The 115,343-nt window shown below is 62.3% G+C and carries 98 protein-coding genes, 1 tRNA gene and 1 pseudogene (1 of these 100 running past the window's edge); 54 read left to right on the top strand and 46 right to left on the bottom strand.

Annotation, left to right across the window (positions count from 1 at the left end; translation table 11 throughout):
* Positions 1–194: 194 nt before the first annotated feature.
* On the bottom strand, positions 195–1,076 hold the full coding sequence (locus ATY76_RS27765) for an N-formylglutamate amidohydrolase (RefSeq protein WP_088677867.1): 882 nt from the start codon (positions 1,074–1,076) through the stop codon (positions 195–197).
* Between the two features lie 188 nt (positions 1,077–1,264).
* Between ATY76_RS27765 and cpdR1 the strand changes: the two genes are divergently transcribed.
* The 6 genes and pseudogenes from cpdR1 (at position 1,265) to ATY76_RS27735 (ending at position 4,789) form a co-directional block, all read left to right on the top strand.
* On the top strand, positions 1,265–1,627 hold the full coding sequence (gene cpdR1 / locus ATY76_RS27760; protein ID WP_003542883.1) for a response regulator CpdR1: 363 nt from the start codon (positions 1,265–1,267) through the stop codon (positions 1,625–1,627).
* 84 nt (positions 1,628–1,711) lie between these two features.
* Positions 1,712–1,786 (top strand) — tRNA-Val (locus tag ATY76_RS27755).
* A 102-nt stretch (positions 1,787–1,888) separates the two neighbouring features.
* Positions 1,889–2,170, top strand: a complete 282-nt coding sequence (locus tag ATY76_RS27750; RefSeq protein ID WP_009997131.1) for a hypothetical protein — start codon at positions 1,889–1,891, stop codon at positions 2,168–2,170.
* Positions 2,171–2,184: 14 nt separating this feature from the next.
* Positions 2,185–2,376, top strand: a pseudogene (locus tag ATY76_RS34320) (hypothetical protein); the annotation flags it as partial.
* 502 nt (positions 2,377–2,878) lie between these two features.
* Entirely contained in the window at positions 2,879–3,922 is a 1,044-nt protein-coding gene (locus tag ATY76_RS27740) for a porin (RefSeq protein WP_088677865.1), read from the top strand.
* Between the two features lie 375 nt (positions 3,923–4,297).
* Entirely contained in the window at positions 4,298–4,789 is a 492-nt protein-coding gene (locus tag ATY76_RS27735) for a hypothetical protein (protein WP_245310099.1), read from the top strand.
* A 6-nt stretch (positions 4,790–4,795) separates the two neighbouring features.
* On the opposite strand, the gene ATY76_RS27730 is transcribed toward ATY76_RS27735, so the two are convergent.
* Complete coding sequence (locus ATY76_RS27730) at positions 4,796–5,509, bottom strand: hypothetical protein (RefSeq protein WP_088678047.1); 714 nt, start codon at positions 5,507–5,509, stop codon at positions 4,796–4,798.
* Between the two features lie 211 nt (positions 5,510–5,720).
* Between ATY76_RS27730 and ATY76_RS27725 the strand changes: the two genes are divergently transcribed.
* Positions 5,721–6,233, top strand: coding sequence for an MgtC/SapB family protein (locus tag ATY76_RS27725; RefSeq protein WP_088677863.1), 513 nt, complete (start codon positions 5,721–5,723; stop codon positions 6,231–6,233).
* Between the two features lie 160 nt (positions 6,234–6,393).
* Here the strand turns inward: ATY76_RS27725 and ATY76_RS27720 are convergent, their stop codons facing one another.
* Positions 6,394–6,573, bottom strand: a complete 180-nt coding sequence (locus ATY76_RS27720; protein WP_088677862.1) for a hypothetical protein — start codon at positions 6,571–6,573, stop codon at positions 6,394–6,396.
* A 60-nt stretch (positions 6,574–6,633) separates the two neighbouring features.
* Positions 6,634–6,852, bottom strand: coding sequence for a hypothetical protein (locus tag ATY76_RS27715; RefSeq protein WP_171049242.1), 219 nt, complete (start codon positions 6,850–6,852; stop codon positions 6,634–6,636).
* Positions 6,853–7,200: 348 nt separating this feature from the next.
* Here ATY76_RS27715 and ATY76_RS27710 point away from each other — a divergent pair, with 348 nt between their 5' ends.
* Positions 7,201–8,292: a DUF475 domain-containing protein gene (locus ATY76_RS27710; RefSeq protein WP_088677861.1), complete on the top strand. Its 1,092-nt coding sequence runs from the start codon at positions 7,201–7,203 to the stop codon at positions 8,290–8,292.
* 153 nt (positions 8,293–8,445) lie between these two features.
* Here the strand turns inward: ATY76_RS27710 and ATY76_RS33855 are convergent, their stop codons facing one another.
* The 5 genes from ATY76_RS33855 to ATY76_RS27685 all read right to left on the bottom strand — a co-directional run bounded on the left by ATY76_RS33855 (position 8,446) and on the right by ATY76_RS27685 (position 13,356).
* Positions 8,446–8,616, bottom strand: a complete 171-nt coding sequence (locus tag ATY76_RS33855) for a hypothetical protein (protein ID WP_088677860.1) — start codon at positions 8,614–8,616, stop codon at positions 8,446–8,448.
* Positions 8,617–8,984: 368 nt separating this feature from the next.
* Positions 8,985–10,502, bottom strand: coding sequence for a tripartite tricarboxylate transporter permease (locus tag ATY76_RS27700; protein ID WP_088677859.1), 1,518 nt, complete (start codon positions 10,500–10,502; stop codon positions 8,985–8,987).
* A gap of 87 nt (positions 10,503–10,589) precedes the next feature.
* A complete protein-coding gene (locus ATY76_RS27695; RefSeq protein WP_088677858.1) occupies positions 10,590–11,081 on the bottom strand; it encodes a tripartite tricarboxylate transporter TctB family protein in 492 nt (163 codons plus the stop codon).
* Positions 11,078–12,022, bottom strand: a complete 945-nt coding sequence (locus tag ATY76_RS27690; protein ID WP_088677857.1) for a tripartite tricarboxylate transporter substrate binding protein — start codon at positions 12,020–12,022, stop codon at positions 11,078–11,080. Before ATY76_RS27690 ends, ATY76_RS27695 begins: the two co-directional genes overlap by 4 nt.
* A gap of 287 nt (positions 12,023–12,309) precedes the next feature.
* Positions 12,310–13,356 (bottom strand): ABC transporter substrate-binding protein, encoded by a 1,047-nt coding sequence (locus ATY76_RS27685; protein ID WP_088677856.1) that lies wholly within the window; start codon positions 13,354–13,356, stop codon positions 12,310–12,312.
* Between the two features lie 382 nt (positions 13,357–13,738).
* Between ATY76_RS27685 and ATY76_RS27680 the strand changes: the two genes are divergently transcribed.
* The 14 genes from ATY76_RS27680 (at position 13,739) to ATY76_RS27615 (ending at position 37,702) form a co-directional block, all read left to right on the top strand.
* Complete coding sequence (locus ATY76_RS27680) at positions 13,739–15,607, top strand: adenylate/guanylate cyclase domain-containing protein (protein WP_088677855.1); 1,869 nt, start codon at positions 13,739–13,741, stop codon at positions 15,605–15,607.
* A 96-nt stretch (positions 15,608–15,703) separates the two neighbouring features.
* On the top strand, positions 15,704–16,381 hold the full coding sequence (locus ATY76_RS27675) for a response regulator transcription factor (RefSeq protein WP_088677854.1): 678 nt from the start codon (positions 15,704–15,706) through the stop codon (positions 16,379–16,381).
* Complete coding sequence (locus ATY76_RS27670) at positions 16,378–17,760, top strand: sensor histidine kinase (protein WP_088677853.1); 1,383 nt, start codon at positions 16,378–16,380, stop codon at positions 17,758–17,760. The genes ATY76_RS27675 and ATY76_RS27670 overlap by 4 nt, the downstream gene beginning before the upstream one ends.
* A gap of 110 nt (positions 17,761–17,870) precedes the next feature.
* Positions 17,871–21,197 (top strand): transglutaminase family protein, encoded by a 3,327-nt coding sequence (locus ATY76_RS27665; protein WP_088677852.1) that lies wholly within the window; start codon positions 17,871–17,873, stop codon positions 21,195–21,197.
* Positions 21,198–21,223: 26 nt separating this feature from the next.
* Complete coding sequence (locus tag ATY76_RS27660) at positions 21,224–23,635, top strand: circularly permuted type 2 ATP-grasp protein (protein ID WP_088677851.1); 2,412 nt, start codon at positions 21,224–21,226, stop codon at positions 23,633–23,635.
* A 4-nt stretch (positions 23,636–23,639) separates the two neighbouring features.
* The gene (locus ATY76_RS27655) at positions 23,640–24,518 is read left to right on the top strand and encodes a transglutaminase family protein (protein WP_088677850.1); all 879 of its coding nucleotides are present in this window, start codon (positions 23,640–23,642) and stop codon (positions 24,516–24,518) included.
* A gap of 114 nt (positions 24,519–24,632) precedes the next feature.
* Positions 24,633–25,832: a TadE/TadG family type IV pilus assembly protein gene (locus ATY76_RS27650; protein ID WP_088677849.1), complete on the top strand. Its 1,200-nt coding sequence runs from the start codon at positions 24,633–24,635 to the stop codon at positions 25,830–25,832.
* A 271-nt stretch (positions 25,833–26,103) separates the two neighbouring features.
* Positions 26,104–28,566 carry a glycogen/starch/alpha-glucan phosphorylase gene (locus tag ATY76_RS27645; RefSeq protein ID WP_088677848.1) on the top strand — a complete coding sequence of 821 codons (2,463 nt, stop codon included), beginning with the start codon at positions 26,104–26,106 and terminating at the stop codon, positions 28,564–28,566.
* On the top strand, positions 28,563–30,770 hold the full coding sequence (gene glgB, locus ATY76_RS27640) for a 1,4-alpha-glucan branching protein GlgB (RefSeq protein ID WP_088677847.1): 2,208 nt from the start codon (positions 28,563–28,565) through the stop codon (positions 30,768–30,770). The genes ATY76_RS27645 and glgB overlap by 4 nt, the downstream gene beginning before the upstream one ends.
* Before the next feature lie 18 nt (positions 30,771–30,788).
* Complete coding sequence (gene glgC / locus ATY76_RS27635; protein ID WP_088677846.1) at positions 30,789–32,051, top strand: glucose-1-phosphate adenylyltransferase; 1,263 nt, start codon at positions 30,789–30,791, stop codon at positions 32,049–32,051.
* A gap of 3 nt (positions 32,052–32,054) precedes the next feature.
* Complete coding sequence (glgA, locus tag ATY76_RS27630; RefSeq protein WP_088677845.1) at positions 32,055–33,497, top strand: glycogen synthase GlgA; 1,443 nt, start codon at positions 32,055–32,057, stop codon at positions 33,495–33,497.
* A gap of 6 nt (positions 33,498–33,503) precedes the next feature.
* Entirely contained in the window at positions 33,504–35,135 is a 1,632-nt protein-coding gene (locus tag ATY76_RS27625) for an alpha-D-glucose phosphate-specific phosphoglucomutase (protein WP_088677844.1), read from the top strand.
* 12 nt (positions 35,136–35,147) lie between these two features.
* Positions 35,148–37,124 (top strand): glycogen debranching protein GlgX, encoded by a 1,977-nt coding sequence (glgX, locus tag ATY76_RS27620; RefSeq protein ID WP_088677843.1) that lies wholly within the window; start codon positions 35,148–35,150, stop codon positions 37,122–37,124.
* 89 nt (positions 37,125–37,213) lie between these two features.
* Complete coding sequence (locus tag ATY76_RS27615) at positions 37,214–37,702, top strand: MaoC family dehydratase (protein ID WP_088678046.1); 489 nt, start codon at positions 37,214–37,216, stop codon at positions 37,700–37,702.
* Positions 37,703–37,714: 12 nt separating this feature from the next.
* Here the strand turns inward: ATY76_RS27615 and ATY76_RS27610 are convergent, their stop codons facing one another.
* The 5 genes from ATY76_RS27610 to ATY76_RS27590 form a co-directional block, all read right to left on the bottom strand.
* Positions 37,715–38,113 carry a VOC family protein gene (locus ATY76_RS27610; RefSeq protein WP_088677842.1) on the bottom strand — a complete coding sequence of 133 codons (399 nt, stop codon included), beginning with the start codon at positions 38,111–38,113 and terminating at the stop codon, positions 37,715–37,717.
* Between the two features lie 44 nt (positions 38,114–38,157).
* Complete coding sequence (locus tag ATY76_RS27605; protein ID WP_088677841.1) at positions 38,158–38,706, bottom strand: sarcosine oxidase subunit gamma; 549 nt, start codon at positions 38,704–38,706, stop codon at positions 38,158–38,160.
* On the bottom strand, positions 38,699–41,692 hold the full coding sequence (locus ATY76_RS27600) for a sarcosine oxidase subunit alpha (protein ID WP_088677840.1): 2,994 nt from the start codon (positions 41,690–41,692) through the stop codon (positions 38,699–38,701). The genes ATY76_RS27605 and ATY76_RS27600 overlap by 8 nt, the downstream gene beginning before the upstream one ends.
* Positions 41,689–42,030: a sarcosine oxidase subunit delta gene (locus ATY76_RS27595; protein ID WP_088677839.1), complete on the bottom strand. Its 342-nt coding sequence runs from the start codon at positions 42,028–42,030 to the stop codon at positions 41,689–41,691. The genes ATY76_RS27600 and ATY76_RS27595 overlap by 4 nt, the downstream gene beginning before the upstream one ends.
* A gap of 109 nt (positions 42,031–42,139) precedes the next feature.
* The gene (locus ATY76_RS27590; protein ID WP_088677838.1) at positions 42,140–43,393 is read right to left on the bottom strand and encodes a sarcosine oxidase subunit beta family protein; all 1,254 of its coding nucleotides are present in this window, start codon (positions 43,391–43,393) and stop codon (positions 42,140–42,142) included.
* A 275-nt stretch (positions 43,394–43,668) separates the two neighbouring features.
* Between ATY76_RS27590 and ATY76_RS27585 the strand changes: the two genes are divergently transcribed.
* On the top strand, positions 43,669–44,706 hold the full coding sequence (locus ATY76_RS27585) for a FecR domain-containing protein (RefSeq protein WP_088677837.1): 1,038 nt from the start codon (positions 43,669–43,671) through the stop codon (positions 44,704–44,706).
* Between the two features lie 6 nt (positions 44,707–44,712).
* Here ATY76_RS27585 and ATY76_RS27580 read toward each other — a convergent pair whose 3' ends face one another.
* On the bottom strand, positions 44,713–46,884 hold the full coding sequence (locus ATY76_RS27580; RefSeq protein WP_088677836.1) for an adenylate/guanylate cyclase domain-containing protein: 2,172 nt from the start codon (positions 46,882–46,884) through the stop codon (positions 44,713–44,715).
* A 317-nt stretch (positions 46,885–47,201) separates the two neighbouring features.
* Here ATY76_RS27580 and ATY76_RS27575 point away from each other — a divergent pair, with 317 nt between their 5' ends.
* The 5 genes from ATY76_RS27575 to ATY76_RS27555 all read left to right on the top strand — a co-directional run bounded on the left by ATY76_RS27575 (position 47,202) and on the right by ATY76_RS27555 (position 52,794).
* A complete protein-coding gene (locus ATY76_RS27575) occupies positions 47,202–48,752 on the top strand; it encodes an adenylate/guanylate cyclase domain-containing protein (RefSeq protein WP_245310103.1) in 1,551 nt (516 codons plus the stop codon).
* Between the two features lie 156 nt (positions 48,753–48,908).
* A complete protein-coding gene (rpsU, locus tag ATY76_RS27570; RefSeq protein WP_003585885.1) occupies positions 48,909–49,121 on the top strand; it encodes a 30S ribosomal protein S21 in 213 nt (70 codons plus the stop codon).
* Positions 49,122–49,255: 134 nt separating this feature from the next.
* Positions 49,256–50,125, top strand: a complete 870-nt coding sequence (locus ATY76_RS27565; RefSeq protein ID WP_088677834.1) for a tetratricopeptide repeat protein — start codon at positions 49,256–49,258, stop codon at positions 50,123–50,125.
* Between the two features lie 474 nt (positions 50,126–50,599).
* The gene (locus ATY76_RS27560) at positions 50,600–52,252 is read left to right on the top strand and encodes a sensor histidine kinase (protein ID WP_088677833.1); all 1,653 of its coding nucleotides are present in this window, start codon (positions 50,600–50,602) and stop codon (positions 52,250–52,252) included.
* A gap of 59 nt (positions 52,253–52,311) precedes the next feature.
* On the top strand, positions 52,312–52,794 hold the full coding sequence (locus ATY76_RS27555; protein WP_088677832.1) for a DUF992 domain-containing protein: 483 nt from the start codon (positions 52,312–52,314) through the stop codon (positions 52,792–52,794).
* 79 nt (positions 52,795–52,873) lie between these two features.
* On the opposite strand, the gene ATY76_RS27550 is transcribed toward ATY76_RS27555, so the two are convergent.
* From ATY76_RS27550 to ATY76_RS27525, 6 genes are all read right to left on the bottom strand, one after another.
* Complete coding sequence (locus tag ATY76_RS27550; protein ID WP_088677831.1) at positions 52,874–54,268, bottom strand: NAD(P)(+) transhydrogenase (Re/Si-specific) subunit beta; 1,395 nt, start codon at positions 54,266–54,268, stop codon at positions 52,874–52,876.
* Positions 54,269–54,274: 6 nt separating this feature from the next.
* Positions 54,275–54,673: a proton-translocating transhydrogenase family protein gene (locus ATY76_RS27545; RefSeq protein ID WP_088677830.1), complete on the bottom strand. Its 399-nt coding sequence runs from the start codon at positions 54,671–54,673 to the stop codon at positions 54,275–54,277.
* The gene (locus ATY76_RS27540; RefSeq protein ID WP_088677829.1) at positions 54,673–55,821 is read right to left on the bottom strand and encodes a Re/Si-specific NAD(P)(+) transhydrogenase subunit alpha; all 1,149 of its coding nucleotides are present in this window, start codon (positions 55,819–55,821) and stop codon (positions 54,673–54,675) included. Before ATY76_RS27540 ends, ATY76_RS27545 begins: the two co-directional genes overlap by 1 nt.
* A gap of 203 nt (positions 55,822–56,024) precedes the next feature.
* Positions 56,025–56,249 (bottom strand): aa3-type cytochrome c oxidase subunit IV, encoded by a 225-nt coding sequence (locus ATY76_RS27535; RefSeq protein ID WP_088677828.1) that lies wholly within the window; start codon positions 56,247–56,249, stop codon positions 56,025–56,027.
* A 228-nt stretch (positions 56,250–56,477) separates the two neighbouring features.
* The gene (locus ATY76_RS27530) at positions 56,478–57,230 is read right to left on the bottom strand and encodes a hypothetical protein (RefSeq protein ID WP_088677827.1); all 753 of its coding nucleotides are present in this window, start codon (positions 57,228–57,230) and stop codon (positions 56,478–56,480) included.
* 143 nt (positions 57,231–57,373) lie between these two features.
* On the bottom strand, positions 57,374–59,677 hold the full coding sequence (locus ATY76_RS27525) for an EAL domain-containing protein (RefSeq protein ID WP_088677826.1): 2,304 nt from the start codon (positions 59,675–59,677) through the stop codon (positions 57,374–57,376).
* Positions 59,678–60,006: 329 nt separating this feature from the next.
* On the opposite strand from ATY76_RS27525, the gene ATY76_RS27520 reads away from it, so the two are divergent.
* Positions 60,007–60,546 (top strand): TRAP transporter small permease subunit, encoded by a 540-nt coding sequence (locus ATY76_RS27520; protein ID WP_088677825.1) that lies wholly within the window; start codon positions 60,007–60,009, stop codon positions 60,544–60,546.
* A gap of 20 nt (positions 60,547–60,566) precedes the next feature.
* The gene (locus ATY76_RS27515) at positions 60,567–62,054 is read left to right on the top strand and encodes a TRAP transporter large permease subunit (protein WP_088677824.1); all 1,488 of its coding nucleotides are present in this window, start codon (positions 60,567–60,569) and stop codon (positions 62,052–62,054) included.
* Positions 62,055–62,230: 176 nt separating this feature from the next.
* Here the strand turns inward: ATY76_RS27515 and ATY76_RS27510 are convergent, their stop codons facing one another.
* Positions 62,231–63,337, bottom strand: coding sequence for a TRAP transporter substrate-binding protein (locus tag ATY76_RS27510; protein ID WP_088677823.1), 1,107 nt, complete (start codon positions 63,335–63,337; stop codon positions 62,231–62,233).
* A 291-nt stretch (positions 63,338–63,628) separates the two neighbouring features.
* Here ATY76_RS27510 and ATY76_RS27505 point away from each other — a divergent pair, with 291 nt between their 5' ends.
* Positions 63,629–64,408, top strand: coding sequence for a gamma-glutamyl-gamma-aminobutyrate hydrolase family protein (locus ATY76_RS27505; RefSeq protein ID WP_088677822.1), 780 nt, complete (start codon positions 63,629–63,631; stop codon positions 64,406–64,408).
* A 7-nt stretch (positions 64,409–64,415) separates the two neighbouring features.
* Here the strand turns inward: ATY76_RS27505 and ATY76_RS27500 are convergent, their stop codons facing one another.
* The 3 genes from ATY76_RS27500 to ATY76_RS27490 form a co-directional block, all read right to left on the bottom strand.
* Positions 64,416–65,372 carry a 2-hydroxyacid dehydrogenase gene (locus ATY76_RS27500; RefSeq protein ID WP_088677821.1) on the bottom strand — a complete coding sequence of 319 codons (957 nt, stop codon included), beginning with the start codon at positions 65,370–65,372 and terminating at the stop codon, positions 64,416–64,418.
* Positions 65,373–65,401: 29 nt separating this feature from the next.
* Positions 65,402–66,424: a LacI family DNA-binding transcriptional regulator gene (locus ATY76_RS27495; RefSeq protein ID WP_088677820.1), complete on the bottom strand. Its 1,023-nt coding sequence runs from the start codon at positions 66,422–66,424 to the stop codon at positions 65,402–65,404.
* A 120-nt stretch (positions 66,425–66,544) separates the two neighbouring features.
* Positions 66,545–67,057, bottom strand: coding sequence for a MarR family transcriptional regulator (locus ATY76_RS27490; protein WP_088677819.1), 513 nt, complete (start codon positions 67,055–67,057; stop codon positions 66,545–66,547).
* Between the two features lie 85 nt (positions 67,058–67,142).
* Here ATY76_RS27490 and ATY76_RS27485 point away from each other — a divergent pair, with 85 nt between their 5' ends.
* The 5 genes from ATY76_RS27485 to cysE all read left to right on the top strand — a co-directional run bounded on the left by ATY76_RS27485 (position 67,143) and on the right by cysE (position 71,598).
* Positions 67,143–67,931: a creatininase family protein gene (locus ATY76_RS27485; protein ID WP_088677818.1), complete on the top strand. Its 789-nt coding sequence runs from the start codon at positions 67,143–67,145 to the stop codon at positions 67,929–67,931.
* Between the two features lie 146 nt (positions 67,932–68,077).
* Positions 68,078–69,172, top strand: coding sequence for a GTP-binding protein (locus tag ATY76_RS27480; RefSeq protein ID WP_088677817.1), 1,095 nt, complete (start codon positions 68,078–68,080; stop codon positions 69,170–69,172).
* Positions 69,172–70,161, top strand: coding sequence for a WD40 repeat domain-containing protein (locus ATY76_RS27475; RefSeq protein WP_088677816.1), 990 nt, complete (start codon positions 69,172–69,174; stop codon positions 70,159–70,161). The genes ATY76_RS27480 and ATY76_RS27475 overlap by 1 nt, the downstream gene beginning before the upstream one ends.
* A gap of 16 nt (positions 70,162–70,177) precedes the next feature.
* Complete coding sequence (locus ATY76_RS27470) at positions 70,178–70,672, top strand: GNAT family N-acetyltransferase (protein ID WP_088677815.1); 495 nt, start codon at positions 70,178–70,180, stop codon at positions 70,670–70,672.
* A 107-nt stretch (positions 70,673–70,779) separates the two neighbouring features.
* Positions 70,780–71,598: a serine O-acetyltransferase gene (cysE, locus tag ATY76_RS27465; RefSeq protein ID WP_088678045.1), complete on the top strand. Its 819-nt coding sequence runs from the start codon at positions 70,780–70,782 to the stop codon at positions 71,596–71,598.
* On the opposite strand, the gene ATY76_RS27460 is transcribed toward cysE, so the two are convergent.
* The 4 genes from ATY76_RS27460 to odc2 form a co-directional block, all read right to left on the bottom strand.
* On the bottom strand, positions 71,599–72,753 hold the full coding sequence (locus tag ATY76_RS27460) for a GGDEF domain-containing protein (RefSeq protein ID WP_088677814.1): 1,155 nt from the start codon (positions 72,751–72,753) through the stop codon (positions 71,599–71,601).
* Between the two features lie 104 nt (positions 72,754–72,857).
* The gene (locus ATY76_RS27455; RefSeq protein WP_190233749.1) at positions 72,858–73,883 is read right to left on the bottom strand and encodes a serine hydrolase; all 1,026 of its coding nucleotides are present in this window, start codon (positions 73,881–73,883) and stop codon (positions 72,858–72,860) included.
* A 216-nt stretch (positions 73,884–74,099) separates the two neighbouring features.
* Entirely contained in the window at positions 74,100–74,690 is a 591-nt protein-coding gene (locus tag ATY76_RS27450) for an N-acetyltransferase (RefSeq protein ID WP_088677813.1), read from the bottom strand.
* Positions 74,691–74,783: 93 nt separating this feature from the next.
* On the bottom strand, positions 74,784–75,917 hold the full coding sequence (gene odc2 / locus ATY76_RS27445) for an ornithine/lysine decarboxylase (protein ID WP_016737287.1): 1,134 nt from the start codon (positions 75,915–75,917) through the stop codon (positions 74,784–74,786).
* Positions 75,918–76,445: 528 nt separating this feature from the next.
* On the opposite strand from odc2, the gene ATY76_RS27440 reads away from it, so the two are divergent.
* The 3 genes from ATY76_RS27440 (at position 76,446) to ATY76_RS27430 (ending at position 79,180) form a co-directional block, all read left to right on the top strand.
* Positions 76,446–77,339, top strand: coding sequence for a LysR family transcriptional regulator (locus ATY76_RS27440; RefSeq protein WP_088677812.1), 894 nt, complete (start codon positions 76,446–76,448; stop codon positions 77,337–77,339).
* Positions 77,340–77,468: 129 nt separating this feature from the next.
* On the top strand, positions 77,469–78,110 hold the full coding sequence (locus tag ATY76_RS27435) for a DUF1007 family protein (protein ID WP_088677811.1): 642 nt from the start codon (positions 77,469–77,471) through the stop codon (positions 78,108–78,110).
* A complete protein-coding gene (locus ATY76_RS27430) occupies positions 78,104–79,180 on the top strand; it encodes a nickel/cobalt transporter (RefSeq protein ID WP_088677810.1) in 1,077 nt (358 codons plus the stop codon). Before ATY76_RS27435 ends, ATY76_RS27430 begins: the two co-directional genes overlap by 7 nt.
* A gap of 2 nt (positions 79,181–79,182) precedes the next feature.
* Here the strand turns inward: ATY76_RS27430 and ATY76_RS27425 are convergent, their stop codons facing one another.
* The 4 genes from ATY76_RS27425 to ATY76_RS27410 all read right to left on the bottom strand — a co-directional run bounded on the left by ATY76_RS27425 (position 79,183) and on the right by ATY76_RS27410 (position 81,605).
* Positions 79,183–79,389: a hypothetical protein gene (locus ATY76_RS27425; protein WP_088677809.1), complete on the bottom strand. Its 207-nt coding sequence runs from the start codon at positions 79,387–79,389 to the stop codon at positions 79,183–79,185.
* The gene (locus ATY76_RS27420) at positions 79,386–80,081 is read right to left on the bottom strand and encodes a GNAT family protein (RefSeq protein WP_088677808.1); all 696 of its coding nucleotides are present in this window, start codon (positions 80,079–80,081) and stop codon (positions 79,386–79,388) included. Before ATY76_RS27420 ends, ATY76_RS27425 begins: the two co-directional genes overlap by 4 nt.
* Positions 80,082–80,145: 64 nt before the next feature.
* Complete coding sequence (locus tag ATY76_RS27415) at positions 80,146–80,865, bottom strand: tellurite resistance TerB family protein (protein ID WP_088677807.1); 720 nt, start codon at positions 80,863–80,865, stop codon at positions 80,146–80,148.
* Positions 80,866–80,966: 101 nt separating this feature from the next.
* Positions 80,967–81,605: a 2-dehydro-3-deoxy-phosphogluconate aldolase gene (locus tag ATY76_RS27410; RefSeq protein WP_088677806.1), complete on the bottom strand. Its 639-nt coding sequence runs from the start codon at positions 81,603–81,605 to the stop codon at positions 80,967–80,969.
* A 166-nt stretch (positions 81,606–81,771) separates the two neighbouring features.
* Between ATY76_RS27410 and ATY76_RS27405 the strand changes: the two genes are divergently transcribed.
* The 3 genes from ATY76_RS27405 to ATY76_RS27395 are packed head-to-tail and all read left to right on the top strand — an operon-like array spanning position 81,772 to position 84,130.
* Positions 81,772–82,260, top strand: a complete 489-nt coding sequence (locus ATY76_RS27405; protein WP_088677805.1) for a CYTH domain-containing protein — start codon at positions 81,772–81,774, stop codon at positions 82,258–82,260.
* Positions 82,238–83,146 carry a CHAD domain-containing protein gene (locus ATY76_RS27400; RefSeq protein ID WP_088678043.1) on the top strand — a complete coding sequence of 303 codons (909 nt, stop codon included), beginning with the start codon at positions 82,238–82,240 and terminating at the stop codon, positions 83,144–83,146. Before ATY76_RS27405 ends, ATY76_RS27400 begins: the two co-directional genes overlap by 23 nt.
* A 54-nt stretch (positions 83,147–83,200) precedes the next feature.
* Positions 83,201–84,130: a rhodanese-related sulfurtransferase gene (locus ATY76_RS27395; protein ID WP_088677804.1), complete on the top strand. Its 930-nt coding sequence runs from the start codon at positions 83,201–83,203 to the stop codon at positions 84,128–84,130.
* A 38-nt stretch (positions 84,131–84,168) separates the two neighbouring features.
* On the opposite strand, the gene ATY76_RS27390 is transcribed toward ATY76_RS27395, so the two are convergent.
* A complete protein-coding gene (locus tag ATY76_RS27390; protein WP_088677803.1) occupies positions 84,169–86,382 on the bottom strand; it encodes an EAL domain-containing protein in 2,214 nt (737 codons plus the stop codon).
* Positions 86,383–86,531: 149 nt separating this feature from the next.
* Positions 86,532–87,905 (bottom strand): GH1 family beta-glucosidase, encoded by a 1,374-nt coding sequence (locus ATY76_RS27385; protein ID WP_088677802.1) that lies wholly within the window; start codon positions 87,903–87,905, stop codon positions 86,532–86,534.
* Between the two features lie 264 nt (positions 87,906–88,169).
* Here ATY76_RS27385 and ATY76_RS27380 point away from each other — a divergent pair, with 264 nt between their 5' ends.
* Complete coding sequence (locus tag ATY76_RS27380; protein WP_088677801.1) at positions 88,170–88,571, top strand: DoxX family protein; 402 nt, start codon at positions 88,170–88,172, stop codon at positions 88,569–88,571.
* A gap of 72 nt (positions 88,572–88,643) precedes the next feature.
* Here ATY76_RS27380 and ATY76_RS27375 read toward each other — a convergent pair whose 3' ends face one another.
* The 5 genes from ATY76_RS27375 to ATY76_RS27355 form a co-directional block, all read right to left on the bottom strand.
* Positions 88,644–89,831, bottom strand: a complete 1,188-nt coding sequence (locus ATY76_RS27375; RefSeq protein ID WP_088677800.1) for a Gfo/Idh/MocA family oxidoreductase — start codon at positions 89,829–89,831, stop codon at positions 88,644–88,646.
* Between the two features lie 199 nt (positions 89,832–90,030).
* A complete protein-coding gene (locus tag ATY76_RS27370) occupies positions 90,031–91,083 on the bottom strand; it encodes a sugar phosphate isomerase/epimerase (RefSeq protein WP_088677799.1) in 1,053 nt (350 codons plus the stop codon).
* A gap of 248 nt (positions 91,084–91,331) precedes the next feature.
* Positions 91,332–92,279, bottom strand: a complete 948-nt coding sequence (locus tag ATY76_RS27365; protein WP_088677798.1) for a substrate-binding domain-containing protein — start codon at positions 92,277–92,279, stop codon at positions 91,332–91,334.
* A gap of 86 nt (positions 92,280–92,365) precedes the next feature.
* On the bottom strand, positions 92,366–93,370 hold the full coding sequence (locus tag ATY76_RS27360; protein WP_088677797.1) for an ABC transporter permease: 1,005 nt from the start codon (positions 93,368–93,370) through the stop codon (positions 92,366–92,368).
* Between the two features lie 139 nt (positions 93,371–93,509).
* Positions 93,510–95,036 carry a sugar ABC transporter ATP-binding protein gene (locus tag ATY76_RS27355; protein ID WP_088678042.1) on the bottom strand — a complete coding sequence of 509 codons (1,527 nt, stop codon included), beginning with the start codon at positions 95,034–95,036 and terminating at the stop codon, positions 93,510–93,512.
* Positions 95,037–95,292: 256 nt separating this feature from the next.
* Here ATY76_RS27355 and ATY76_RS27350 point away from each other — a divergent pair, with 256 nt between their 5' ends.
* On the top strand, positions 95,293–96,324 hold the full coding sequence (locus ATY76_RS27350; RefSeq protein WP_088677796.1) for a LacI family DNA-binding transcriptional regulator: 1,032 nt from the start codon (positions 95,293–95,295) through the stop codon (positions 96,322–96,324).
* A 69-nt stretch (positions 96,325–96,393) separates the two neighbouring features.
* Here the strand turns inward: ATY76_RS27350 and xylA are convergent, their stop codons facing one another.
* The 5 genes from xylA to ATY76_RS27325 all read right to left on the bottom strand — a co-directional run bounded on the left by xylA (position 96,394) and on the right by ATY76_RS27325 (position 103,453).
* Complete coding sequence (gene xylA / locus ATY76_RS27345) at positions 96,394–97,704, bottom strand: xylose isomerase (protein WP_088677795.1); 1,311 nt, start codon at positions 97,702–97,704, stop codon at positions 96,394–96,396.
* A gap of 190 nt (positions 97,705–97,894) precedes the next feature.
* Positions 97,895–99,349, bottom strand: a complete 1,455-nt coding sequence (xylB, locus tag ATY76_RS27340; RefSeq protein WP_088677794.1) for a xylulokinase — start codon at positions 99,347–99,349, stop codon at positions 97,895–97,897.
* A 19-nt stretch (positions 99,350–99,368) separates the two neighbouring features.
* Positions 99,369–100,391, bottom strand: a complete 1,023-nt coding sequence (locus ATY76_RS27335) for a LacI family DNA-binding transcriptional regulator (protein ID WP_088677793.1) — start codon at positions 100,389–100,391, stop codon at positions 99,369–99,371.
* A 205-nt stretch (positions 100,392–100,596) separates the two neighbouring features.
* Positions 100,597–102,198, bottom strand: coding sequence for a DHA2 family efflux MFS transporter permease subunit (locus tag ATY76_RS27330; RefSeq protein WP_088677792.1), 1,602 nt, complete (start codon positions 102,196–102,198; stop codon positions 100,597–100,599).
* Positions 102,199–102,244: 46 nt separating this feature from the next.
* Positions 102,245–103,453: an HlyD family secretion protein gene (locus ATY76_RS27325; RefSeq protein ID WP_088678041.1), complete on the bottom strand. Its 1,209-nt coding sequence runs from the start codon at positions 103,451–103,453 to the stop codon at positions 102,245–102,247.
* 150 nt (positions 103,454–103,603) lie between these two features.
* On the opposite strand from ATY76_RS27325, the gene ATY76_RS27320 reads away from it, so the two are divergent.
* The 5 genes from ATY76_RS27320 (at position 103,604) to lysS (ending at position 109,458) form a co-directional block, all read left to right on the top strand.
* Positions 103,604–104,284, top strand: a complete 681-nt coding sequence (locus tag ATY76_RS27320; RefSeq protein ID WP_088677791.1) for a TetR/AcrR family transcriptional regulator — start codon at positions 103,604–103,606, stop codon at positions 104,282–104,284.
* A 108-nt stretch (positions 104,285–104,392) separates the two neighbouring features.
* Positions 104,393–105,232, top strand: a complete 840-nt coding sequence (locus tag ATY76_RS27315) for an AraC family transcriptional regulator (protein ID WP_088677790.1) — start codon at positions 104,393–104,395, stop codon at positions 105,230–105,232.
* 259 nt (positions 105,233–105,491) lie between these two features.
* Positions 105,492–106,241, top strand: coding sequence for a TerC family protein (locus ATY76_RS27310; RefSeq protein WP_088677789.1), 750 nt, complete (start codon positions 105,492–105,494; stop codon positions 106,239–106,241).
* Positions 106,242–106,484: 243 nt separating this feature from the next.
* Positions 106,485–107,939 (top strand): glutamate--tRNA ligase, encoded by a 1,455-nt coding sequence (gene gltX / locus ATY76_RS27305; RefSeq protein WP_088677788.1) that lies wholly within the window; start codon positions 106,485–106,487, stop codon positions 107,937–107,939.
* A gap of 22 nt (positions 107,940–107,961) precedes the next feature.
* Positions 107,962–109,458, top strand: a complete 1,497-nt coding sequence (lysS, locus tag ATY76_RS27300) for a lysine--tRNA ligase (RefSeq protein ID WP_088677787.1) — start codon at positions 107,962–107,964, stop codon at positions 109,456–109,458.
* Positions 109,459–109,523: 65 nt separating this feature from the next.
* On the opposite strand, the gene ATY76_RS27295 is transcribed toward lysS, so the two are convergent.
* Complete coding sequence (locus tag ATY76_RS27295; protein ID WP_088677786.1) at positions 109,524–110,267, bottom strand: hypothetical protein; 744 nt, start codon at positions 110,265–110,267, stop codon at positions 109,524–109,526.
* A gap of 179 nt (positions 110,268–110,446) precedes the next feature.
* Between ATY76_RS27295 and ATY76_RS27290 the strand changes: the two genes are divergently transcribed.
* The 5 genes from ATY76_RS27290 to ATY76_RS27270 all read left to right on the top strand — a co-directional run.
* Complete coding sequence (locus ATY76_RS27290) at positions 110,447–111,355, top strand: LysR family transcriptional regulator (protein ID WP_088677785.1); 909 nt, start codon at positions 110,447–110,449, stop codon at positions 111,353–111,355.
* A 120-nt stretch (positions 111,356–111,475) separates the two neighbouring features.
* On the top strand, positions 111,476–112,636 hold the full coding sequence (locus ATY76_RS27285; RefSeq protein ID WP_088677784.1) for an ABC transporter substrate-binding protein: 1,161 nt from the start codon (positions 111,476–111,478) through the stop codon (positions 112,634–112,636).
* A 218-nt stretch (positions 112,637–112,854) separates the two neighbouring features.
* Positions 112,855–113,841, top strand: a complete 987-nt coding sequence (locus ATY76_RS27280) for an ABC transporter ATP-binding protein (RefSeq protein WP_088677783.1) — start codon at positions 112,855–112,857, stop codon at positions 113,839–113,841.
* Positions 113,838–114,800, top strand: a complete 963-nt coding sequence (locus ATY76_RS27275; RefSeq protein WP_088677782.1) for an ABC transporter permease — start codon at positions 113,838–113,840, stop codon at positions 114,798–114,800. Before ATY76_RS27280 ends, ATY76_RS27275 begins: the two co-directional genes overlap by 4 nt.
* A protein-coding gene (locus ATY76_RS27270; protein WP_088677781.1) for an ABC transporter permease crosses the window boundary here: on the top strand, positions 114,790–115,343 show its 5' portion. 259 nt of this gene lie beyond the right edge of the window; the window shows 554 of its 813 coding nt (coding positions 1–554); the start codon lies at positions 114,790–114,792; its stop codon lies off the right edge, out of view. Before ATY76_RS27275 ends, ATY76_RS27270 begins: the two co-directional genes overlap by 11 nt.

Below are 115,343 nucleotides of genomic sequence, written 5' to 3'. Positions count from 1 at the left end.
CCCAAAGATATCGCAACGCAATATATTGCTTGACATTTGTGCAATGCAATAGTAGCTTTTTCAGTACAGTCTTCTGACTGTAAATACCCTCCTTGGGTGTTTCCTCCCTAGACTTAGCCGCGCTCACGAGCGCGGTTCTTTTTTGGCCGCAAAGACGAAGGCCACACAAATATCGCCAAAATCGAGAAAGACGCTTACTCGGCGGCCAGCGCCCGGTCGCCGGCGAACTTTTCGACGTAATCCGCCATCTGCTGCATGAAGGCCGTGACCGCTCCGGCCACCGCGGCAAAATCCTCGCGTTTCTCCAGCGTCACCTCGTCGACATAGATCGCCCGGTTCACTTCGATCTGCAGCGCATGCAGCCCGCGCGAAGGCCGGCCGTAATGTTCGGTGATGAAGCCGCCGGCATAGGGCTTGTTGCGGATCGCCGCAAAACCCATCTCTTCGAGGATGGCGATCGCCGCACGCGAAAGCTCGGCTGAGGCGCTGGTGCCGTAGCGATCGCCGATGATGAAATCAGGCCGCCCGGTGCAGCCCGCCACCCGCACATTGCCGGGCATCGAGTGGCAATCGATTAGCACGCCGAAGCCGAATTGCACATGCGTTCGCGCGATCAGCCGGCGCAGCGCTGCATGATAGGGCTTATAGACCGCTTCGACCCGGTCGAGACCTTCCTGCACCGGCAGGCGCCGCGCATAGATCTCCATATTCTCGGCGACGATGCGCGGAATGGTGCCGAGCCCGCCGGCGACGCGCAGCGAGTTGACATTGGCATAGGGCGGCAGCAGCCCGTCGAACATGCGCGGATCGAGCTCATAAGGCTCGCGGTTGACGTCGAGATAGGCGCGCGGAAAGTTGGCCACGAGCAGCGGCGCACCGAGCGTCACGGCCGAACCGAAGAGCTCGTCGACGTAATGATCCTCGGACCGGCGGATGGCAATGCCTTCGAGCCTGGACTGAGCGATGAATTCCGGTGGATAAATGCGGCCGCTATGCGGGGAATTGTAGACGAAAGGAATGGTCTGCGACACGGGCTCATGTACCTCAAAAAGCTCGTATTCGCGTATTTCCGGCACTTCTGGCCCTCTTTACCATGTCATGAACTGACTGCTTCGCCCATGTTGCCAGTTGCCCGCCCTCAAGTCCATACTATGTAGCAGGGATGACGATCACGCACAGGCAATTCACCGGTTGTTTACCGGGCAAAGACTAGTGTAAACGGCTGGCAGCCCACCCAAAACCTATTGATCAGCGGTCTGGATTGATGACTCAGAAGATACTTCTCGCCGAAGACGACAATGACATGCGCCGTTTCCTGGTGAAAGCGCTCGAAAAGGCCGGCTACAAGGTCCTTTCATACGACAATGGCGCGAGCGCCTATGACCGGCTGCGCGAGGAACCGTTCTCCCTGCTGCTGACCGATATCGTCATGCCCGAAATGGACGGCATCGAACTGGCGCGCCGCGCCACCGAGCTCGATCCCGACCTCAAGGTGATGTTCATCACCGGCTTTGCCGCCGTGGCGCTGAACCCTGACTCGAAGGCGCCGAAGGATGCCAAGGTCCTTTCCAAGCCTTTCCACCTGCGCGATCTCGTCGACGAGGTCAACAAAATGCTTGCCGCGTAAGGCTTGCCGGCCGGCGCGTCACAAAACTGAAAAAAGCCTATTGACGGCTCCAAAGGTTTTGTGATCTATGCGCCGCCATCGGATGGGCGTGTAGCTCAGCGGGAGAGCACTACGTTGACATCGTAGGGGTCACAGGTTCAATCCCTGTCACGCCCACCATCCTAATTCGCTGAAAAGCAATGGCCTTTCGAGAAATCGAGAGGCCTTTTTACATCGCGGCTTGCGGGTGTGATACACCTGCCCCCAGTGGGAGTTTCAGACTTGGCCCAGGTCATCAAACGACGCAAAACTCTTGTGGTTTCCAACGACAAGATTTCCCTCGCAAAGGGTATCAGCCTTCCCGAGGGACGCTACCCCGTCACGGCCGAGTATGTCGTCTCCCATATGCGTGGCAGGCCGGTCGAGCAGGCCGGCCGGATTATGCTTCACCTGACGCGTCAGAATCTTCTGGACTACGGTGTCGATCTGACCGGCAGCGCGATGTTGGGCAGTGACATTGATGTGAGCGGCAACGTTGCCCGCAAGGAAGCCACCCTGGAGTGAATTCTTGGGCACAGGTGTTCGTCGCCGCTGACCTTCCAGCACACGGCCGGTTCGCCGCGCAGACAGAGGGTAGGAGATTTTTCGTCCCGGCACCCGCGGCCCTTGTTTCCGCCGTCCTCGCCTTGCCGGCCTTTGCTGCGCCTGCCTCCACGCCTGAGACACTTCCCGGCGCCTCCGGGGTCATTACTCTTTCCCGCAAGTGCGCCGAGCTGGTCTCGCCACTCCTCTCTCCCGGTAGCTTCCGCACCCACGGCAAATTGATAAAAAGCAGATAACGAAAGCGCCGCGGCCCTCAGTGCCGCTTGCGGCGCTTCGATCAATGCTCATCGCTCTTACCTATGAGCCATCCCTGGATCGCGCAGATCACGGCGACGGCGTGGCAGTACATGCGGACATGATCACACGCCCGTCACTTGCATTAGCGTTTTCAAGCTTCAGCCCCTCGTTGGTCCCGCATCAGGAGGCGTCGGGTTTGTGACGAACAGATGACGAGTTTGTGACAAAACGCGTGTTATTTCAGCAACATAGCCATGCCAGCCTGCTGTCATGATCGATATGCTTATTGCGACGCAACATCCCTTATGTAACTTCCGCGGCGAGGCAGGCACCCGATCAAAAGGGGCCGCTTCGATCACACGGGATGAAGATCCGTAGGGACTGCCGATGGCAACGGTCTTCATCCTTTTGCATTTGAACTGGAGGTTATCCATGAACATCAAGAGCCTTCTTCTCGGCTCCGCTGCTGCTCTCGCAGCAGTATCCGGCGCTCAGGCTGCTGACGCTATCGTCGCTGCCGAGCCGGAACCGGTTGAATATGTCCGCGTCTGCGACGCTTACGGCACCGGCTACTTCTATATCCCCGGCACCGAAACCTGCCTGAAGATCAACGGTTACATCCGTTTCCAGGTTGACGTTGCTCCGAACGCCAGCTCGATCGGCGCCGGCGGCGGCGGTTCTGTTCCGAACGACTCCGACTGGGACGCCCGTACGCGCGGCCAGGTCCAGTTCACCGCCAAGAGCGACACCGAGTACGGTCCGCTGACCGGCGTCATCGTCATGCAGTTCAATGCTGACAACGCCTCGGCCCAGAAGGCCCAGCTCGATTCCGCTTACATCGACATCGCCGGCTTCCGCGCCGGTCTGTTCTATAGCTGGTGGGACGATGGCCTCTCGGGCGAAACCGACGATATCGGTTCTCCGGTCACGCTGCATAACTCCATCCGTTATCAGTACGAAACCGACGCCTTCTACGCCGGCATCAGCGTTGACGAGCTGGAAGACAGCCCGTTCTACAACGGCGAAACCGCCAACAACGTCGGCGTTGCCGTCGGCCTCGGCGGCAAGGCTGGCATCTTCAGCTATCAGATCACTGCTGGCTACGACACCGACAACGAAGAAGGCGCCGTCCGTGCTATGGGTACGGCTGCTGTTGGTCCGGGCACGCTCGGCCTCGCAGTCGTCTACGCATCCAACCCGAACGCCTACTACAACAAGGCTGAATGGGCGATCGCTGCTGAATACGCCATCAAGGCGACTGACAAGCTGAAGATCACCCCGGCTGTTCAGTACTACGACAACTACGGCATCACCGCTGGCGAGTTCAACGACGACGTCAACGCCTGGAAGGCCGGCGTCACGATCGACTACCAGATCGTCGACAACTTCTCGGCAAAGGTTTCGGTTCAGTACCTCGATCCGGACAATGCTGAAGACGTAACCTCGGGCTACTTCCGCCTGCAGCGCGCGTTCTGATGAAAAGGGCTGCCGGCTAGACCGGCAGCCGCAAATTCCTGATCCGACTGACCTCCGATCGGGAAAGAATGGGTCTGGACTTCCCTGCCTGGACCCATTCCCCCTGGTCAGACAGTGCATTCAAGACGGCAGGCGCTCGACGAGTGCCTTGCCACCCTCGCGTCAGCCTCTTGTTGCCGGGATCTGGCAGTTGCGCCATTACCTGACCCTCCAGCCGGCAAGCTCAACCGGCTTTTGCTGCCAAGCGCCTGGCAACCCGTGAGAATCTTCATGCCGCGGGAATGGCGGAGCCAAATTCGGACACAGAACCATGCCATGGCGAATCAAGGATGAGGCAGTGATTCGCCTCGCCAGGACATGGGGTTTGAGATCGAAATGAAATTATCCGCACTTGCCGCCGCCGCAATATTTTCCGCCTTCGCCGTACCGGCTTTTGCAGCACCAGCTTCTCCTGCCGAAACCTTTCCGGGTGCGCCCGGCGTCATCACGCTTTCCGGCAAATGCGCCAAGCTTGTCGTCGCCAAGTTCGACGCCACCAAGGGCTGCAAGAACGAACTTGCCAGCGTCACCCTGGTCAATGGCTCGGTGACGTTCATCTTCACCTCGGACGGCAAGGCGCTCGGCTTCCAGGGCGATGGCAGCGGCATCAAGCCCGCCTCCAACGGCAATGCCCGCCTGCCGCTCAGCCTCGTCACGACAGGTGTCGGCAACAAGATGACGGGCCAGGTCAAGGTCGCCGGCTTCTGCACCTTCGGCAATCCCTATGCCGGCAAGCCGATCGCGATCGAATGCACCGCCGAAAGCAAGGATTCTTCTTTCGCCGGCAGCTTCCGCACCGGCGGCAAGCTGGTCAAAAAAGGCAAGTGATCGCCGTCAGGCGCACCATGCGCCGCCGGCGGTTCCGGGCTTGCGCGCCAGTCCCTCGTTGATCAGCTGCGCCCCGAAGGAGCGCCCGTCGCGCGAGATGACGCGCGGCGCGCCTGATGAATCGGTCTTACCCGCCGCATTCATGCTGAAGGGTCCGGCGTTCAGAAGCGCCAGCAGACGCGCCTTGGCGGCAAAGGCCACCCGCCGCTCGTCATCGCAGCGCGCCCGGTCGACGATCGGGCTTGCCATATCGGCGATTACGATCTTTTCGCCCTTGTACCAGAAGACGCCGCCATCGCCGACGCAGTTGATGTGCGCGCCCTGCCCGCAATAGCCGAAGGCGACCGTCCCCGTTTCGGAGGCTCCTAAAGCAGGAGCGGACGCTGTTGCCTTTACGGGCTGGGCGGTCGGCGTCGGAATGGCTGCCGGCGGCAAGAGCTGAGCGGGCGGCGCCGCTTTCGGTGCCGGCGCGGCGAGCGCCACCTGCTTCGGCGGCACATCCTTCCTGACGGCGGGCTTCGCGTCCGTGATCTCGCGTATCGCCGCAACCGGCTCTTTGGCGAGCATCGGCTTGATGCTCTTCCAATTGTCGTAGGCGGCGATGCCGGCGATCACCGCAATGCCGATCACCGTCCAGGGCAACAGCCCGCCACCGCTGCGTGCCTTGCTTTTTCCTCTCGCCGGCGCCTTGCGGCGAGTGCGTGTCGCTGTCTTGGCCATCTGTCCGAATCCCGTGAGGCCGGGATTATCGCCGCCCAATCCTTTCCGAAAGGTTGGCGCCGCGAAAGGATGATGCCTCCTTCACCGGTCGCTCCCTCGAACGGCGGTGCCGGGATCATAGAAGCGAAACGCTGGGCGGGAAAAAGCCGAACAAATCCCGCGTTCAGACGTTAGCCAGCGAAAAATCCCACATGCCCCGAAGGAAATTTCCATGGATCTCATTTTCGCCGACATGATACCGGCATCGCGTATCCACTATCCCGTCATCTTCGCCCGCCTGCTCGGCGCCGTCGTCTTCGGCGGCCTCATCGGCTTCGAACGCGAAGCGCGCGACCGCCCTGCCGGCTTCCGCACGCATATTCTGATCAGCCTTGCCGCCGCCCTCTTCGCCATCATTTCGATCGAGGCCGTGCATATGCCGGGATTTGCCGATGTCCAGCAGGTCCGCATCGACCCACTGCGCGTCATCGAAGCCGTGACGGCAGGCGTTGCCTTCCTAGCCGCGGGCATGATCGTCTTTGCCAGGGGCCGGATCCACGGGCTGACGACGGGTGCCGGCATGTGGCTCTCCGGCGCGATCGGCCTTGCCATGGGCTTCGGCTACTGGCCGGTCGCCTTCTTCACGACGCTTGCCGCCATTTGCGTCCTCTTCGCCTTCGGTAAGCTCGAACAGTGGCTCGGCTATAATTCCGGGCAGCGCGTCGATCGGGACGGGCGACAATAGAGCGTGTCGCGCAAAAGTGTGCGCGGTTTTGCGATAACGGCACGCGAGAAAATAAAGGCCTAAAGCACGGGGAGCGAATCTGAAAGATCGCGACGTGCTTTAGAAAAGCAAAACACCCGGCATCATGCCGGGCGCTCATGCGGTTAGATTTATCTGCTCGTCATTCGGACCGTACGGTTGAAGGATCGTTTTTCCCGACCGATGCCGTACGAATGATGGGCGCCGTCAGCGGCTTCTGGCGCTTGCCGATATCGATGCGCTCGTCGGCCGCATCGCGGACGGCCTTCCATTCATTTTCGTGCCTGATGAAGATATCGCGGGGCACAAAGTTCACACTCATAGGCTTCTCATCCTGTTCCAAATTACCGTCGAAGTGCCGAAAGAGATTCCGGAAAACCAGTCATTTCTTGCTTTTGATATCAGGACCGCCCTTGGAGAGGTCCGCGCCGGTCACATGGGCCGGCACATGAATGTCGTGGATGACGCCGGGCGTCAGGGTCAGGTCGACATGATGCGGCGGCAGCACCTGCGCCTTCTGCATGCGGTTCGGCCTTGCCCGCTTCATGCGGTCGGACGCTTCCGTGCGTTTGTCGGGGATATGGGTCGAAGTGTGCATCATCGGCCTCCTTTAAGCTCAACCAGGGCCTAACGGGCGGGGGGCCGGATGGTTCCCAAAAAATTGCCGATCTCTATGTCGCGATTGGCCTTGACTGGTTTGGGAAGTTCATTACCTAGGGCCTATCCCGCAGCCTTCCAGACATCGGCTACGGGGAACATTGGTGCCGGGCCCCTCTGGCGAGAGTTTTTACGGCGCTCTCGTGATGTCGGTACCGCCTGCAGCTCAGCCGGCGGATTTTTCATCGATGAAAAAGCTCACCATGCCTCGTCAGCATGCCCTTTGTGGTATGTTGCGTTTTTCCACTATCTCTACCTCTTCCAACAAACTTTGCGGCCGCGAGGTGCGGCCATGAAGCAGTCTCAGACCGATAAGTCCTCGCTCGGCTATTTCCGCTGGGCTTTCATCGTCACGGCCCTCGGCCTGATCCTCGGCGCCGTTCTTGGTTGGCAGACCACCGGCACGATCGGCGGCATGGCGACCGTCTTCTTCATCTGCACCGTGCTTGCGGTGCTGGAGATCTCGCTCTCCTTCGACAACGCCATCGTCAATGCCAACAAGCTGAAGGAAATGACGCCTGTCTGGCAGAAACGGTTCCTCACCTGGGGCATCATCATTGCCGTCTTCGGCATGCGTATCGTCTTTCCGCTGGCGATCGTCGCGATCGCGGCACGAATCGGCCCCTGGGACGCTCTGGTTCTGGCTGCCCGCGAGCCCGAGGAATATGCCCGCATCATGAATGATGCGCATCTGCCGATCGCGGCCTTCGGCGGCACCTTTCTGATGATGGTCGGCCTCAGCTATTTCTTCGACCACGAGAAGAAAATCCATTGGCTTCGCGGCCTGGAAAAGGTGATGGCGCGCTCGGCGACCATCAGGGGTATCGAAATCGCCTTCGTGCTGGCGCTTATGCTTGTTTTCTCCTGGCTGATCGGCGGCGAGGAAGCCAGCATCTTCGTCCATTGCGCCATCTACGGCCTGCTCACCTTCCTCGCGGTCGAGGTCGTCGGTGAACTGCTCGATGCTTCGCAGCAGACGATGAGCGCTGCCGCCAAGGGCGGTCTCGGCGCCTTCATCTATCTGGAGGTGCTGGACGCCAGCTTCTCCTTCGACGGCGTCATCGGCGCCTTCGCGCTCACCCAGAACCTGTTCGTCATCGCCATCGGCCTCGGTATCGGCGCCATGTATGTACGCTCGATGACGATCATGCTGGTGGAGAAGGGAACGCTCGCCGAATACCGCTATCTCGAACATGGCGCCTTCTATGCCATCCTGATCCTCTCGGTGATCATGTATGCGCAGACCCTGGTGCACATTCCCGAGGTGATCACCGGCCTCGGCGGCGCGATCCTGATCGGCCTCTCCCTCTGGTCGTCGATCCGCTACAACAAGCGGGAACGGGCGGAAGATCATACCGGCGGGCGGGAAGAACTGCACGCCTGACGAGGACGGGCCAGCGCCGAAGCGCGTCGCGCAAAACCGTGCAACGGTTTTGCGATCGCCACAGGCTTTAGCGCTGCGGCTGTCATCCGGACAAAAATAAAGCCCGCGACCAACCGGTTGCGGGCTGTTTCATTCATGCATGCCTGGAAAGGTTTAGCGGATGACCTGACCGAAGGAGGCCGGGTCGATGCCAAGTTCCTTGAGGTCGCGGGCGCGCGGACGGCGGCCAGCCTCGACAGCGGCGCTGACGGAATTTGCGGCGCTGATGGCGGCAAACGCGCGGCCCAGGAAGCCTGCATGGATTGACTTGCGGATGGTGGACATTGTCCTTTTCCTCTTGCTTTTTGATCGACCACTCATAGATGGCAGTGCACATGCGGATCCACAATGCACGGAAATTCACCTCAGCCATGCAAAAAGAAGAGGCCGGCGCACGTTTCCATGGCCAGCCTCGAGGGAGGGGTAAGGTCGTCTTTTATAGAGCGCCGCGTGTCCGGCAGGACGCGCTAGGGTCGCCCCATCATTTTAACCCGGCGCATGATCCATTTCCGACAACCGGTATGGTTGTCGGGCCTATGCGCTAGAACAGATGATTTTAGGTCCGTTCGGCCTAAAATCTGAATCCTGTTCTAAATTAAAGAGTTAGAGCATGATGTCGTCCGAAAACCGCCTACACTTTTCGGCATCATGCTCTAGTCTTCGTTCGCCGCCAGCTGCGACAGCACCTGGCCCCTGCCGCGAATGCGCAGGATCAGCGGAATGAGGAAGGCGGCGGCCGCAACGATGAGAAGGCCTGCCGCGATCGGTGACATCACCAAAGTCGTGACATCGCCCTGGCTGATCGCCAGCGCGCGGCGCAGCTGCTGTTCGGCAAGCGGCCCAAGGATCAGGCCGACGACGGCAGGCGCGATCGGATAGCCGAAGAGCCGCATCACATAGCCGAGCAGGCCGAAGGCGAGCAGCATGCCGAGTTCGAACACGGAAGGATTGGCGCCGATCGTTCCGAGCGTCGCAAACAGCAGGATGCCCGCATAGAGCCACGGCTTCGGGATGGTCAGCAGCCGCACCCAGAGCCCGATCATCGGCAGGTTCAGGACGAGCAGCATCGCATTGGCGATGAGCAGGCTGGCGATCAGGCCCCAGACGAGCTGCGGATTGGTGGCAAACAGCAGCGGCCCCGGCTGCAGCCCATATTGCTGGAAGCCGGCGAGCATGATCGCCGCCGTCGCGGTCGTCGGCAGGCCGAGCGTCAGAAGCGGCACCAGCGTGCCGGCGGCGGACGCGTTGTTCGCCGCCTCGGGGCCGGCCACGCCTTCGATCGCGCCATGGCCGAACTCTTCCGGGTTCTTCGCCAGTCGCTTTTCGGTCGAATAGGACAGGAAGGTGCCGATTTCGGCGCCGCCCGCCGGCATCGCTCCGATCGGGAAGCCGATCAGCGTGCCGCGCAGCCAGGGTTTCCAGGAGCGCGCCCAGTCCTGCGCGTTCATCCAGAGCGAACCCTTGACCGCCTCCACTTGATCCGCGACGCGCTTGCCCTGCGCGGCGATATAGAGCGTCTCGCCGATCGCGAACATCGCCACCGCCAGCGTCGTCACCTCGATGCCGTCGAGCAAGTCGGGGATGCCGAAGGAAAGCCTGGCCTGCCCCGTCTGCTGGTCGATGCCGACCATGGCAAGCGCGAAACCGATGAAGAGCGCGGTCAGGCCCCGCAGCGCCGAGTCGCCGAAGGCAGAGGAAACGGTGACGAAGGCGAGCACCATCAGCGCGAAATATTCGCGCGGCCCGAAGACCAGGGCCAGCTTGACGATATAGGGGGCGATGAAGGCGAGCCCGAGCGTGGCGATGAGACCGGCGACGAAGGAGCCGATTGCCGCCGTCGCGAGCGCCGGTCCGCCGCGTCCGGCGCGCGCCATCTTGTTGCCTTCGAGCGCGGTGACGATCGAGGCGCTTTCCCCCGGCGTATTGAGCAGGATCGACGTCGTCGAACCGCCATACATGCCGCCGTAATAGATGCCGGCGAACATGATCAGCGAGCCGCCCGGATCGAGCTTGTAGGTGGCCGGCAGCAGCAGCGCCACGGTGAGTGCCGGACCGATGCCGGGCAAAACGCCGACGGCGGTACCGAGCGTCACGCCGATCAGCGCGTAAACCAGGTTCATCGGCTGCATCGCAACCAGGATACCCTGCCATAGGAATTCGAATGTGCTCATCTTGGTGTCCCAGGCGGCGTTCCCGGCGGTGCGTTCGCAATCGGGCGCCGCGAAAAATCAAAAGAGCTGACAGCGCGTCCCGCGCGGTCAGAAGAACAAGCGTTCGAGCGGGCCGGCCGGCAGCGTCAGCTGCAGCAGCTGCGAGAAGATCGCCCAGACGACGAAGCTGAAAGCGATGCCGATCGGCAGCGAGACCCACAGCTTGCGTTTGCCGAAGCCGCGCGCCGTCAGCGCAAACAGCACACCCGTCGCGATCGAGAAGCCGGCAACGCGCAGAAGCAGCATCTGACAGGCAAGACCGGCGACGATCCAGATGACGGGCGCCACTTCCTGCGTCTCGCGTTCCGGAAACTCCCCGCGCCAGGCTTCGGCGACGGTCCAGATCCCAAGACAGAAGAGCCCGAACGCTATCACCTCGGGCACCGTTGCCGGACCGACGCGGGCATATTGCGCGATCGTCTTCAGATGCGATGCATCCCAGGCCATCACGCCCGCGATGACGAAGAGGAAAACGGCAATGATGAACGCCGCCCGATCAGGGCGGCGCTCGCTTGCCGAGGAGGTCTTATCCTCGCTCATTGAACAAGTCCGATCTCTTTGAGAATGCCTTCGGTGGCGGAGACGTCCTTCTCGAGCTGCGCCTTGAAGGCGTCGCCGGAAAGGTAAGTGTCGGCCCAGCCCTTGGTCTTCAGCGTTTCCTGCCAGGTTGCCGAGCTGTGCAGCTTCTCGAAATCGGCAGTGATCGCAGCAACCTCGTCGTCCGACAGGCCCGGGGCTGCGGCGACCATGCGCCAGTTCTGGATGCTGACATCGGTGCCGGCTTCCTTCAGGGTCGGGGCGTCAACGCCGTCGATACGCTTGTCGCTGGAAACGGCGAGAAGACGGAGCATGCCTGCCTTCACCTGCGATTCGAACTCGCTGTAGCTCGAAACACCTGCTGTAACCTGGTTGCCGAGAATGGCGGCGAGCGCTTCACCGCCGCCGGAGAAGGCGACGTAGTTGATCTTCGTCGGGTCAACGCCGGAAGCCTTGGCGATCAGGCCGGCGGCGATGTGATCGGTGCCGCCGGCCGAGCCGCCAGCCCAGGAAACCGAACCCGGATCCTTCTTCAGCATGGCGACCAGATCGGCCATGGTCTTGATATCGGACGAGGCGGGAACGACGATGGCTTCATATTCGCCGGTCAGACGGGCGATCGGCGTGACATCCTTGAGCGTCACCGGCGACTTGTTGGTGAGGATGGCGCCGACCATGACATAGCCGCCGACGATCAGCGAATTCGGATTGCCGGCAGCCTGGCTGCTGAACTGTGCCAGCCCGATGGTGCCGCCGGCGCCGGGAACGTTCTGGACCTGGACGTTGCCGGAGATCTTCTCCTGCTGCAGCGCGGCCTGGAGCGAACGGGCCGTCTGGTCCCAGCCGCCGCCGGGAGCGGCAGGGGCGATGATGGTGTAGTCGGCAGCATAGGCCGGCAGCGCGATGGCGGCTGCGAAAAGGGTTGCAATGAACGTATGCTTCACGATGTCCTCCGTGGGCGGCTGAGCAACCGCCTGTTGTTCTCTGGGAATCGGAAGGGATGGCCGGCCAATGGACGCGATTGTCCTGAGTGACGAGCGAAATTCCTCCCAAGGCTTCAGCTCTCCGCCTCCACGGAGAAGAAGTAGCCAAAGCCACCACAACAACCTGTCATCTAGCTGACATCGACGAGATATCCAGAAGCAGAGGCCGCTTTTTTGCCGTAATTGGGTCTGCGCCGGCCTAAACGTTGCGACACCGATGTCACGACGCGGCCGAAAGCTGACACGCTTCACTGCGCCCTGAGAACCTCGTTCCAGTGCGCGATCAGCCGCGCCCGCTTCACCTGGTCGAGATAGACCATCAGCCCGGGGCTGACCGGCACCGGCCGAAGCTGGGCACCGAGCAGTTCCTGCAGCGTGTTGGCGGTATTCTCGCCGGCCACTTCGGGGCTGACGGCCGGGATCTGCAGTTCGCGCGCCATGATCGTCTGGCCCTCCTTCGACATGAAGAAGGCGAGGTAGCGGCGGCCGAGTTCCGGCTCGGCGGCCGCCTGCGGCACCAGCCCGATGCGCGACATGACCACCGTATAGTCCTTCGGCAGCACGATGCCGACGTCGGGATGCCGCGAAGCCCAGTCTGCGGCATAGGAGCCGAGAATATTGTAACCGAGCACGAAGCGGCCGTCGGCGACGCGTTCGAGGATCGCCGAGCTGGTCGAATAAAGCTTGACGCCCGCCGCTCCCATCGCCCCGATCACCGACCAGATATCGCCGAACTGCTCCTGATCGCGCGCCATGAAGAGAAATCCGACGCCGGAACGCTCGATGTCGTAAGTGCTGATCCGGCCATAGACTGCGTTGCCCTTGCGCTTGAGATAATCCACGAGTTCGGCCCGCGAACTCGGCACCGGCTCATGCGCGAAGCTCGGCTTGTGATAGACGAAGACCGCCGGCTCGAAGGTCAGCGCATAGGCGGTATTGCGCCAGTTCGCCCATTTCGGCCATGCGGCGCTCATCGGCAGGTTGCTCACCTGCGCATATCCGTCGTTGGAAAGCTTCACCTGCAGGTCCATGGCCGAAGAAAAGGCAAAATCGGCCGTCTTCTTGCCGGCATCCGTCTCCTTGACGATCCGGTCGTAGATGTCGCCGGTCAGCATGTCCTCATATCTGACCGCAACGTCGGGATTGGCCTCCTGAAATCCGCGGATCATCGGCTGCGCCAGGGGCTCGTCGAGCGAGGAATAAACAGTCAGCACCGGCGCATCGGCCTTGCCCGATTTCGACGGATAGAAGGCCTGATCGGCAAGGGCAAAACCCGGCCAGAACGCCAGCAGCAAGATAAAAATTCTCCTCATGCCGCAACAATGCCCGAGCCCGCCGGGAGGAGCAAGGGCACAGAAACTGGCGAAGCCGCCTGTGTCATTGCGTCGGACCGCGCGCAGTCGCGTTGGGCGAATGTCAGGGCAATTGCCCAAAGAAAACCCCGCAAGAAAAAACACCCATTTGCCTCACAGCAAGTCACTTCTCACCATAAAGGATTATGGCTTAACGTCGACCTTCGCCCGTTTAGAGTATTGATGAAGATTGGCGACGATATAGGGTGCGCTTCCGCGTCAAAACGTCGAAACCGCCCGAATCTTCTTATTCGGGGGACGACTCTACGCGACAAAAACTCTATAAAAAGCTAGGACTAAACTGGGAAGATCCATGGGAGGGGTCATGGAACGACGACTGAGCGCTATTCTCGCCGCGGATGTCGTTGGCTACAGCCGACTGATGGGCATCGATGAATCAGGCACGCTGCAGGCATTGAACCGCCATCGCTGCGAACTGGTCGACATTCGTATTTCGGACTACAAGGGCCGGATCGTCAAACTCACCGGCGACGGCATCCTGGCCGAGTTCCAGAGCGTCGTGAATGCAGTCGCCTGCGCCGCCGAAATCCAGCGCAGCATGTCGGCCCGCAACGAGAACGTCCCCAAGGACGAGCGCGTCGAATTCCGCATCGGCATCAATCTCGGCGACGTCGTCGTCGAAAACGGCGATATATTCGGCGACGGCGTCAACCTCGCCGCCAGACTCGAGCGCATCGCAGCGCCGGGCGGCATCGCCGTATCAGGCTCGGTCCGCGATCAGGTCGGCTCGCGTCTCAATCTCGGCTTTGATTTCATCGGCGAACACATGCTGAAGAACATCCGGCAGCCCGTTCAGGTCTACACCGTCAGCTTGGCGCCGCCCTCCTCCGCCAGACTGGTCGCGCAGAACCGCAATACCTGCTTCATCGCCGTGCTGCCCTTCACCAATATGAGCGGCGATGCCGATCAGGATTATTTCTCCGACGGCATAACCGAAGACATCATCACCGACCTGTCGAAGATCTCGAGCCTACACGTCGTGCCGCGCAACACGATCTTCACTTACAAGGGCATATCGGTGAAGCTGAAGCGGCTCGCCCAGGAACTCGGCGTGCGCTACGTGCTCGAAGGCAGCGTGCGCATCTTCGGCCAACGCGTGCGCATCTCCGGCCAGCTGATCGACACCGCCAATGGCGACCATCTCTGGGCCGAGCGTTACGACCGCGACCTGACCGATATCTTCGCCATCCAGGACGAGATCACCCATGCGATCGTTGGCCAGCTGAAAGTGCGCCTACTGCCGGAAGAGAAGAAGGCGATCGCCAACGAGCCGACCGCCAATGTCGAAGCCTATACTTACTATCTCAGGGGCCGCCAGCTCTCCCACACCTGGACGAAGTCGTACCTCCAGCTGGCAAGACGCATGTTCTGCAAGGCGGTCGAGCTCGATCCGGATTATGCCCGCGCCTATGCCGGCATCGCCGATTGCGACGCTGCGATCCGCGATTGGGCGCCAGACGATGTGCCGCTGAGGCGCATCCTGGAGATGAGCGCTCGCGCGCTCGCGCTCGATCCCGATCTTCCCGAGGCCCATGCCTCGCACGGCCTGGCCCTGCATCAGAGCGGCTACGACGATCGGGCGGCAGCGGCCTTCGAACGTGCCTTGACGCTCGACCCGAACCTCTTCGAGGCAAATTTCCACTATGCCCGCTTCTTCTTCATGCGCGGCAACTTTGCTGAATCGGTCCAATATTTCACCCGCGCGGCTGAAATTCGCCCCGACGACTACGTCTCGCCCATCCATCTGATGGCCGCCTACCGCTCGCTCGGCCGCCTCGTGGATACGGAAAACTGGGCGCGCCTCGGCCTCCTGCGTGCCGAACGCGCGTTGAACCTCAATCCGGAAAATTCCGGCCCGGCCCATCGCGGTGCGCTGGCGCTTGCCCATCTCGGCGATGCGGCGAGAGCGCGCGACTGGGCCGCGCGCGCAATCGCCATCGATCCGGATGACATCGTCGCGCAGTATAATCTCGCCTGCGTTCATTCCGTCCTTGGCGACGTCGACCAGGCGATCGACCTGCTGGAGAAACTGCTGCCGAACAGCTCCGTCTACCATATCAAATGGTTCGACAACGATTCCGATCTCGACAACATCCGCGACGACCTGCGCTTCCAGAAACTGCTCGCCGCCGCGATGGTCGAGCGGGAACGGATGGAGAGAACCGGCAGCTGAAACCGGCTTTTTCGCCGCCATTCACCCAACCTTTAAAATGGCTGTGACAAGCCTTCGTTCCCCCTGTAACTTCCTTTGAAAACAGGGGGAACATCCGTGCGCATCCTGCTTACCGAAGACAATATCGCGCTGGCCGACGGCCTGTCGGCGATCTTGCGCGGCACGGGGCATGCCGTCGATGTCGTGCATGACGGAGCCTCCGCCAATGCCGTCATCGCTGCGGAAAATTTCGACCTTGTCATCCTCGATCTCAACCTCCCCGAGATGGACGGGCTGGACGTGCTGCGCGCCATGCGCGCCCGGCAGAACCAGGCGGCCGTCCTCATCCTGACGGCGCGCGGCACGCCGGAGGAACGGGTGAAGGGTCTCGATCTCGGCGCCGACGACTACCTGATCAAACCCTTCGACATATCAGAATTCGAGGCCCGTGTGCGTGTGCTTCTGCGCCGCCAGGCCGGGCTGCGTTCGGCGACTGTCGGCTTCGGCAGCATTTCTTTCGATCTCAACTCCCGCACCTTTTCATCAGGCGCCACGCCGCTCGATATTCCCGCCCGCGAACTCGGCCTGCTCGAAATCCTCTTCATGCGGGCCGGCAAGGTCGTCGCCAAGGAGGCGATCATCCAGTCGCTGACGGCTTTCGACGACGACATATCCTCAAATGCCATCGAGCAATATGTCAGCCGTCTGAGGAAACGCCTCTCGCCCTACGGGCTGACGGTCAAGACCGCGCGCGGCATCGGCTATTATCTCGACAAGCTGCCCGAGGCCCCATGAAAGTCGCCTACTCCCTCAGGCGCCGGCTGCTCTTCTGGCTGCTTGTTTCGACAGCGGTCATCGGCACGCTGGCGCTCGCCGATACCTATAGCGAGGCGGTTCAGACCTCCAACATCGTCTCCGACCGCGTCCTTGCCGGTTCGGCGCTGGCCATCGCCGAGCGCGTCGTCGTCGCCGAAGACGGCACGCTGCAGGTCGATATTCCCTATGTCGCGCTGGAAATGCTGACATCCGCGGCGCAGGACCGCGTCTTCTACCGCGTCGACGGCCCGCCGGGTGAGTTCATCACCGGCTACCAATCCCTGCCGGTCCTGAAAAACACGCCGGGCAATGCCGCCGCCTTCGCCGACGACACCTTCCGCGGCGAGCCGATCCGGATCGCGACGCTCGAACGTTCCGCCTCGACCGGCATCCGCTCCGTGCCCTTCGTGGTGACGGTCGCCGAAACCACCATCGCCCGACGGCAATTGACGCAGGCGATCCTCGTCCGCTCGGCGCTGCGCCTCGCCTTGATGATCGCCGGCGCGGCCGTCATCGTCTGGATCTCGGTCACCGTGGCGCTCCGCCCGCTCTACAAGCTCGGCGATGCAATCGGCGAACGCAGTCCCGACGATCTTCATCCGATCGAAGAGACCGTGCCGAGCGAAGTCGAGCCGCTGGTCGATACGGTGAATTCCTTCATGGTGCGCCTGCAATCGGCGCTCGATGCGCTGCGCAATTTCACCGGCAATGCCAGCCATCAGCTACGCACGCCGCTGGCGATCATCCGCACCCAGCTTGCCCTTTCGGTCCGCGCCGCCTCGCTGGACGAGGCCCAGGCGGCGGCGTTGAAGGGCGATCAGGCCGTGGCGCATGCCGAGCGCATCCTGGCCCAGCTTCTCCTGATGGCAAAGATCGACGCCGCCACCGCCAAGGAGGCGCTGACCGCCTCCGCCATCGATCTGGCCGCCATCGCCCAGGAAATCACCGGCGAGCAGATCCCGGCGGCCGCCAGTGCCGGCATCGACCTCGGCTTCGAGGGCGAGAGCCCGGCAATGATCCGCGCCGAGCCCCTGCTCATCGGCGAAATGCTGCGAAACCTCGCCGGCAACGCCATCGCCTATGCCGGCAAGGGGGCGGAGGTCACCGTCCGCATCATTGCCGCCCCCGAGACGATCCGCCTCGAAGTCGAGGACAATGGCCCCGGCATTCCGCACGAGAAGTTGGAGGCAGTGCGCCGGCGTTTCTCTCGCGGCAATGATTCCGGCGCGCCCGGCGCCGGGCTCGGTCTGCCGATCGTCGAAGAAATCGCCAATCTTTTCAACGCCGTCCTGACGCTGGAACCGGGCACGGGCGGCACGGGCCTGAAGGCGGCGGTGACCTTCGCCAGGGCGGCATAAAAGCCGCCGAATCCCAGCCCTTCCGCCCTTGCTTTCTTTCGCTGCATTGCACACACTGGCTTAGGGAACAGCAAGCCGCACAACGATGCGCGCCGGACAAAAAGAGAAATATGTCGATCAAAGCCAGCATCTATCATCTGACGCATTATACCTATGATAAACCGGTCCGCCTCGGCCCACAGATCATCCGGTTGAAACCGGCCTCGCATTCGAAGACGAGGGTGCTCAGCCACTCGCTGAAAGTCACGCCCTCCAATCACTTCGTTAATCTGCAGCAGGACCCTTACGGCAACTATCTCGCCCGCTACGTCTTTCCGGACCCCGTCACCGAGTTCAAGATCGAGGTCGATCTCGTCGCCGACATGACGGTCTACAATCCCTTCGACTTCTTCATCGAGGAGGAGGCGACCAAGTGGCCTTTCGATTATCCCGAAACGATCCGCGAGGATCTATCGATCTACATGACGCCGGAGCCGGCCGGCCCGCGCCTCAAGGCGCTGCTGCCCACACTCGATTGGTCGCCCGGCCAGCCGACCATCGATATGGTCGTCGGTTTGAACGCCCGCCTGCAGCGGCAGATCGGCTATGTCATCCGCATGGAAGCCGGCGTGCAGACGCCGGAGGAGACGCTGGAAAGCGCCAAGGGCTCCTGCCGCGACACCAGCTGGCTGCTCGTCCAGATCCTGCGCCATCTCGGCCTCGCCGCCCGCTTCGTCTCCGGCTACCTCATCCAGCTGGCGCCGGACCTGAAGGCGCTCGACGGTCCCTCCGGCACCGAAGTCGACTTCACCGACCTGCATGCCTGGGCCGAAGTCTATCTGCCAGGCGCGGGCTGGGTCGGCCTCGATCCGACCTCCGGACTCTTGACCGGCGAAAGCCATATTCCGCTCGCCGCCACGCCGCATTACCGCAACGCCGCCCCTATCTCCGGCGGTTATTTCGGCGAGGCCGAAACCGAATTCGCCTTCGATATGACGGTTTCGCGCGTCGCAGAACATCCGCGCATCACCAAACCCTTCTCCGATGAAAGCTGGAGCGAGCTCAACGAACTCGGCGAGAAGGTCGACCGTGTCCTCGAAGCAGAGGACGTACACCTGACGATGGGCGGCGAGCCGACCTTCGTTTCGATCGACGACTTCCAGTCCGAGGAGTGGAACACCGCCGCCGTCGGCCCGACCAAGCGCGAAAAGGCCGACAGCCTGATCCGCAGGCTGCAGGAGCGCTTCGCCCCCGGCGGCTTCCTGCACTACGGCCAGGGAAAATGGTATCCCGGCGAAAGCCTGCCGCGCTGGACCTTCTCGCTCTACTGGCGCCGCGACGGCAAGCCGATCTGGCAGAACCTCGATCTGGTCGCCGCCGAAGGCTGGGATACCGGTGTTGCGGCCGAGGATGCCGAAAAGCTGCTGACGGCGATCGCAAAAGAACTGGCGATCAAGCCCGACATGGTGCAGCCGGCCTTTGAGGATCCGGCCGACTGGATCATCAAGGAAGGCAATCTTCCCGACAATGTCGATCCGGCGAATTCGAAGCTGAAGGATCCCGAGGAACGCAACCGCATCGCCCGCGTCTTCGATCGTGGCCTCACCGTCCCCACCGGTTACATCCTCCCGGTCCAGGCATGGAACGCCAGGGCCGCTGAAAGCCGGGTCTGGGTCAGCGAGAAATGGCGCACCCGCCGCGGCAGGATCTTCCTTGTACCTGGCGACAGCCCGATCGGCTACCGCCTGCCGCTCGGCACCCTGCCCTATGTCCCCCCGGCACGCTATCCCTATATCCATCCCGCCGATCCTACGATCCCGCGCGAGCCACTGCCCGACGCTTTCGTGCCGGCCGGCCGCGCCATGCCGGAAGCCTCCTTCCACGCCGGCGAGAACAATCGCAGTCGGATCGAACAGACGCTCGGAGAAATCGGCGGCGCCGTGCGTACCGCCATGTCGGTCGAGCCGCGTGACGGCAGGCTCTGCGTCTTCATGCCGCCGGTCGAGCGGATCGAGGATTATCTTGAGCTGATCGCCGCTGCCGAAAACGCTGCCGCCGAGCTCAAGCTTCCCGTTCATATCGAAGGTTATCCGCCGCCGCAGGACGAGCGCATCAACGTCATCCGCGTCGCCCCGGATCCCGGCGTCATCGAGGTCAACATCCATCCGGCATCCAACTGGAAGGATTGCGTTGATATCACGACGGCAATCTACGAGGAGGCGCGCGCCACCCGGCTCGGCGCCGACAAATTCATGATCGATGGCCGTCATACTGGCACCGGCGGCGGCAACCATGTCGTTGTCGGCAGCGCCAATCCGAACAACAGCCCGTTCCTGCGCCGTCCGGATCTGTTGAAGAGCGTCGTCCTCCACTGGCAGCGCCACCCCTCGCTCTCCTACCTCTTCTCCGGCATGTTCATCGGCCCGACCAGCCAGGCGCCGCGCATCGACGAGGCTCGCCACGACAGCCTCTATGAGCTGGAGATCGCCATGGCGCAGATCGCGGCTCCCGGCCGCGGTCAGCCGCCGCTGCCATGGCTCGTCGATCGCCTGTTCCGCAATCTCCTGACCGATGTCACCGGCAACACCCACCGCGCCGAGATCTGCATCGACAAGCTGTTTTCGCCCGACGGCCCGACCGGCAGGCTCGGCCTCATCGAGTTCCGTGGCTTCGAGATGCCGCCGAACGCACGCATGTCGCTCGCGCAGCAATTGCTGGTGCGCGCGCTGATCGCCCGCTTCTGGGTCAACCCGGTCGACGGCAAATTCGTCCGCTGGGGCACGACCCTGCACGATCGTTTCATGCTGCCGCATTTCGTCTGGGCCGATTTCCTCGACGTGCTGGCGGACCTGCGCGAAAACGGCTTCGATCTCAGCCCGGAATGGTTCAAGGCGCAGCTCGAATTCCGCTTTCCGTTCTGCGGCGAGGTTGAATATGAAAGCTCGAAGCTGGAGCTTCGGCAAGCGCTGGAACCTTGGCATGTCATGGGCGAGCAGGGTGCGATCGGCGGTACGGTGCGTTATGTCGATTCGTCCGTCGAGCGTCTGCAGGTTCGCCTCGAAACCAGCAACGCCTCCCGCTATACCGTGACCTGCAACGGCCGCACCCTGCCGCTGACGCCGACCGGCACATCGGGCGTATCGGTCGCCGGCGTCCGCTACAAGGCATGGCAGCCGGCTTCCGGCCTGCATCCGGTGCTTCCGATCAACACACCTTTGACTTTTGACATTTATGATACATGGTCGAAGCGTTCGATCGGCGGCTGCATCTATCATGTTGCCCATCCGGGCGGCCGGACCTATGACACCTTCCCGGTCAACGGCAATGAGGCGGAAGCAAGGCGGCTCGCCCGGTTCGAGCCGTGGGGGCATACGGCAGGCGGTTATATCCCGCGCGCCGAGACGGGTTCGCCGGAATTCCCGCTGACGCTGGATCTGAGGCGGCCCGCGGGCATTTGAGGCCGAGGGGCAGGGCTTGGGTTTTGATGGGTAAGAGACCGGCAGTGGAGCGCAGGGAGGAGGCTGAGGGCAGTATCGGCAAGGATGCGGCCTTCGACTATGCGCCGCTTCCCGGCATCGCCGACGAAATGGTCGACAACAAGGGCGTGATCCGCCCCGTCTGGCAGCGTTTCCTCTCGCATCTCGGCGCAATGCCGGATCTCGCCGAGCGTTTCGCCCGCGCCGACCGCTACCTGAGGGACGCCGGCGTCTTCTATCGCGCCTATGGCAGCAAGGGTACCGGCGAACGCGCCTGGCCGATCTCGCATATCCCGGTGCTCATCGACGAGCGCGAATGGCAGGCGCTCTCGGCCGGCCTCGTCCAGCGGGCGGACCTCCTGGAGGCGATCATTGCCGATATCTACGGCGAGAACCGGCTGGTGGAGGAAGGTTTCCTGCCGCCGGCGCTGATCGCCGCCAATCCCGAATTCCAGCGGCCGCTCGCCGGCATCCGGCCGGCGTCCGGCCATTATCTGCATTTCTGCGCCTTCGAGATCGGCCGCGGGCCTGACGGCAACTGGTGGGTGCTGGCAGACCGCACCCAGGCCCCATCCGGCGCCGGCTTCGCGCTGGAAAACCGCGTGGCGACGACCCGCGCCTTCTCCGACATCTACGCCGAAACCCCGGTCCATCGCCTCGCCTCCTTCTTCGGCGCCTTCCGCGACGCGCTGCAGGGCATGAAACATTCGGGCGACGACCGCATCGCCGTCTTGACGCCAGGCCCGGCCAACGAGACCTATTACGAACACGCCTATATCGCCCGCTATCTCGGCTTCATGCTGCTCGAGGGCGAGGATCTCACCGTCGTCAAGGGCCGCGTCATGGTCCGCACCGTCGCCGGCCTGAAGCCGATCGGTGTGCTCTGGCGCCGTCTCGATTCGGCCTTTGCCGACCCGCTGGAGCTGAACCAGAATTCGCATATCGGCACGCCCGGTCTCGTGGAGGCGCTGCGCGCCGAAAGCGTCACAATCGTCAACGCGCTCGGCACCGGCATTCTAGAGACCCGGGCGTTGCTGGCGTTCATGCCGACCATCTGCCGGCATCTCTTGGGGCAGGACCTGAAACTGCCCTCGATCGCCACCTGGTGGTGCGGTCAGAAGGAAGAGCGCGAACAGGTCTCCAAGAATATCGAGAAAATGGTGATCGGCCCGGCCTATTCCCGCGCGCCCTTCTTCGACGACAACGGCGAATCCGTGCTCGGCTCGTCGCTGCGCGCGACCGCCAAGGATTCCATTGCCGACTGGCTGAACTCGGACGGCCCAAAACTTGTGGGACAGGAGGTCGTCACGCTCTCGACGACGCCGGCCTGGGTGGACGGTAAGCTCGTGCCGCGGCCGATGTCGCTGCGCGTCTTCGCCGCCCGCACGGCGAACGGCTGGCAGATCATGCCCGGCGGCTTTGCTCGCATCGGCTCCGGCGCCGACGCCGCGGCGATCGCCATGCAGTCGGGCGGAGCGGCCGCCGACGTCTGGATCGTCAGCGACAAACCGGTCGAGCGTCACACGCTGCTGCCGGCCGAAGGCAGCTTCACCCGCAACATGCCGGGCAGCCTGCCGAGCCGGGCGGCCGACAACCTTTTCTGGCTCGGCCGCTACATCGAACGCGCCGAAGGCGCGCTGCGCATCCTGCGCGCCTGGCATGCGCGTTTTGCCGAAGCCGCCGATCCGAGCCAGCCGCTGCTTGCCGACGTTTCCGCCTATCTCGCAGCCGTCGATATCGATACCGCCGAGCCCGTGCCCGAAACGCTGCTGCGCAACATCGACAGCGCCGTTTATTCGGCCAGCAACATCCGCGACCGCTTCTCGCCGGACGGCTGGCTGGCGCTCAATGATCTCGCCAAGACCGCTCGCCGCTTCCACGTCACCGTCTCCGCCGGCGATGACGCCAGCCATGCGATGACGATCCTGCTGCGCAAGCTCGCGGGTTTTGCCGGCCTCGTGCACGAAAACATGTACCGTTTCATGGGCTGGCGCTTCCTCTCGCTCGGCCGCTATATCGAGCGCGGCCTACACATGACCCGTCTGCTCGGCCACATGTCCGGCCCGGAAGCGCCCGACGGCGCGCTCGACATGCTGCTGGAGATCGGCGACAGCGTCATGACCCATCGCCGGCGCTATAACGTCAACACGGCGCGGCTGACGGTGACCGACCTGTTGGCGCTCGACCCCCTCAACCCGCGCTCGGTCCTCTTCCAGGTCAATGAGATCCATCACGAGGTCGAGCAATTGCCGAATGCCCTGATCAACGGTCAGATGTCGCCCTTCTACCGCGAAGCGATGCGGCTGCATTCCGGACTGGCGGTAATGACGCCGGAGGGCATGGGAGCCGACGTTTACCAGCGGCTTGAGCGCGAGTTGGAGCAGCTTTCCGATCTGCTCGCCCAGACCTATCTCGGGTGACGCCGTGCTCTACGATCTTTCGCTCCGCATGGGTTACAGCTACGACGTGCCGGCCTCCGGCGCCCGCCACATCATGCGGCTGATGCCGCTGTCGCTCACTAACCGGCAGCGCCTCGTCGCCGGCTCGATCACCATTTCGCCGACGCCGGACGAGCAGTCGCATTTCGTCGACTTCTTCAGCCATCCCGCCACCTCCTTCATGCTGCGGGCGCCGCACGAGGCGCTCGACATTCGCATGCAGGCCCGCGTGCAGGTGGATAGTCAGCCGATCGCCGCCGATTTCTCGCCGCTGCTGGCCGATCTGCCGGAGGAGATATCGGGCGTCTGGTCGCTGGCGCCGGACTCGCCGCATCACTTTCTCGGCGACAGCCCGCGCCTGACGCAGGCGCGCGAGATCGCCGATTATGCGCGAAGCTGCGCCACTCCCCAGCTGACTGCCATGCAGATCGCCCATGCGCTCTGCGCCCGCATCAACAAGGATTTCACCTACGATCCCGATGCCACGACAGTGGACACGACGCCGATCGAGGCATTCAAACTCAAGCGCGGCGTCTGCCAGGATTTCACCCACATCATGATCCTGGCGCTCCGTAGCCTCGGCATTCCCGCCGGCTACGTCTCCGGCTTCCTGCGCACCATCCCGCCGCCCGGCAAGGCACGGCTGGAAGGGGCGGACGCCATGCATGCCTGGGTGCGGATCTGGTGCGGCGAGACGATCGGCTGGATCGAGCTCGATCCGACCAACAATATCCCCGCCGGCACCGATCATATCGTCGTCGCCTATGGCCGGGACTATTCCGACGTCGTGCCCGTCATCGGCGTGTTGAAAAGCTATGGCGGCCAGCGCGCCGTTCAGGCAGTTGATGTGATCCCGCTGAAATAATCCCAAAACTGGAAAAATTGCCGGATTCGTTAAAATTTTATTGATGCCGTAAGGGCGGCGTAAAGAAGCAGCGTGCGTAAATCACCTCACAGGGTTTTCAGTTGGGTGAACATGATGAGCACCTCGTTTTTGCGTCCCTGCCTGCGTCGCATGTTCAGCGACCGTGGCGGTAATTTTGGTATCATGACGGCGATTATGGCGCCGGTCCTGCTCGGCGCTGCCGGCATGGCGATACAGGTCGGAGACATGCTGCTCTCCAAGCAGCAGTTGCAGGAGGCGGCCGATTCCGCCGCGCTCGCAACAGCCACTGCCCTCGCAAACGGCACGATCCAAACCTCGGAGGCCCAGGCCTACGCGCGGAATTTCGTCGCCGGCCAGATGGCGAATTACCTGCAGAGCGGCGTCGATATCAAGAACGCGACCGGCGTCGACATCAAGACGAGCACCTCGGGCAAATCGACATCCTACCAGGTCACGGTTTCACCGAGCTACGATCTCACGGTCAATCCGCTCATGCAGGCCGTCGGCTTCAGCACGCAGCATCTTGCGACGTCGGGCACGACGGTCAGCGGCAATTCGCAAACCCAAGGCTCCGTTTCCATGTTCCTGGTTCTCGACCGGTCCGGTTCGATGGGCGAAAACACTGCGACGGTCAACGCGTCGGATCCGACGGAAGGATATGAATATGATTGCAGCGAAAGAGACAGATACGGCAACGTTACCAAGCGGAAGACCTGCACCGGCACGCGCCCCCACTACTACACCAAGATCGAAGCCCTGAAGCTTGCCGTCGGCACGCTGACGGGTGAACTCGACGCGGTCGATCCCGACGAGGAATATGTCCGCACGGGCGCAGTTTCCTACAATATCGAGATGCAGAAAGCCAAAGCGCTGGATTGGGGCACCGCCCACGTCAGCAAATATGTCAACAACCTGACGGCAACCGACGGGACGGACTCAGGCGAGGCATTCAAGACGGCCTACAACAAGCTTGCCGACGCGGCCGAGGACAAGGCGCACATGGACAAGACGGGGCAGGTCCCAACAAAATATATTGTCTTCATGACGGACGGCGACAACAACTATACCTCCGCCGATACTGAAACGAAGACGTGGTGTGACAAGGCCCGCGCTGCCAAGATGCAAGTCTATACTATTGCCTTCATGGCGCCGGCACGCGGCCAGGCACTGCTTAGCTATTGCGCGACATCGCCGGGCAACTACTTCCCTGCCGGCGACATGACGACACTCTTGAAGGCTTTCAAGGAAATCGGCATGAAAGCATCCAATCAGGTGACGCGTCTAACGAACTGACAAAAGCTGCGAAACGGAAAACGAAAAGCCGCGCCGGAACAAACCGGCGCGGCTTTTCGTTATCGCTAGCCCGCGCATCAGATCGGGAAAAGCGATTGGAATCAAGCCCCTCGGATGACGTGAATATGGAGGTTTCGCAAATTTTTCGTTTGTCCAAATCCTTTGTTGCAAGTGCTTCCTAACGATGCATAAACTGTGGTCAGCGCAAGCGACAAATCGATTAAATCAGGCATAACACCCTGAAACCAAATTAAAATTGGCGAGATCTACCATGAACACCGTTTCCAAGCCGGTTATCCCCTCTCCCGCTCCCCGCAGTTCAAGGCCGGAAATTCTCGCAGAAGAAATCATCGAACGTCTGACCTACCGCATCGGCAAGGACGCCAAGGTGGCGAAGCCGCATGACTGGCTGACCGCGACGATCCTGGTGGTGCGTGACCGCATCATCGACAAGTGGATGGCATCCACCCGCGAGGTCTATGCGACCGGCGCCAAGCGCGTCTATTATCTTTCCCTCGAATTCCTGATCGGCCGCCTGATGCGCGATGCCGTCTCGAACCTCGGCCTGATGGAAGAGGTGCGCGATGCGCTGGCCTCGCTCGGCGTCGACGTCAACGTCATTGCCGGACTGGAGCCGGATGCCGCACTCGGCAATGGCGGCCTCGGCCGTCTCGCTGCCTGTTTCATGGAGAGCATGGCAACGGTCGACGTTCCGGCCTATGGCTACGGCATTCGTTATGTCCACGGCCTCTTCCGCCAGCAGCTGGCCGACGGCTGGCAGGTGGAGCTGCCGGAAAACTGGCTCGCCCACGGCAATCCCTGGGAGTTCGAGCGCCGCGAGAGCTCCTACGAAATCGGCTTCGGCGGCGCCGTCGAATTCATCACCACCCATGACGACCAGCCGCGCTACGTCTGGAAGCCGGCCGAGCGCGTCATCGCCGCCGCCTTCGACACGCCGGCCGTCGGCTGGCGCGGCAAACGCGTCAACACCTTGCGCCTCTGGTCGGCGCAGCCGATCGATCCGATCCTGCTCGACGCCTTCAACGCCGGCGACCACATCGGCGCGCTGCGCGAAAGCAACAAGGCCGAAAGCCTGACGAGGGTTCTCTATCCGGCCGACGCCACCCCCGCCGGCCAGGAACTGCGCCTGCGCCAGGAATTTTTCTTCTCCTCCGCCTCGCTGCAGGACATCCTGCGCCGCCACCTGCAGCAATATGACGATTTCACCTCGCTGCCCGACAAGGTGGCCATTCAGCTGAACGACACCCATCCGGCCGTCTCCGTCGCCGAACTCGTGCGCCTGCTCTGCGACGTGCACGGCATGGATTTCGACCAGGCCTGGGATATCACCCGCCGCACCTTCTCCTACACCAATCACACGCTTCTGCCCGAGGCGCTGGAAAGTTGGCCGGTTCCGCTCTTCGAGCGCCTGCTGCCGCGCCACATGCAGATCGTCTATGCGATCAATGCCAAGATCCTGCTCGATGCCCGCAAAACCAAGAACTTTTCCGACAGCGAAATCCGCTCGATCTCGCTGATCGAGGAAAGCGGCGACCGCCGCGTGCGCATGGGCAATCTCGCCTTCATCGGTTCGCATTCGATCAACGGCGTCTCGGCGCTGCACACCGATCTGATGAAGGTCACGGTCTTTGCCGACCTGCACAAGCTCTATCCCGACCGCATCAACAATAAGACCAACGGCATCACGCCGCGCCGCTGGCTGCAGCAGTGCAATCCCGGCCTTACCGACCTGATCCGCGAGGCGATCGGCGACGAATTCCTCGATGATGCCGAGAAGCTGCGCCCGCTCGAGGCCCATGCTTCCGATCCGACCTTCCAGCAGAAGTTCGCCGCGGTGAAGCGGGCCAACAAGGTGGCTCTTTCCAATCTCGTCGCCAGCCGCATGGGCGTGAAGCTCGATCCCTCGGCCATGTTCGACATCCAGATCAAGCGCATCCACGAATACAAACGCCAGCTTCTGAACATCATCGAAGCCGTCGCCCTCTACGATCAGATCCGCTCGCATCCGGAGCTCGACTGGGTGCCGCGCGTCAAACTCTTCGCCGGCAAGGCGGCGCCGAGCTACTACAACGCCAAGCTGATCATCAAACTCATCAACGACGTCGCCCGCACCATCAACAACGACCCGTCGGTGCGCGGCCTCTTAAAGGTCGTCTTCGTGCCGAACTACAATGTTTCGCTCGCCGAAGTCATGGTTCCGGCCGCCGACCTTTCCGAGCAGATCTCGACGGCCGGCATGGAAGCATCCGGCACCGGCAACATGAAGTTCGGCCTCAACGGCGCGTTGACGATCGGCACGCTCGACGGCGCCAATGTCGAGATGCGCGACAATGTCGGCGAGGACAATATCGTCATCTTCGGCCTGAGAGCCGACGAGGTCTCAAAGGTCCGCAGCGACGGCCACAATCCCCGCGCCATCATCGAAGGATCGCGCGAACTGTCACAAGCGCTCTCGGCCATCGGCTCGGGCGTCTTCTCGCCGGATGACCGCAACCGCTACACGGCGCTGATCGACGGCATCTATTCGCATGACTGGTTCATGGTTGCGGCCGATTTCGACGCCTACGCCCAGGCCCAGCGCGATGTCGACCAGATCTGGACCAACCAGTCCGCCTGGTACACCAAGACGATCAACAATACGGCACGGATGGGCTGGTTCTCCTCCGACCGCACGATCAGGCAATATGCAGACGAAATCTGGAGAGCCGGATGAAAACGCCGAAAAAAGTCCCTGAAGTACAGCTTACCTGGGAAATTTCGGCAGATGAAATCACGGCGATCCTTGCAGGCTCGCACTCCAATCCTTTTGCCGTCCTAGGTGCGCACCAGGCCGGCGACGCTTTCGTCGCCCGCTGCTTCATCCCGGGCGCGGAGGAAGTGACCGCCATGACGCTCGACGGCAGCGTCATCGGCGAATTGAAACAGCTTCATGGCGACGGCTTCTTCGCCGGACCGGTTTCGCTGACCAAGCTCCAGCCGGTGCGCTATCGCGCCCGGCGCGGCGATGCCGAGTGGGCGGTGACCGACCCCTACAGCTTCGGCCCGGTGCTCGGGCCGATGGATGATTATTTCGCCCGCGAAGGCTCACATCTGCGCCTGTTCGACAAGATGGGCGCGCACCGCATCAAGCATGAGGGCGCGCAGGGCATCCACTTTGCCGTCTGGGCGCCGAATGCGCAGCGCGTCTCGGTCGTCGGCGATTTCAACAATTGGGACGGCCGCCGCCACGTCATGCGCTTCCGCACAGACAGCGGCATCTGGGAGATCTTCGCGCCCGATATCCCGCTTGGGGTTGCCTATAAATTCGAGATCCGCGGCCATGATGGCGTGTTGCTGCCGCTTAAGGCCGATCCCTTCGCCCGCCGCAGCGAGCTGAGACCAAAGACCGCCTCCCTCGCCGCCGCCGAGCTGGATCAGCTCTGGGAGGACGAAGCCCATGTGAAGCATTGGCGCGAAACCGACAAGCGCCGCCAGCCGATCTCGATCTACGAGGTGCATGCCGGCTCCTGGCAGCGCCGGCAGGACGGCACGATGCTCTCCTGGGACGAACTCGCCTCCAGCCTCATCCCCTATTGCGTCGATATGGGTTTTACCCACATCGAATTCCTGCCGATCACCGAGCATCCCTATGACCCGTCCTGGGGTTACCAGACGACCGGCCTCTACGCACCGACCGCCCGTTTCGGCGAGCCGGAGGGCTTCGCCCGTTTCGTCAACGGCTGCCACAAGGTCGGCATCGGCGTCATCCTCGACTGGGTGCCGGCGCATTTCCCGACCGACGAGCACGGCCTCGGCTGGTTCGACGGCACAGCGCTTTACGAGCACGAAGACCCGCGCAAGGGTTTCCATCCCGACTGGAATACGGCGATCTACAATTTCGGCCGCACCGAGGTCGTCTCCTATCTCGTCAACAACGCCCTTTATTGGGCCGAGAAATTCCATCTCGACGGCCTGCGCGTCGATGCCGTCGCCTCGATGCTCTATCTCGATTATTCCCGCAAGCACGGCGAATGGATCCCGAACGAATATGGCGGCAACGAGAACCTCGAAGCCGTCCGCTTCCTGCAGGATCTCAACATCCGCATCTACGGCCAGCACCCGAATGTCATGACCATCGCCGAGGAATCGACATCCTGGCCGAAGGTCTCGCAGCCGGTGCACGAAGGCGGGCTTGGCTTCGGCTTCAAATGGAACATGGGCTTCATGCACGACACGCTGAGCTATATGAGCCGCGATCCCGTGCATCGCAAACACCACCACAACGAACTGACTTTCGGCCTGCTCTATGCCTATTCGGAAAATTTCGTCCTGCCGCTGTCGCATGACGAAGTCGTTCACGGAAAGGGCTCGCTGATCGCCAAGATGCCGGGCGATGACTGGCAGAAGTTCGCCAATCTGCGCGCCTACTACGCCTATATGTGGGGCTATCCCGGCAAGAAGCTGTTGTTCATGGGCCAGGAATTCGCCCAGTGGAGCGAGTGGAGCGAGAATAAGTCGCTCGACTGGAACCTGCTTCAGTACCGCATGCACGAGGGCATGCGCCGCCTGGTGCGCGACCTCAATCTCACCTATCGCAGCAAGCCGGCGTTGCATGCACGCGATTGCGAAGGCGAAGGTTTCGAATGGCTGGTGGCCGACGATGGCGAGAATTCCGTCTTCGCCTGGCTGCGCAAGGCGCCCGGAGAAAAACCGGTCGCCGTCATCACCAATTTCACTCCCGTTTACCGCGAGAACTATTCGATCCGCCTGCCGTCCGAAGGCCGCTGGCGGGAAATTCTGAACACCGATGCCGACATCTACGGCGGCAGCGGCAAGGGCAATGGCGGGCGCGTGCAGGCCGTCAATGCCGGCGGCGACATCACCTGCTCGATAACGCTGCCGCCCTTGGCAACAATCATGCTTGAACCTGAAAATTAAGACTGGTGGGAGGAGAAAATGGTAGAAAAGCGTATTCAGCCACTTGCCCGCGATGCAATGGCCTATGTTCTGGCAGGCGGCAGGGGGAGCCGTCTCAAGGAACTCACCGACCGGCGCGCCAAGCCCGCCGTCTATTTCGGCGGCAAGGCCCGCATCATCGATTTCGCTTTGTCGAACGCGCTGAACTCAGGCATTCGCCGCATCGGCGTCGCAACGCAGTACAAGGCGCATTCGCTGATCCGGCACATGCAGCGCGGCTGGAACTTCTTCCGTCCGGAACGCAATGAAAGCTTCGACATCCTGCCCGCCAGCCAGCGTGTGTCCGAGACGCAATGGTACGAGGGCACCGCCGATGCCGTCTATCAGAACATCGACATCATCGAGGATTACGGCGTCGAATACATGGTCATTCTCGCGGGCGATCACGTCTACAAGATGGACTATGAATGGATGCTGCAGCAGCACGTCGATTCCGGCGCCGACGTCACCATCGGCTGCCTGGAAGTGCCGCGCATGGAAGCGACCGGCTTCGGCGTCATGCATGTCAACGAGAAGGACGAGATCATGGCCTTCGTCGAGAAGCCGGCCGATCCGCCCGGCATTCCCGACAAGCCGGATTTCGCGCTGGCCTCGATGGGCATCTATGTCTTCCACACCAAATTCCTGCTCGACGCGCTGCGCCGCGACGCCGCCGACCCGAATTCGAGCCGCGATTTCGGCAAGGACATCATCCCCTATATCGTCCAGCACGGTAAGGCGGTCGCCCACCGCTTCGCCAAATCCTGCGTCCGCTCCGATTTCGAGCACGAGGCCTACTGGCGCGACGTCGGCACGATCGACGCCTATTGGCAGGCCAATATCGACCTGACGGCGATCGTTCCGGAGCTCGATATCTACGACAAGTCCTGGCCGATCTGGACCTATGCGGAGATCACGCCGCCGGCGAAATTCGTCCATGACGACGAGGATCGCCGCGGTTCGGCCACGTCTTCCGTCGTCTCGGGCGACTGCATCATTTCCGGGGCCAGCCTCAACAAAAGCCTGCTCTTCACCGGTGTCAGGGCCAACTCCTTCTCCAAACTGGAAGGAGCGGTCATCCTGCCGAACGTCAAGATCGGGCGTCGCGCGCAACTCAAGAACGTGGTGATCGACCATGGTGTCGTCATTCCGGAAGGCCTTGTTGTCGGCGAGGATCCCGAGCTCGACATGAAGCGCTTCCGGCGGACCGAAAGCGGCATCTGCTTGATCACGCAACCGATGATCGACAAGCTGGATATCTGACTTATGAAAGTTCTTTCGGTTTCGTCCGAAGTCTTCCCTCTGATCAAGACAGGGGGCCTGGCCGATGTGTCCGGCGCCCTGCCGATTGCCCTGAAAGCCTTCGGGGTTGAAACCAAGACCCTTCTGCCCGGCTATCCCGCCGTCATGAAGGTCATTCGCGATCCCGTCGCCAAACTGGAATTCCCCGATCTGCTCGGAGAAAAGGCGACCGTGCTGGAGGTTCAGCACGAGGGCCTCGACCTGCTCGTCCTCGATGCGCCGGCCTACTACGACAGGCCGGGCGGCCCTTATCTTGATCCGCTCGGTAAGGATTATCCCGATAACTGGCGCCGTTTCGCCGCCCTGTCGCTTGCAGCCTCGGAGATCGCGGCCGGTCTGCTGCCCGGCTGGCAGCCTGACCTCGTCCATACCCATGACTGGCAGGCGGCGCTGACCTCAGTCTACATGCGTTATTACCCGACGCCTGAGCTGCCGAGCGTGCTGACCATCCACAACATCGCCTTCCAGGGGCAGTTCGGCCCCGAGATCTTCCCCGGCCTGCGCCTGCCCGGCCATGCCTTCGCCGTCGACGGCCTCGAATATTACGGCACCATCGGCTATCTCAAGGGCGGCCTGCAGACCGCTCATGCGATCACCACGGTCAGCCCCTCCTACGCCGATGAAATCCTCACACCCGAATTCGGCATGGGGCTTGAAGGCGTCATCGCCAGCCGCATCGACAATCTCTCCGGCATCGTCAATGGCATCGACACCGATATCTGGAACCCGGCGACCGATCCTGTCGTCCACACCCATTATGGCCCCACGACGCTGAAGAACCGTGAGGAGAACCGCCGCTCGATCGCCGAATTCTTCCACCTCGACGATGACGAGGCTCCGATATTCTGCGTCATCAGCCGTCTCACCTGGCAGAAGGGCATGGATCTCGTCGGCAACGTCGCCGACGAGATCGTCGCCATGGGTGGCAAGCTCGTCGTGCTCGGCTCCGGCGAAGCCGCCCTCGAAGGCGCGCTGCTCGCCTCCGCCAGCCGCCATCCCGGCCGCATCGGCGTCTCGATCGGCTATAACGAGCCGATGTCGCATCTGATGCAGGCCGGCTGCGACGCGATCATCATCCCCTCGCGCTTCGAGCCCTGCGGCCTGACCCAGCTTTACGGCCTGCGTTACGGCTGCGTGCCGATCGTTGCCCGCACCGGCGGGTTGAACGACACGGTGATCGACGCCAACCACGCCGCACTTGCGGCGAAAGTGGCAACAGGAATACAATTTGCCCCCATAACCGAAACGGGCATGCTACAGGCAATCCGCCGTGCGATGCATCTTTACGCGGACCGAAAACTCTGGACCCAATTGCAAAAGCAAGGCATGAAATCGGATGTCTCCTGGGAGAAGAGCGCCGAACGCTACGCTGCCCTCTATTCAAGCCTCGTCTCGAAAGGCATGTGACCTAAAATGATCAAGTCCGTACCCACCACGCCCTATCTGGACCAGAAACCCGGCACCTCGGGCCTGCGCAAGAAGGTCCCGGTCTTCCAGCAGCCGAATTATGCGGAGAATTTCATCCAGTCGATCTTCGATTCGCTGGAAGGCTACCAGGGCAAGTGCCTCGTCATCGGCGGCGACGGACGCTACTACAATCGCGAAGTCATCCAGAAGGCGGTGAAGATGGCCGCCGCCAACGGCTTCGGCAAGGTCATGGTCGGCAAGGGCGGCATTCTGTCGACGCCGGCCGCATCCCACATCATCCGCAAATACAAGGCCTTCGGCGGCATCATTCTCTCCGCCAGCCACAATCCCGGCGGCCCGACCGAAGACTTCGGCATCAAGTACAACATCAACAATGGCGGCCCGGCGCCGGAAAAAATCACCGACGCGATCTATGCGCGCTCCAAGACGATCGACAGCTACAAGATCGCCGATTTTGCTGACGTCAATCTCGACCGCATCGGCAAGGACGAGCTTCCCGGCGGCATGATCCTGTCGGTCATCGACCCGGTCGAAGACTATGCGGCGCTGATGGAAGAGCTGTTCGATTTCGGCGCCATCCGCAATCTGATCAGTCTCGGCTTCCGCATCGCCTTCGACGGCATGAGCGCCGTCACCGGCCCTTACGCGAAGGAAATCTTCGAAAACCGCCTCGGCGCTCCCTCCGGTTCGGTCCGCAACTTCATGCCGCTGCCGGATTTCGGCGGCCATCATCCCGACCCGAACCCGGTTCACTGCAAGGAACTGTTCGACGAGATGATGGGTGACGACGCGCCCGATTTCGGCGCCGCCTCCGATGGCGATGGCGACCGCAACCTCATCGTCGGCCGCGGCATCTTCGTAACACCCTCCGACAGCCTGGCGATCCTTGCCGCCAATGCCAATCTCGCTCCCGGCTACTCCGGCGGTCTCGCCGGTATCGCCCGGTCGATGCCGACATCGGGCGCGGCCGACCGCGTCGCCGAAAAGCGCGGCATCGGCATGTACGAGACGCCGACCGGCTGGAAGTTCTTCGGCAACCTGCTCGACGCCGGCATGGCGACGATCTGCGGCGAGGAAAGCGCCGGAACAGGCTCCAATCACGTCCGCGAAAAGGACGGCCTCTGGGCCGTGCTGCTGTGGCTGAACATTCTTGCCGTACGCGGCGAAAGTGTCGCCGATATCGTCACCCAGCACTGGCAGACCTACGGCCGCAACTACTATTCGCGCCACGATTACGAAGGCCTCGACACCGATGCGGCGAACGGCCTGATAGACAATCTCCGCAGCCAGCTTCCCACTCTGCCCGGCAAGACCTTCGGCAGCCTGAAGGTCGAAAAGGCCGACGATTTCGCCTATCACGATCCGATCGACAAATCGGTCAGCGAGCATCAGGGCATCCGCGTGCTCTTCGAAGGCGGCTCCCGCGTCGTCTTCCGCCTCTCCGGCACCGGCACGTCTGGCGCAACCTTGCGTGTTTACATCGAGCGCTACGAGCCGGATTCGACTCGCCACAACATCGAGACGCAGGAAGCGCTCGCCCATCTGATCGCGGCCGCCGAAAGCATTGCCAGCATTCGTGAGCGCACGGGACGCGACGAGCCAACCGTGATCACCTGATCCGGGGGGAGCATGCAGGATAGCAATTCGGCGCGGGGCGCGATCGTCTTCGAGACCGGCGTCGGATTCGCCGTGTGGTCGCATGACGCCGCACAAATCGAACTTTGCCTCTTCGAGGATGACGGCAACCGGGAATTCGCGCGCCTGCCGATGGCGCGCGACAGCGACCAGGTCCATCGCCTTTTCGTCGACGGCCTCAGGCAAGGCGCCCGCTACGGCTATCGCGCCGACGGCATCTATGCGCCCGAAAATGGCCTCTGGTTCGATCCTTCCAAACTGCTGCTCGACCCTTACGCCAAGGAGATCGACCGGCCGTTCCGCTACGATCCCCGCCTCGGCATTTATGGCGAGGACAGCCAGGACCTGATGCCGAAGGCGATCGTTACCAGCGATACGCGCGCTGCGATCGGCAAGCCGCTCTTCAAACCGGGCGGCTTTATCTACGAAGTGGCGGTACGGCCCTTCACCATTCTCCATCCTGATGTGCCGGAAGCCGAGCGCGGCACCGTCGCAGCTCTCGCCCATCCCTCGGTCATCGCGCATCTGAAGCGGATCGGCGTCGATGCCGTCGAACTGATGCCGATCACCGCCTGGATCGACGAACGCCACCTGCCGCCGCTCGGCCTCACCAACGGCTGGGGCTACAATCCCGTCGGTCTGATGGCGCTCGATCCGAGGATCGTCCCCGGCGGCATGGCGGAGCTGCGCAAGACCGTCGCCGCTCTCCATACCGAAGGCATCGCCGTCATTCTCGACCTCGTCTTCAACCATACCGGCGAAAGCGACCGCTATGGCACGACGCTGTCGCTGCGCGGCCTCGACAATCTGCATTATTACCATCACGCCCAGAACAGCCCCGGCGAACTCGTCAACGACACCGGCACCGGCAATACCATCGCCTGCGATCATCCCGAGGTAAGGCGCCTCGTCATCGACAGCCTGCGCCATTTCGTGCTCAATTCAGGCGTCGATGGTTTCCGCTTCGATCTCGCCCCGGTGCTCGGCCGCACCGCGACCGGCTTCCAGCGCGACGGCGGAACGCTCGCTGCGATCCTCGCCGACGAGGTGCTTGCCGACCGCATCATGATCGCGGAACCCTGGGATATCGGACCTGGCGGCTATCAGCTCGGCAATTTCCCGCCGGCCTTCCTCGAATGGAACGACCGGGTTCGCGACGACCTGCGCTGCTACTGGCGCGGCGACCATTGGAAGACCGGTTCGCTCGCCACGGCGCTCGCCGGCTCCTCAGACATCTTCTCCCGCAACGATGGCCAGGAGACTCGCAGCGTCAATTTCCTCGCCGCCCATGACGGCTTCACCCTGATCGACCTCGTCTCCTATGCCGGCAAGCACAATGACGCCAATGGCGAGCACAATCGTGACGGCCACAACGAGAACCACTCCTGGAACAACGGCGTCGAGGGCGAGACCCTCTATCCCTCGATCCGCAAGCGCAGGATAAACGACGTCATGGCGCTGATCTCAACGCTCTTTGCCACCCGTGGCAGCATCATGCTGACGGCGGGCGACGAAGGCGGCCGCAGCCAGCGCGGCAACAACAACGCCTATTGCCAGGACAATGAGATCACCTGGCTGGATTGGAAGGCGCTGAACGAGGATCTCGTCGCCCACACCGCCTTCGTCTCGGGGCTGCGCCGCCGCTTCACGGTCTTTTCCGAAATGGACTTCCTTTCCGGCAACGGCGATGTCGAATGGATCTCGCTGTCGGGCGAACCGATGACCGTCGCCGAATGGGAGGCGCCGTCGCTTTCGACCCTCGGCATGCTGCTCGCGACCGGCGAGCGGTCCTCGCGCGGCAAACAGACACGGCTTGCCGTGCTCTTCAATCGTTCGGAGAACCGCCAGCTTTTCACGCTTCCCGGCGAGGGCGAGCCGGGCTGGCGTCAATTGACGCCGGAGGGAGCGAAGAAAGCCGGTGCCCGCGTGACCGTGGAGCCACGCTCCGTTGCCTTTTTCATCGAAAAATGACCGCCTCCTCTCACGCACGCAAATCCTTGTCGCAATCGTCATAAATGCACGATAAGGCTTGGCCCGGCGGCTTTTCTCACGAGGAATTCATGGTCAAGGAAATTTCACTCTCCGACGTGCGGGGATTGATCGGCATGGAAACTGGCCTTTCGGACTGGATCACCGTCGATCAGACGATGATCGACGCTTTTGCGGGCGCAACCGACGACCATCAGTTCATTCATGTCGACCCCGAGCGCGCGGCGGCTGAGAGCCCCTTCGGCGGCACCATCGCCCATGGCTTCCTGACGTTGTCTCTGCTGTCGGCGATGAACTACAACTGCCTGCCCAAAGTGCGCGAGCAGACCATGGGCATCAACTACGGCTTCGATCGCGTCCGCTTCATGACGCCGGTCAAGAGCGGCGCCCGCGTCCGTGGCCGCTTCCTGCTCTCCGAAGCCCGCTTCCGCGGCGGCGGCATGCTGATGACCACCTATGACGTGACGATCGAGATCGAAAACGAGAAGAAGCCCGCGCTGACGGCAAGATGGATCACCATCATCCAGTTCGATCCGAAGGACCGTCCTGAGGACGCGTAGGCGCGGCTCTTGTTACTCCGGTGAATTGATCACCGCTTCGAGAGCATGTCCGTCCGGATCGATTACGAAAGCAGCATAATAATGCTCGCCATAATGGGGCCTCAGACCCGGAGCGCCGTTGTCACGGCCGCCATGCGCGATTGCCGCCGCATGAAACCGATCGACCGCCTCGCGGCTCGGCGCGGCAAAAGCCAGATGAAAGCCCGGACCGGGCGGACGCTGGCCCTCCGGCCGATGTTTGATTGCCAGCTTGTCTCCTCCGCCGGGAGAGCCGTAGCCGACCGCCTGCCCTAGCTGCCCCGGCCTGATATCCTCCCAGACCCTGACATAACCGAGCGCGGCGAAGGCGGCATCATAGAATGCCGACGATCGCTCGATATCTGAAACGCCTAGGGAGGCATGGTGCAGCATCCGATTATCCCTTGAACAGACGTCTATGCCGGATTGCTCCGGTGTTAATGTCCCGCATCTTCCGCTGCCTCGGCCAGCAGTCCGAAGACGAAATCGGAAAACGACCGCCAGCACTCTACCCGGAACGTATCTTCTGCCGTGCGCAGAAGCACGATTTCCGCCTTGCCGAAAATGGTCCGCGAGGCGGCGCCGACAGGGAAGGAGGCAAGCGAGAGATCCTGCGGGCAGCCGGCGGCAAGCGTAGTCTCTGCCCCTGGTCCCGAAACGATGATCGCGATGTTGCGGTGGGAAACGTCGGTTGCCGAATGCACGGCGCCGGCGCCGGAAAGCGCCGCCATCAGATCGGCACCATCCTCGTCGATCACCAGCCATTCGTCAGGCCCGATCCAGAGGACCGACCGCGCGCCGGCCCGGCCCGATGTTTTCGGGGCGGTCGGCACGGACAGGCCGAGAGCGGAGGAAATCGCGGCAACCGATCCTGCCGGCGCGCGCAGCGCCACGCGGGTCGCTGCCGGTGCCACCGTCAGCCGTACCGTTGCGGAGCCGCCGAGGCGGCCGGCCAGCACCGGCTTGCGAATTGCGACATCAGCCATGGATGCGGCCTCCTTCCTTGTCAAAGAACACCAGATCCGTCACTTCGACGGCGATCGTCCGATCCGGCATCGGCACGTAGAGCGTCTCGCCCATCCGCGCCCGGCCGCCGGCGACCAGCGCGAAGGCGATCGACCGGCCGCAATTTTCCGACCAGTAGGACGAGGTGACATGGCCGAGCATGGTCATCGGCTTCGGCTCGTTCGGGCTCGCGACGATCTGCGCGCCCTCTTCGAGGACCAGCTTCGGATCCTTGGTGACGAGACCGACAAGCTGCTTGCGCCCGTCCTTGACGAGGTCCGGCCGCTGCAGTCCGCGAATGCCGACAAAGTCTTTCTTCTTCTTCGAAACGGCCCAGGCGACGCCCGCGTCGTCGGGGGTCACGGTCCCGTCGGTATCCTGGCCGACGATGATGTAGCCTTTCTCGGCGCGAAGAACGTGCATCGTCTCGGTGCCGTAGACGCAGGCCCCAAGCGGTTCGGCATTGGCCCAGACCGCTTCGAGCACCGACTGGCCGTAATCGGCCGGCACGTTGATTTCGAAGCCGACTTCACCGGTGAAGGAGACGCGGAAGAGCCGCGCCGGTACGCCGCAGACCGTGCACTCGGCAACGCTCATATGCGGGAAGGCCTCGTTCGATAGGTCAAGTCCCTCGACCAGCGGCTCGACGATCTCGCGCGCCTTCGGCCCCTGCACGGCGATGACAGCCCATTGCTCGGTCACCGAGGTCAGCCATACCTGCAGGTCGGGGAATTCCGTCTGCAGGTAGTCTTCCATGTGGTGAAGAACACGCGGCGCTCCGCCTGTCGTCGTCGTCACATGGAAGCGATCTTCCGCCAGGCGCCCGACGACGCCGTCGTCATAAACGAAGCCGTCCTCGCGCGTCATGATGCCGTAGCGCGCCTTGCCGGGCTTCAGCGTGTCCCAGGCATTGGTGTAGATGAGATTGAGGAATTTCGCCGCATCCGGGCCTACCACCTCGATCTTGCCGAGCGTCGAGGCATCGAAGATACCTGCCGACTCGCGGGCCGTGCGGCATTCGCGCGCGACAGCCTGATGCATGGTCTCGCCCGCCTTGGGATAAAACCACGCACGCTTCCAGTTGCCGACATCCTCGAAGACCGCGCCATGGGCTTCTTCCCAGTCGTGCAGCGGCGTCTTGCGCGTCGGATCGAACAGCTTTCCGCGCGAATGGCCGATCAGCGTACCGTAGGTCACCGGCGTATAGGGCGCGCGGAAGGTGGTGAGGCCGACCCGCGGGATTTCCTTGCCGAGCATTTCGGCGGCGATCGCCAGACCATGCATGTTGGAAAGCTTGCCCTGGTCCGAGGCCATGCCATTGGTGGTGAAGCGCTTGATGTGCTCGATCGAGTGCATACCCTCGCGCACGGCAAGACGGATATCCTTGGCGCAGACATCGTGCTGGAAATCGATGAACGCCTTGGCATTCGTCTTCGGTCCGGCGCCTTCCGCGGCGCCGATCATACCGCCCGTCCAGTCATAGGGCTGCTCGGCCGAGATGGTGATTTTCCCGCCGCCCTTTTTGCCGGCGGCCTGCGCCATCAGTTCACCGGCGGCGAGCGATTCCTCGACCGTCCGCTGCAGGTCGTCGGTGCCGTTGCAGGCGCCGACCGAGAGGCAGTTCTGGGCATAGGTGCCCGGCAGGAAGCGCTGGCTTTCGGCATCGAAGGCCACCTTGCCGCGCGACTGCGAGAACAGATGGACCGACGGCGTCCAGCCGGCCGAAACCAGAAGCGCATCGACCGCGATCTTGCGCGGCGAGCCGCCGCCGTTGCGCGCCACCGTCATCGATGAGATGCGCAGCCGACCGGCGGTGTTGACGACCGATTGACCCGCGAGGACATCGATGCCGAGCGCACGCGCCTCTGCCAGCACCGCCGCTCCCGGCGTCTGCCTGCAATCGACGATGGCGGCGATCGAAACACCGGCCCGCTTGAGATCGAAAGCCGCTTCATAGGCGGAATCATGCGCGGTGTAGATGCCGACATTGGTTCCGACGGCGACGCCGTAATGATTGAGATACATCCGCCCCGCCGAAGCCAGCATGATGCCCGGCCGGTCGTTGTTCGGAAATACCATGTGCCGTTCGATCGCGCCGTTGGCAAGGATCACCCGCTTGGCCCGGACCTGCCACAGCCGTTCGCGCGGCAGATCGTGGGAAGGCTTGGAGATATGATCGGTGACGCGCTCGGCGAGGGCGACGAAATTGTGGTTGTAATAGCCGAAGGCGGTCGTGCGGATGAGCACTTCGACATTGTCCATCGCCTTCAGCCGCGCCACGGTCTTCTGCGCCCAGGCGTAACCATCCTGGCCGTCGATCGTCACGCCGGCGTCGTAGCGCAGCGCTCCGCCCGCTTCCGCCTGCTCGTCGCAGAGGATCACCTTTGCACCGGTCTCGGCCGCGGCCAGCGCCGCCGAAAGTCCGGCAACACCGGCGCCGACCACCAGCACGTCGCAATGGACGTAGCGGCTGGCATAATGGTCCGGATCCTCCTCCGTCGGCGCGACGCCGAGGCCGGCGGCACGGCGGATGAACGGCTCGTAGACGTGTTTCCAGGCGGCGCGCGGCCACATGAAGGTCTTGTAGTAGAAGCCGGCGGCGAAGAACGGCGACATCAGATTGTTGACCGCACCGACATCGTAGGCAAGCGAGGGCCAGCGGTTCTGCGACTGGACGATCATGCCGTCGAAGATTTCCTGCACCGTGGCGCGCACGTTCGGCTGCTTGCGCGCCTTGTCGCGGGCAACGTCGATCAGCGCGTTCGGCTCCTCGGCGCCTGCCGACAGAATGCCGCGGGCCCGGTGATACTTGAACGAACGGCCGACGAGGTGGATGCCGTTGGCGATCAACGCCGAGGCGACGGTATCGCCCTCGAGCGCCATATAGCTCTTGCCGTCGAAGCTGAAACGCGCGGTCTTGGCCGGCGTCAAGCGCCCCTTCCCGGCGATACGATGTGAACCGCTCATTGCGCCTCTCCTTCCACGGCTTCATATGTCTCGACCGGCGCATGCTGCTCGGCTTCGGCGCCGATCCGCGGCTTCGGCTCGCCCGCCTTGTAGGTCATGATGAACTGGTCGCTGACCGTATCGCGCGCCGCGTTGAAAAAGCGTCCGCAGCCGTGAATATGGCGCCAGCGTTCGAAGATCAGCCCCTTCGGGTTCTCGCGCAGAAAGAAATAAGCCTCGAACTCCTCGTCCGAAATCGAAGCGATATCGGCAGGCCGCACGATATGGGCGTCACCCGCGCCGCGGAATTCGAGCTCGGAACGCTCTTCCTGACAATAAGGGCAATGGATCAGCAGCATGTGAGATTTCCTTCTCCTCCCCTTCTCCCCATCGAGGAGAAGGTGCGTGCAAAGCGGATGAGGGGGTGAGCGACGAAAGCAGCGGGCATATGAGCAAGACCACTCATCATCAGTGCGCCACCGCCGCGGCCGCAGCCTCGTCAATCAGCCGGCCGCTGCGGAAGCGTTCCAGCGTCAGGCCGGCATTGAACTTGTGCGGCTCGTCGCGGGCGATCAGATGGGCAAAGAGGTTGGCCGAACCCGGCGTCGCCTTGAAGCCGCCGGTACCCCAGCCGCAATTGACGTAGAGCCCGGGAACCGGCGTCTTCGACTGGATCGCCGAACGGTCCGGCGTATTGTCGACGATGCCGCCCCATTGCCGCATCATCTTGACGCGGCGGAACATCGGGAAGAGTTCGCAGATGGCATCGAGCGTGTGCGTGATGATCTGCAACCCGCCGGTCTGGGAATAGGAGTTGTACTGGTCCGTGCCGGCGCCGATGACGAGCTCTCCCTTGTCGGACTGGGAGATATAGGCATGCACCGTGTTCGACATGACGACGCACGGGAAGATCGGCTTCAGTGGCTCGGAAACCAGCGCCTGCAGCGGGCTCGATTGCAGCGGCACGCGCACATCGGCCATCTTCATGATCGTCGAGGTGTGGCCGGCCGCCGACACGCCGACCTTTTTGGCGCCGATGAAACCGCGCGAGGTCTCGACGCCGGTCACGCGTCCGTCAGGCGCGCGGCGGATGCCGGTCACTTCGCAATTCTGGATGATGTGGACGCCGCGATCCGATGCCGCTCGCGCATAGCCCCAGGCGACAGCATCGTGGCGGGCCGTGCCGCCGCGCCGCTGGAGCGCCGCACCATTGATCGGGTAGCGCGCGCTCGCCGAAATATCGAGCGGCGGGCAATAGGCCTTCGCCTGCTCCGGCGTCAGCCATTCATTGTCGATGCCGTAGAGCCGATTGGCATGAATGTGCCGCTTGAAGGACTGCTGGTCGTGAATATTGTGCGAGAGCATCATCACGCCGCGCGGCGAGTACATCACATTGTAGTTGAGCTCCTGAGAAAGCCCCTCCCAGAGCTTCATCGAATGCTCGTAGATGTGCATGCTCTCTTCATAGAGATAGTTCGAACGGATGATGGTGGTGTTGCGGCCGGTATTGCCGCCGCCCAGCCAGCCCTTCTCGATCACCGCGACATTGGTGATGCCGTGCTCCTTGGCGAGGTAGTAGGCAGCTCCCAGGCCATGGCCGCCGGCGCCGATGATGACGACATCGTATTCGGCACGGGGCTCCGGTGAAGTCCACTGCTTCTCCCAGCCTCTGTGGCCACGCAGGGCCTCTCGCGCCACGGCAAAAACCGAATATTTCCGCATCCGCCTTCTTCTCCTTCGGGCAAGAGCTTTTCTCCGCGCCCATACAAATCGCAAATCCAAATGCGGCACAACGGCTCTTTTGCGACAGGCGAGAGCTTTGGTTTTGACACTGTGCGACATGATTGCGAAACAGTGCAATTTTGAGGCGTCCCCGGGCCGAGGCGACATCCTTTGGACGATGACGCAACGTCGCGCATGCCGCCCTAGCCCAAGTGGGCGAGAAGACAAGCAGTTACTAAAATGTTAATTCTCCCCGCGTTGCCGGGGTGTGTATCATGTGCGGTAGGCGTTCATTACTCGCGGCGCTTTGCATTGCGCTCTCCACCATGCGGCCAGCGATCGCCGCAGAGCCGGTCGGCCAGGCTGTCGTCATCAAAACGGAAGTGACGGGACAGGGCGGACCGATCGAAGTCAACACCAGCGTTCACCGCGACGAGCGCATCCGAACATCCAAATCAGGACTGGGCCAATTCCTGTTTCGCGACGGCACGAAGCTCGCAGTCGGTTGGGGGTCATCCGTCGTCATCGATAAATATGTCTTCGACGACTCCCAATCGGTCAGGAAGCTCACCATCAGGGCCGCGAAGGGAACCTTCCGCTGGGTCAGCGGCAATTCGAAATCCTCGGCCTACCAGATCCTAACGCCCGCCGGCACCATCGGCGTACGCGGCACCGCATTCGACTTTTATGTCGGCCCCGATGGCACAACTGCCGTGGTGCTGTTGAACGGCGCAGCCAGCTTCTGCGGCCCGGGCGGCTGCCGCCAGCTGCAGCAGCGCTGCGATTGCGTCGTCGCCAAGCCGAACGGCGATATGTCGCCGGCCCGCCGGGTCGATCCCAGCGTTCTCGATACACTCGGAAACCCACGCGCCCTGCCCTTCCTCTCCGGCAATCAGCGGCTTGCGGGCGGCATCGGCATGCTCGGCGGCTGCAACATGGCCTCGGTCGCGCCGGAAAGAAAAGACAGAGCACGGCCTCCGCCGGCGATTGAGCCCGCTCCGCAAAGACAGGATCCGCCACAGAAACAAGCCGAGCCGCAAAAGGAACGGCCGAACAAGCCTGACAAACCGCATCATGAGAGGCCGCACCATGATAAGCCGCATCACGACAGGCCTGATCACGACAGACCGGATAAACCCGACAAGCATGATGGCCATGGCCGGCATGACACCGATGGCAAGCCGGGAAATCACGGCGAGGATCATCGAGACCACGACCGCGATCATGGCGGAAACCGCGATCGTAATCACGGCGGAGACCGCGATCGTGATCATGACAAAGACCGGGGCCGGAATTTCCATCGCGGCCGCTGACCTCCCTCAGTCCGCGGCGCTCTTTTCGCCTCCCTCCGGCGCTTGGCGAAAATGATCGGTCCTGCCGGATATGCGCTGGTAGAATTCCGCCAGAGCGCCGGTCACCTGCACCGCCGTAAGCTTGGCCGCACTGATCAGCTTTCGGCTGTTGCGCGAATGGGATTGCAGGGCCTCCGTCAATTGCCTGTGAACGACCTCGAGCGCGGCGAATTCCTCGGATGCCGCAACCCGTTCATCGCCGACGACGGCAAGGATCTGCGTCCGGCTGCTCTTCCCCTTGAGCGGCAGCGCGCCGGCCTCGATCACCGCCATTGCCTGCACGGACCGCGCCGTGCTGTCGGAGATGAGGATATCAAAGCCGACCTCCTTGCAGCATGACTCGATGCGGGCCGCGACGTTGACGGCATCTCCGACGGCCGAGTAGTTGAAGCGGGTCTTGGCGCCCATATTGCCGACGCAGGCAAGGCCGGTATGGATGCCGATGCCGATATTGACCTGCTGATCGGGCCCGAAACCGAAAGCGTCGCCGGCGTTCAATTCGGCAAGTGTTTCGCGCATGGCAAGCGCGGTGCGAACTGCCTTGGTCTCGTGATCCGCCACATCGACCGGCGCATTCCAGAACGCCATGATTGAATCGCCGATAAACTTGTCGAGGGTGCCCTCATTGGCCACGACATGACGGCTCAGCGCATCGAGCAGCGTATTCAGGAAGGCGACGACCTCCGTCGGCGCCAGCCGCTCGCTCATTTCGGTAAAATTCCTGACGTCGACGAACATCATCGTCAGCTCGCGGTCGTCTCCGCCAAGACGCAACGCGTCGCGGTTATGCTCGATGCGATGGAGCAGCGACGGGGAAAGATAATGCCCGAAAGCGCGTCGCACCTCGCGCCGCTCTCGGTCGATCACCAGGATCTTGAACGAGGTCGCGGCAAAATGGGTGATCGATCCGCTGATGATCGGCGCCAGCGGATCGAAGAGAAGCCCCGCATAGAGAAAGGCGAGCCATGACGCGACAAGCGCCATTGCCGTGATCAGCAGGCCGCAGACCAGCGCGACGGCGGGGCTGACGAACGTCGTCACCACGACGAGGAGGCATCCGAGCACCGCGATGACGAGGATTTCAAGCCCGTCCGCCCAGTCGGGCCGGGACAAGAATTGGCCGGAGAGGATCTGCTCCACGGCCTGCGCATGCAGCGAAACGCCGGGAACGTTCTCGCCGAGCGCGGTGACGCGGATGTCCTGCAGGCCGGCCGCCGATGTGCCGACGAAGACGATACTGCCGGCGATGGCGGCTGCAACCTCGGGGAAAGCCCCTTCCGGCGCGAGCACCTGCCGGACGGATATGTAACGCTCGGCCCGATCGGGAGTGACATAGAGCCAGAGTTCGCCCGCCGCCGTCAGCGGCACGATGAAATCCCCGATCTTCGCCGTGGTCATGATGCCGGCGCGATCGGGCGCGCCAGCCAGCACGTAGGTCGACGCCCCCTGCGCCACGCGCAGCGCTTCGACCGCGAGATTCGGATAAAGCTGCGTGCCATCGGTCAGGAACAGCGGAACCGCCCGCACCACCGGCGAGGGATTGCCGGGATTGAGGCTGATATGGCCGAGGCCGGCCGCGTTGGCCTCCAGTTGCGGCCTGAGCGGCGTCGAGGCGCCGAGATGGGGCGGCGCCGAGACGGGGCTTTCGCCCGTGAAGGCGAAGCCCGCCTTCACGGGCGGCCGGTAATTGCCTTCATTGGAGAGGCCGAAGCCGAGCACGACGGGCTTCTCGGCGATCGAACGGGCGAAGATCTCGTCATTGTCAGGCAGCTTTTCGGCAAGCGAAGGATCGATCCCGGCAACCTCGCGCACGACATTGCGCGGCGACAGCCGGTCCGGCTCGGAGAAGAGAACATCGAAGGCGATGGCGGCTGCGCCCATTTCCGAAAGCCGGTCCACCAGCAGAGCCAGCCGGTCTCGCGGCCACGGCCATTGGCCGAATTCGCGCAGCGAAGCCTCGTCGATGTCGATGACCCGGACCGGCATCGGCGCGAAGGCTCTGGGAACGAGCCGTTGATACTCGTCGAACGTCACGCCGCGGATCAGCTTGAAAATTCCGGGATCACCCGCGCGCAGCATCGTCAGCAGAGCCACGATCGCCAGACCGATAACGACACCGATTTGCTGGACGCGCGTCATGATCTCACCGGCTGTCCCCTCCCACGGCCGGCGGAGCGGGCCCGCAGCTGCCGGCAGACAGGCTACGCCGCTTTCGCTCCAAACGCCATTCGCACATCTGGCCCAGTTCCTCGCTTTTTGGCTTGCCGCGCGACGTCTCCAATTTTGGCCGCCCTTTTGCCGGTACGACAAAGGCTTCGATCTTGCCGGGCAGGCTGCGAAATGTTCTTGTAGCGATCGAAAATCGGATGCTTTTCCAAAAAGAATGAGGGTCCCCCGTGATTTCCGAATCCGCCGCGCGTCGAAGCGGCTACTGGCTGATTGTCGTGGTGTTGGCCATGCTCGCGGGGCTGCCGCTTGCCGTCTGGCTCGATATCAGCGATCTCTCGGGAAATACCCTGCGGCGGCAGGCGCGCGACATGAGTTCGCTGATATCGAGCATCCGCTCTTATTATTCCACCAATGTCGTGGGCCGCGTTCTGGCCGCGCATGCGAGCGGCGCGACCGCGGGCACGGTCGTCTCCCACAACTACGCCAATATCCCGGGCGCCATACCCCTGCCGGCAACCCTTTCCCTGGAACTCGGCGACGTCATCAAGGAGCAGCAGGCCAATATCACCTACCGGTTCGTTTCCGACCTCCCCTTCAAGAGCCGCGCATCCCACGAGCTCGATGACTTCGAGAAGCAGGCACTTGCCGCTCTGCGCGCCAATCCGCAGCAGACGCTGAACGACCTTACCCGCGTCGGATTGACCGATACGTTGAGGTTCATCACCCCTGTCGTCATGGGCCAGGCCTGCGTCGCCTGCCACAACACCCATCCCGAAAGCCCCAAGACCGATTGGAAAGTGGGTGATGTGCGCGGCATTCAGGAAGTCATCATCAGACAGCCTTATGTGAGCAACGTCTTCGCCTTCAAATATCTGCTCTGCTACTTCCTGTTCGTTGCCGTCATCGGCATCAGCTTCATCCTGCTCCAGCGGCAGCAGACGCGGGCGATCCACGGCGCCAACCAGGATCTGGAAGCGGCAAACGAGTTCCTCGCCAGCGTTTCCCTGAAGATTTCACGCTATCTCTCGCCGCAGATCTACAAGAGCATCTTCAGCGGGCAGAAGGACGTCGTCGTCCATACCGAGCGCAAGCGCCTGACCATCTTCTTCTCCGACATCAAGGATTTTACCGCGACCACCGAGCGCCTGCAGCCGGAAGCCCTGACGGAGATGCTCAACGAATACCTGACCGAAATGTCGAACATTGCGCTCGAGCATGGCGGCACGGTGGACAAGTTCATCGGCGACGCGATGCTGGTCTTTTTCGGCGACCCGGAAACGAAGGGACCGGAGGAGGATGCGAAAGCCTGCCTGCGCATGGCGGTCGACATGCAGCGCCGCCTCGGAGAACTCAAGGACAGGTGGCGCAGGAACGGAACCGAGGAGCCGTTCGTGGTCCGCATGGGAATCAACAGCGGTTACTGCAACGTCGGCAATTTCGGCAGCAACGACCGCATGGACTATACGATCATCGGCGCCGAGGCCAATCTCGCGGCCCGGCTGCAATCGATCGCCCAGGGCGGAGAAATCGTCATCAGCTACGAAACCTATGCGCTGGTAAACGAAATCGTCGATGCCCATCCCTTGCCGCCGATCACGATGAAGGGCATACAGCGCGAGATCGTGCCCTATGCGGTCGACGGGCTGAAGCTCGGCGCCGATCACAAGAGCCGCGTTCTCAGCGAACACCTCTCGGGCCTCGACCTGCATCTGGATATGAGCCGGTTGGAGCCGGCCGATCGCCTGCGGGTCAGGACAGCCCTCAAGGAGGCGATTGCCGCGCTGGATGAAACTTTGCCCGAGGCGGCCGATCGCAGCCGGGTGTCGGACGAGGCGTGATTTTTCCGCCCGCCCTCCATATCCATCTGGACTTCCCCTACCCGATCTGCTATCCCGCATCACCAATCGCAAGGCTGCGGCCGCGCGAACGTTATATTTTTGCCCCTGGCGCTGCGCCGCCTCAGGCATCAACCAAACCAAAGGAACGTGATTCTCGTGCAGGTACTTGTCCGCGATAACAATGTCGATCAGGCTCTCCGCGCTCTCAAGAAGAAGATGCAGCGCGAAGGCATTTTCCGCGAAATGAAGATGCGCGACTACTACGAGAAGCCGTCGCAGAAGCGTGCTCGCGAAAAGGCCGAGGCTGTTCGCCGCGTTCGCAAGCTGGCCCGCAAGCGCGCCCAGCGCGAAGGTCTGGTCGCACGCTAAGCGTTGCCGTCGTTTTTTCGACGTTTTCAGATGCATTGTGGCGGGGGCGATGGGTTCGCCGCCGCCTTTTTAGTTTGCCGCTGAAGATCGCATATCCGCGTACCGGATATGCCGCATGGGGAAAGCGAGCCCGAATGGCTGATATCACCTTCAATCCGTCCCGCGCCTGGCGCTTGCAGAAAACCGCATTCCTGCCCGCCTTGACGCTGGCCGCCATGCTCGGCCTCGCCGGCTGCGAAACGACCAACACCACGGACGCCGTGATCCGCATCGACAAGGCGCAGGGCTCGGAAGAGAACATCGCGTCGCTGACGGCGGTTATCAACGCCAATCCGAGGGACCCCGAAGGCTACAATGTCCGCGGTTCCGCCTATGGCCGCGGCGGCCAGTTCCGCCAGGCGCTGAACGATTTCAATACGGCATTGCAGATCAATCCGCGCTTCTTCCAGGCCTATGCCAATCGCGCCCTGGTCTATCGCAACATGGGCCAGCAGCAGCAGGCGATTGCCGACTATAACGCCGCCCTGCAGATCAATCCGAGCTACGACGTCGCCTATATCGGCCGCGGCAATGTCTATCGCATGGCCGGCCAGGACGATGCGGCCTTCAACGATTTCAACAAAGCGATCCAGCTCGGCACCACCGATGGCCGCGCCTATCACAATCGCGGCCTGATCTTCCAGAAGCGCAATCAGCAGGATAAGGCGATCGACGATTTCTCGAAGGCCATCTCGCTCGCGCCGAATTCGCCCGAGCCTTATAATGGCCGCGGCATCTCCTATATCGCGCTGAACGACGACGATAACGCCTTTGCCGATTTCAATCATGCGATCGAACTCAACGGCAACATCGCCGAATCCTGGGCCAACCAGGCGCTCGTCTACGAACGCCGCGGCGACAAGGCGAAGGCCGCCCGCTCCTATCGCCACGCAATCGGCCTCGATCCTAAATACCAGCCGGCTCGCGACGGCCTGGCCCGCGTCGGCGTCGCCCCAGCCGGCTAAGGACATGCATTGGGCGGCCCGGAGCACCGGCCGCCCACAACGGCCTCTTGCCGCCGATCGGAACACCGGCGGAGATCCTGGCAACCCAAGCGAATCCTCCGGCGGCTTTTCGAGCGCATTTTTGATTGGGCGCCGTCCATAGGCGCCGTCCAGCCCGCACAGGCGGTTCCGCCCGCGTCAAAAAAGCAGGCCGAAAAAACGTTCGCCCTCTTCGATGGCATGTCATACTGTGTTGCAACCTCCTGCTCCTCCCCCTAACATGCGCCTGCTTCGATAGCCTGCTATCGGCGATACGAAACGCGTTGAGGGCGGTTTGCGAGAGATGAGGATCTTTGCTTTCCTGACCGCGAACGAAAACTGTTGCGGGCTGCGCGCATCGCAGCGCCGCGCCTCTTTTCAGAGGCGTAGAGGACGCTGCAGCACTTTGAAGCGCTGCATGGCTTCATCCACCGCGCAGGTTATGTGGCGCAATAGATGAAGATCCTTGCACTGTTCTTTCCCAAGGCCTCGATCGGCACCTATCTCGTCGCCATGGCGGTGGCGATCGCACTGCCGATCTTTGCCTTCGTGGCGCTGCTTCTGCTGCAGCTGGAGGATAACCAGCGCTCGGCGCTGAAACGCGAGACGGCCCAGGATGCCGTTGCCCTTTCGCGCATCATCGACCGCCAGCTGCAGGACATGGCGACGACGCTGCGGCTGCTGTCGAGCTCGCCGGAACTCGAAAATGGCAATCTCGCCGCCTTCCACGAGCGCACGGAAACAGCGTTGCGGAACAATTCGCTGTTCGTCATCGCCGTCGACCGCACCGGCCAGCAACTCCTGAACACGCGCCGGGCCTTCGGCACGCCGCTCGACAAAGTTGCGAACATGCCGTCTCTCGAATCGGCCATGACCTCCGGCCGCATCGAGGCTTCCGACGTCTTCCGCGGCCGGACCAGCGGCGACTGGGTCTATAACGTCACCCTGCCACGGCCGAACGATCCCGTCGCAGCTCTCATCATCACCCAGGACGCCAGGGATCTGGGCAGGCTCGTGACCACGGAAGGCCTCGCCCCCGGCTGGTCGGCCGCCATCATCGACCAGAGCGGCCATGTTGTCGCCGCCACCGGGCCGGGCAATCTCGAACCGGGCACGCCCTTCGATTCGCGCATTCTGCCGGCGCTCGGCACTTTCCGGGGCGTCTTCGAAGACGCGGCGGTCTTGCCGCACATGCTTCTCGGCTATGCCCAGATTCCCGGCTGGTCCTGGAAGACGGTCATCTGGGGGCCGGTCGCCCAGGCCTCGATCCTCAGCACCTGGCGCTTCCTCATCATCGGCGGCGTCGCGCTGGTGCTCGTCGCCGTGCTGGCCGCCTATGCCGTTGCAAGACAGGTCCGCACCACCATCCGCGAGATCGCCGACATGGCGAACCGCATGGGCGAAGGCCATATCGTCTCACCGGTTGAAACCAGCGTCATCGAAGCGAACCAGGTGGCAATCGCACTTTCCAACGCCTCTTTCGATCGCAGCCAGACCGAAGACCGGCTGCGCTTCGTCATGCATGAACTCGTCCACCGCACCAAGAATCTTCTGACGCTTGCCCAAGCGATGATGCGCCAGCTCGCCAAACAGGCCGACAGCGTCGAGACCTTCCAGGCCGCCGTCGCCGATCGCCTGGAAGGGCTTGTGCGCTCGATCGAACTGCTGACGAGCGAGCAATGGGGAGGCGTTTCGCTGAGGCGCGTCGTCGACATCCACCTGCAGGCCTTCCCGCAGGCGCGCGAACAGATCGAAGTCAGCGGTAAAGATTTCGTCCTGAAGCCGGATGCGGTGCAGAATCTCGGCCTTGCCCTGCATGAACTCGCCACCAATTCGGTGAAATACGGTGCGCTTTCCGTGCCGCAGGGCCGTGTTCGTTTCGAATGGCGGGATGTGAAGGAAGAAGACAAACCGGAGGCCCTGCTCCGCTTCACCTGGGACGAGCGCGGCGGCCCGCCGGTGACGCAGCCCTCGCGCTCTGGTTTCGGCACGACTGTTATCAAGGCCCATGCTGCCTCCGCCTTCCGCGGCACCGTCGAGGTCGATTTCCGGCCCGAAGGCCTGCTGTGGGTTTTGACGGCCCAGCGTGGCACGCTGGAGCGGGAATAGCGCAGGAACAATCTCCACCTCCACCCGTTTCGGACAGGTCGTTCCAAAGGAGAAAGACCATGTTCAAGCAAACGATGATCGCAACCGCTGCATTGGCGGCCGCTGTCTGGGCAGGCCCGGCCGGCGCGGAAAACTATGTTACGCTTGGCCGGCTGGTCTGCGGATCGGATGGCGGCCAGGGCCTGATCATCACCTCACAGAAGAACCTGACCTGCACCTATACGCCGGCAACGGGCGGCCCCAAGGCGGTCTATGCCGGCAAGATAGAAAAATTCGGCCTCGATATCGGCCAGACCGGCAAGAGCGTGATGATCTGGCAGGTGTTGGCGAAGACCGGCACGGATATGCCGCAATTCGCGCTTGCCGGTGAGTATTACGGCGTCGGCGCCGATGCCAGCATCGGTGCGGGCGCCGGAGCCAAGGTGATCGCCGGCGGCACCAACAAGGCCTTCATGCTGCAGCCGTTGAACGTCCAGGCCCAGGAAGGGCTGAACCTCGCGATCGGCGTCGAGAAGATGACGCTCGTGCCGGGCGAGGTATGAGGAAAAGCGCGGCCCGCCATAACGCATATCATGCGGCTTGAATCGAACAGCCGCCCGAAGGCGGCTGTTTCTGGGTCGGTCAATGCGCGATCGCCTTGTTGATGTCCTCGGTCATCTTCTTGGCGTCGCCGAGCAGCATCATCGTGCCGTCCTTGTAGAACAGCGTATTGTCGATGCCTGCATAGCCCGAACCGAGCGAGCGCTTGACGAACAGGCAGGTTTTGGCCCGGTCGACGTCGAGGATCGGCATGCCGTAGATCGGCGAGGTCTTGTCGTCGCGCGCCGCCGGATTGGTGACGTCGTTGGCGCCGATGACATAGGCGACGTCGGCCTGGGCGAATTCCGAATTGATGTCTTCGAGCTCGAAGACCTCGTCATAGGGAACATTGGCTTCGGCAAGCAGCACGTTCATATGGCCGGGCATGCGGCCTGCGACCGGGTGGATCGCATATTTCACCTCGACGCCGTTCTTCTTCAGATTGTCGGCGAGTTCGCGCAGCGCATGCTGGGCCTGGGCGACCGCCATGCCGTATCCTGGCACGATGATGACCTTCGACGCATTCGCCATCAGATAGGCCGCATCCTCGGCCGAGCCGAGCTTGACGGTCCTGTCCGACGTATCGGCTCCGCCCGACGTCGTCTCGCCGCCGAAACCGCCGAGAATGACGGAGATGAAGGAGCGATTCATGCCCTTGCACATGATGTAGGAGAGAATGGCGCCGGAGGAGCCGACGAGCGCGCCGGTGATGATCAGCGCCAGATTGCCGAGCGTGAAGCCGATGCCGGCCGCGGCCCATCCGGAATAGGAATTCAGCATCGAAACGACGACGGGCATGTCGGCGCCGCCGATCGGCACGATCAGCAAAACCCCGAGCGCCAGCGACAGCGCCACCACGGCCCAGAAGTCGAAATGGCTTTCGGTGGCGGCAAGCCCGATGATGAAGAGCACGATCAGCACCAGCAGGGCCGCGTTGATCACATGCCGGTAAGGCAGCAGGATCGGCTTGCCGGACATCCGCCCGTCGAGCTTCAGGAAGGCGATGATCGAACCGGTGAAGGTCAGTGCCCCGATCGCCACGCCGAGCGCCATCTCGACGCGTGCTTCGGTATGGATGTGGCCGATCTCGCCTATGCCGAAGGATGCAGGCGTATAGAGCGCGGAAGCCGCCACCAGCACGGCGGCAAGGCCGACCAGCGAATGGAAGCCGGCGACGAGCTGCGGCATCGAGGTCATGGGGATGGTGCGGGCAACATAGGCGCCGACGCTGCCGCCGATGGCCAGGCCGAGGACGATCAGTACGAAACCGCCGAAATTAGGCGTCGCCAGCACGAGCGTCGTCAGGATGGCGATCCCCATGCCGACCATGCCGTAGAGATTGCCCTTGCGGCTGGTGGCAGGATGGGACAGGCCGCGTAGCGCCAGGATGAAGAGAACGCCGGAGACGAGGTAGAGGAAAGCTGCGATATTGGTCATCGGTCCTCACCTGTCCTTCTTGCGGTACATCGCAAGCATTCGTTGCGTGACGAGGAAGCCGCCGAAGATATTCACCGAGACGAGCACGAGGGCGACGAAACCGAAGCCGGTCGCAAGCCCGCTGGTGGAGATGCCGACCGCCAGAAGCGCGCCGACGACGATGACCGAGGAGATCGCATTGGTGACGGCCATCAGCGGCGTATGCAGCGCCGGCGTCACCGACCAGACGACGTAATAACCGACGAAGATCGACAATACGAAGATCGCCAGCTGGAAGACGAAGGGGTCGATCGCCCCGCCGGTCGCAGCGCTTGCCGCCTCCGGCGCCTGGGCGGCGGCCGTGACGACGGCGGTCACCGCCTGGTCGAGCTGCTGAAGCGCTCTGTCCATTGCTTCACTGGCCATCACATGTCTCCCTTCTTCGCGCCGCCGAAGGCGGGATGAACGACATCGCCGGCATAGGTCAGCATCGTCGCCTTGACGAGTTCGTCGTCCAGATTGACGACCACGCTCCCGCTTTCCTTGTTGACCATCGTCTCGAGGAAAGTGACGAGATTCTTGGCGTAGAGTGCCGAGGCGCTGGCAGCGACCCGGCCCGGCATATTGGCAAAGCCGATCACCTGGACACCTTCGACGTCGGCGACCTCGCCGGCAACGGCACCCTCGATATTGCCGCCGCGCTCGACCGCGAGGTCGACGGCGACCGCACCCGGCTTCATCGAGGCGAGCATGACGCGCGAAACGAGCCGCGGCGCCGGACGGCCGGGAATGAGAGCGGTGGTGATGACGATATCCTGCTTGGCGATATGTTCGGCCACAAGCGCTGCCTGCTTGGCCTGATAGCCGACCGACATCTCCTTGGCATAGCCGCCGGCCGTTTCCGCCGCCTTGAACTCCTCGTCCTCGACGGCGATGAACTTGGCGCCGAGGGAAGCGACCTGCTCCTTGGCGGCCGGGCGCACGTCGGTGGCCGAGACCGCAGCACCCAGGCGGCGCGCGGTGGCGATCGCCTGAAGCCCGGCGACACCGGCGCCCATCACGAAGACCTTGGCAGCCGGCACGGTGCCTGCCGCCGTCATCATCATCGGCATGGCGCGGTCATAGACCGCAGCCGCCTCGATGACGGCCTGGTAGCCGGCGAGATTGGCCTGGGATGAGAGCACGTCCATGGACTGGGCGCGAGTGATGCGCGGCATCAGCTCCATGGCGAAAGCAGAAAGCCCGGCGCCTGCGAGAGCCGCGATCGCTTCGTCGTTGCCATAGGGGTCCATGATGGCGATGACGACCGCGCCGCTCTTATAGCCTGCGATTTCCGATGGGCTCGGGCGGCGCACCTTCAGCACCACGTCGGCGGTGGCGGCATCCGCAAAACTGCCGATCCTGGCGCCCGCGGCCTCGAACTCTCCGTCCGGAATGCGCGACGCCGCACCGGCATCGGTTTCGACAATGACGTCGAAACCGAAACCCTTCATTTTCTTCACGGTTTCGGCAGAAGCCGCGACACGCGTCTCCCCGTCCGTGACTTCCCTTGCAACGAAAATAATATTGCCCAACTGCCCCCTCCTCCGGGTCAGCCAGACCGCCGCAGGCGCGCCTGCGCAGGCCAAGCACCGAGTTCACAAAGCTTCGGAGAAGCCTCCCCTTCCCTAGAGCGTCAAGCGTCCCTCCGACGCACAAACGCTCCAGCTCTTCCAATCTGCTGAATCGCGCGCTCTCCGCATCGATCCCGGTTTCGGGACCGATGCGCCGGCCGCGATCAGCGGACCATGAAGATGCCGATGGCGAGAAGAATGATGAAGACGAAGAGGCCGCCGAGAAGGCCGGCGCCGCCGAAGAAACCGGCGGTCATCGCGAGCAGGAGAACGACGAGAAGCATCGAGCCGTATTTCGTGCCGGCAATGAACATGTTGTAGGTCTGCTCATGTTCCTTGTAATCCATCGGCGCGCCGGTCTCGACCGGTCCGGTATGATGTTCGGCCATAAATATCGTCTCCCTGAAATGCCTTTGCGCTGCCTGATTCCCTTGGCTGCGCCGAGGGAAGTCCCTGCCTGCAGGAATTACACAATGACAGGCGAAAGCGCAATGCATGAGAATGCCGCAGCCGCGGTTCCAAACCACCTTCTCCAGCAAGGGAAAAAGCGCGCCTGACCACCGGCTGCGGATCTTGTCATTGCCGCCTGCCCTCTTCCATCAGGAGAGCAGCAGAAATCAGAGCGGCAGGTCGGTACCGAGCTCGCCTGGCGGCACGAAACGCGCCGTCGGGATGATGGTGAGCGGCGGCAGCGTGTCGTTGGGGTTGCGCGAAAACATCATGCGCTGCTCGCTGGCGCTGGAGATGAAGAACGGATAGCGCGTCAGCAGCTTGCGCCCGACCTCGATCACATTCGTCGCCATCAGCGTCATGTCGATCCCGTAATTCTTCGCCAGCCGGCCCGGCACGACCGTATCGGCATAGAAGACCCGCTTGTAGAAAGCGGCATGCGGAGGCCGGACGAACTGCAGGACCCGGTCCGCACGGAAATACGCCGCCGCGACGATGGTCGGCCGCAGTGTCAGATAGGGAACCCAGGGCAGATCGGCGGTGAGCTCGGGGTCGGCCGCGAAACGCGCCGGATCGATCAGCGTCAGCCCCGCATCCAGAAGCTCATCCATCGCCTCGGGAAAGGCGCCGCCGGACTGGCTGAGGCGATGCTCCGGTGTCACATAATGAACCCGGATGGTGCTGACCAGTTCCCCATAATAATACAGTCCGAAGATATAGGCGTGGCTGTCGAAATCGCTGTCGTCAAGTAACCCCTTCGGAGCGAGCGCGAGTACGTCGTGGGCCTTGTAGGCCTTGTAGCGCAGGCGTTCCACCTGCTCCATGTCCTCGCTGCTTTCGACGCGGCGATATTCGACATGATCCAAAACTTCCAAAATTTTCGCGCTGAAATCGCTACGCTTGAACAGTGTCTCTGACATTTTCCCGATCCGCTCGTTAACGGATCATTAATCATATGCCGGCGAGATTTAGGCAAGGAAATCCGATAATTCGGGCCGTTTATAAAGTATTAAGGTTAACGGTGCGGAGGATTGTCAGCGCAAAAGCGGCCGATGCGGAGCGCTCAGGCGACCTTGCTGCGCCGACGCTGAACGGGGCGGCGACCGATGCCCTGCTGCAACAGCGGGATATTCTGGGAAGGCACGGGCTGCGAGAAAACATAACCTTGCACGAGGTCGGTGCTGCGATGCTTGTTGAGCAGGGCGAGCTGCTCTTCGGTCTCGACGCCCTCGATGACGATCTTCAGCCCCAGTTCGCGGGCGAGATGGACCGTTCCGCGCAGGAGTTTGAGGCGGCGGGTATCCTCGACGATATTGCGGACGAAGGAGCGATCGATTTTGACGATATCGAGCGGCAGCGTGTCGAGATAGCTGAGGCTGGAGAAGCCGGTGCCGAAATCGTCGATGGCGATGGTGATGCCGCGGGCCCTGAGTTCCGCCAGGATGGCGCGCACGGCCTGCGGTTCGTCGATCAGGCAGCTTTCGGTGACTTCGAGATGCAGCCGCGCCGCATCCAGGCCGGAATGGGCAAGCGCATCGGCGACCACCGCGAGAATGTCCGCATCGCGCAGATCCCGCGCCGAAAGGTTGACCGAGACGGCAATATGCTCCGGCCAGTTCATGCATTCGCTGCAGGCCTTGAACAGCACGAAGCGGGTGATGTCGGAAATGATGCCCATATCCTCGGCGAGCCGGATGAAGACATCGGGCGGGATCGATCCCTTCTCCGGATGCACCCAGCGCGCCAGGGCCTCGGCGCATTCGATCCGTGTGCCGTCGGCCCGGAACATCGGCTGGAAGACGAGATGCAGCGCTTGCGCTGAAACCGCCTCGCGCAGATCCGCCTTCAGCTTTTGCTGCTCGATATAGCGGCCGTCCATTTCCCGCTCGAAGCCCGATATGCCGCCCTTGAGGCGCGACTTGCTTTCGAAGAGCGCAAGATCCGCCTTGACGCTCCATTCGTCGAGCGCAAAGGCCGTGCTTTCGAGGATCGCATAGCCGGCGCTGAGCGAAACCAGGAAAGTAATCTCGTCAACCTCGTAATGACCCTGGATCGCGGCATGCACACGGCGGATCTCGAGATCGAGCGAAGCCGGCTCCTTCGCATGCGGGAAGAACAGGATGAACTGGTCCCCCATCAGCCGTCCGAGGATGGCGTTGCCCGAAGCCTGCTTGATGCGGGCGGCGATGGCGCAAAGCAGATGGTCGCCGGTGACATGGCCGCGCATGTCGTTGACATGCTTGAACTCGTCGATGTCCAGCACCATGAAGCCGAGCGGGCCTGATTTCCTCGGATGTTTGGCGAGATATTCCTGCACGAGCTGGCCGAAATATTCCCTGTTCGGCAGGCCGGTCAGCGCGTCGAAGCGGACCATGTGCATGATCTTCTGCTCTGCCTTGACCCGGCTCGACACGTCCTCGAAGATCAGCACGGCGCCGCCATCGGCCCTTCGGCTGGCCGAGAATTCGAGCGACAGGCCTTCGGGGAAATGGATGAGCGTGCGCGACAGGTTGCCTTCGGCCACCTGGGTGAGCTGGCGCAGGATAAGCTCCGGCTGCGAGGCATCCATGAAGCTGTGGCGCGCGCCATAGCGCAGCACCGCGCCAAGGTCGCGGTCTTTCAGCCGTTCGGGAGCCCCGATCTTCAGAAGCTCGCAGGCCTTGCGGTTGACGACCTGAATGCGGTTTTCGGCATCGACCATCACGAGGCCATGCGGCATGTTGTTGAGCGCCGTATCGAAGCGGTCGGCGATCATGGTGATTTCCCGGCGCGCAATGACATTCTCGTAGAGGAACTCGCGCACGCCGTTCGCCATGGCCCGCGTCGTCAGCCAGAAAGGAATGAGGAAGATCGACAGCACGCCGCGATAGAAATCCATCGCCAGCAGGCTGCAGACGATCATCGGCAAACAGCAGGAAAACGTCTGGAGATCGACAGCAAGGCGCGAACCGTAATTGCGGCCGACGACGGAAACCATGGTCGCCATGGTGACCGAAATGCAGGCGAGCTCCGCGAAGGAATCGTGCACGACGAAGATGGCATAGCCGCTGGCGAAGCCGAGAAGGGCAGTGGTGCAGGCGGCACCGGCCACCAGGATCCGCTCCCAGCGCTCGATGTCGGCCCGCGACAGGCTTTCCTTGTCGACGCGATCGAACTGCCGGAAGATAGCCATGCGGGCGCTGAAGACCAGAAGGAAGGCGAGCGACAACAGGATGTAGATGGAATATTGCGTCTTGGCGGCGACGGCGAGGCAAGTCGCGATGTGGACGATCACGCCAGCAAGAAGCGTCATGCGGTTCCCGGAAAGGGAACTCACAAACGACAGATACACATCTAAAGGGACCCTGGTCGGGTTATCTGGCTTCATCCACACTTTCCCTGTGCGCGGGGAGTCTAAGGCCAACCCTTTAAAAATTGATTTCAATCGAATCAAACATTTGGTCAAATTTTCTAAAACCAGAGGATGAACGTCACATCTTACAGGTGATAATGCATCCTTTTGGCGAGATTATTGAAATAATTTATCCACGTCAGGGTTGTCCAAATCTCCAGAAGTCGCGCAAACCGGCCATCGCGGCTAAGACTATACTCCAAGGCGAGGCATTTATCCTTCCAATTTCAAAGGCCGTGGTCTACATCGATTGCAAAGAAGGAAAGCTGCCGGAAAACCGGCAGGACAAAAGACAAGGGGAACGAATGTCGGCACTTCTGGCAGTCAGCCGGTTGATCGACTGGCTCAGTCGCATCGTGGGCAAATTTTCCGAGTACATGGTACTCTTCTGCTGTCTGATCAGCGCCGGAAACGCCATCGTCCGCTACACCTTCAACTACAGTTCGAACGGCTGGCTCGAGATTCAGTGGTATCTCTTCGCCTTCGTCGTCATGCTCGGCGCTTCGCATGCGCTGCGCAACAACGAACATGTGCGTGTCGACCTGATCTATGGCGCGGTTTCGGAGAAGGCGAGGATCTGGATCGACATCGTCGGCCTCATCTTCCTGCTCCTGCCCGCATGCATCTATCTCGCCTGGCTGTGCTGGCCGTTCTTCGCCCTCTCCTACCAGCAGGGGGAGATATCGGGCAATGCCGGCGGCTTGATCCGCTGGCCCGTCAAACTGATCCTGGTCGCCGGCTTCGCGCTGCTTTCCCTTCAGGGCGTTTCCGAGCTGATCAAGCGGGTCGCAGCGCTCACCGGCCGCATCAGCATCGACACCACATACGAAAAACCGCTGCAATAAGCGGACCGGGAGGAACTGATTTGTTTGATTTCGGCATCATTCCGCCGGCGATGTTCCTGGGCATGGTCGTCTTCATGCTCTACGGCTTTCCGGTCGCCTTTTCGCTCGCCGCCGTAGGCCTGCTCTTCGGCATCATCGGCATAGTCACGGGCCATTTCAGCGAAGCTTTCCTGCACAATCTGCCGCTGCGCCTGTTCGGCATTGTCTCCAACGACCTCCTGCTCGCCATCCCCTTCTTCACCTTCATGGGTGCGGTGCTGGAGCGATGCGGACTTGCCGAGGATCTGCTTGAAGGCACCGGCAAGCTCTTCGGCGCCATCCCCGGCGGCCTTGCCTATGCCGTCATCCTCGTCGGCGCCGTGCTCGGCGCCATCACCGGCACGGTCGCGGCCTCCGTCATCACCATGGGTGTGATCTCGCTGCCGATCATGCTGCGCTACGGCTACAGTCCGCGCCTTGCGACCGGCGTCATCGCCGCCTCCGGCACGATCACGCAGGTCATCCCGCCCTCGCTCGTCCTCGTCGTTCTCGCCGATCAGCTCGGCCGGTCGGTCGGCGACATGTATCTCGGCGCGATCGGCCCCTCGATCCTGCAGGTGACGATCTTCGTGCTCTTCATCCTTGTCATGTCGATCATCCGGCCGAAATCGATGCCGCCGCTGCCGAAAGAAGTGCGCGGCGATCTCGACTGGGCGCTGCTGGCGAAGGTGCTGATGGGCATGGTGCCGTCGATCGTGCTGATCTTCCTGGTCCTCGGCACCATCTTCATGGGCCTTGCCACGCCGACGGAAGCGGGCGCGCTCGGCGTCGTCGGCGCCATGGGGCTTGCCGCCCTGCATCGCCGCCTCACCTGGCCGCTGATCCGCGAGGCGATGACGTCGACCACGCACATCACGTCGATGGTGGTGATGATCCTGATCGGCTCCACCTGCTTCAGCCTGGTCTTCCAGGGCATGGACGGCTCCCGTTGGATCGAGCACATGCTCTCGGGCATTCCCGGCGGTCCGGTCGGCTTCCTGATCTTCGTCAATATCTTCATTTTCATCCTCGCCTTCTTCCTCGATTTCTTCGAGATCGCCTTCATCGTCATCCCGATGCTCGCCCCCGTCGCCTCCAGCCTCGGCATCGACCTGATCTGGTTCGGCGTGCTGATCTGCGTGAACATGCAGACGAGCTTCATGCATCCGCCGTTCGGCTTCGCGCTCTTCTACCTGCGCTCGATCGCCGGCAAGGAGGTCAAGACCTCGGATATCTACATGGGCGCCCTCCCCTGGGTCGGCATGCAGGTCATCCTGGTGGCGATCGTCATCTTCTGGCCGGAATCGGTAACCTACTGGCTGGACCGCGGCCCGAAGGTGGACCCGAACTCGATCAAGATCGAAGTGCCCGGCTTCGGCGGCCAGCTCGGCCTGCCGCCGGTGGGCGGCGGCAACGGCTCGCCGCAGATCCCCGGCCTCACTTTGCCGCCGCTGAACGGCCTGCCCGGAGCGCCGGCGCCCGGCAAATAGCGCATGCCGCGCAAAACTGTGCAGCGGTTTTGCGGCAACGACATGCGAGAAAATAAAAAGCTAAAGCGTCAGGAGCGAATCTGAAAGATCGCGACGCGCTTTAGCCCGAAACGAAAAACCCCCGGATTGAATCCGGGGGTTTTGTCATCAGCTGAAACCAGCAGTCTGCGAAAAGCTTAAAGCTTCCCGGCCCGCTGCTGGATCATCATGAATGTATCGAACGTATATTCCGAAAGCTGCATCCAGAGATAGGCGTCCCGCTTGAAGGCGGTCTGGTCTTCATAGATCTTCTTGAAATACTGGTTCGTGCCGGAGATTTCGCCGTAGATGCCGGTTGCCGCCTGGAAGCAGGCTTCCATGATCTCCTGGCTGAACGGGCGCAACGTCGCGCCTTCCGCAACGAGCTGCTTCAGCGCCGTCGGGTTCTTCATGTCGTATTTCGCCAGCATGTTGGTGTTGGCGAAGGCGCAGGCGTCGGTCAGCGCTGCCTGATAGTGCTTCGGCAGGTTGCTCCATTTTTCGAGATTGAAGAACGCATGCACCGTCGGGCCGCCTTCCCACCAGCCCGGGTAATAGTAGTATTTCGCCACCTTATGGAAGCCGAGCTTCAGGTCGTCATAGGGGCCGACGAATTCGGCCGCGTCGATCGTGCCCTTTTCGAGCGCCGGATAGATGTCGCCGCCGGCGATCTGCTGCGGAATGACGCCAACCTTCTCCATGATGCGCCCGGCAAGGCCGGCGATGCGCATCTTGACGCCCTTGAGGTCGTCGAGCGTATTGATTTCCTTGCGGAACCAGCCGCCCATCTGCGCTCCGGTATTGCCGGCCGGCAGGGCATACATGCCCTGCGTGGCGTAGAATTCGTTCATCAGCTTGTTGCCGTTGCCCTCGTAGAACCAGGCATTGGTCAGGCGGCTGTTCAGGCCGAAGGGAATGGCCGTTCCGAAGGCATAGGCCGGATCCTTGCCGACGAAATAATAGGAGGTGGTATGCGCCGCCTCGACCGTGCCGGCGGCGACCGCATCGACGGCCTGCAGACCGGGCACGATTTCACCGGCCGCGAAAGGCTGGATCGTGAAATTGCCGTCCGTGGCGGCGGCGACATGCTTGGAGATGTCCTCGGCGCCGCCATAGATCGTGTCCAGGCTCTTCGGAAACGACGACGTCATGCGCCATGCGATCTTCGGATTTTCCTGCGCGATCGCAGGCGCTGCCAATGCCGTTGCGGCAACCGCTCCGGCGCCGGCGGTCCCCGCCTTCTTGAAAAACGAACGACGATCCATCAAAAACCTCCCGTATAGATGGCGCTACGCGGCGATCTTCACCCCTACCCGCAGCAAGGGCAAACCTAAGCATGGCGAAGGCCGCGATTCAAGCTTTAGTCTATTAGCCTTTGGCATCAAGACGGCAATAAGGCAATACGAGCGCACCCATCAAAATCAGCAGCTTAGCGGCAAGTAGGATGGCAGCGGAGGCGCTGCCGCCGCAATTTGGCCACCTCGCGCAGCCAAGCGTTGACTTGACGGCCATTCTGGCGGCAAAACGGTCAGCACAAAGATTTCACCGGGGTGAACATGACGAAACCGATCGTTGCCATTCCTGCCGATATCCGCAGCTTCGACGGCATCACCTGGCATGCCGTGCAGCATCAATATCTCAGGGCCGCATTGAATGCGGCCGGCGTCATGGCCTTCATCATTCCGGCCTTCGAGGAAGGCTACGATACCGACGCGATCCTCGACCGCGTTGACGGCCTCCTGGTATCTGGCTCGGCCAGCAACGTGCATCCCTCGCTCTATAGCGTCGAAGCGACCGAAAGGGACGGCCCGTTCGACCCCGCCCGCGACGCCACCAGCCTGCCGCTCATCCGCCGCGCCATCGACCGCGCCATCCCTCTGCTCGCCATTTGCCGCGGTATCCAGGAGCTGAATGTCGCTCTCGGCGGTTCGCTCGCAAGCGAGATCCAGGACCAGCCCGGCATCTGGGATCATCGGCGGCCGGAAGGCGTCGACCGCGACGGCATGTACGCCATTCGCCAGACCGTGCATGTCAAGGGAGGCTCCTACATCGCAGGCATTCTCGGCCCCGGCGAAGTCCGCGTGAATTCGCTGCATCGCCAGGCAATCGCCAGGACCGCGCCCCGCCTGCAGGTGGAAGCCACCGCCGAAGACGGCACAGTCGAGGCCGTCTCGGTCATCGACGCCAAGGCTTTTGCCGTCGGCGTGCAGTGGCATCCGGAATACTGGGCCGAAACAGACAAGCCCTCCAACAAGCTCTTTACCGCCTTCGGCGACGCCGTCCGCAACCATGCGGCCGGCAAACTGGCGACGGTACCGGCGCAAGCCATCGCCTGAGCAGGACTTACGCTTTCTGCGGCGTCTCCGGCACCGGCGTCAGCGCCGTTCCCTTTTTGAACCACGCGATGAGATTGTCGACGACGAGATCGGCCATCCCATTGCGGGTCGGCACCGATGCGGAAGCGACATGCGGCAGCAATACCGCGTTTTCGGCGGCAAGCAGGTCGGCCGGCACCGTCGGCTCGTCGTAGAACACGTCAAGACCGGCCGCGCCGAGTGCGCCTGATGCAAGAGCCGCGCCGAGCGCCTCTTCATCAACCGTCCAGCCGCGGCCGACATTGACGAGAATACCGTTCGGGCCGAGCGCGGCGAGAATATCGGCATCAACCGTCTTGTGTGTCTGCGGCGTCTTCGGAACGATGGCGATCAGCGTATCCACCGCTTCCGCCAGCCCCTTCAGCGTCGGGTAGTAGTCGTAGGAAACGTCGGCATGGCGCGAACGGGTGTGGTAACTGATCTTCACCTTGAACGGCTCCAGCCGCTTGGCGATCTCGAGCCCGATGCGGCCGAGGCCGTAAAGCCCGACATGGCGACCCTTGAGCGAGAAACGCGACAACGGATAGGCCGCGCCCGGCTTCCAATTGCCGCCGCGCAGCCACGCTTCCGCCCTCGGCAGCTCGCGGATCGTGTTCAGGAGCAGGCCGATCGTCGTATCGGCGACCTCGTCGTTCAGAACGTCAGGCGTATTGGTGACGACGATGCCCTTTTCGGCGGCGCGCTTCACATCCATGCCGTCATAGCCGACACCGAAGCTGGCGATCACCTCGACGCCAGGCAACTGGTCCATCCAGGCGCCGGGAAAGGCGCCGGAGACCGCGACGCCGCGGATGCGCGCGGCGGTCTCGCCATCGAGAGCAAGCTTTTCCGCACGCGGGACGGCGATAATCTCAAAACGATCCTTCAGCCTTTCGAGAACACGATCGTGTATCTTCCCAGGAACGAGAATGGCGATGCGGGACATGGCTTTTCCTCTTGGGTGGCGGTCTTGGTTCAGGCGCGGGGCCGATGGGGACTGGTGGACTGGCGAATGCGCATTTCCGGCTTGATGAGATGCATGCCGTCAGGCTCGTGGCTGCCGGCAAGGCGATCGAGAAGCGCCCGGGCGGCCAGGCGGCCGACCTCGGTCTGGCCGTTCCAGACGGTCGTCAGCGCCGGCGTGGCGATCGAGGCTTCCTCGAGATCGTCGTAGCCGGTGACTGAGATATCGCGTCCCGGCACCAGGCCGGCGCGCGCAATCCCATTCATCAACCCGATCGCGACGAGATCGTTCCAGCAGACGGCCGCCGTCGGCTTCTGCGGCAGCGACAGGAAATGCACCGCGGCCTCGAAACCGCCCTGTTTCGAGCGCGGGCCAGGAATGCGCAGGTTCGGATCGACCTCGATGCCCGCCTTGCGCAGCGCGTTGACATAACCCTGGTAGCGGTCGCGGCCGGTGGACGTCTGGTCCGTGCCGCCGATCATCGCAATCGAGCGGTGGCCGAGGCCGATCAGGTGGTTGGTGGCAAGCGAGATGCCGTAGCTGTCGTCGCCCCGATAGGTCGGCAGATCAAGGCCGTCCATCGAGCGGGCAACGAGGATCGCCGGCATGCCGTTTTCTTCCGCCAGCTGCAGATCTTCCGGCGGCGTGCCGATCGCCGGCGACATGATGACGCCGTCGCCGCCGAGCTGCAGAAGCGTCTCGATGAAGGTGCGCTGCTTTTCGACGTTGTCGTAGTGATTGGACAGAATGAAGGTGTGGCGGCTGCGATCAAGCTCACTTTCGATCGCCTTCAGGATCTCGCCGTAGAAAGGGTTCATGATGTCGTGCACGACGACGCCGATGATACCGGAGCGGGAGGTGCGAAGGCTGGCGGCGCGGCGATTGTAGATATAGCCGAGCGCGCGCGCCTGCTCCTTGATCTTCTCCCGCGTATTGCCGGCGACGAGCGGACTGTCGCGTAAGGCAAGCGATACGGTCGCCGTTGAAATGCCGAGCGTTTCGGCGATTGTCGAAAGCTTGATCTTCTGGACCACGTGTCCTCCTCCAGGCAGCACGCAAGACAGCAAGACCCTGCCGATAAATCGGCACGGCCCCTTAAATTGTTTAATTAAAAGATTTAACCGGCGGAAGCAATTCGTCTTTCAGGGGAAATTTCACTCGTCGTCCGGTTCTTCGATATGAAGGGCTTCGGCCTGCAGATTGGCGTCGATCGCCTTCAAGAGGCGCACGAGATTGCGGATTTCCTTTTCGGAGAATTCCTGCGTCGCCAGCCGGTCGCAGGCCGAGGCCGCCATCTCGATCGCCCGTACGCTGTCGCGGCCAAGCGGGGTCAGATAAACCTTGGTCAGGCGCGCATCCTCGGCGTCGGGCTTGCGCTCGAGGAAACCCTGCGCCTCCATGCGGCCGATGGTGCGCGTCATCGTGGGCGCCTTGACCCCGAGCTTCTGGGCAAGCCCGCCGGCCGTCATGCCGTCGCTCTCGGCGAGAGAGAGGATGACGCCGTCCTGGCCGGCATAGAGCCCGCTTTCAAACAGGTTGCGCGATAGCACCGTACGCATGGAACGAGCCGCTTGGGTGAGCGCCGGAGAAAGATCGACGAGCGTATACTCGGTCTGGTCCTTCTTCTTGGACTTGTTCTTCTTGCCGTCCTTGTGCTTCTTGCCCATAGCCATCCCTTTGATCTTTAAGCGCTGGCGCCGCTGCGATATGACATTGCCCAGGATCTCGTCATAAACAAGAGGCTACGACCGGATGATGACGCCTTCGCCCCGCTTCGAGGACAGCGACCCGGCCTCTGCCCCCGGCGCGCGCCCCCCGATCGCCGTGCTGCCGCTCGGCGCTCATGAGCAGCACGGCCCCCACCTGCCCTTCGAGACCGACACCCTGATTGCCGAAGGCATCGCCGCACGATTGAAGGCGGCCCTGCCCGCCCGCCTGCCCGTCACCTTCCTGCCCGCCGAATCGGTCGGTTACTCCATAGAGCATATGGATGTTGAAGGAACGAAGACGCTCGCCTTCGACGAAGCGGTCAACCGCTGGCTCGGCATCGCAGAAGGGCTGGCCAAGCAGGGCACCCGCAAATTCGTGATGCTGAATGCTCATGGCGGCAATTCGCCTCTGATATCGATCGTCGCGACCGAGGCCAGGGTCCGCTTCGCCATGCTGGCGGTAGCGACGAGCTGGACCCGCTTCGGCCTGCCCGACGGCGTGATCTCGCCGGAGGAAAAGGCGATCGACATCCATGGCGGCGATATCGAGACCTCGGTGATGCTGGCGCTTCATCCCGGCAGGGTCGATATGACCAAGGCGGGGAATTTTCCCTCGCGGCAGACCGAATTCGCCGGCCGCTTCAAACATCTGCGCGCCTATGGGCCGCATGCCTTCGGCTGGAAGATGTCGGATCTCAACGCGGAAGGCGTTGCAGGCAATGCCGCGGCTGCGACCGCTGAAAAAGGCGAGGCGCTGATCGCGCATGCGGTCAACGGTTTGGTGGAATTGCTGGAAGACGTCGATGCATTCGACATCACGCAGCTTCGGTGAAGATTGCCTTTTGTGCGACGCTGGCAATGTGATCTTATAACATTATAAAATCCTTTGAACTGCCGTGCCCATGCCATTATATGAGACCAACCGTTCAAGCGGCCGATCCAAGCCGGTCGGCCGCACGCCTAATCCTAGAGGTTCTCATGACCGACGCGATCTCCACCCAGAAGCCTATTCCCGTCACCGTGCTCACCGGTTATCTCGGCGCCGGCAAGACGACGTTGCTCAACCGCATCCTCTCCGAAAACCACGGCAAGAAATATGCGGTCATCGTCAACGAGTTCGGCGAAATCGGCATCGACAACGACCTGATCGTCGAGTCCGACGAGGAAATCTACGAGATGAACAATGGCTGCGTCTGTTGCACGGTGCGCGGCGACCTCATCCGCGTCGTCGAAGGCCTGATGCGCCGCCCCGGCCGCTTCGACGGCATCATCGTGGAAACGACCGGCCTTGCCGATCCGGTGCCGGTCGCCCAGACCTTCTTCATGGACGATGACGTGCGCGCCAAGACCGAGCTCGACGCCGTCATCGCGCTGGTCGACGCCAAGCACCTGCCGCTGCGCCTGAAGGACAGCCGCGAGGCCGAAGACCAGATCGCCTTCGCCGACGTCGTCGTCATCAACAAGAGCGACCTTGTGACCGCCGACGAACTCGCCGTGATCGAAGACATCGTCCGCGCCATCAACCCGGCCGCCCGTGTCTACAAGACCAGCCGCTCCGGCGTCGACCTCGCCCGCGTGCTCGACCAGGGCGCCTTCAATCTGGAGCGCGCCCTCGAAAACGATCCGCATTTCCTGGAACACGGCCATGACGACCACGTCTGCGGCCCGGATTGCGATCATCACCACCACGATCATGATCACGACCACCACCATCATGATCATGATCATGACCACGGCCATCAACATCACGGTGCCATGTCGGCGATCCACGATGTGACGGTGCAGTCGGTGTCGCTGCGCGGCGGCGAGATGAACGCCGAGCGCTTCTTCCCCTGGATCCAGAAGATCACCCAGATGCAGGGACCGAACATTCTGCGCCTCAAGGGCATCATCGCCTTCAAGGACGATCCGGAGCGTTATGTCGTCCAGGGCGTGCACATGATCATCGAAGGCGACCACCAGCGGCCGTGGAAGGACGGCGAGAAGCATGAGAGCCGTCTCGTCTTCATCGGCCGCGATCTTGACCGCGAAAAGCTCGAAGCCTCCTTCAAGGCCTGCGAGGCGGCCGCCTGATGCCGACAGTTGCACCGCTTGATCTCGACGGCCACGTTCTGGCCGTCGAATTTTTAGGTGATGTTCCCTTCTTCGCAAACGCAAACGGCACGTTTCACCGGCTGGATGGCGGCGAGAGGGTTTCAGAAGCCCATCAGGGCATGCTCACCGCCATCCGCGATCCCTATAGCGAGAGCCTGATCTCCGGCGGCGAGGACGGCAAGGTGCTGCGCATCGCTGCCGACGGCAGCGTCAGCGAACTCGCCGCCGAGCCGCGCAAGTGGATCTCGCAGGTCTCCGCCGGGCCCCAGGGCGCCATCGCCTATTCCTACGGCAAGAACTCGCTCGTGCGCCTCGCCGACGGCACGACCAAGGAATTTCCCGAGGAGCGCACCGTCGAGGGCATCGCCTTCGCGCCCAAGGGCCTGCGCATCGCCGCCGCCCGTTATAACGGCGTCTCGCTGCACTGGGTCGGCATGAGCGCCAAGCCCGTCGATCTCGAATGGAAGGGTGCGCATACCGGCGTCACCTTCTCGCCGGACGGTAATTTCCTCGTCACCTCGATGCAGGAAAACGCTCTGCACGGCTGGAAGCTCGACAGCAAGCCCGGCGCCGAAGCGCGCCATATGCGCATGACCGGCTACCCGGCCAAGGTGAAATCGCTCTCCTGGTCCGTCAAAGGCAAATGGCTCGCCTCATCAGGCGCCCCCGCCGCCATCGTCTGGCCCTTCCAGGGCAAGGACGGGCCGATGGGCAAGGCGCCGCTCGAACTCGGAACCCGCGCCAATATCATGGCGACCTCGGTGAGGTTCCACCCGCTGGAGGATATCCTCGCCATCGGTTTCATCGACGGCATGATCCTGGCCGTGCGCATCGCCGACAGCAAGGAAGCGCTGCTGCGCCGCCCCGGCAAGGGCGCGATCACCGCGATGAGCTGGAGCGGCAACGGCAAACTGCTCGCCTTTGCTTCCGAAGCCGGCGATTGCGGCGTCATCGACATTTCGGCTTGAGGCCGCGTTGCCGGCCATGGAAGAGGCATTGACGGAACCCGAGATCGTAAAGCTCGGGCCCGACCATATGCGGGCTGCGGCAGGGATCAGGCGCGTGGCGCTTTGGCAGCGCCTTCCCTGGCTGCTGGATGTCCACACGCCTGAGGAGGAAGAGCAGTATTGGCGCATGCATCTCTTGCCGACCTGCACGATCCTTGGCGCCGCCATCGGAAACAAGCTCGTCGGCGTCATCGCCTCTGGCGACGGCTGGATAGAGCAGCTTTACGTTCTTCCTGATTTCCAGGGCATCGGCATCGGTTCGATCCTTCTCGGCTGCGCCAAGGAGGAGATGGACGAAATCAGGCTCTGGACGTTCCAACGCAATATTGGGGCACGTGCTTTTTACGAGCGGCACGGCTTTTCCGCCGAGGAAGAAACCAACGGCATCGATAATGAGGAAAAGGAGCCTGACGTGCTCTACCATTGGCGCCGGCTTCCGGAGCTGACGCCTGGTCTGAAACCGTCCGGCTAAAACATCGGCCGAAGCTCCGGAACATTGAGCTTGCCAAATGCCTTGCCTAGGCAAACCATGAAATGCACGCGGACATAGCCGTCGCCGTGCTGACAGAGGAAATGCGAATGCCGAAATCGACCGGCCTCGGTGTAGCCGAGCAACAGCCGCCGCCTTTGGGCGATGCATCCGTCTGGAGCGCCATCCGCACCGAGGCGGCGGAGCTTGCGGCGCGCGAGCCGATATTGCGACGGCTGCTGACCACGGAGATCACCGATGCCATCGGCAATCATGAGATCCTCGCCCGCGTGCTCGCTGCCCGGCTTTCCGTGACGCAGGTAGAAACCGGCAATCTGTTCGATCTCATCCTGTCCACCCTCACCGACGACATCATGCGGAAGGTCGAGGCCGATCTCGCAGCCGTGCGCCAGCGCGATCCCGCCTGCACGACATTTCTGCACGCGCTCCTGAACCTCAAGGGCTTCCATGCGCTGCAGACGCATCGCATCGCCCATGCGCTCTGGAACGCCGGCCGCCCCGAGATCGCCACCTGGCTCGCCAATCTCGCCTCGCTGGTCTTCGGCCCGGATATCCATCCGGCCGCACGGATCGGCGCCTCGATCATGCTCGACCACGGCTCGGGCATCGTCATCGGCGAAACGGCGGTGATCGAGGATGAGGTATCTATCCTCCAGAATGTCACGCTCGGCGGCACCGGCAAGGAAACCGGTGACCGTCATCCGAAGATCCGCCACGGCGTGATGATCGGCGCTGGCGCCAAAATCCTCGGCAATATAGAAATCGGTGCCTTCAGCAAGATCGCCGCCGGCAGCGTCGTGCTGAAAGCGGTTCCCGAACATTGCACGGTCGCCGGCGTGCCGGCCACCGTCGTGCGCATCCACCGCGCCGACGAAATCCCGGCCGAGACGATGGATCAGAATATCTAGCTATGCCGCCTGCTGGTTTTCCCAGAAGGCTTCGACGCGGTTGCGGCCTTCGCGCTTCGAACGGTAAAGCGCCTCATCCGCCTTGTGCATGAGATTTTCAAAGTCTCCATCGCTTTCCCGCGTGGCGACACCGATGCTCAGCGTCGGAAAGACGGCCAGATCCGGCCGTTGCATGACGGCGGCGGCGAAGTCGAGACGAATGCGCTCGGCAATTGCAACGGCATCTTCCCTGGATAGGTTTTTCAGCACCGCCAGGAACTCATCCCCGCCCTGACGGGCGAGCAGATCGTGCGGTCGCATGATGCTTCTCGAAACGCTGGCGAAAAGTCGCAGGATCTCGTCGCCGGCCGCATGACCGTGCCTATCGTTCAGCTGCTTGAAGTGATCGATATCGATGATCAGCAGCGAAACCGGCTGGGACCCGAGAGTGGGCACATGCTGGGCAAGGCCGCCGCGATTGAGCGCGCCGGTCAGCGGATCGTGGTGGGCGAGTTCCGTCAGCTGGTTTCGGCTGCGCTCGGCCGCCATCAGCACCATGGCCATGCTGCGGAGCATGATGAAGGCAACCGCCGATACCGCCATCCAGCTATGGACCACGCTGCCGCCGAAAGGATCCGGCCCGCCGATCTCTCCGGTCGCCGCAAGAATGCTGCGCGCGGCAAAGATCATGGCGGTGCAGACATAGAGGCCGACGAGCAGAGCCGCCGAATACAGCCTCTCGCGGCGGACGATGCTGAGCGCCTCCCTTGCGACGGCAAGATCGCAGAGGCAGCAGATGACGGAAACGTAAAGGAGCCTTGCCGAGACCGCGGTGGGGTCGCTGACGATAAGGACGACAGGCACGCTGACGAGGAAGATGGCAAGCCAGAAATAGCGCTGTTCGAGAGCCCGTCCTGAAAAGACGCGCACGGCAAAAAACATCAGCATATAGCCGGCGATGGTGACGATATTGCCGCCGTCGATCGAGACCGCGTAGGGAACGATATTGCGCAGCGCGACGAGAAAGGAACCGACGCCGATGAGGAGGTTGCTCAAGCCCCACCAGAGCGGCCACCTGTCGAAGCGGCCGGTCGCATAGGCTGCAAGCTGGAGAATGCCCAGCACGAAGCAGCTCACGGCAACAATGAAATAGATCGTCCTGAGATCCAGTAGCATGACGCTTTCCCGAGGTTCTGGCGGCGAACCTACAGCAAGCGTTTTGCGGTTTGATTGGAGGCTTCGTTAAAAGTTTAACGATCGCGTTTTTCGAGGCGTCCGCGTTAAGCGGCGCGCACGGCGCCGATAATGTCTGCCATCAAGCCGTGCAGCGAATCCCTGTAGCCGTTTCGGGCCGAGGGGCCGCTCTCTTCCGAGGTCATGACGACGGTGAGATCGAGCGACGGCACGATATAGAGCATCTGGCCGCCGTACCCCCAGGCGAAATGCACCTCTTCGCCGCCGATCTCACGTGTGAACCAGCCATAGCCATATTCGTCGCCGGAGAAGCGCGAATTGGTGCGGTGCTGCCACGATTGCACGATCCAATCGGCAGGCACCACCTGCTCTCCCTCCGCCGTGCGCCCGCCATTGCGATAGAGTTCGCCGAAGGCAAGCAGCGACCGGGCGCTCATCGCCATCTGATTGCCGCCGAGATAGATCCCCTGCGGATCGCGCTCCCATGCACCGATACGGAAACCCTCAACGGGGCCGAGCCATTCGCGGGCCAGAGTCAGCGTCGACCGTCCGCTGACTCTGGTGAGGATGGCCGAAAGCAGATGCGTCGATGCAGTGGAATAGAGCATTTCTCCGCCGGGCTGATCGACGAAAGGCTGCGACAGCGCAAAGCGCACCCAATTGCGCGAGGAGACCCAGCGACCGTAGTTCGGCCCCGACATGCGGTCGAGCCCCGCCTGCATGGAGAGTAGATTGCCGACCGTGATGTCTTTAAGGCGCGGATCGGGTGTTTCGGGAAGATCGGCCTTCAGGATCGGCGCGATCTTCTGCTCAGGCCCTTCCAGCAGACCTTTGCTGATGGCGATCCCGACCAGTGCGGAAATGATCGATTTCGACGCGGATTTGATGTTGGTCGATTCCGCCGGCGAGTGACCGCGGAAGCCGCGCTCGGTGAGCACGCGCCCGTCGCGGGCGACGATCACTGTCTTCAGCGGCCGCATCGCAGGATCGCTCGCTGCCCGGTCGAGGCGCGAACCAAGACCGGCGGCGGACGCCGTGCTCTGGGCAGACGTCGGACCTGTTGCGGCAAGCGACAGGCAGAAGAAAAGGAGGAGGCAAAAGATGCGGTTCATGCGGCGCAAGATAGGAGATCGCCGCAGCATATTCGCGTGCCGGCAGCACTTTTCACGCGATTGTGTCTGTAGGTGAACCGGCTGACCTCGCCCACCCGGCCGTGAAAGAAATCCGCGCCGCAACCACGGCAGGCCCGCCTGCCTCCATGATCAAGCGGCGCGGACATTGCCGGCCGAGGGAAGGACCTCAACCCCGGCCGACTGGTCGCGCGGGCCTCAGGCTGCGCGGCGAACCGGCGCGCCGGCCAACATGCGCCCCGAGGGGACGATCATGCCGGCCGCGCCGTCAAGCCAGCCTTCCCTGAGCTCCAGCGCAAGAAAGCGCGAGCGTTCGAACGGACCCGGCATGACGAGATGGCGAGCCTTTTCGGCAAAGAAGCCGAAACGCTCGTAATAGGCGGCATCGCCGACGAGCAGGACGGCGCCATGCCCGCGGTTTTTCGCTTCGAGGATCGCTGCCCGCATCAGCGCCGCGCCGATGCCCTTGCCGCCGTGACGGGAATCGACGGCGAGCGGACCGAGCAGCAGCGCGTTGATCGGCGTGCCTTCATCGTTGACGCCGGCCTCGACGTTCCAGAGCCGCACCGTGCCGATGACATGGCCGTCGCGGTCGCGCGCGACGAGCGCTAAGCCGTCGGCCGGAATGCGGTTGCGGCGGATCTTCTCCGACGACTTCTTGCGACGATCGGGACCCATGACGCGGTCGAGCAGGTTTTCGCGGGCAACGACGTCCGAAGGATTTTCGACGTCGATGGCAAAAGTGGTGGGCGCAAAGAATGCGCGGACAGAATCAAGAACAGCGGCCATCTTGGCCTCCCGTACCCAATACCGTTATCAGCGGCGATGAAGGAAATTGTGAAATTGCCGCCCCGGCTGGTTACGGGGCCGGCGGAAACGGCCTTAGATGACGTAGGCCTTCAGCGGCTCGAAACCGTTGAAAGCGACCGCCGAATAGGTCGTCGTATAGGCGCCAGTGCCTTCGATCAGAACCTCGTCGCCGATCGAAAGGGAGATCGGCAGCGGATAGAGGTTCTTTTCGTAGAGCACGTCGGCCGAATCGCAGGTCGGGCCGGCGATGACGCAGGGCTCCATCTCGTCGCCGTCGTGCTCCGTGCGGATCGGATAGCGGATGGCTTCGTCCATCGTCTCGGCGAGACCGCCGAACTTGCCGATGTCGAGGAAGACCCAGCGGGCATCGTCATTGTCCGACTTCTTCGAAATCAGCACGACTTCAGCCTTGATGACGCCGGCATTGCCGACCATGCCGCGGCCCGGCTCGATGATCGTCTGCGGGATCTGGTTGCCGAAATGCGTGCGCAGCGCCTGGTAGATCGACTTGCCGTAAGCTTCCGCCGACGGAACGTCGCGCAGATACTTGGTCGGGAAGCCGCCGCCCATGTTGACCATCTGCAGGTGGATACCCTGCTTGGCAAGCGAGACGAAGACGCGCTTGGCATCGGCAAGTGCGGAATCCCAGGCATCGACCTTGGTCATCTGCGAACCGACATGGAACGAGACGCCGTAGGACTGCAGGCCGAGCTGATGGGCGTAGACGAGGACGTCGACGGCCATCTGCGGGACGCAGCCGAACTTGCGCGACAGCGGCCATTCGGCGCCTTCGCCATCCGTCAGCACGCGGCAGAAGACACGGGCGCCGGGAGCGGCGCGCGAGATCTTCTCGACTTCCTCGTGGCTGTCGACCGCAAAGAGGCTGACGCCAAGCGCATGGGCGCGGGCAACGTCACGCTCCTTCTTGATCGTGTTGCCGTAGGAAATGCGGGCGGCGGTCGCACCGGCTTCGAGCGCCATCTCGATTTCGGCAACGGATGCGCAATCGAAATTGGAGCCGAGGCCTGCGAGCAGCTTCAGCACTTCAGGGGCCGGGTTGGCCTTGACGGCGTAGTAGATGGCGCTGTCCGGCATCGCGTGACGGAAGGCGTGGAAATTGTCGCGAACGACATCGAGGTCAACCACGAGGCAGGGACCGTCGGGACGTCGGGTTGCGAGAAAGTCGCGGATGCGCTGGGTGGTCATATCGTTCCCTCTTCCAATTCCAGAGCTCCGGCATGAACCGGAGGACAAAGGGCATACGAGAACTCGCATTGGAACCAGCCGGTGGAGACCCCGGAACCATAGCAAGCGCTCGATGCGCGGATAGTGAACCAACGCCGCGGACGCGGTGTAAGTTCGGCTTTGTCTGCCATGGATTGGAGGGAGAATCCCAACCGCACTTCCGGCAATGATGGTGTGCCTCTTCAGTAACCCCCGCTGATGGAAAGCAGGGAGAGAACAAAAAGGCCCGCACCGTCGTTGCTTCAGGCGTCCTCGCATTTTCCGGTTGGCCGGAATAGCGACTGGAGGGGTTAATTCCAGGTACCTTACCGATTTCCTCACCAATTCGAGGGTTCGGCGGACACCCATGGGCACGTGCGACTTTGGGCTGAGTGGGAAATAAGAATATTCGCCTTCATAATCAAGCGTTTTTTTGTTTCCGAGGTCAAAAAAATAATTGAACAAAACGGGCCGATTTGTTCAACGTTTCGAAACAACTGGGGAAGCGCCATGGACACTCTGACTCGCATACGCGCCTTCATCGACGTCGTCGAGGCCGAAGGCTTTTCCGCCGCAGCAAGGCGCACCGGCCGCTCCAAGGCGCTGCTCTCCAAATATGTGCGCGAATTGGAAGATGAGCTCGGCGCCCTGCTGCTCAACCGCACCACCCGGCAGTTCTCGATGACCGAGGCCGGCCACACCTATTATCGCACCGCCTCCGACATCCTGAAGGAGATCGACAACCTTGCCGATCTCGTGCGCGAGAACAATGCACAGCTGAGGGGAAAGCTTCGCGTCTCGGTGCCGCGCACCTTCGTCGATGCCGATGTCGGCCAGTCGCTGATCGATTTCGCCCGGGAAAACCCCGACCTGTCGCTGGAGATCGCCGCCGACGATCGATTCGTCGACCTGATCGAGGAGGGCTTCGATGTCGCGATCCGCATCACCAAGCTCGAAGATTCCGGCATGATCGCCCGCAAGATCTCCGATTTCCGCGTCCATCTCTGCGTCACCCCCGATTTTCTCGAGCGCCATCCCGATCTCGAGCATCCGAGCGACATTTCCAACGTCCCCTTCATCGTCGATACCAATTCGCGCACCCAGGGGAGCATCCGCTTCTACAATCCCGATAATACGACTTTCGCCGTCGCCGTTTCCGGCCCGATGGAGGTCAACAGCCCGCATGCGACACTGCGCGCTGCCCTCGCCGGCATCGGCATCGCCCTCGTCCCCGACTTTATCGCCCGCAAGTCGATCGAAAGCGGCGAACTGCTGACGCTGTTCAACGACTACATCCCGACCGACCGCGGCATCTATGCCGTCTATCCGCACCGGCGCTACCTTCCGGCCAAGGTGAGGATCTTCGTCGATTACCTGCACAACTGGTTCAAGAAGCACCCGTGAGAGGACCGGCGATGCGACACTGCGTCCCGCCTGAACCTCTCATCACATGAGCCGGATAGGGCCCCCGGTCCCAATTCCGTCCCAATTTCTGGCAAGAAGTCAGCGTCACCGAACAGGGCAGCGGCATAAATGAAACATTCGACGATATTGATGGCCGCGCTTCTTTCGCTGGCGCCGGCCGCCGCCTTTGCCCATCCGCACATCTTCGTGGAAGCGCGTCTCGAGGTCGTGGCCGCCAAGGACGGCAGCGTCGAGGAACTGCGCAACGTCTGGCGCTTCGACGAGGTCTTTTCCTCCTCCGTCGTCATGGATTTCGACAAGAACACCGATTTGAAGCTGGAGCCGAACGAGCTCGCGGAGGTCGGAAAGACGGTGAAGCAGTCGCTTGCCGATTATGATTACTACATGAACCTGACGGTCGACGGGAAGAACATCACCGTCCAGAAGCCCGACATCATCCACGTCGATTACAAGGACGGCCAGTTGCTGATGTTCTTCGCGGTGAAGCCGGCAGAAAAGATGCCGCTCAAGGGCAGGCTGAGCTTCGGCGTCTACGACCCGACGCTCTACACGTCGATCGATTTTCCGACCGACGCCGAACTTTCAATCGTCGGCGACGGCTTCAAGGCCTGCAAGCACCAGGTGGTGAGACCCGATGCCGACCAGGTGATCTCGGAAAACAAGCAGTCGTTGACCGACGCCTTCTTCAACGATCCCACCGGCACCAACATGTCCAAACTCTTCGCCACCCGGCTGGAGGTTACATGCTGACGAAGCGCCTGCCCCTCATTCTTTCCGCGGCGACCCTTGCGCTCCTGGCGGCGGCAAGCCTCGCCCATGCGCAATCGCCGCTCGGCATCGGCACGGCGGAGCCGAGCTTCCAGCCGACCGGCGGGCCGCTCGCCCCGCTGCTGCTCTATGTGAACTATGAGCAGCAGGCCTTCTACCGGGCGCTGACCAATGCTCTGAAGGCGATGCGGGAGGATCCGTGGCAGCTCGCCTCGCTGATCGGCCTGTCCTTCGCCTACGGCGTTTTCCATGCCGCAGGCCCAGGCCACGGCAAGGCGGTCATCTCCTCCTACATGATCGCCAACGAGGTCGAGCTGAAGCGCGGCGTGGTGATCTCCTTCATCTCGGCCTTCATTCAGGGCGTGGTGGCGGTGGCGCTCGTCGGCGGCGCCTGGCTGGTGCTGCGCGGCACGGGCATCACGCTGACGGCGGCGACCCATGCGATGGAGATCGCAAGCTTCGTCATGGTCATCCTCTTCGGCGGCTGGCTGCTCTTCCGCAAACTGCGCTCGATGATCGGCAACCTGCCTGGCCGCCGGCTGATGGCGACGCCTGCCGGGCCGGTCTCGATGATGCTCGATTGGAAGGACAATGCGGCCGAACGCCAGGCCTATGCCTTCAGCGGCAAGGCGCAAGCCGTGGAAGCCGGCCATACCTTCGTTCCCGGCATGGTCTGCGAGACCTGCGGCAACGCCCATGTGCCCGACCCGGCGCTGCTCGGCGGCGACAAGTTCAGCGCCCGCGAGGCCTGGTCGGCGATCGTCGCCGTCGGCCTTCGCCCATGCTCCGGCGCGCTTCTGGTCATGACCTTTTCGCTGCTGAACGGGCTCTATCTCGGCGGCGTGCTTTCGGTCGCCGCCATGTCGCTCGGCACGGCGATCACCGTCTCCGTGCTCGCAACCCTTGCCGTCACCGCCAAGGGCGCTGCCGTCCGCCTCTCCGGACGCGGCTCGACCGCTTCGGTCTGGGTCGGGAACGCCATCGAAATCCTCGGCGCCGTACTTGTCATCCTGATGGGCGTCCTGTTGCTCGGCGCCTCCCTGCAGGGCTAGCCTTACTTGCCTCTGCCCCGCTGATAACGCGCCCGCAGCCAGAAGACCGCAAAAAGCGCCATGATCAGGCAAATGCCGACGACGATCGCCAGCGCCGGCGAGAAATTGCCGATCCACAGGACGATGGTCGGCAAGAAATAGAGGACGAGGCCGGCGCCGAGCAGGATGATGGCGGCGGCGGTCGCCTGGGAGCGGCTCTCGGGGGTCACGCGAGCCTTTCCTTCTCCAGATCGGCGCGGATATCCTGCAGGCGACGGATCTGGCTGCCGGCGGCGTCGAAATTTTCAGGCGAAAGCCAGGCTTCGAAGGCATCGTTGATCAGCGGCCATTCGGCATCGATCATCGAGAACCAGGCGGTGTCGCGATTGCGGTGCTTGGAAATCATATGCTGGCGGAAGACGCCTTCGAAGCTGAAGCCGTAGCGCAGGGCCGTCGTCTTGCTCGCTTCGTTCTTGTTGTCGCATTTCCATTCGTAGCGGCGGTAGCCGAGGTCCTCAAAGACGTGCTTGGCCATCAGATAGTGCACCTCGGTGGAGAGCGGCGAGCGCTTCATATCGGCGCCATGCGCCACTCCGCCGATCTCGACGACGCCGTTTGCCGGGTCGGCGCGCATATAGTTCGCCATGCCGACAATCTTGCCGGTGGCGTTGTCGCGGAAGATATGGGTGAGCCAGCCGGACTTGGTTGAGACGGCCTCCAGCCAGTTGGCGAAATCCTCGATGCCGGAAAAATCGTCCTGCGCGAAATAGAGCAGCAGCGGGTTGATGCCCATGCCGCCGAGACCTTCCCACAGAGCTTCGAGATGCTCCGCCCGCCGATAGGGCTCGACGGTAACGAAGCGGCCCTTCAGCGTCACCGGCTTCGGCGCCGGGCAGCCTTTGAAATTCGCAAGATCGCGCATATCCACTCCCCTGTTCTGAGGAGTGGATAGGCCAGCCGCCCGACAAAGGCAACCGGCCTAGATGTTACTGTGACAAGGTCGTCTTGGCGGACGACACCGTCGCCTCGATATGGTCGACCAGCTGGTCGGCAAGGCCGAGCCGGCCGGCAAGCAGATCGAGATAGCCGCGTTCGGCGCGCGAATCCGGTTCGATGGTTAGGCGCGAGGCGGTGTAGAGCTCGACACGCTGCTCTTCCGTCACCGCCGCAGCCACAAGCGCATCGATATCCGTCGGCGAAGCGAGTTCGCGTTCGATGAAGGCGGCGGCCTCGCCACTGACATCGGCCGCCTTGATCTTGTCCATGATGAGCGCACGTTCGGCATCGTCGATATGGCCGTCGGCCTTGGCGGCGGCGATCATCGCACGGATCAGCACCAGCACGAATTCGTTGCTGCCGGCCGGTGACGCCGGCCCGAAGCCGGATTCGACAGGCGGCGGCAGGAGAACTGGATTATTGGCCGACGGCGCATCCGAGGGAGCCGCGGGCGCCTGACCCGCCTGATAATTCTTGTAGGCCTGGTAGCCAAGGCCGGCAATGGCGGCAAGACCGCCGATCGCCAGCGCATTGCCGGCGATGTTGCGCCCGGTCTTGGTGCCGAGAAGCACGGCCGCAAGCGCGCCGGTCTTCATCGGGTTGTTCCTCGCCGTCTGCACGGCATCGCCCGCCCTGTCGCGGACTGAACCGCCGAGACCGGGCACCTGCGAACCCAAGAACTGGTCGAGAAGCTTCTTTGCGTCGAACATTCCTCGTCGTCTCCCTGTTTGAGGCTGGAGAGAACATAGGTTTGCGACGGCTGAAATACAAACACGGGGCGCGGGGGATTGTGTATCCCCCGCCTCCGACCTCAGGCTTTTAGCGCCGCGGCCTCCGCCGCAAGCTTGGTGATCCCCGCCCAGTCGCCGGCAGCGACCAATTCCTTCGGCGCGACCCACGAGCCGCCGACGCAGACGACGTTCGGCAGCGAGAGATAATCCCCGGCGTTCTTCAGCGAAATGCTGCCTGTCGGGCAGAACAGCGTGCCGGCGAGCGGCGAAGAAAGCGCCTTGAGGTAGGCGGCGCCGCCGGCCTGCTCGGCCGGAAAGAACTTCAGCACCTGATAGCCTTCCTCACGCAGAGCCATGACTTCGCTGGCGGTCGCCGCTCCCGGAAGCAGCGGCACCTCGGAATCGGCGGCGGCGTCGAGCAGTTCCTGCGTCGTGCCCGGGCTGACGATGAATTTCGAACCGGCCTGGACGGCGGCTTCCCAATGGGCGGCGTTCAGGATCGTGCCGGCTCCGACTTCCGCACCCTCGACTTCGTCGGCGACGGCGCGCACGGCATCAAGCGCCGCCGGCGTGCGCATGGTGATCTCGATCGCCTTCAGGCCACCCGCGACAAGCGCGCGGGCGAGCAGCACAGCCGACTTGGCATCGTCGACGATCAGCACAGGGACGACCGGCTGGAGTTTCAGGATGGAAAGGAGCTTCTCTGTTTTCTCACCCATGGTCGCGCGACCTCCTTGAAACGGATTGTTTGAAACGATTGAATTGGTCCCGAATAGCGTCCCAGCGGAACCTTGTCGAGGCAAAACCAATTCACAGGACAAGATGGGTAGGAAATCCATGGGAATTGGGCTACCGTGCCCCGATCGTCACAAAAGGTTCACCGGTATGGCGAAAGAAATCGAGCGGAAGTTTCTCGTGCGCAGCGACGGATGGCGTTCCGCCGTCGAGACGAAGTCGAGCCTCAGGCAGGGCTACATCGCCTCGATGGACGATCGTTCGGTCCGGGTGCGCATCCTCGACGGCAGGAAAGCGAGACTGACGATCAAGATCGGCCGCAGCGCCATCACCCGTGACGAATTCGAATATGACATTCCGGTCGCCGATGCCGAAGAGCTGTTGCAGAACGCAATCGGCATTGTCATCGAGAAGACGCGTCATCGCGTTCCGCATGAGGGCTTCGTCTGGGAAGTCGATGTCTTTGCCGGCGAACATCGCGGGTTGGTCATCGCCGAGGTGGAAATGACCGCCGAAACCGACAAGCCGGCGCTGCCGGCCTGGCTCGGCCGCGAAGTGACCGGCGATTTCCGCTATTCCAACCAGGCCCTTGCCACAGAATATGGGCACGACAGGCATGGCCTATCGCATACGGCCTGACGCCGACTTCACCCGGGAGTTCCGCAGCGTTGCGAAGGAACAGCTCGACGACGCCGTCACGGTTCTCGAGGAGAGACCGGACGGCGCGCATGAGGCGATCCATTCCTTCCGCAAGAACCTGAAGCGGCTGCGCTCGCTCTATCGGCTCGTGGCCCGCGAAGTGCCGGATTTCCAGGTCCATGAAAATGAACGCCTGCGCAGCGCCGCGCGGTCGCTTTCGGCGATCCGGGACGCCAATGCCCTCGTCGGCACCGCCCAATATCTGCAGCAAACGGCCCGCGAGAAAGAAGAGAACGAAGCGCTCGGCCGCATCGTCACCATCCTCGAAGGGCGCCGAGACTGGATGGCGGAAGCCGAAAGCGGCCTGGAACAGAGACTGGTGGAAACCTCGGATGTTTTGAACGAGGCGATCAGTTGCCTGGATGAGGTGTCCTTCGCCGGCAGCCACCGCAAGAATGCCCGCATGCTGGGCAAAAGCTGGCGCCGCACCGCGCGGAAGGCGAAGGCTGCCCTCGCGGCCTGCCACGGCGAGGCATCGGCCGGCGATTTCCACGACCTGCGCAAACGCACCTACGACTACCGGCTCTATCACTCCCTCCTGCGCGACGTCTGGCCGGGCGCAATGCAGGCCAAGCGCGATGCGGCCAAGGAGCTTGTCGAGGATCTCGGCCACATCCACGATCTTGCCGTGCTCTCCGAACTGGTCGAGGCCGAACCCCAGCTCTTCACCCGCAACGACGATCTGGCACACCTGCTCGACGCCATCATCTTCCGCCAGCAGGAAGACCGGCGTCAGGCGCTCGTCAAAGCCGAAGCCGTCTTCGCCGACGATCCCGACGAGGAAGCCGAGCGGATAGAGCTTCTCTGGCTGACGGTCGGGCGTTGAGAAGGGTACCGGGAGGCAATTGCGCGGCCCGCCGATTTTCTGTATTTCCGGCCCATGACCGACAGCCTGACACACACCAGCCCGTTCCTCGTGGCCGCACTCTACCATTTCGTTTCCGTGCCGCGCTTTGCGAGCCTGCAGGCTCCGCTGCAGGCGCTGTGCGAGGAGAACGGCGTCAAGGGAACGCTGCTTCTGGCGCATGAGGGCATCAACGGCACGATCGCAGGGCCGGATGCCGGCATCCATGCCGTCCTTTCCTTTCTGCGCGCCCAGCAGGAATTTTCGGGGCTGGAGCATAAGGAAAGCCGCGCTTCCAAAATGCCTTTCCTGCGCATGAAGGTGAAGCTGAAGAAGGAAATCGTCACCATGGGCGTCGAGGATATCGACCCCAACAAGGTGGTCGGCACCTATGTGACGGCGAAGGATTGGAATGCGCTGATATCAGACCCCGACACCATCGTCATCGATACGCGCAACGACTACGAAACCGCGATCGGCACCTTTCGCGGCGCGGTCGACCCGAAGACGAAGACGTTCCGCGAATTTCCTGATTGGGTGCGGCAGAATCCCGGCCTGCACAACAAGCCGAAGATCGCCATGTATTGCACCGGCGGCATTCGCTGCGAGAAGGCCACGGCCTTCATGAAGGCTGAGGGCTTCGACGAGGTTTATCATCTGAAGGGCGGCATCCTGAAATATCTGGAGGACGTGCCTGAGGAGGAAAGCCTCTGGGATGGCGCCTGTTTCGTCTTCGACGAGCGTGTCTCGGTCGAGCATGGGCTGAAGGAGGGCGAACACAAGCTGTGCCACGCCTGCCGCAATCCGATCACCGCGGAGGAAATCACCTCGCCGCTCTATGAGGAAGGCGTTTCCTGCAGCCACTGCTATCACACGCGTAGCGAAGAGGACCGGTTGCGTTACCGTCAGCGTCAGCATCAGATCGCGCTCGCAAAGAAACGCGGCCAGCGACATATCGGCAGCTGAGCCAATTCCGTGTGCCGGACCTATCGACCGGCGACCGCTCAGGCCGCGCCGAGACGGCGCGGGGCGGCCGGTTCCGCGGCATGCCGCTCGTTCAGCAATGCGGTGATGTGGTCGGCCGTCATCGGCTTTCCGAAGAGATAACCCTGCAGGCAATCGCAGCCGAAGAGACGCATGGCAACGGCCTGCGCCTCGGTCTCGATGCCCTCGGCGGTGACGGGAATGTCGAGCGAGCGGGCAAGCGCCACCGTCGCCTGCAGCATCTCACGCTGGCGCTTGCCTTCGTCGACATCCATGACCAGCGAGCGGTCGATCTTGATACGATCGAAGCCGAACTGCCTGAGATAGCCGATCGAGGAGAAGCCGGACCCGAAGTCGTCGAGCGCCACCTTGACGCCCAACCCTTTCAATCTTTCGATCGACTGGCGGGTGCGCTGCGGATTCTGGATCATGTAGCCTTCGGTGATCTCGAGCGTGACGCGGCCGGCTTCGATCTCCGTCTGCTTCAGCACGTAGCGCACGTAGTCGGTGAAGGCGGGATTGCGGAACTGGCCTGGAGAAACGTTGACCGAGATGGCGAGCCCCGGCCACTGCTTGGCCGTTTCGCAGGCCTTGCGCAGCACGAACAGGCCGAGCGATTCAATGAGCCCGCTGGTCTCGGCGATCGGAATGAAGACATCGGGTGAGACGGGACCGTAGCCCGGACGGTTCCAGCGCACCAGCGCCTCGACGCCATTCAGCGCATGCGTCGCCGCATCGACCAGCGGCTGGTAGGCGAGCGTCAGATCGCCGCTTTCGATCGCGACCCGAAGGTCGATCTCCAACTCGTTGCGCTGTTCCCGATCGGCATCCATCGACGGATCGTACAGCGTCATGCGCGCGCGGCCGGCCTCTTTCGCCTTGTACATGGCAAGGTCCGAGCGGCGCACCAGTTCCTCGCGGCTGATCGCGCCGGCAGGCGACATGGCGATGCCGATGCTTGCCCCGACGACGACGACGCGGCGGCCGATTTCGAGCGGCTCGGCAAGAAAATCGAGAATCTGTTCGGAAAGCTGCAGGGCGGCGGCATGTTCGCCGTCGGAGAGAAAGGCGATCGCAAATTCGTCGCCGCCGATACGCGCGAGAACCGCGCCTCGCGGAATGAGCACGGCGAGACCGGCGGCAACGGCACGGATCAGCTGGTCGCCGGTGCCGTGGCCGTAGCTGTCGTTGACTTCCTTGAAGCCGTCGAGGTCGAGATAGAGAAGCAGCACGTTGCGCTTGGTCTGGCGCGCCTCGGCAACGAAACGATCGACGGCGAGCCCGAGGCCATCGCGATTGGAAAGGCCGCTCAGCCTGTCGCGCAGGGCTTCCTCGCGGGCACTGTTTTCCTCGCCCTTCAGCCGGCGGCCGGCAAGCCAGCCGATGACCAGCAGCACCATGAAAAACAGACCGACCAGTCCGAGCGCCTGAATGACCATCGGCCGCACCTGCGCATAGGCGATATCGCCGGGCGAACGCGAGATCCACACGAGCTTGCCGAGCGTTGTCCCAGAGGGATCGACGATCGGCACGAAATAATCGGCTTCGAAGGCCGGCGGCGCCAGCTTCAGCCCGCCGATGACATAGGTCTGACCGAGCGCGGTCACCCTGTCGTCGTCGAGATGGCGGGCGAAAACGAGATAGCGGTGCTGGCCGGGAGGCGCGTCGAGCTCACCGGATTTCTTCCGCACCAGCGCGACACCGACGGCGGCAATGCCGCGTTTGGTGGTGACGAAGCCGACCGCCTGCGGACGATCGGCGGGGCCTGCCGCCTTCACCCTGTCGTACAGGGTCCAGAGCGAGGGCGCGAAGAAGTCTGTGAGCGGCTCGACCATCGGCTGGCCGTCGCGATAGGCGATGATCGCCTTCTTCTGGTCGTCGATGACGATCGCCATGTCGAAGAGCGGGCTGTTGACCGACATCTCGCCGTAATTGCTGACCGTCCAGGCGATGCCGTCAGGCGCATAGACATTGGCGGCGGCATCGTCCCAGGCGGCATAGTCGTCAAGCGTGGCGCCGAGCTGTTCCTCGAAGGTCTTCATCGCGCCGATCGTCGTTTCGCGCGAGCGCTCGTCATCGAGGAGATTGGCATTTCCGGCCACGCGTTCGAGCGCCGTCAGCACCATGATGGTGACGACAGCGACGATGACCGCGAAGGAGAAAAGCACGCCGGTGACGGTGATGTGGCGGCCTATTCCCGATCCCTTGCTCTGCGACTTGGCAACTGTCTGCATTACGGCTCCCTGACCGTTGGACTTTGCCAGTCAAGGGTTCAAAAACGTTTAAGCAACCAGTGTTAAAGATCTTCCGCGATCAATTTCTGCACCTCGCCGTTGCGCGAAGGTTCAGCCAAGCAATGTCAGTCACTTAAGGCCAATGACAGTTAACCCGCCTTGTGGTTGCCTTTCGGGAATTGCGCCGCCAATTCGCTGTACCACTTGCCGCTTTTCTTCACCGTGCGGATCTGGGTTTCGTAATCGACATGGACGAGGCCGAAGCGCATGCGGTAGCCTTCCGCCCATTCGAAATTGTCCATCAGGCTCCAGGCAAAATAGCCGCGCATCGGATACCCGTCCTTGATGAGATCGGCGACGACAGCGAGATGGTCGCCGACATAATCGAGACGCATCACATCGTCGACCTCGCCGCCGACGACACCGGTGTTGTCGCAAGCGCCGTTCTCGGTGATGTAGCACTCCGGCAGTTGGTAGCGGCGGTAGAGGTCCTCGACCAGGAGCTTCAATCCCGGCGCATAGATTTCCCAGCCGATATCGGTCTTGACGTCGCTCGCCGGCGGCGCTTTCACCGTCCAGGGAAAATCACCCTTGCGTTCGGCATCGTCGGTGACGCGCTCGGGCGTATAATAGTTCAGACCCCACCAGTCGAGTTTCTGGCTGATCAGCTTCAGGTCGCCGTCTTCGATCACAGGCATCCGGTCGCCGAGCGCCTCGACGAATTCCTTCGGATATTCGCCCTTGAAGACGGGATCGAAGAAGGCGCCGTTGTGGAATTGATGCGCGCGTTCGGCCGCCGCAAGATCGGCCGGGCTGTCCGAGCCGGCAATGATCGAGGCTGCATTGAGCACCAGGCCGACGGGCACGTTGGGAGCCTCGGCGCGGATCGCCTCGACCCCAAGGCCGTGAGCAAGGTTCATATAGTGCATGGCGTGAAGGGCGGCCTGCATGTTGCGCTCGCCGGGAGCATGAATGCCATAGAGATGGCTCAGCCAGACGATGCACCAGGGCTCGTTGAAGGTCGCGACGGCGTCGAGACGGTCGCCGAGGCGGCTCATCACTGTCTTGGCATAACGCTGAAAGGCATGAGCCGTCGAGCGCGCCGTCCAGCCGCCGTCACCGGCGAGCAGCAACGGCAGGTCCCAGTGGTAGAGCGTCGCGAAGGTCTTGATCCCGCGCGCCTTGCAGCCGTCGACCAGCCGGTCGTAGAAATCGAGCCCCGCTTCGTTCACCGGGCCTGTGCCATCGGGGATGATGCGCGGCCAGGCGATGGAGAAGCGATAGGCTTCGACGCCCATCTCCTTGATCAGATCGAGGTCTTGCTCCAACCTGTTGTAATGGTCGCAGGCAATGTCGCCGTTATCGCGATTATGGACGCGGCCGGGCATGTTGCAGAAAGCGTCCCAGATGGATGGCTTGCGGCCGTCGGCCTTGCTCGCGCCTTCGATCTGGAAGGCGGCAGTGGCAACGCCGAAGGTAAAGTCACCGGGAAAGCGGCTGGCAAGCGTCTTGGCATCGATCATCTCTAATCCCCGTCTCTCAGCATGTGGACTGGCCGTTGGGCCGGATTTAGCCAAGCCGAAAAGCAAAGTACAGGTCTCGACCAAGAAAAACTGCAACGTTGCAGTAGGAAGAGTGGAACGGCCATGACGGGCATCGTTCGGCCGCTCCGGACATTCGCGTTCCCGCCGCAACCGACCTCATAACGCGAATGTCAGCAGGCGTGACTTGCCGCCGGGCCCGCGATCAGTACACAGCGAAGACATTGCAAACATGAAAGGAACCCAATGCCGTCTTCGATCCATCTGCTGCAGCCCCATCTGCTGAGCCTGCTGCGCATCATCTCCTCGCTCGTGCTTTTCAGCTACGGAACGCAGAAGATCCTGCATTTTCCGGCCGCGGCAAGCATGCCGCCGATGGGCTCGCTCTCCTGGATTGCCGGGCTGATCGAACTCACCCTCGGCTTCCTAGTCCTGATCGGATTCCAGACCCGCATCGCAGCCTTCGTGCTTTCGGGCCTGATGGCCTTCGCCTATTTCATCGGTCATGCGGGAAAGAGCTTTTATCCCGCGCAGAACGGCGGCGTCGCGGCGATCCTGTTCTGCTTCGTATTTCTCTATCTGGTCGCGGCAGGCGCCGGCCCGCTCAGCATCGATGGCCTGATGAAGCGCAACCGCGCTGCGGCCTGACGAATGACGGACAGGCCAAGGCGGTCAATGACCGCCTTGGCATTTTCGCAGGGCTTCGCACTGCTCCAGACCTCAGACCTTGACCCAGGCGCCGTTTTTCTTGGACGAGGCGACACAGGCCTCGACGAAGGCGACACCCTTCACGCCATCGTCAACCGTCGGATAGACCACCGCCTTGTCGACCGCCTTGCCCTTCTTGCGAGCGTTGATCGCATGCGCGGCTTCCGTATAGATCGTCGCGAACGCCTCGAGATAACCTTCCGGGTGCCCTGACGGCACGCGCGAAACGCGGCCGGCAGCAGCACCTGCCCCGGCGCCGCCGCGGGTGATCAGCCGCTTCGGCTCGCCGAAGGGCGTGTACCAGAGGTAGTTCGGATCCTTCTGCGTCCATTCCAGCCCGCCTTTGGTGCCATAGACGCGGACCATCAGGCCGTTCTCATGGCCGGGCGCCACCTGGCTGCACCAGAGCATGCCCTTGGCCGGCTTCTCCGAGCCCTTCGCCTTGAAGCGCAGCATGACGTGGGCATTATCATCAAGCCGGCGACCGGGAACGAAGCTGTCGAGATCGGCGGCCAGGCTGTCGAGCTCCAGCCCAGTGATGAAGGACGCGAGATTATAGGCATGCGTGCCGATATCCCCGGTCGAGCCGCCGACGCCGGACTGGGCCGGATCGGTGCGCCATGCGGCCTGCTTCTGGCCGGTCTGCTCGACCGCTTCCGTCAGCCAGTCCTGCGGATATTCGGCCTGGACGACCCTTATATCGCCGAGTTCGCCGTTCGCGATCATCTCGCGCGCCTGACGGACCATCGGATAGCCGGTATAATTATGCGTCAGCACGAAGAGCGCACCGCTCTCGTCGGCGACCTTCTTCAGCTTCTTGGCGTCGGCAAGGTTCGAGGTCAGCGGCTTGTCGCAGATGACATGGATGCCGCGCTTCAGGAATTCCTTGGCCGCATCGTAATGCACATGGTTCGGCGTGACGATCGCCACCGCCTCGATGCCGTTCTTCAGCTTCGCCTCGCGGATCGCCATCTCGCGGTAGCTGGAATAGGTCCGCGACGGATCGAGGCCGAGGTCGCGGCCGGATTGAACCGCCTTCTCAGGCGTCGACGACAGCGCGCCGGCGACGAGATCGTACTGATCGTCGATACGCGCCGCGATACGGTGCACCGCGCCGATGAACGCGCCCGCGCCGCCGCCCACCATGCCGAGCCGGATGCGCGGCTCGCGGGTCTGTTCGGATGATGCTTCGATTGCCATTCTTGTCCTCCTGGAATTTAACTTGGTGCGGATACGGCCCCTCATCCGGCTGCCGCCACCTTCTCCCCGTTCTGACGGGGAGAAGGGGATATGCCGCGACCTCTCCATCCCTCGCTAACGTCTCGCAAGGCACGTCCCCTCTCCCCGTCAGAACGGGGAGAGGGTTAGGGTGAGGGGCAGCCTCGCAACGTGCCTTATGTCAGAGTCCCAGCATCCGCCGATTGGCGGCCTGGTCCGTGCCGCTGCCGGCAAAATCGTCGAAAGCCTTTTCCGTGACGCGGATGATATGGGCGGCGACGAATTCGGCCCCTTCGCGGGCGCCGTCCTCGGGATGTTTCAGCGCGCATTCCCATTCGACCACAGCCCAGCCGTCGAAATTATTGGCCGTCATCTTCGAGAAGACCGCGCCGAAATCGACCTGGCCGTCGCCGAGCGAGCGGAAGCGGCCGGCGCGTTCGACCCAGCCTTGATACCCGCCGTAGACACCCTGGCGCCCGGTCGGATTGAACTCCGCATCCTTGACGTGGAACATCTTGATGCGGTCCTTGTAGATGTCGATGTTCTCGAGATAATCGAGGCACTGCAGCACATAATGCGAGGGATCGTAGAGCATGTTGGCGCGCGGATGGTTCTTCACCCGCTCCAGGAACATCTCGAAGGTGGTGCCGTCATGCAGGTCCTCGCCCGGATGGATCTCGTAGCAGACGTCGATGCCGTTCTCATCCGCATGGTTGAGGATCGGCGTCCAGCGGCGGGCAAGCTCGTCGAAGGCAGTCTCGACCAGACCGGCCGGGCGCTGCGGCCAGGGATAGATGAAGGGCCAGGCGAGCGCGCCCGAGAAGGTCGCATGCGCCTTGAGGCCGAGATTTTTCGATGCCGTCAGCGCCATCTTGACCTGCTCAACCGCCCATTCCTGGCGGGCCTTCGGATTGCCGCGCACTTCGGGCGCCGCGAACCCGTCGAAGGCTTCGTCATAGGCCGGGTGCACGGCGACGAGCTGGCCCTGCAGATGGGTGGAAAGTTCGGTGATCTCGATGCCGTTTTCGCGGGCCTTGCCGGCGAATTCGTCGCAATAATCCTTGGAGGTGGCGGCCTTTTTCAGATCAATCAGTTGGCTCGCCCAGGTCGGCACCTGGACACCCTCGTAGCCGATGTCGGCCGCCCATTTGGTAATCGCGTCCCAGGAATTGAAAGGCGCGGTATCGCCCGCGAACTGGCCAAGGAAAAGGCCGGGGCCCTTGATCGTCTTCATGTCAAATTCCTCCCTGAACATCGACCGTAAACGTTTCTGATAACTTGTAGCACGCAATTTTGCGGGAGCAAGGCGCTTCCTTGCTTGCTGTCGTATTTGGCGCAGAGCCGGATGGGTATGGCTGCGAACTAACCATGATGGGCTTTGGCGGGCAAGAGGTACGTGCAGCATTTTCGCCTGCTCGCCAAAAACGAAAGCAAAAAAATGCGCCCATCCTTACGAATGGGCGCGCTTGCATCGCGGATCGATCAGAACGGAGAATCCGGGAAGTAGAAGTCCTTGGCATTGTCCTTGGTGACGAGCGTCGCATCGAGGATGTAGTTGCCGTGGACGGGAACCTGGTCGTAGAGAGCAGCAGCCGTCAGCTCCATCGCCGTGCCGACCATTGCCGGCGGATAGAGAACGTCGACCGGGATCAGCTTGTCGCCGTCCATGACCTTCTTGATCATGTCCTTGGAGCCGGCGCCGGCGACGACATATTGGATGTCGGTGCGCTTGGCCTGCTCGATCGCCTGAAGAACGCCGACGGCCATGTCGTCGTCCTGGCACCATACGACGTCGATCTTCGGATACTTCGTCAGATAGTCCTGCATGACCTTGAAGGCGTCGTCGCGGTTCCAGTTGCCGTACTGGCGGTCAAGAACCTTGACCTTCGAGCCGGCAATGCCCTTGTCGAAGCCGTCCTGGCGCTGCTGGTCGATCGGGATCGGCAGACCGCGGATAACGACGACCTCGGCTTCCGGGGTCTTTTCGGCAATATATTTGCCGGCGACTTCGCCGAGCGCCGGATTGTTGCCGGCGACATAGAGGTCACGCACGGAATTGTCGTTGTTCGACGGCGCACGGTCGACGAGCGCCACGAACTTGCCCTTGCCCTTGACTTCCTTGATGGCGTTGACGAGCGGATCCGGATCGGACGGCAGGATGACGAGTGCGTCGATACCCTGCGTATCGAGATCCTGCACGGCGTTCGCTTGCGTCGCGGCATCCGGCGAGGTCTTGACGATGACGTTCAGCCCAGGATGTTCGACCATCAGCTTCTTGGCAATGCGCTCGGCGTGGAACACCACCCCGGAGGTCCAGCCATGGTCGGCGGCCGGAATGGACACGCCGATCGTATAGTTCTTGTCCTGGGCGTAGGCTGCGCCGGCAAAAGCCACCCCCGCAACCGCCAGACCCAACATGAGCTTGCGCATGCTATTTCCTCCCAAAAATATCAGGGACTTGTCCAATCCGAGCCGGGTGCCCTGTAAAGCCCGGCCAATCCGAAAAGCCGTTTGCTCTACGATTTGCGCACCAGCGACCGCTGCACCAGCATGGCGATGATGATGATCGCACCCTGGATCGCGCCGATCAGATATTCGCTGATGAAGTTCGAAAGCAGCATGATGTTGCCGACGAGCTCGAGAATGAAGGCGCCGCAGATCGTGCCCCAGACCCGGCCGGCGCCGCCCTTGAGAGCGGTGCCGCCGACGACGACGGCGGTAATGGCCTGCAGCTCCCACAAAATGCCGGTCGTTGCCGACGTGGAACCGAGACGCGGAACATAAAGAAGCACGGCGATCGCCACGCAGAGGCCTTGGATGACGAAAGCAATGGTGCGCACGCGGTTGACGGCGATGCCCGAATAGCGCGCGACGTCGCTGTTCGAGCCGACAGCTACGACATGGCGGCCGTAGCGCGTGCGGTAGAGAATAAAGGCCGCAATCGCGGTCACGACGAGGATGACCACGATCGGAACCGGAATGCCGAGAATATTGCCGAAATAGGCCGGACGGTAGAGCGTCTGGATTTCGCTCGAGCGCAAGGTGATCGCGCCGCCCTGCGACAGCCAGGTGGTCAGGCCGCGATAAATGCCCATGGTGCCGAGCGTGGCGATGAATGGTTCGATTTTGCCGACGGTGGTGATGAGGCCGTTTGCGAGACCGCAAAGAGCCCCCGCGAGGATCGTAAAGACCATCGCCGCCGTCAGCATCAGCACCGGATCGGCAATGACGCCCGAATTGATCAGCAGGATCATCAGGCTGGCGACGAAGGCCACCATTGAGCCGACGGAAAGATCGAGGTCTCCGGACGAAATCACGAAGGTGGCGCCGACAGCGATGATGGCGATGAAAGCGCAACGCGTCGCGACGTTGGCAAGGTTGGTGATGCCAATGAAATTCGGGTTGACCAGTGCGCCGACGATGAGAAGCAAGGCCAAAGCGGCAAACGGTGCCACCGCGCGCAAATCAACATCACGCCAGGACCTGCGCCGGATGTCTCGCGTTTCCTCGTTAACACTCATGTCCAAAACCAACCTCCCGTCCCAGACTGCCTGGGCATCTTATCTATGGTGCGCGTCGGCGAAGTCCGCTCCGCTCTCACGTCTTTGTTCCATGCATCTCGTCCTCCCAAAACCGCGGCACACTTTTGGGCGACATGCATCAGGCGGCCGCCTTCCTTTTCAGCCCGGCGGCGTAGCGCATGATTTCCTGCTCAGAAATCTCGTCTCCCTCGAGCACGCCGACGATATGCCCCTCGCGCATTACCGCCACCCGCGTGCAGAGTCCGATGACCTCTGGCATCTCCGAGGAAACGACGATGATCGACCGGCCGTCCCGGGCGAGCGCCGAGATGAAATGATAGATCTGCTGCTTCGTGCCGACATCGATGCCGCGCGTCGGCTCATCGATGATGATGATGTCGGGATCGGTCTCCATAACCTTGGCGAGCAGCAGTTTCTGCTGGTTCCCGCCGGACATGCGGCCGGCGACGATATTGGCGTCGCGAACCCTGATGTCGAAGCGGCGCTTGGCCTTCGCCAGCGCAGCCGCTTCGCTGCCGGGGCTGAGATAACCGTGGCGAGAATGCCTTCCGAGCGACTGCAAAGTCAGATTGCTCACCATGCCGGAACGCAGCAGCAGGCCTTTCGACTTGCGGTCCTTGGTCATGTAGGCAAGGCCGCAGCGATTGGCGGCATGCACATCGCCGGAAGAAACTGCTTCCCCCTTGATGAACACTTCGCCGTGGAGACGCGGCCGCAGCCCGGCGATCGCCTCCATCAGCTCGGTACGGCCGGAGCCGATCAGTCCGGAAAAACCGATGATCTCGCCCTTGCGCACCTCGAAGCTGGCATCCTTGACATAACCGGTCGAGACCGAAGAGACGCGCAGAACGATCTCCTCGTCGACATTCGGCTCGACCTTGGTGGGATAAAGGCTGGAAAGTTCCCGGCCGACCATCAGCTGCGCGATCGATTCCCCATCCAGTATCGATGTCGGCGACGTCTTGATCCACTGGCCGTCGCGCAGGACCGTCACCCGATCGGTCAGTTCCATCACCTCGTCGAGCTTATGGGACACGAAGACGAAGCTCGTGCCCTGGTCGCGCAGCTTGCGGACCTGCTTGAAGAGCATGCTGGTTTCTTCGCGCGACAGGACGGCGGTCGGCTCGTCCATGAAGACGACGCGCGCATCGCGGCTGATCGCCTTGGCGATCTCGACCATCTGCTTGTCGGCGATGGAAAGCGTGCTGATCAGCGCATTCTCATCGACATGCGAACCAAGCACGTCCAGAACCTTGCGGGTCTCGGCGCGCATATATTTGCGGTCGAGCACGCCGAAACGCGTCACCTCGCGCCCAAGGAAAAGGCTTTCCGTCACAGTCAGATGGTCGGCGAGGTTGAATTCCTGGTGAATGATGACGATGCCGAGCGCTTCGGCGGCACCGTTGGGCGGCAGCACCACAGACTTGCCGTCGAGCAGGATTTCGCCGGAACTCGGCTGCTCAAAGCCTGAAAGCACCTTGACGAGGGTGGACTTGCCGGCGCCGTTTTCGCCCATGAGGGCATGGATTTCGCCGGCGCGGAGATCGAAATTGACGCTGAAGAGGACCTGGACGCCGCTGAAGGATTTGCATATGCGCCTGGCGGACAGCACCACGGGTGCGGTGTCGGCGGTCTCCACGGTCATCATCCCCTCCCCCAGAGCGCTGCGTGCCGGCGGCACGTGCCGGAAACGCCCCATCACATTGAAGTAGCGCACATTTCCTTTCTGAAAAGAGGCGTGCACTTGCGGCTTCCCGTCCGCTTTGAGCCTTATGTAAACCTTTACATCGTTTATGTAAAGGTTTACATCGTGAATTTACACAGATCAGTCGAAGCTTGCCTTTGACCTGTCGGCGAGTCTGTGTAGTGTCGCGGCGAAGACAGCCTTAAGGCAGAGCGCAGTGTCGAATTCCACGCCCGCAACAATCGAAGACGTCGCCCGGATCGCCGAGGTGTCCATCGCGACGGTTTCCCGGGCGATCCACACGCCGGAGAAGGTCGCCAACTCCACCCGGCTCAAGGTCAACCAGGCGATCGCCGTCACCGGTTACACGACCAATGCCATGGCGCGCAGCCTGAGGCTCGGCCGCTCCAACATGATCCTCGTCGTGGCGCCCGACATCGGCGACCCCAATTTCTCCAACATTCTCGTCGGCCTTGAGAACGAGGCGCGTGCGCACGGCTACGGCGTCCTGATCGGCCACACCCAGAACGACGCCCAGCGCGGTCTGGAATATCTGAAGTTTTTAAACTCGAACCAGGCGGCCGGACTGATCCTCTTCACCGGCATCCTGCCCTTCGGTCACCAGACCATGACGGCGCGGCTGCCGCCGAGCGTCGGCGTTTTCGAGCCCGTCTTCAACGGCGGCATTCCCTATGTGGGCGTCCACGATATCGAGGGCGCCAGGAAGGCCGTCGACCTGCTGCTGGCCGAAGGCCATCGCAAGATCGCCTTCATCGGCGATTCCCGCACCCGGCTCGCCTATACCAGACGCCGCATGGGTTATGATGCCGGCCTCGATGCCGCCGGCATCCCGCGTGACGCCAGGATCGTGCTCGAAGGCGACGGCACGATCGAAAGCGGGCGGCATGCGGTCGAACAGCTTTTCATGCGCGACACGCTTCCCACAGCCTTCATGTGCGTCAACGACCAGACGGCCATCGGCGTGATGATCGGGCTCGGCGCGCGCGGCTACGATATTCCGCGCGATTTCTCGGTGACCGGTTTCGACGACGTGCCGCAGGCCGTCTTCATCTCCCCGTCGCTGACGACGATCCGCCAGCCGAGAACGGCGATCGGCAAACAGGCAATGGCGCTGCTGTTGGAGCTCTTGTCCGATGGCCGGCCGGCCGAGACGGAGATCCTGCTGCGGCCGGATCTGGTCGTCCGCAACTCCGTCTCCGCACCGTCTCGCAACTGGTCGAAACGCTGAACCGGTATCGGCCGGCGACAACCGGCCGGGAAGGCTGCGCCGGCGACCCATGGCCGCCGGCGCCTGCTATCAAACGTAGCGGTTGACGATGTTCTCGAGCAGTTCCTGCTGGCCGGATCTCGGCTGCGGATTGACGTCCTTGCTTTCGACCCAGTTCGTGATTTCGTCCAGCGAATATTCGCCGCGGAAGAGCTTCTGCGCTTCGGCCGATTCCCAGCCGGCATAACGATCGGCGAGCGGCTTAGACAGAGCCTTGTCCTCGATCATCTTGGCCGCCGCCTTCAGGCCGCGGGCGCAGCAATCCATGCCGCCGATATGGCCGATCAGCAGATCCGCCGGGTCGAGCGACTGGCGGCGCAGCTTGGCATCGAAGTTGGTGCCGCCGGTCGTGAAGCCGCCGCCTGCCAGGACGTGGTAATAGGCAAGCGCCATTTCCGGAACATTGTTCGGGAACTGGTCGGTATCCCAGCCGGACTGGTAATCGTTGCGGTTCATGTCGATCGAGCCGAAAATGCCGAGCGCATTGGCAAGCGCCAGTTCGTGCTCGAAAGAGTGGCCGGCAAGGATGGCATGGCCCTGCTCGATATTGACCTTCACCTCGTTTTCGAGGCCGTGCTTCTTGAGGAAGCCATAGACGGTCGCGACGTCGTAATCATACTGGTGCTTGGTCGGCTCCTGCGGCTTCGGCTCGATCAGGATCGTGCCCTTGAAGCCGATCTTGTGCTTGTATTCGACGACGAGGTTGAGGAAGCGGCCGAGCTGGTCGAGCTCGCGCTTCAGGTCGGTGTTGAGCAGCGTCTCATACCCTTCGCGGCCGCCCCAGAGCACGTAGTTCTCGCCGCCGAGCTTCTGCGTCGCGTCGATGCAGGTCTTCACCGTCGCGGCGGCGAAAGCGAAGACATCGGGATCGGGGTTGGTCGCCGCACCCGACATATAGCGGCGGTTGGAGAAGAGGTTCGCCGTGCCCCAGAGCAGCTTGGTGCCGGTGGCAGCCTGCTTCTCGGCGAAATAGTCGACGATCTCGTTGAGGTTCTTGGTGTTCTCGGCAAAGTTCTTGCCTTCCGGGCGCACGTCGGCGTCGTGGAAGCAGTAGTAGGGTGCGCCGAGCAGCGAGAAGAATTCGAAAGCGACGTCAGCCTTCAGCTTGGCAGCCTTCATCGTGTCTTCGAACCAGGGGCGCAGGAAGGTCTGGCCGCCGAACGGATCGCCGCCCGGCCAGGTGAAGGTGTGCCAATAGGCCACCGCAAAACGCAGATGGTCTTCCATGCGCTTGCCGAGAACGATCTCGTCCGGCTGGTAGTAGCGGAAGGCCATCGGATTGGTGCTGTCGGGGCCTTCATATTTGATTTTCTGGATATCGCCGAAAAATCCGGTGCTCATGTCAGGTCTCCTTGGGTTCGTATCTTTTCGAAGTTCTCAGTCGTTGGTCTACGCCAGAAGCCCCCTCATCCGCCTGCCGGCACCTTCTCCCCGAGGGGAGAAGAGACGGGTTGCAGCGCCTCTTTTTCCTTCTCCCCTCGGAGAGAAGGTGGCCCGAAGGGTCGGATGAGGGGGCCACAGGCTCCAGTTCTCAATGCGCCAGCGACTTGATCGCCGGATAGAGCGCGCGGTAGCGCTTGTAGGCATCCTCATAAGCGCCGCTCAGCGCCGAAACCGGCTCGATCGTTCCTGCCGTGACCGGCGGCGTGCAGACGGCGATGGGATCCGCGCCGGTTGCCGCGATCAGGCCGAGACGGGCAGCCCCGAAGGCCGCGCCGAAATCGCCGTCGGCCGGCAGATCGACCGGAACGCCGAGCGCGGTCGCGATCGAGGCCAGCCAGTAGCGCGAGCGCGAACCGCCGCCGATGGCCGTCACGCGGGAAATATCGGTGCCCGCCGAACGCAGCGCTTCGAGATTGTCCCGGATGGCGAAAGCCACGCCCTCCAGCACGGCCTGGGTCAGCACGGCACGGCTGCTTTCATGCTCGAGGCCGATGAAGGCGCCACGAATGACGGCATCGTTGTGCGGCGTGCGCTCGCCCGAGAGATAGGGCAGGAAGGTGACGCCGGAGGGCGCTTTCAGCGTCTCGCCGAGTTCACCAGTCAAATCGGCGGCCGACTTGCCGGTCACGCTGGAATGCCAGTTCAGCGCATCGGTGGCCGACAGGATGACGCCCATCTGGTGCCAGGTGTTCGGCAACGCGTGGCAGAAGGCATGCACAGCGCTCTCCGGCGTCGGCAGATAGGAACCGTTGGCGGCGAAAAGCACGCCCGAAGTGCCGAGCGAGACGAAAGCCGCGCCATCGCTGACGGTGCCCATGCCACAGGCCGAGGCCGCATTGTCGCCGGCGCCGCCGGCAACGACGACATGGCCTGAAATGCCCCATTGCGCCGCGAGCTCCGGCCGCAGCTTTCCGGCTTGCTCCGTGCCTTCGACGAGCGCCGGCATCTGCTCCCTGGAAAGGTCCGTGGCGGCCAGCAGTTCGGACGACCAGCCGCGCTTGCCGGTGTCGAGCCAGGACGTGCCGGCCGAATCCGACATTTCGGAGATATATTCGCCGGTCAGCCAGAGGCGCAGGTAATCCTTCGGCAGCAGCACCTTGGCGACCCTGGCGAAAATATCCGGCTCATGCTTCCTGACCCAGGCAAGCTTCGGCGCCGTGAAGCCGGGGAAGACGATATTGCCTGTCAGCGCCCGGAAACGCGGATCGGCATCGAGAGCCGCGGCCTCGACATGGCTGCGCGTATCGTTCCAGAGAATGCAGGGGCGCAGCACATTGTCGGATGAATCGATCAGCGTCGCGCCATGCATCTGGCCGGAAAGGCCGATGCCCTTGACCGCGGCAAGCTCGTGCGGGTGCTTCGCCTTGAGGCCGGCGACAGCCTCCTCCGTGGCGCGGACCCAGTGGGCAGGCTCCTGCTCCGACCAGCCGGAATGCGGGCGCGAGACGTCGAGCGAACCGTTGGCCGAGCCGACGATCTTCTGATCGCCGTCGATCAGCATCGCCTTGACGCCGGAGGTTCCGAGATCGAGACCGAGATACATCTGGTATTCTCCTTTGCCGTTACGGCAGATTGTCCTTCAGGAATATGTCGAGGCGGATGCGTTCCTGCGCTTCGATGACGGCAAGCCCGTCCGCCTTGGCTTTCAGCACCCGGATGGCACTGCGCACCTCATGGCCGGCATCCTGGTTGAGGATCGCATCGATCGTATGATCGATGAGCGCGGCGCGCGTATGCACGGTCAGTTCATGGGCAATGACGGTCAGCGTCCGGTCGACGGCCTTTTCCTTCAGCGCCCGGATGAGGCCACGATTGCCGGCGCCGAGGCTGTAGACGCCGACGATGCCGGCATTCCCAAGCGCGTCGGCAACCAGCATATGGGCGACCTCGGGATCGTCGCGGCCTTCGAGAACCGGCAAGATCGCAAGACCGGGAAATTCCTCGGCCATGACGGAGGTGAAGCCCTCGAGTCGCTCGCGATGGTCACGCACCAGCATGGAGCCGGCAAGGACGGCGATCTCGCCCTTTCGCGGCCCGAGAAACCGGCCGAGCAGGCGGGCGGCCGTGCGCCCTGCGGCAATATTGTCGACGCCGGCATAGTGATGGCGCAGCGATCCCGTGAGATCGGAAACCAGCGTGACGATCGGGAAACCGTCGCGCACCATCCTGTCGGCAACGGCGCGCACTTCGGGCGCATCGGTCGCCACCATCGCGATGCCGCAAGGTTTGCCCCTGGAAAGCTCTTCGAGCACGGCGACGAGCGCGGCCGGATCGAAGGCCGGCACCTCGATGGTGCGGATATCGGTGCGCTCGGCCGGCGATCGGACGATTGCCTGCCGAATTTCGGCATTGAGCCCGTGCATGAAGGAATTGTCGCTGGCCGGCAGGATGAACACCAGCGGATAGGTGCGCCCCTTGGCGAGATTGGCGGCGGCGAGGTCCCTGATATAGCCGAGCTCGCGGATGGCGGCCTCGACCTTCTCCCGCGTAACGCCGCGCACACCCGGACGCTGATTGAGAACCCGGTCGACAGTCGCGAGACTGACACCGGCGGCAGCAGCAATATCGTGAACGGTTGGCCTCATCATTCCTCCTGACGAGACCATTAGCGCCAAATTTGATGTACGTAAATCAAAAAATCGAAAAGCAGGCGCGGACGGCGTTTTTAGCACCCTGCCTGTTCGTGCGATTCGGACAAGCGATCAACCGCCTCATGGCATAACGGCTGGCCAACGGCAAACAAAAAGGCCCTCCGGGGGAGAGGGCCTTTTCAAGGGGCGGGGCCGGAGGTCAGTGGCCGCCGCCACCTCCTCCGCCGCCTTGCGGCGCGGGTTTCTTGATCATCGCGACGCCGAGAATCATCGCCAGGAAAAGCACGGTGAGGATCAGGAACATGTCGCTGAAGGACAGAACGACCGCCTGCTTGGTGGCGAGGCCGACCATCTGCTTGATCGCGACCGACGCGCCGTCCATGCCATAGGTGTTGAAATTGGCAGCCATGTTGTTCATCTGGTCGATCGCCGCCGGATTGCCCCAGTCCATATTCTCGCGCAGCCGCTCGTAATGCACGTCCTGCCGGTTGGTGAGCACGGTGTTGATGACGGCTAGGCCGACGGCGCCGCCGAGGTTTCTGGTCAGATTGAACAGGCCGGACGCGCCACGGATGCGTGAGGGCGGCATCGTGCCGAGCGCGATATTGTTGATCGGCACCATACACATCATCAGCCCGAAACCGCGCAGGATCTGCGGAACGAAGAGTTCGTAGAAATCCCAATCCGCCGTCAGGTGGATCATGATATATGTGCCGGCGGCGAAGCTGGTGAAGCCGATCACCATCATCAGGCGCAGGTCCATCTTGGTCGACAGCCGGCCGGCGATCGGCGCGGTGAAGAACATCGCAAGCCCGGAGACGAACATCGTCTCGCCGATCATCAGCGAGTCGTAGCCGCGGATGCGTCCGAGATAGACCGGGTAGATATAGGTGAGGCCATAAAGGCCGATACCCATGACGAAGGAGAAGACCGAGCCGAAGGAGAAGTTCCTGTTTGCAAAGGCCTTGAGATCGACGACGGGGAATTCCACCGAAAAGGCGCGATAGAAGAAAATTATGGCCGAGACGCCTGAGGCAACGGCCGCGATGGCAATGGATTCGTCGTTGAACCAGTCGTTGGAATTGCCCTCTTCGAGCACGTATTCCAGCGCCCCGAGGAACACGCCCATCGAGACCAGTCCCCACCAGTCGAACTTTTTGAACAGCGACAGTTCCGGCTTGTCGAAATCGATGAAGTTCCAGGTGACGATCGTGACGATGATGCCGGGAATGATGTTGACGAGGAACAGCCAGTGCCAGGAGAAGGCATGACTGAGATAGCCGCCGACAGTCGGGCCGATCGTCGGCGCGAGCGTCGCGATCAGGCCGATGATCGGCGAGACGATACTGCGCTTCGACGGCGGGAAGATGGTGAAGGCCGCCGCGAAGACCGACGGGATCATGCCGCCGCCGATGAAGCCCTGAATGGCGCGGTAGACGATCATCTGGTCGATGTTCGTCGCCGTTGCCGCAAGGGCGCTCGCCATGGTGAAGCCGGCGGCGGAAATCGCGAAGAGGTAACGCGTCGAGATGATGCGCGCCAGCGTGCCCGAGAGCGGGATCATGATCACTTCGGCGATCAGATAGGACGTCTGCACCCAGCCGATCTCGTCGCTGCCGGCCGAAAGGCCGGCCTGGATTTCGGCAAGCGAGGCCGAGACGATCTGAATGTCGAGGATCGACATGAACATGCCGAGCACCATCGCGAAGAAGGCGATGAGCTTCCTCGGATCCATCCGATCCTCGGCGTGAGCAGGCGCCGCCGGAATCATTGCCGCTGTTGCTGTTGCGCTCCCGGCCATCAGACCACCTCCGCCTTTTCTTAAAGGCTTACTCGCTCTTGAAGGCTCACTTGCCGGGCGCCGTGCGGGTGTCGACGTCGACGACGACGCTGAGGCCTGCGCGCAGGCGCCCGCTATCGAGCGCTTCCTGCGGCAGCGCGATTCGCACCGGCACGCGCTGGATCACCTTGGTGAAATTGCCCGTGGCGTTTTCCGGCGGCAGCAACGAGAAGACCGAGCCGGAGGCTGGCGAGATCGATTCGACGGTGCCGACGACCGGATGGTCGTCATAGGCGTCGACATGGACATTGACCTTCGAGCCGGGAACGAGATGCTGGATTTGCGTTTCCTTGAAATTGGCGTCGATATAGAGCTGGCGCACCGGAACGAGCGCCATCAGACGCTGGCCGGGCGAGACGAGATCGCCTTCCTGGACCGAGCGGTTGCCGACGATGCCGTCATAAGGCGCCTTGAGCACGGTGAAGGAGAGGTCGCGAGCGGCTTTGTCGCGCGAGATTTCCAGCGAACGGACTGAACCCTCCGCCTCCTTGCGCTGGGCCTGAAGGATGGTGATGTTGGCGCGGGCCGCGGTAATGTTGGCGTCGCCGCCGGCAAGATTGGCCTTGGCCTGATCGAGCGCGATATTGGCGGTGTCGAGGTCGGCGGCCGTACCGACCGACTTCGCCTGGAGCTCGCTTTGGCGCTTCTGGGTGATCTCGGCACCGCGAACGGCCGCTTCGAGTGCCACCTTCTGCGCCTGCGCCTGCGCAAGGCTCGCATTCGCGCCTTCGATCTGCGCGTCGATGCGCTGCAGCGAAAGCTGTTCGGTGGCGATCTGGGCCTCGGCCTGATCGAGGGCGTTCTGATAGTCGCCGTTATCAAGCGTGGCAAGCACGTCGCCCGCTTTGACTTCCTGGTTGGCGACCACATTCACCTTCGCGACGTAGCCCGTGACCTTCGGCGAGATCGTTGCGATATCGCCCTCGATGTAGGCGTCGTCGGTCGACACCATGAAGCGGCCGTTCGTCCACCATTCGTAACCATACCAGCCGCCGCCTGCGAGAAGGGCAAGCACGACGATCGGCAGCACCGGGCTGCGGCGCTTCTTGGCGGCCGCGGGCGCGGCGACCGAAGCCGGCGCAGACTGCGCGGGAGCAGGCGGCGCCTCACGGGCCTCCGCAGCCGGAGCTTCCGCAACGGCCGCGACCTTTGCCTCTTCGGCTTCGGCGTTTTCGCTGACGATCCGCGCGACGTTGCTTTTTGAATTGCTCGACATGGCCATTACCGATCTTGGTGTAATTAATCGAACTGAACGGTTCGGTTCAGTTGACATAAACCTGTTTTATCGTCATATCAAGATGCATAGAACCAATCGGTTCGATTTCTTTTAAGGGAAAGGCGAAACCGTAAACACGGTTAAGGAGACATGACGCTGAAATCCGACAATGCCGCCGTGTTCAGTCCTCCTGCTGCCGGAGGACGGTTTGCCGCGGGCGAAGACCCGGCCAAGCGTCAGCAGATTCTCGACGGCGCAAAGCGCGTCTTCATGAAGATGGGCTTCGACGCCGCCAGCATGAACGACGTGACGCGCGAGGCCGGCGTCTCCAAGGGAACGCTCTACGTCTACTTCACCAACAAGGAAGAGCTGTTTTCGGCGATGATCGAGGCCGAGCGCGCTGCCTTCGTGGCGGCCGTGCGCACCGCGCTTGCCGAACATGACGATCCTGAATCCGGACTGTATGAATTCGGAATAAGCTTCGTCACCCATATGACCGACGAAAAGGTCATCACCGCGATGCGCACCGTTCTCGGTGTGCGCGACCGCATGCCGGCGCTCTGTCAGCGTTTCTTCAAGGGGCCGGTCAATCTGCGCACGATCATGCGAGACTTCCTTGAACGCCACGTCGCCGAAGGCACGCTCGAAATCGATGACATCGATCTGGCCGCCGGCCAGTTCCTCGATCTTGCCAGCGGCAGTTTCTTCAAGCTGCGCCTGTTCGGCAGCATGGAAGAGCCGCCCACCCGCGAGGAAATCGACCGCGTCATCCGCGGCGCGATCAAGGTCTTCATGGCCGCCTACGGCACGCCCCGGCCCGCCACCGCCTGACACCCTTTCTTGACGGCTGCCCGTGATCGGCCAAAACTCCGCAAGAACGATCAAACCCGGCAGGCGGCTTTTTTCTAAGAAGGAAGCCGCAACCAGGAGAGATAAGGGATGAGCGCCGTCGCACGGGCGATCTGGTTCATTGAGAGCCATTTCGAAAACGATATATCGCTGGAAGAGATCTCGGAAGCGGCCGGTTTGTCGCGCTACCATCTGTCGCGCGTCTTCGGGCTCGTCACCGGCCACTCGATCAGCGGCTATGTCAGGGGACGGCGCCTCAGCCGCGCCGTGCCCGCGCTCGTCGGCGGTTCATCCACGATTCTCGAGGTTGCGCTTTGCGCGGGCTACGGCTCGCACGAGGCCTTCACCCGTGCCTTCCGCGACCAGTTCGGCATGACGCCGGATGCGGTGCGCAAACAAGGGCACGCCCGCAACCTTGCCTTGCTGGAGCCGATCAGAATGGACCCCGCCCACCTCCACGACCTCGAACCGCCGCGCTTCGAAACCCTGCCGCCGATGCTCTTAGCCGGCCTGCAGGAGCCCTATCCCTATGGCGGCAATGCCGCCATTCCCTCTCTCTGGCAGAAGTTCAATGCCCATTTCGGCCATATATCCGGCCAGAAGGGCAATGTCGCTTACGGCATCTGCACCCATATCGACGGCGAAGCGGAGAAATTTCGCTATATGGCGGCCGTCGAGATCTCCGATGCCGGCGATCTGCCGGCAGATTTCACCACGCTCAAGCTGCCGGCCCAGCGCTACGTCGTCTTCATCCATCGCGGCCATGTCTCCGGCATTTCCGCGACGATGAACCGGATTTTCGGGACATGGTGGCCGACCTCCGGCCTGGAGCACGGCGCCACACCCGACATGTTCGAACGCTACGACGAGCGCTTCGACCCCTATACCGGCATGGGCGTCACTGAAATCTGGTTGCCGATCAGAGCATGATGCCGAAAAGTATGAGCGGTTTTCGGACGACATCCTGTTCTAATGCATGTCGCTCGGAAGTGTGCAGCGGTTCCGGGATAACGACATGCATCAAAACAAAGAGCTAAAGCGCGTCACATGAATCAAGTTTGATGCGACGCGCTTTAGGGAATAAAAGTCACACGGATTTCGTATATCCCCTTGCGGCGCTTGCGCGAAAAGCCGCTGACACTACATTGCGGGCGTCATCGCTCATGTGACGCAAAGGGGATATAAGCTGATGCAGGAAATTATGACGCTCATTCAGGATCCGGCCGCCTGGGTGGCGCTCATCACGCTGGTGGTGATGGAAGTCGTTCTCGGGATCGACAACCTGATCTTCATTTCCATTCTCACCAACAAACTGCCGCCCGAGCACCGGGAAAAAGCCCGCAAGATCGGCATCGGCCTTGCCCTCATCATGCGCCTGGCGCTGCTCGGCACCGTCGCCTGGATCGTGCAGCTGACCGAACCGCTGTTCGAGGCCTTCGGACACGGCTTCTCCTGGAAGGACCTGATCCTCATCGCCGGCGGCCTGTTCCTCGTCTGGAAGGCCACCAAGGAAATTCACCACAGCGTCGATCCGGTCGACCACCAGGAGGATTTCATCGCGACTTCAGCCACGACGGGCTTTGCATCGGCGATCGGCCAGATCCTGCTTCTCGACTTGGTTTTCTCCGTCGACAGCATCATCACCGCCGTCGGTATGACGCCGCACCTGCCGATCATGGTGATCGCCGTCGTCGCCGCCGTCACCGTCATGCTGGTCGCCGCCACCCCGCTCGCCAACTTCATCGAGCGCAATCCGACGATCGTCATGCTGGCGCTCGCCTTCCTGCTGATGATCGGCACGACGCTGATCGCCGAAGGCATGGGCTTCCACGTGCCGAAGGGCTACGTCTACGCCGCCATGGCCTTCTCGGCGCTGGTCGAGGTGCTGAACATGTTCGCGCGCAACGCCCGCAAGCGCAAACGCGACGGCGCCCATTGAGGCCGACGCGGGAGGGTGCGCGGCAGCCGCCGCCCTCCCGCAAGCGCCGTCATCCCCTCGCGGGACGCGGTTTTCCTTGACGCGCCCGGTTGAATATGGCCTAAGGCCAGCCGAACGGACGATCGGCGGATGGTGCGGGCGCATGCCCTTTTTCCGGCCGGTTTGCCGAAGATATCTGCATCCTTCCGGCCGAACGTCGCTTTCCCGTGAAAGCCGTCCGGCATTCATTGACGGGCTCATATTATGACAGCTTCCGGCGTCCGCGTCCGCATCGCTCCCTCGCCGACCGGCGAGCCGCATGTCGGCACCGCATACATCGCTCTCTTCAATTACCTTTTCGCCAAGAAGCACGGCGGCGAGTTCATCCTGCGCATCGAGGATACCGATGCGACGCGCTCGACCCCGGAATTCGAGACGAAGGTGCTGGACGCGCTGAAATGGTGCGGGCTGGAATGGAAGGAAGGCCCCGATATCGGCGGCCCCTATGGCCCCTATCGCCAGTCCGACCGCAAGCCGCTGTACCAGCCTTATGCGCAGGAACTGCTGGACAAGGGCCATGCTTTCCGCTGTTTCTGCACGCCGCAGCGCCTGGAGCAGATGCGCGAGGCGCAGCGCGCCGCCGGCAAGCCGCCGAAATATGACGGTCTCTGCCTCAGCCTGACGGCCGAGGAAGTGACCTCGCGTATGGCCGCCGGCGAGACGACCGTCATCCGCATGAAGATCCCGGCTGAGGGCTCCTGCGACTTCACCGACGGCGTCTACGGCGATGTCTCCATCCCCTGGGATTCCGTCGACATGCAGGTGCTGATCAAGGCCGACGGCATGCCGACCTATCATATGGCCAACGTCATCGACGACCATCTGATGAAGATCACCCATGTGGCCCGCGGCGAGGAATGGCTGGCGTCGGTGCCGAAACACATTCTGCTCTATCGCTATTTTGGCTGGGACCAGCCGGTCTTCATGCATCTGTCGCTGATGCGCAATGCCGACAAGTCGAAGCTGTCGAAGCGCAAGAACCCGACCTCGATCTCCTATTATTCCGCGCTCGGCTATATTCCCGAAGCGCTGATGAACTTCCTCGGCCTGTTCTTCATCCAGATCGCCGAAGGCGAAGAGCTGTTGACGATGGACGAACTCTCCGAAAAGTTCGATCCGGAAAATCTCTCCAAGGCGGGCGCCATCTTCGACATTCAGAAGCTCGATTGGCTGAACGGCCGCTGGATCCGCGAGAAGCTCTCGGAAGAGGAATTCCAGGCGCGCGTGCTGGCCTGGGCGATGGAAAACGACCGCCTGAAGGCGGGCCTCCGTCTGTCGCAGACGCGCATTTCCAAGCTCGGCGAACTGCCCGATCTCGCCGGCTTCCTGCTGAAGTCCGATCTCGGCCTGCAGCCGTCCGATTTCGTCAAGATCAAGTCGCCGCCGGAAGAAATCCTGGAGATCCTCAACACCGTTCAGCCCGATCTCGAAAAGATCCTGGAATGGAACGTCGAGACCATCGAAGCGGAGCTGCGCGCCATCGCCGACCGCATGGGCAAGAAGCTGAAGGTCGTGGTTTCGCCGCTCTTCGTCGCCGTCTCCGGCTCGTCGCGCTCCCTGCCGCTCTTCGATTCCATGGCGATCCTCGGACGCTCGGTCGTGCGTCAGCGCCTGAAGCTCGCCGCCCAGGCCGTCGCCGCCCTCGTCGGCTCGAAGTAAGAACAGTCAGAGGATTTCGACAGTGGCTGACAACAAGACCGAAAACACTCTCTCCTCCGACGCCACCGAAGTGCGCGCCCAGAAGCTGAAGCTGCTGCGCGAGCAGATCGGCGATGTCTATCCGGCGCATTTCCACCGGACGCTGACCAATGCCGAGCTTGCGGCGAAATACGAGAGCCTGGAGCCCGACGTCGAGACGCAGGACGTCGTCACCGTCGCCGGCCGCGTCTACTCCTCGCGCAACTCCGGCATGTTCATGGATATCCATGACGCCTCCGGCAAGATCCAGATCTTCTCGCACAAGGATGTGACGAGCGAAGAGGCCCGCGCCCTGCTGCCGATGATCGATATCGGCGACATCATCGGCGTCACCGGCATCGTGCGCCGCACCAAGCGCGGCGAGCTGACGATCAATGCCCAGAAGATCGAAATGCTGACGAAGTCGCTGCTGCCGATGCCGGAGAAGTGGCACGGTCTTTCCGACATCGAGCTCCGTTACCGCAAGCGCCATCTCGACATCATGACCAACGAGGATTCGAAGCTGCGCTTCCAGCAGCGCTCGAAGATCGTCTCCGGCATCCGCCGTTTCATGGAAAATGACGGTTTCATGGAAGTCGAGACGCCGATGCTGCAATCGATCTACGGCGGCGCCACCGCCGAGCCGTTCAAGACGCATCACAACACGCTGAAGCTCGACATGTACCTGCGCATCGCGCCGGAACTGTTCCTGAAGCGCACGCTGGTTTCCGGCCTCACCGACAAGGTCTTCGAGATCAACCGCAACTTCCGCAATGAAGGCGTCTCCACCCGGCACAATCCCGAATTCACCATGATGGAGTGTTACTGGGCCTATGCCGATTACGAGGATATGATGGACCTCGTCGAGCGGCTGTTCGAGGGTCTGGCGCTTTCCATTCACGGCACGACGGAGTTCGATTTCGGCGACAAGCGTTTGTCCTTCAAGGGTCCTTTCAAGCGCGTGCCGATGCCCGATGCCGTCAGGCAAGCCACCGGCATCGATTTCCTGGCGATCAAGACCGATGAGGAAGCGCGCGCCGCCGCCAAGGCTGCCGGCTTCGCGGTCGAGAAGGATTGGACCTGGGGCGAATGCCTTGCCTTCATCTTCGAGGAGAAGGTCGAAGCCACGCTGATCCAGCCGTCCCACGTCACGCATTTCCCGAAGGACATCTCGCCCTTCGCCAAGGAAGTGCCGGGCGAGCCCCGGCTCGTCGAGCGCTTCGAGACCTATTGCAATGCCTGGGAACTCGGCAACGCCTTCTCCGAACTCAACGATCCTGAAGAGCAGCGCCGCCGCATGGTCGAGCAGCTCGAACAGGCCCACGCCCGGGGCGAAAAGGAAAAGCAGCTGGACGAGGAATTCCTCGACGCGATCGATCAGGGCATGCCGCCGGCCGGCGGCCTCGGCATCGGTGTCGACCGCCTGATCATGCTGCTGACCAACGCGCCGTCGATCCGCGACGTCATCCTCTTCCCGGCCCGCCGCAGCAAGACCGACTGACCGGAAATCCATAGAAAAAGCAAAGCGGAGTGCCGGCCGGCGCTCCGCTTTTTCATGCCGCCTGTTCAGTGTGTCTTGGGAGCATCCGCCGGCGGCTCTTCGGCCGGCGCTTCGGTTACGGCGTCGGCGCCGTGGCCGCCTTCGGCAGCAGGCGCCGCTTCGGTTTCGGCCGCTGGCGCTGCGCCATGCCCGCCGCCTTCAGCCTTCTTCGCCTTCTCTCCGCCCTTGGTGGAGGCAACGGCAACCGGATCGACGCAATCCTCCGGATCCTCGAAGGAAGCGCTGATCATGGCGACCTCATCGGCCGGCAGCTCGATGCGCTCGCCGAAGAACAGCCCGTTTTCGCTGGCCTTGCCGTCGTAGTACCGTGCCGTATAGGGTTTGTCGTCGAGGCCCGGAACTGTTTTGTCGGGATGCGGGATATAGACGACGTCGGCGCCGATCGCCCGGCCGCGAATATCGGCGCGCAGCGTCGGGCCGTTCTCGTCGAGCACCACCACCTGCACGAGATCCGGCTTCTGCGCGGCATAGACGGCCTGGGCGACGCGAAGGGCCGTCCTGACCCGCGTCATTCCGTCGGTCGGTTCGGTCTTGATATATTTGCGAACCCAGACATGATCCTGCTTCTTGATCGTCACCAGGTTGACGTCACTGCATTCAAGCCCGGAGCCCCCGTGCGAGGAGCCGATCAGCCTGTCCTTGCCGACATAGACGGCCGCGCCGCCGGAAACGCCCGCCAGAAGGGCGACTCCACCGATGATGATTGCCAATTTCCGGGAAGGCCGGAATATGCGCAGTAAGGCCTTCACGCCAACTGCTCCGCCATCTGAAACTCCAACGCAGGACAAGTGCCGAGAAAGTTAGAGAAATGACGTTTCGGAAAGTTTAAGTGGGCATGCCGAGCTTGCCCCATTTCAAGAAAATACCAAAAAAGGTCCGAATTTTTCGGCTGCTTGCCACGGCACATTCCGCCATGCTCTAAACGCCAATGGCCTTCACGCTTCGCCAGATTCAGTACTTCGTCGCCGTCGCCGAACAGGGTTCGGTGACACGGGCCGCGCAGAACCTTTCGATCTCGCAATCCTCGGTGACGGAAGCGTTGAAGGAGCTCGAAACGGACCTCGGAGTAGCACTCTTCGAGCGTCACCCGCGCGGCCTGACGATCACCCATAACGGCCACCAGTTCCTGCGCCATGCGACGAAGATCCTGGCGTCCGTCTCCGATGCGCGCACCAGCTTTTCCGGGCAACAGAGCCCGCTTTCCGGCACGCTGAACATCGGCGTCACCTCGCTCGTCGCCGGCTACGTGCTGTCCGATCTCTTGGCGCGCTACCGGCGCGCCTGCCCGGGCATCGAAGTCAGCGCCATCGAGGACAATGGCGGCTATCTCGAACATCTCCTGGTCGGCGGCGAACTGGATGTCGCCGTCATGGTGATCTCCAACCTGCGCGACCGTATGGCGCTGCAGGCGGAAATCCTGGAAACCTCGCCCTATCGCCTATGGCTGCCGATGGGCCACCCGCTGGTTTCCGCCGACATTATCTCGGTGGCCGATATCGCCCGCGAACCGCTGATCATGCTGACGGTCGACGAAATCGAGGAGAATACGGGCAAGCTGCTTTCGGCCCTCGGCGCCCGCCCGCATGTCGCCTTCCGCACCCGCTCGGTGGAGGCGGTGCGTAGCCTGGTCGCGACGGGCGCCGGCGTCGCACTGCTTCCCGATCTCGTCTATCGCCCATGGTCGCTGGAAGGCGATCGCATCGAGAGCCGCGACGTCTCCGGTTCGCTGCCGGTCGTGCAGGTCGGCATGGTCTGGCGCAAGGGCTCCAGCCTGCCGCAGGCAGCCCGCGATTTCGTCGGCATCGCCGAAAGCATTCGCTCCGGCCGCATGAGATGATATCGGTATTTCCGATATCGCCCTTCTGATAAATGAATTTGCGAAAGCGGTCTTTTCGGATCACCTTCTTAACTGGGAACGAACGGCCACGAAAAGTGGCATCAAACTGGGAGACGGATGATGACGAATCTCTTGAAATCCTGCACGGCAGCGCTCGCTTGCCTGAGCTTCGCGACACAGGTGATCGCCGCCGAACCGCTGAAGGCGCTCGGCAAGGGCGAAGGCGCCGTCAGCATCGTCGCCTGGGCCGGCTACATCGAACGCGGCGAAACCGACAAGAACTACGACTGGGTTACCGATTTCGAAAAGGAGACCGGCTGCAAGGTCTCCGTCAAGACCGCCGCCACCTCGGACGAAATGGTCTCGCTGATGAACGAAGGCGGCTTCGACCTCGTCACGGCATCCGGCGACGCATCGCTGCGCCTCATCGCCGGCAAGCGTGTGCAGCCGATCAATACCGATTTGATCCCGGGCTTCAAGAATGTCGACGAACGCCTGCAGAAAGGCCCGTGGTATACGGTCGGCGACGTGCATTACGGCGTGCCCTATCTCTGGGGCCCGAATGTGCTGATGTATAATACCGACGCCTTCAAGGACAAGGCGCCGACCAGTTGGAAAGTCGTCTTCGAGGAAGAGATGTTGCCTGACGGCAAATCGAACAAGGGCCGCGTCCAGGCCTATGACGGCGCGATCTATATCGCCGACGCCGCCCTCTATCTGATGGCCCACAAGCCCGATCTCGGCATCAAGGACCCTTACGAGCTGACCGAGGATCAGTACAAGGCCGCCCTCGATCTGCTACGCGGCCAGCGCAAGCTCGTCTCCCGCTACTGGCATGATGCGATGATCCAGATCGACGACTTCAAGAACGAAGGCGTCGTCGCCTCCGGCTCCTGGCCCTTCCAGGTGAACTTGCTGCAGGCCGACAAGCAGAAGATCGCCTCCACCTTCCCTGAAGAAGGCGTCACCGGCTGGGCCGACACCACCATGCTGCATGCCGACAGCGAACATCCGAACTGTGCCTATATGTGGATGGAACATTCGCTGAAAGCCAAGGTCCAGGGCGATGCCGCCGCCTGGTTCGGCGCCGTGCCCTCCGTTCCGGCCGCCTGCAAGGGCAACGCGCTGATGGGCGATACCGGCTGCGCCAACAACGGCTTCGATCACTTCGACAAGATCAAGTTCTGGAAGACCCCGGTCGCCAAATGCACGACGCAGAGCGAATGCGTGCCGTACCATCGCTGGGTGTCGGACTATATCGGCGTGATCGGCGGGCGGTGAGCCGAGCCGCTTCGTAGGGTAAAAATCCCCTCCCCAACCCCTCCCCACAAGGGGGAGGGGCTATAGGTGGCACCGCCTCACTCCTCTCTGAACGCCGAATTCTTCGCGAGGGTGCGGCACGTTAAGCCCCTCCCCTTGTGGGGAGGGGTTGGGGGCGGGGTCTTTTTTAAGCCCGGACCAAAGCCCTCTCTAAACATTGCAAGACCCGGAGCGCTCCAATGACGTCAGCCGTCCGTTTCCAGCAGGTATCGCGCCATTTCGGCCAGGTTCGCGCCGTCGACGGCGTCGATCTCGAGATCGCGCCGGGGGAATTCTTCGCGATGCTCGGCCCCTCCGGCTCCGGCAAGACGACGTGCCTCAGATTGATCGCCGGCTTCGAGCAGCCGACCGCGGGCCATATCCAGATTTTCGGCGAGACGGCCGATGGCGTCCCGCCCTATCGGCGCAACGTCAACACCGTGTTCCAGGACTATGCGCTCTTCCCGCATTTGAACATCCTCGACAATGTCGCCTACGGGCTGATGGTCAAGGGCGTCGGCAAGGCGGAGCGGATCAAGGCCGCGAACGATGCCCTGGAGCTCGTTAAACTGCCCGGTTACGGCGCCCGGCGGCCCGGTCAGTTGTCCGGCGGCCAGCGGCAGCGCGTGGCGCTGGCCCGCGCGCTCGTCAACAAGCCGAAAGTGCTGCTGCTCGACGAGCCGCTCGGCGCTCTGGACCTGAAGCTGCGCGAGCAGATGCAGGAAGAGCTGAAGAGCCTGCAGCGCGCGCTCGGCATCACCTTCGTTTTCGTCACCCATGATCAGGGCGAGGCGCTGTCCATGGCCGATCGGGTCGCCGTCTTCAACAATGGCAACATCGTCCAGCACGGCACGCCGCAGGATATCTACCGTTGCCCGAAGACCCGCTTCGTCGCCGATTTCGTCGGCTCCTCGAACGTGATCGCGCCGGATCTGATGGCTTCGCTCGGCGGCGAGAAACGCTGGGCGAGCCTGCGTCCCGAAGCGATCCGCCTGGCAGGCGACGGCATCGAGGCGAAAGTCGAGAATGCAAGCTTCCTCGGCGCGGCGACGCGCCTCAGCGTCGATCTCAAGGGCAGCCGGCTGCATGTCATGCTGCCGGCGGGCGCAGCCGTGCCTGACGTCGGCGCCGGCATCCGGCTTGCCTGGCAGTCCACCGATATCCACTATATGGACGACGCGGCATGACGACGCTCACACTGTCAGCCGGCAAGACATCGATCCTTCCGAGCCGCGGCGGGTTCTTCGGCCGGCTGTCGGATGTCTTCTGGCGGCATCCGAAGCTCTTGCTCTTCCTGATGCTGACGCCGCCGCTGCTCTGGCTCGGCATCATCTATGTCGGTTCGCTGATCGCCCTGCTTCTGCAGAGTTTCTTTTCGATCGACGATTTCTCCGGCCTGGTGAATTACGAATTCACCCTCTCGACCTATGCCCAGCTGCTGAGCCCGACGAATTTCGACATTATCATCCGCACCGTCGTGATGGCCGCTCTCGTCACCCTCGCTTCGGCGCTGATCGGCTTTCCGATCGCCTATTACGCGGCGCGTTACGCGCAGGGCAAATGGAAGGCGCTCTTCTATCTCGGCGTCATGCTGCCGCTCTGGTCGAGCTATCTCGTCAAGGTCTACGCCTGGAAGCTGATCCTCGCCAAGGAAGGCATCCTCACCTGGATCTTCGAGAAACTCTCCCTCTCATGGCTGCTCGACGGCATCCTGAACCTGCCCGTTATCGGCGGCAATTCGCTCTCGGTGAGCTATCTCGGCACCTTCATCGTCTTCGTCTATATCTGGCTGCCCTACATGATCCTGCCGACGCAGGCGGCACTCGAGCGCGTGCCCGCCAACCTGATCGAGGCCTCGGCGGATCTCGGTGCCACGCCGCGCCAGACCTTCCGCACCGTGCTGCTGCCGCTGGCGCTCCCCGGCATCGTCGCCGGTTCGATCTTCACCTTCTCGCTGACATTGGGCGATTACATCATCCCGCAGATCATCGGCTCCTCCAGGCTGTTCATCGGCCAGGCCGTCTATGCCCAGCAGGGAACCGCCGGCAACGTGCCGCTGGCGGCCGCTTTTTCTGTCGTGCCGATCGTCATCATGGCGCTCTATCTGTGGCTCGCCAAGAAACAGGGGGCCTTCGATGCGCTCTGACCTGAAAACATCGCCCCTGCTTTTGAAGATCGCCGCTGCCGCAGGGCTGCTCTTCCTGCATCTGCCGATCCTGCTGATCTTCGTCTATGCCTTCACGACGGAGGAGAAGAGCTATCAATGGCCGCCGCCGGGGCTGACGACGCAATGGTTTGCCGTTGCCTGGAACCGGCCGGATGTCTGGTCGGCGCTCAGCCTCTCGCTGCAGGTCGCGGTCATCGCCACGGCGATCGCGCTGGTGCTCGGCACGCTCTGCGCGGCGGCCGTCAGCCAGACGAAATTCTTCGGCCGCGAGGCGATCTCGCTGCTGGTCATCCTGCCGATTGCCCTGCCCGGCATCATCACCGGCATTGCGCTGCGCTCCGCCTTCAGCCTTTTCGACATTCCGTTTTCGGTCTGGACCATCGTGCTCGGCCACGCCACCTTCTGCGTGGTCGTCGTCTACAACAATGCCGTCGCCCGCTTTCGCCGCACCTCCGGATCGCTGATCGAGGCCTCGATGGATCTCGGCGCCGACGGCTTCCAGACATTCCGCCATGTCATCCT

The organism is Rhizobium sp. R339 (assembly GCF_002211395.1).
Taxonomy (GTDB): domain Bacteria; phylum Pseudomonadota; class Alphaproteobacteria; order Rhizobiales; family Rhizobiaceae; genus Rhizobium.
Note: the sequence above shows the minus strand (reverse complement) of the source record. Positions and strands in the feature narration are given on the sequence as shown.

Bases quoted from the DNA above. Each gene is read 5' to 3' on its own strand.
- cpdR1 (WP_003542883.1), top strand. From the start codon at position 1,265: ATGACTCAGAAGATACTTCTCGCCGAAGACGACAATGACATGCGCCGT.
- ATY76_RS27740 (WP_088677865.1), top strand. From the start codon at position 2,879: ATGAACATCAAGAGCCTTCTTCTCGGCTCCGCTGCTGCTCTCGCAGCA.
- ATY76_RS27735 (WP_245310099.1), top strand. From the start codon at position 4,298: ATGAAATTATCCGCACTTGCCGCCGCCGCAATATTTTCCGCCTTCGCC.
- ATY76_RS27730 (WP_088678047.1), bottom strand. From the start codon at position 5,509: ATGGCCAAGACAGCGACACGCACTCGCCGCAAGGCGCCGGCGAGAGGA.
- ATY76_RS27725 (WP_088677863.1), top strand. From the start codon at position 5,721: ATGGATCTCATTTTCGCCGACATGATACCGGCATCGCGTATCCACTAT.
- ATY76_RS27720 (WP_088677862.1), bottom strand. From the start codon at position 6,573: ATGAGTGTGAACTTTGTGCCCCGCGATATCTTCATCAGGCACGAAAAT.
- ATY76_RS27715 (WP_171049242.1), bottom strand. From the start codon at position 6,852: ATGATGCACACTTCGACCCATATCCCCGACAAACGCACGGAAGCGTCC.
- ATY76_RS27710 (WP_088677861.1), top strand. From the start codon at position 7,201: ATGAAGCAGTCTCAGACCGATAAGTCCTCGCTCGGCTATTTCCGCTGG.
- ATY76_RS33855 (WP_088677860.1), bottom strand. From the start codon at position 8,616: ATGTCCACCATCCGCAAGTCAATCCATGCAGGCTTCCTGGGCCGCGCG.
- ATY76_RS27700 (WP_088677859.1), bottom strand. From the start codon at position 10,502: ATGAGCACATTCGAATTCCTATGGCAGGGTATCCTGGTTGCGATGCAG.
- ATY76_RS27695 (WP_088677858.1), bottom strand. From the start codon at position 11,081: ATGAGCGAGGATAAGACCTCCTCGGCAAGCGAGCGCCGCCCTGATCGG.
- ATY76_RS27680 (WP_088677855.1), top strand. From the start codon at position 13,739: ATGGAACGACGACTGAGCGCTATTCTCGCCGCGGATGTCGTTGGCTAC.
- ATY76_RS27670 (WP_088677853.1), top strand. From the start codon at position 16,378: ATGAAAGTCGCCTACTCCCTCAGGCGCCGGCTGCTCTTCTGGCTGCTT.
- ATY76_RS27665 (WP_088677852.1), top strand. From the start codon at position 17,871: ATGTCGATCAAAGCCAGCATCTATCATCTGACGCATTATACCTATGAT.
- ATY76_RS27660 (WP_088677851.1), top strand. From the start codon at position 21,224: ATGGGTAAGAGACCGGCAGTGGAGCGCAGGGAGGAGGCTGAGGGCAGT.
- ATY76_RS27650 (WP_088677849.1), top strand. From the start codon at position 24,633: ATGAGCACCTCGTTTTTGCGTCCCTGCCTGCGTCGCATGTTCAGCGAC.
- ATY76_RS27645 (WP_088677848.1), top strand. From the start codon at position 26,104: ATGAACACCGTTTCCAAGCCGGTTATCCCCTCTCCCGCTCCCCGCAGT.
- glgB (WP_088677847.1), top strand. From the start codon at position 28,563: ATGAAAACGCCGAAAAAAGTCCCTGAAGTACAGCTTACCTGGGAAATT.
- glgC (WP_088677846.1), top strand. From the start codon at position 30,789: ATGGTAGAAAAGCGTATTCAGCCACTTGCCCGCGATGCAATGGCCTAT.
- glgA (WP_088677845.1), top strand. From the start codon at position 32,055: ATGAAAGTTCTTTCGGTTTCGTCCGAAGTCTTCCCTCTGATCAAGACA.
- ATY76_RS27625 (WP_088677844.1), top strand. From the start codon at position 33,504: ATGATCAAGTCCGTACCCACCACGCCCTATCTGGACCAGAAACCCGGC.
- glgX (WP_088677843.1), top strand. From the start codon at position 35,148: ATGCAGGATAGCAATTCGGCGCGGGGCGCGATCGTCTTCGAGACCGGC.
- ATY76_RS27615 (WP_088678046.1), top strand. From the start codon at position 37,214: ATGGTCAAGGAAATTTCACTCTCCGACGTGCGGGGATTGATCGGCATG.
- ATY76_RS27610 (WP_088677842.1), bottom strand. From the start codon at position 38,113: ATGCTGCACCATGCCTCCCTAGGCGTTTCAGATATCGAGCGATCGTCG.
- ATY76_RS27605 (WP_088677841.1), bottom strand. From the start codon at position 38,706: ATGGCTGATGTCGCAATTCGCAAGCCGGTGCTGGCCGGCCGCCTCGGC.
- ATY76_RS27600 (WP_088677840.1), bottom strand. From the start codon at position 41,692: ATGAGCGGTTCACATCGTATCGCCGGGAAGGGGCGCTTGACGCCGGCC.
- ATY76_RS27595 (WP_088677839.1), bottom strand. From the start codon at position 42,030: ATGCTGCTGATCCATTGCCCTTATTGTCAGGAAGAGCGTTCCGAGCTC.
- ATY76_RS27590 (WP_088677838.1), bottom strand. From the start codon at position 43,393: ATGCGGAAATATTCGGTTTTTGCCGTGGCGCGAGAGGCCCTGCGTGGC.
- ATY76_RS27585 (WP_088677837.1), top strand. From the start codon at position 43,669: ATGTGCGGTAGGCGTTCATTACTCGCGGCGCTTTGCATTGCGCTCTCC.
- ATY76_RS27580 (WP_088677836.1), bottom strand. From the start codon at position 46,884: ATGACGCGCGTCCAGCAAATCGGTGTCGTTATCGGTCTGGCGATCGTG.
- ATY76_RS27575 (WP_245310103.1), top strand. From the start codon at position 47,202: ATGCTCGCGGGGCTGCCGCTTGCCGTCTGGCTCGATATCAGCGATCTC.
- ATY76_RS27565 (WP_088677834.1), top strand. From the start codon at position 49,256: ATGGCTGATATCACCTTCAATCCGTCCCGCGCCTGGCGCTTGCAGAAA.
- ATY76_RS27560 (WP_088677833.1), top strand. From the start codon at position 50,600: ATGAAGATCCTTGCACTGTTCTTTCCCAAGGCCTCGATCGGCACCTAT.
- ATY76_RS27555 (WP_088677832.1), top strand. From the start codon at position 52,312: ATGTTCAAGCAAACGATGATCGCAACCGCTGCATTGGCGGCCGCTGTC.
- ATY76_RS27550 (WP_088677831.1), bottom strand. From the start codon at position 54,268: ATGACCAATATCGCAGCTTTCCTCTACCTCGTCTCCGGCGTTCTCTTC.
- ATY76_RS27545 (WP_088677830.1), bottom strand. From the start codon at position 54,673: ATGGCCAGTGAAGCAATGGACAGAGCGCTTCAGCAGCTCGACCAGGCG.
- ATY76_RS27535 (WP_088677828.1), bottom strand. From the start codon at position 56,249: ATGGCCGAACATCATACCGGACCGGTCGAGACCGGCGCGCCGATGGAT.
- ATY76_RS27530 (WP_088677827.1), bottom strand. From the start codon at position 57,230: ATGTCAGAGACACTGTTCAAGCGTAGCGATTTCAGCGCGAAAATTTTG.
- ATY76_RS27525 (WP_088677826.1), bottom strand. From the start codon at position 59,677: ATGAAGCCAGATAACCCGACCAGGGTCCCTTTAGATGTGTATCTGTCG.
- ATY76_RS27520 (WP_088677825.1), top strand. From the start codon at position 60,007: ATGTCGGCACTTCTGGCAGTCAGCCGGTTGATCGACTGGCTCAGTCGC.
- ATY76_RS27510 (WP_088677823.1), bottom strand. From the start codon at position 63,337: ATGGATCGTCGTTCGTTTTTCAAGAAGGCGGGGACCGCCGGCGCCGGA.
- ATY76_RS27505 (WP_088677822.1), top strand. From the start codon at position 63,629: ATGACGAAACCGATCGTTGCCATTCCTGCCGATATCCGCAGCTTCGAC.
- ATY76_RS27500 (WP_088677821.1), bottom strand. From the start codon at position 65,372: ATGTCCCGCATCGCCATTCTCGTTCCTGGGAAGATACACGATCGTGTT.
- ATY76_RS27490 (WP_088677819.1), bottom strand. From the start codon at position 67,057: ATGGGCAAGAAGCACAAGGACGGCAAGAAGAACAAGTCCAAGAAGAAG.
- ATY76_RS27485 (WP_088677818.1), top strand. From the start codon at position 67,143: ATGATGACGCCTTCGCCCCGCTTCGAGGACAGCGACCCGGCCTCTGCC.
- ATY76_RS27480 (WP_088677817.1), top strand. From the start codon at position 68,078: ATGACCGACGCGATCTCCACCCAGAAGCCTATTCCCGTCACCGTGCTC.
- ATY76_RS27475 (WP_088677816.1), top strand. From the start codon at position 69,172: ATGCCGACAGTTGCACCGCTTGATCTCGACGGCCACGTTCTGGCCGTC.
- ATY76_RS27470 (WP_088677815.1), top strand. From the start codon at position 70,178: ATGGAAGAGGCATTGACGGAACCCGAGATCGTAAAGCTCGGGCCCGAC.
- cysE (WP_088678045.1), top strand. From the start codon at position 70,780: ATGCCGAAATCGACCGGCCTCGGTGTAGCCGAGCAACAGCCGCCGCCT.
- ATY76_RS27460 (WP_088677814.1), bottom strand. From the start codon at position 72,753: ATGCTACTGGATCTCAGGACGATCTATTTCATTGTTGCCGTGAGCTGC.
- ATY76_RS27455 (WP_190233749.1), bottom strand. From the start codon at position 73,883: ATGAACCGCATCTTTTGCCTCCTCCTTTTCTTCTGCCTGTCGCTTGCC.
- ATY76_RS27450 (WP_088677813.1), bottom strand. From the start codon at position 74,690: ATGGCCGCTGTTCTTGATTCTGTCCGCGCATTCTTTGCGCCCACCACT.
- odc2 (WP_016737287.1), bottom strand. From the start codon at position 75,917: ATGACCACCCAGCGCATCCGCGACTTTCTCGCAACCCGACGTCCCGAC.
- ATY76_RS27440 (WP_088677812.1), top strand. From the start codon at position 76,446: ATGGACACTCTGACTCGCATACGCGCCTTCATCGACGTCGTCGAGGCC.
- ATY76_RS27435 (WP_088677811.1), top strand. From the start codon at position 77,469: ATGAAACATTCGACGATATTGATGGCCGCGCTTCTTTCGCTGGCGCCG.
- ATY76_RS27430 (WP_088677810.1), top strand. From the start codon at position 78,104: ATGCTGACGAAGCGCCTGCCCCTCATTCTTTCCGCGGCGACCCTTGCG.
- ATY76_RS27420 (WP_088677808.1), bottom strand. From the start codon at position 80,081: ATGCGCGATCTTGCGAATTTCAAAGGCTGCCCGGCGCCGAAGCCGGTG.
- ATY76_RS27415 (WP_088677807.1), bottom strand. From the start codon at position 80,865: ATGTTCGACGCAAAGAAGCTTCTCGACCAGTTCTTGGGTTCGCAGGTG.
- ATY76_RS27410 (WP_088677806.1), bottom strand. From the start codon at position 81,605: ATGGGTGAGAAAACAGAGAAGCTCCTTTCCATCCTGAAACTCCAGCCG.
- ATY76_RS27405 (WP_088677805.1), top strand. From the start codon at position 81,772: ATGGCGAAAGAAATCGAGCGGAAGTTTCTCGTGCGCAGCGACGGATGG.
- ATY76_RS27400 (WP_088678043.1), top strand. From the start codon at position 82,238: ATGGCCTATCGCATACGGCCTGACGCCGACTTCACCCGGGAGTTCCGC.
- ATY76_RS27395 (WP_088677804.1), top strand. From the start codon at position 83,201: ATGACCGACAGCCTGACACACACCAGCCCGTTCCTCGTGGCCGCACTC.
- ATY76_RS27390 (WP_088677803.1), bottom strand. From the start codon at position 86,382: ATGCAGACAGTTGCCAAGTCGCAGAGCAAGGGATCGGGAATAGGCCGC.
- ATY76_RS27385 (WP_088677802.1), bottom strand. From the start codon at position 87,905: ATGATCGATGCCAAGACGCTTGCCAGCCGCTTTCCCGGTGACTTTACC.
- ATY76_RS27380 (WP_088677801.1), top strand. From the start codon at position 88,170: ATGCCGTCTTCGATCCATCTGCTGCAGCCCCATCTGCTGAGCCTGCTG.
- ATY76_RS27375 (WP_088677800.1), bottom strand. From the start codon at position 89,831: ATGGCAATCGAAGCATCATCCGAACAGACCCGCGAGCCGCGCATCCGG.
- ATY76_RS27370 (WP_088677799.1), bottom strand. From the start codon at position 91,083: ATGAAGACGATCAAGGGCCCCGGCCTTTTCCTTGGCCAGTTCGCGGGC.
- ATY76_RS27365 (WP_088677798.1), bottom strand. From the start codon at position 92,279: ATGCGCAAGCTCATGTTGGGTCTGGCGGTTGCGGGGGTGGCTTTTGCC.
- ATY76_RS27360 (WP_088677797.1), bottom strand. From the start codon at position 93,370: ATGAGTGTTAACGAGGAAACGCGAGACATCCGGCGCAGGTCCTGGCGT.
- ATY76_RS27355 (WP_088678042.1), bottom strand. From the start codon at position 95,036: ATGACCGTGGAGACCGCCGACACCGCACCCGTGGTGCTGTCCGCCAGG.
- xylA (WP_088677795.1), bottom strand. From the start codon at position 97,704: ATGAGCACCGGATTTTTCGGCGATATCCAGAAAATCAAATATGAAGGC.
- xylB (WP_088677794.1), bottom strand. From the start codon at position 99,349: ATGTATCTCGGTCTCGATCTCGGAACCTCCGGCGTCAAGGCGATGCTG.
- ATY76_RS27335 (WP_088677793.1), bottom strand. From the start codon at position 100,391: ATGAGGCCAACCGTTCACGATATTGCTGCTGCCGCCGGTGTCAGTCTC.
- ATY76_RS27330 (WP_088677792.1), bottom strand. From the start codon at position 102,198: ATGGCCGGGAGCGCAACAGCAACAGCGGCAATGATTCCGGCGGCGCCT.
- ATY76_RS27325 (WP_088678041.1), bottom strand. From the start codon at position 103,453: ATGTCGAGCAATTCAAAAAGCAACGTCGCGCGGATCGTCAGCGAAAAC.
- ATY76_RS27320 (WP_088677791.1), top strand. From the start codon at position 103,604: ATGACGCTGAAATCCGACAATGCCGCCGTGTTCAGTCCTCCTGCTGCC.
- ATY76_RS27315 (WP_088677790.1), top strand. From the start codon at position 104,393: ATGAGCGCCGTCGCACGGGCGATCTGGTTCATTGAGAGCCATTTCGAA.
- ATY76_RS27310 (WP_088677789.1), top strand. From the start codon at position 105,492: ATGCAGGAAATTATGACGCTCATTCAGGATCCGGCCGCCTGGGTGGCG.
- gltX (WP_088677788.1), top strand. From the start codon at position 106,485: ATGACAGCTTCCGGCGTCCGCGTCCGCATCGCTCCCTCGCCGACCGGC.
- ATY76_RS27290 (WP_088677785.1), top strand. From the start codon at position 110,447: ATGGCCTTCACGCTTCGCCAGATTCAGTACTTCGTCGCCGTCGCCGAA.
- ATY76_RS27285 (WP_088677784.1), top strand. From the start codon at position 111,476: ATGACGAATCTCTTGAAATCCTGCACGGCAGCGCTCGCTTGCCTGAGC.
- ATY76_RS27280 (WP_088677783.1), top strand. From the start codon at position 112,855: ATGACGTCAGCCGTCCGTTTCCAGCAGGTATCGCGCCATTTCGGCCAG.
- ATY76_RS27275 (WP_088677782.1), top strand. From the start codon at position 113,838: ATGACGACGCTCACACTGTCAGCCGGCAAGACATCGATCCTTCCGAGC.